96 protein-coding genes (2 of these 96 cut by a window edge) are annotated in these 115,343 nt (G+C 49.0%); 55 read left to right on the forward strand and 41 right to left on the reverse strand.

Annotation, left to right across the window (positions count from 1 at the left end):
* Positions 1-581 carry the 5' portion of a 6-phosphofructokinase gene (pfkA, locus tag HHL17_RS11180; protein WP_169224798.1) on the reverse strand. It extends 400 nt beyond the left edge of the window, so the window shows 581 of its 981 coding nt (coding positions 1-581); its start codon is at positions 579-581; the stop codon falls past the left edge of the window.
* A 137-nt stretch (positions 582-718) separates the two neighbouring features.
* Here pfkA and HHL17_RS11185 point away from each other — a divergent pair, with 137 nt between their 5' ends.
* Together HHL17_RS11185 and HHL17_RS11190 are read left to right on the forward strand one after the other, a co-directional pair.
* Positions 719-2,842: a prolyl oligopeptidase family serine peptidase gene (locus HHL17_RS11185; protein ID WP_169224799.1), complete on the forward strand. Its 2,124-nt coding sequence runs from the start codon at positions 719-721 to the stop codon at positions 2,840-2,842.
* 184 nt (positions 2,843-3,026) lie between these two features.
* Positions 3,027-3,923: an SDR family oxidoreductase gene (locus tag HHL17_RS11190; RefSeq protein ID WP_169224800.1), complete on the forward strand. Its 897-nt coding sequence runs from the start codon at positions 3,027-3,029 to the stop codon at positions 3,921-3,923.
* 3 nt (positions 3,924-3,926) lie between these two features.
* Here the strand turns inward: HHL17_RS11190 and HHL17_RS11195 are convergent, their stop codons facing one another.
* The 3 genes from HHL17_RS11195 to HHL17_RS11205 all read right to left on the reverse strand — a co-directional run bounded on the left by HHL17_RS11195 (position 3,927) and on the right by HHL17_RS11205 (position 9,785).
* On the reverse strand, positions 3,927-4,886 hold the full coding sequence (locus HHL17_RS11195; RefSeq protein WP_169224801.1) for an HU domain-containing protein: 960 nt from the start codon (positions 4,884-4,886) through the stop codon (positions 3,927-3,929).
* 115 nt (positions 4,887-5,001) lie between these two features.
* On the reverse strand, positions 5,002-6,651 hold the full coding sequence (locus tag HHL17_RS11200) for a porin family protein (RefSeq protein WP_169224802.1): 1,650 nt from the start codon (positions 6,649-6,651) through the stop codon (positions 5,002-5,004).
* 53 nt (positions 6,652-6,704) lie between these two features.
* On the reverse strand, positions 6,705-9,785 hold the full coding sequence (locus HHL17_RS11205; RefSeq protein ID WP_169224803.1) for a tetratricopeptide repeat protein: 3,081 nt from the start codon (positions 9,783-9,785) through the stop codon (positions 6,705-6,707).
* 232 nt (positions 9,786-10,017) lie between these two features.
* Between HHL17_RS11205 and HHL17_RS11210 the strand changes: the two genes are divergently transcribed.
* From HHL17_RS11210 to HHL17_RS11225, 4 genes are all read left to right on the forward strand, one after another.
* Positions 10,018-10,437, forward strand: coding sequence for a DoxX family protein (locus HHL17_RS11210; RefSeq protein WP_169224804.1), 420 nt, complete (start codon positions 10,018-10,020; stop codon positions 10,435-10,437).
* A gap of 133 nt (positions 10,438-10,570) precedes the next feature.
* Positions 10,571-10,981: an acyl-CoA thioesterase gene (locus tag HHL17_RS11215; protein WP_168869399.1), complete on the forward strand. Its 411-nt coding sequence runs from the start codon at positions 10,571-10,573 to the stop codon at positions 10,979-10,981.
* A 54-nt stretch (positions 10,982-11,035) separates the two neighbouring features.
* A complete protein-coding gene (locus HHL17_RS11220) occupies positions 11,036-12,283 on the forward strand; it encodes a CinA family nicotinamide mononucleotide deamidase-related protein (protein ID WP_169224805.1) in 1,248 nt (415 codons plus the stop codon).
* A 71-nt stretch (positions 12,284-12,354) separates the two neighbouring features.
* Positions 12,355-13,686 (forward strand): dihydrolipoamide acetyltransferase family protein, encoded by a 1,332-nt coding sequence (locus tag HHL17_RS11225; protein WP_169224806.1) that lies wholly within the window; start codon positions 12,355-12,357, stop codon positions 13,684-13,686.
* A 207-nt stretch (positions 13,687-13,893) separates the two neighbouring features.
* Here HHL17_RS11225 and HHL17_RS11230 read toward each other — a convergent pair whose 3' ends face one another.
* Positions 13,894-14,211 (reverse strand): RNA recognition motif domain-containing protein, encoded by a 318-nt coding sequence (locus HHL17_RS11230; RefSeq protein WP_078672202.1) that lies wholly within the window; start codon positions 14,209-14,211, stop codon positions 13,894-13,896.
* A gap of 484 nt (positions 14,212-14,695) precedes the next feature.
* Between HHL17_RS11230 and HHL17_RS11235 the strand changes: the two genes are divergently transcribed.
* Positions 14,696-15,412, forward strand: coding sequence for a hypothetical protein (locus HHL17_RS11235; protein WP_169224807.1), 717 nt, complete (start codon positions 14,696-14,698; stop codon positions 15,410-15,412).
* Here HHL17_RS11235 and HHL17_RS11240 read toward each other — a convergent pair whose 3' ends face one another.
* The 7 genes from HHL17_RS11240 to HHL17_RS11270 all read right to left on the reverse strand — a co-directional run bounded on the left by HHL17_RS11240 (position 15,413) and on the right by HHL17_RS11270 (position 26,110).
* Entirely contained in the window at positions 15,413-16,033 is a 621-nt protein-coding gene (locus tag HHL17_RS11240) for a DUF4230 domain-containing protein (RefSeq protein WP_169224808.1), read from the reverse strand.
* A gap of 98 nt (positions 16,034-16,131) precedes the next feature.
* Positions 16,132-16,635, reverse strand: coding sequence for a cupin domain-containing protein (locus HHL17_RS11245; protein ID WP_169224809.1), 504 nt, complete (start codon positions 16,633-16,635; stop codon positions 16,132-16,134).
* A 51-nt stretch (positions 16,636-16,686) separates the two neighbouring features.
* Positions 16,687-17,139: a GNAT family N-acetyltransferase gene (locus HHL17_RS11250; protein WP_169224810.1), complete on the reverse strand. Its 453-nt coding sequence runs from the start codon at positions 17,137-17,139 to the stop codon at positions 16,687-16,689.
* Positions 17,140-17,180: 41 nt separating this feature from the next.
* Entirely contained in the window at positions 17,181-18,002 is an 822-nt protein-coding gene (locus HHL17_RS11255) for a helix-turn-helix domain-containing protein (RefSeq protein ID WP_169224811.1), read from the reverse strand.
* Between the two features lie 248 nt (positions 18,003-18,250).
* A complete protein-coding gene (locus HHL17_RS11260) occupies positions 18,251-21,085 on the reverse strand; it encodes a S9 family peptidase (protein WP_169224812.1) in 2,835 nt (944 codons plus the stop codon).
* A gap of 160 nt (positions 21,086-21,245) precedes the next feature.
* A complete protein-coding gene (locus HHL17_RS11265) occupies positions 21,246-22,925 on the reverse strand; it encodes a RagB/SusD family nutrient uptake outer membrane protein (RefSeq protein WP_169224813.1) in 1,680 nt (559 codons plus the stop codon).
* An 11-nt stretch (positions 22,926-22,936) separates the two neighbouring features.
* Entirely contained in the window at positions 22,937-26,110 is a 3,174-nt protein-coding gene (locus HHL17_RS11270) for a SusC/RagA family TonB-linked outer membrane protein (protein WP_169224814.1), read from the reverse strand.
* A gap of 303 nt (positions 26,111-26,413) precedes the next feature.
* Here HHL17_RS11270 and HHL17_RS11275 point away from each other — a divergent pair, with 303 nt between their 5' ends.
* Positions 26,414-27,163, forward strand: a complete 750-nt coding sequence (locus tag HHL17_RS11275) for a DeoR/GlpR family DNA-binding transcription regulator (protein WP_169224815.1) — start codon at positions 26,414-26,416, stop codon at positions 27,161-27,163.
* On the opposite strand, the gene HHL17_RS11280 is transcribed toward HHL17_RS11275, so the two are convergent.
* The 4 genes from HHL17_RS11280 to HHL17_RS11295 all read right to left on the reverse strand — a co-directional run bounded on the left by HHL17_RS11280 (position 27,160) and on the right by HHL17_RS11295 (position 31,163).
* Positions 27,160-28,050, reverse strand: coding sequence for a DMT family transporter (locus HHL17_RS11280; protein ID WP_169224816.1), 891 nt, complete (start codon positions 28,048-28,050; stop codon positions 27,160-27,162). The two genes, HHL17_RS11275 and HHL17_RS11280, sit on opposite strands and share 4 nt — an antisense overlap.
* A 114-nt stretch (positions 28,051-28,164) precedes the next feature.
* Entirely contained in the window at positions 28,165-28,905 is a 741-nt protein-coding gene (locus HHL17_RS11285; RefSeq protein ID WP_169224817.1) for a polyprenol monophosphomannose synthase, read from the reverse strand.
* 73 nt (positions 28,906-28,978) lie between these two features.
* The gene (locus HHL17_RS11290; RefSeq protein WP_169224818.1) at positions 28,979-29,752 is read right to left on the reverse strand and encodes a 3'-5' exonuclease; all 774 of its coding nucleotides are present in this window, start codon (positions 29,750-29,752) and stop codon (positions 28,979-28,981) included.
* Between the two features lie 55 nt (positions 29,753-29,807).
* Positions 29,808-31,163, reverse strand: a complete 1,356-nt coding sequence (locus HHL17_RS11295) for a UDP-N-acetylmuramate--L-alanine ligase (protein ID WP_169224819.1) — start codon at positions 31,161-31,163, stop codon at positions 29,808-29,810.
* A 480-nt stretch (positions 31,164-31,643) separates the two neighbouring features.
* Here HHL17_RS11295 and ytxJ point away from each other — a divergent pair, with 480 nt between their 5' ends.
* The 4 genes from ytxJ to HHL17_RS11315 all read left to right on the forward strand — a co-directional run bounded on the left by ytxJ (position 31,644) and on the right by HHL17_RS11315 (position 34,219).
* Positions 31,644-31,976, forward strand: a complete 333-nt coding sequence (gene ytxJ, locus HHL17_RS11300; protein WP_169224820.1) for a bacillithiol system redox-active protein YtxJ — start codon at positions 31,644-31,646, stop codon at positions 31,974-31,976.
* A gap of 34 nt (positions 31,977-32,010) precedes the next feature.
* Complete coding sequence (locus tag HHL17_RS11305; protein ID WP_169224821.1) at positions 32,011-32,580, forward strand: UbiX family flavin prenyltransferase; 570 nt, start codon at positions 32,011-32,013, stop codon at positions 32,578-32,580.
* A 51-nt stretch (positions 32,581-32,631) separates the two neighbouring features.
* Complete coding sequence (aroQ, locus tag HHL17_RS11310) at positions 32,632-33,048, forward strand: type II 3-dehydroquinate dehydratase (protein ID WP_169224822.1); 417 nt, start codon at positions 32,632-32,634, stop codon at positions 33,046-33,048.
* A gap of 403 nt (positions 33,049-33,451) precedes the next feature.
* Positions 33,452-34,219, forward strand: coding sequence for a hypothetical protein (locus tag HHL17_RS11315; protein ID WP_169224823.1), 768 nt, complete (start codon positions 33,452-33,454; stop codon positions 34,217-34,219).
* A gap of 53 nt (positions 34,220-34,272) precedes the next feature.
* Here the strand turns inward: HHL17_RS11315 and HHL17_RS11320 are convergent, their stop codons facing one another.
* From HHL17_RS11320 to HHL17_RS11335, 4 genes are all read right to left on the reverse strand, one after another.
* Positions 34,273-35,373: a M42 family metallopeptidase gene (locus HHL17_RS11320; RefSeq protein ID WP_169224824.1), complete on the reverse strand. Its 1,101-nt coding sequence runs from the start codon at positions 35,371-35,373 to the stop codon at positions 34,273-34,275.
* A 62-nt stretch (positions 35,374-35,435) separates the two neighbouring features.
* On the reverse strand, positions 35,436-36,281 hold the full coding sequence (locus HHL17_RS11325; protein ID WP_169224825.1) for a UbiA family prenyltransferase: 846 nt from the start codon (positions 36,279-36,281) through the stop codon (positions 35,436-35,438).
* Positions 36,282-36,360: 79 nt separating this feature from the next.
* On the reverse strand, positions 36,361-37,899 hold the full coding sequence (locus HHL17_RS11330) for an acyl-CoA carboxylase subunit beta (RefSeq protein WP_169224826.1): 1,539 nt from the start codon (positions 37,897-37,899) through the stop codon (positions 36,361-36,363).
* Positions 37,900-37,989: 90 nt separating this feature from the next.
* Complete coding sequence (locus HHL17_RS11335) at positions 37,990-38,439, reverse strand: hypothetical protein (RefSeq protein ID WP_169224827.1); 450 nt, start codon at positions 38,437-38,439, stop codon at positions 37,990-37,992.
* A gap of 147 nt (positions 38,440-38,586) precedes the next feature.
* On the opposite strand from HHL17_RS11335, the gene HHL17_RS11340 reads away from it, so the two are divergent.
* From HHL17_RS11340 to HHL17_RS11350, 3 genes are all read left to right on the forward strand, one after another.
* A complete protein-coding gene (locus HHL17_RS11340; protein ID WP_169224828.1) occupies positions 38,587-39,570 on the forward strand; it encodes a LuxE/PaaK family acyltransferase in 984 nt (327 codons plus the stop codon).
* A 124-nt stretch (positions 39,571-39,694) separates the two neighbouring features.
* On the forward strand, positions 39,695-40,195 hold the full coding sequence (locus HHL17_RS11345; RefSeq protein ID WP_169224829.1) for an ester cyclase: 501 nt from the start codon (positions 39,695-39,697) through the stop codon (positions 40,193-40,195).
* A gap of 51 nt (positions 40,196-40,246) precedes the next feature.
* Positions 40,247-40,822 carry a Crp/Fnr family transcriptional regulator gene (locus tag HHL17_RS11350; RefSeq protein ID WP_169224830.1) on the forward strand — a complete coding sequence of 192 codons (576 nt, stop codon included), beginning with the start codon at positions 40,247-40,249 and terminating at the stop codon, positions 40,820-40,822.
* 1 nt (position 40,823) lies between these two features.
* On the opposite strand, the gene HHL17_RS11355 is transcribed toward HHL17_RS11350, so the two are convergent.
* Positions 40,824-41,549 (reverse strand): hypothetical protein, encoded by a 726-nt coding sequence (locus tag HHL17_RS11355; protein WP_169224831.1) that lies wholly within the window; start codon positions 41,547-41,549, stop codon positions 40,824-40,826.
* Positions 41,550-41,890: 341 nt separating this feature from the next.
* Here HHL17_RS11355 and HHL17_RS11360 point away from each other — a divergent pair, with 341 nt between their 5' ends.
* The 4 genes from HHL17_RS11360 (at position 41,891) to HHL17_RS11375 (ending at position 44,288) form a co-directional block, all read left to right on the forward strand.
* On the forward strand, positions 41,891-42,223 hold the full coding sequence (locus HHL17_RS11360) for a hypothetical protein (RefSeq protein ID WP_169224832.1): 333 nt from the start codon (positions 41,891-41,893) through the stop codon (positions 42,221-42,223).
* A gap of 73 nt (positions 42,224-42,296) precedes the next feature.
* Positions 42,297-43,121: an HvfB family MNIO-type RiPP peptide maturase gene (locus HHL17_RS11365; protein ID WP_169224833.1), complete on the forward strand. Its 825-nt coding sequence runs from the start codon at positions 42,297-42,299 to the stop codon at positions 43,119-43,121.
* Positions 43,105-43,854 (forward strand): HvfC/BufC N-terminal domain-containing protein, encoded by a 750-nt coding sequence (locus HHL17_RS11370; protein ID WP_169224834.1) that lies wholly within the window; start codon positions 43,105-43,107, stop codon positions 43,852-43,854. Before HHL17_RS11365 ends, HHL17_RS11370 begins: the two co-directional genes overlap by 17 nt.
* A gap of 5 nt (positions 43,855-43,859) precedes the next feature.
* A complete protein-coding gene (locus tag HHL17_RS11375) occupies positions 43,860-44,288 on the forward strand; it encodes an HvfX family Cu-binding RiPP maturation protein (protein WP_169224835.1) in 429 nt (142 codons plus the stop codon).
* On the opposite strand, the gene HHL17_RS11380 is transcribed toward HHL17_RS11375, so the two are convergent.
* Positions 44,285-45,034, reverse strand: a complete 750-nt coding sequence (locus HHL17_RS11380; protein ID WP_169224836.1) for an NAD(P)H-dependent oxidoreductase — start codon at positions 45,032-45,034, stop codon at positions 44,285-44,287. The genes HHL17_RS11375 and HHL17_RS11380 overlap by 4 nt on opposite strands.
* A gap of 109 nt (positions 45,035-45,143) precedes the next feature.
* Here HHL17_RS11380 and HHL17_RS11385 point away from each other — a divergent pair, with 109 nt between their 5' ends.
* Complete coding sequence (locus tag HHL17_RS11385; RefSeq protein ID WP_169224837.1) at positions 45,144-45,998, forward strand: AraC family transcriptional regulator; 855 nt, start codon at positions 45,144-45,146, stop codon at positions 45,996-45,998.
* Here the strand turns inward: HHL17_RS11385 and HHL17_RS11390 are convergent, their stop codons facing one another.
* From HHL17_RS11390 to HHL17_RS11405, 4 genes are all read right to left on the reverse strand, one after another.
* Entirely contained in the window at positions 45,999-46,424 is a 426-nt protein-coding gene (locus tag HHL17_RS11390; protein WP_169224838.1) for a response regulator, read from the reverse strand. It lies immediately after the preceding gene.
* 129 nt (positions 46,425-46,553) lie between these two features.
* The gene (locus tag HHL17_RS11395) at positions 46,554-47,393 is read right to left on the reverse strand and encodes a ThuA domain-containing protein (protein ID WP_169224839.1); all 840 of its coding nucleotides are present in this window, start codon (positions 47,391-47,393) and stop codon (positions 46,554-46,556) included.
* A 40-nt stretch (positions 47,394-47,433) separates the two neighbouring features.
* On the reverse strand, positions 47,434-48,183 hold the full coding sequence (locus HHL17_RS11400; RefSeq protein ID WP_169224840.1) for an SDR family NAD(P)-dependent oxidoreductase: 750 nt from the start codon (positions 48,181-48,183) through the stop codon (positions 47,434-47,436).
* A 76-nt stretch (positions 48,184-48,259) separates the two neighbouring features.
* A complete protein-coding gene (locus tag HHL17_RS11405) occupies positions 48,260-48,838 on the reverse strand; it encodes a Crp/Fnr family transcriptional regulator (protein ID WP_169224841.1) in 579 nt (192 codons plus the stop codon).
* Between the two features lie 68 nt (positions 48,839-48,906).
* On the opposite strand from HHL17_RS11405, the gene HHL17_RS11410 reads away from it, so the two are divergent.
* A complete protein-coding gene (locus HHL17_RS11410; protein ID WP_169224842.1) occupies positions 48,907-49,470 on the forward strand; it encodes a hypothetical protein in 564 nt (187 codons plus the stop codon).
* A gap of 103 nt (positions 49,471-49,573) precedes the next feature.
* Here HHL17_RS11410 and ric read toward each other — a convergent pair whose 3' ends face one another.
* From ric to HHL17_RS11440, 6 genes are all read right to left on the reverse strand, one after another.
* Positions 49,574-50,314, reverse strand: a complete 741-nt coding sequence (gene ric / locus HHL17_RS11415) for an iron-sulfur cluster repair di-iron protein (protein WP_169224843.1) — start codon at positions 50,312-50,314, stop codon at positions 49,574-49,576.
* 37 nt (positions 50,315-50,351) lie between these two features.
* Positions 50,352-50,741, reverse strand: a complete 390-nt coding sequence (locus HHL17_RS11420; protein WP_169224844.1) for a group III truncated hemoglobin — start codon at positions 50,739-50,741, stop codon at positions 50,352-50,354.
* 157 nt (positions 50,742-50,898) lie between these two features.
* Entirely contained in the window at positions 50,899-52,194 is a 1,296-nt protein-coding gene (locus HHL17_RS11425) for a hypothetical protein (RefSeq protein WP_169224845.1), read from the reverse strand.
* A 142-nt stretch (positions 52,195-52,336) separates the two neighbouring features.
* A complete protein-coding gene (locus HHL17_RS11430; RefSeq protein ID WP_169224846.1) occupies positions 52,337-53,044 on the reverse strand; it encodes a GDSL-type esterase/lipase family protein in 708 nt (235 codons plus the stop codon).
* Positions 53,045-53,123: 79 nt separating this feature from the next.
* Positions 53,124-53,639: a hypothetical protein gene (locus tag HHL17_RS11435; protein WP_169224847.1), complete on the reverse strand. Its 516-nt coding sequence runs from the start codon at positions 53,637-53,639 to the stop codon at positions 53,124-53,126.
* Between the two features lie 4 nt (positions 53,640-53,643).
* Positions 53,644-54,276, reverse strand: coding sequence for a DUF6000 family protein (locus HHL17_RS11440; protein WP_169224848.1), 633 nt, complete (start codon positions 54,274-54,276; stop codon positions 53,644-53,646).
* A gap of 366 nt (positions 54,277-54,642) precedes the next feature.
* On the opposite strand from HHL17_RS11440, the gene HHL17_RS11445 reads away from it, so the two are divergent.
* The 4 genes from HHL17_RS11445 to HHL17_RS11460 all read left to right on the forward strand — a co-directional run bounded on the left by HHL17_RS11445 (position 54,643) and on the right by HHL17_RS11460 (position 58,235).
* A complete protein-coding gene (locus HHL17_RS11445; protein WP_169224849.1) occupies positions 54,643-55,845 on the forward strand; it encodes an acyltransferase family protein in 1,203 nt (400 codons plus the stop codon).
* Positions 55,846-55,853: 8 nt separating this feature from the next.
* Complete coding sequence (locus HHL17_RS11450) at positions 55,854-56,888, forward strand: sensor histidine kinase (protein WP_169224850.1); 1,035 nt, start codon at positions 55,854-55,856, stop codon at positions 56,886-56,888.
* A complete protein-coding gene (locus HHL17_RS11455; RefSeq protein ID WP_169224851.1) occupies positions 56,885-57,595 on the forward strand; it encodes a LytR/AlgR family response regulator transcription factor in 711 nt (236 codons plus the stop codon). Before HHL17_RS11450 ends, HHL17_RS11455 begins: the two co-directional genes overlap by 4 nt.
* Positions 57,596-57,662: 67 nt before the next feature.
* Entirely contained in the window at positions 57,663-58,235 is a 573-nt protein-coding gene (locus tag HHL17_RS11460; RefSeq protein ID WP_169224852.1) for a DUF4142 domain-containing protein, read from the forward strand.
* A gap of 66 nt (positions 58,236-58,301) precedes the next feature.
* On the opposite strand, the gene HHL17_RS11465 is transcribed toward HHL17_RS11460, so the two are convergent.
* Both HHL17_RS11465 and HHL17_RS11470 read right to left on the reverse strand, forming a co-directional pair.
* Positions 58,302-58,796, reverse strand: coding sequence for a YdeI/OmpD-associated family protein (locus HHL17_RS11465; RefSeq protein WP_169224853.1), 495 nt, complete (start codon positions 58,794-58,796; stop codon positions 58,302-58,304).
* A gap of 31 nt (positions 58,797-58,827) precedes the next feature.
* Entirely contained in the window at positions 58,828-59,655 is an 828-nt protein-coding gene (locus HHL17_RS11470) for an alpha/beta fold hydrolase (protein WP_169224854.1), read from the reverse strand.
* A 98-nt stretch (positions 59,656-59,753) separates the two neighbouring features.
* Here HHL17_RS11470 and HHL17_RS11475 point away from each other — a divergent pair, with 98 nt between their 5' ends.
* The 9 genes from HHL17_RS11475 to HHL17_RS11515 all read left to right on the forward strand — a co-directional run bounded on the left by HHL17_RS11475 (position 59,754) and on the right by HHL17_RS11515 (position 72,337).
* Positions 59,754-60,623, forward strand: a complete 870-nt coding sequence (locus HHL17_RS11475) for a helix-turn-helix domain-containing protein (RefSeq protein ID WP_169224855.1) — start codon at positions 59,754-59,756, stop codon at positions 60,621-60,623.
* Between the two features lie 58 nt (positions 60,624-60,681).
* Entirely contained in the window at positions 60,682-61,263 is a 582-nt protein-coding gene (locus tag HHL17_RS11480) for an RNA polymerase sigma factor (RefSeq protein WP_169224856.1), read from the forward strand.
* 72 nt (positions 61,264-61,335) lie between these two features.
* Complete coding sequence (locus tag HHL17_RS11485; RefSeq protein WP_169224857.1) at positions 61,336-62,502, forward strand: FecR family protein; 1,167 nt, start codon at positions 61,336-61,338, stop codon at positions 62,500-62,502.
* A 229-nt stretch (positions 62,503-62,731) separates the two neighbouring features.
* Entirely contained in the window at positions 62,732-66,091 is a 3,360-nt protein-coding gene (locus HHL17_RS11490; protein WP_169224858.1) for a SusC/RagA family TonB-linked outer membrane protein, read from the forward strand.
* A gap of 28 nt (positions 66,092-66,119) precedes the next feature.
* The gene (locus HHL17_RS11495) at positions 66,120-67,523 is read left to right on the forward strand and encodes a RagB/SusD family nutrient uptake outer membrane protein (RefSeq protein WP_169224859.1); all 1,404 of its coding nucleotides are present in this window, start codon (positions 66,120-66,122) and stop codon (positions 67,521-67,523) included.
* Positions 67,524-67,553: 30 nt separating this feature from the next.
* Positions 67,554-68,288 (forward strand): DUF4843 domain-containing protein, encoded by a 735-nt coding sequence (locus HHL17_RS11500; RefSeq protein ID WP_169224860.1) that lies wholly within the window; start codon positions 67,554-67,556, stop codon positions 68,286-68,288.
* Between the two features lie 4 nt (positions 68,289-68,292).
* A complete protein-coding gene (locus tag HHL17_RS11505; protein ID WP_169224861.1) occupies positions 68,293-69,960 on the forward strand; it encodes a PKD-like family lipoprotein in 1,668 nt (555 codons plus the stop codon).
* 8 nt (positions 69,961-69,968) lie between these two features.
* Complete coding sequence (locus tag HHL17_RS11510) at positions 69,969-71,135, forward strand: thioredoxin family protein (RefSeq protein WP_169224862.1); 1,167 nt, start codon at positions 69,969-69,971, stop codon at positions 71,133-71,135.
* Between the two features lie 8 nt (positions 71,136-71,143).
* Positions 71,144-72,337, forward strand: coding sequence for an alpha/beta hydrolase family esterase (locus tag HHL17_RS11515; protein ID WP_169224863.1), 1,194 nt, complete (start codon positions 71,144-71,146; stop codon positions 72,335-72,337).
* 114 nt (positions 72,338-72,451) lie between these two features.
* Here HHL17_RS11515 and HHL17_RS11520 read toward each other — a convergent pair whose 3' ends face one another.
* Entirely contained in the window at positions 72,452-73,057 is a 606-nt protein-coding gene (locus tag HHL17_RS11520) for a hypothetical protein (protein ID WP_169224864.1), read from the reverse strand.
* 275 nt (positions 73,058-73,332) lie between these two features.
* On the opposite strand from HHL17_RS11520, the gene HHL17_RS11525 reads away from it, so the two are divergent.
* Both HHL17_RS11525 and HHL17_RS11530 read left to right on the forward strand, forming a co-directional pair.
* A complete protein-coding gene (locus HHL17_RS11525) occupies positions 73,333-74,562 on the forward strand; it encodes a thioredoxin family protein (RefSeq protein WP_169224865.1) in 1,230 nt (409 codons plus the stop codon).
* 194 nt (positions 74,563-74,756) lie between these two features.
* The gene (locus HHL17_RS11530; protein ID WP_169224866.1) at positions 74,757-76,136 is read left to right on the forward strand and encodes a SpoIID/LytB domain-containing protein; all 1,380 of its coding nucleotides are present in this window, start codon (positions 74,757-74,759) and stop codon (positions 76,134-76,136) included.
* A 102-nt stretch (positions 76,137-76,238) separates the two neighbouring features.
* Here HHL17_RS11530 and HHL17_RS11535 read toward each other — a convergent pair whose 3' ends face one another.
* Complete coding sequence (locus HHL17_RS11535; protein WP_169224867.1) at positions 76,239-79,121, reverse strand: ligand-binding sensor domain-containing protein; 2,883 nt, start codon at positions 79,119-79,121, stop codon at positions 76,239-76,241.
* A 184-nt stretch (positions 79,122-79,305) separates the two neighbouring features.
* Between HHL17_RS11535 and HHL17_RS11540 the strand changes: the two genes are divergently transcribed.
* The 8 genes from HHL17_RS11540 to HHL17_RS11575 all read left to right on the forward strand — a co-directional run bounded on the left by HHL17_RS11540 (position 79,306) and on the right by HHL17_RS11575 (position 90,185).
* Entirely contained in the window at positions 79,306-82,383 is a 3,078-nt protein-coding gene (locus HHL17_RS11540) for a SusC/RagA family TonB-linked outer membrane protein (protein WP_169224868.1), read from the forward strand.
* 63 nt (positions 82,384-82,446) lie between these two features.
* Complete coding sequence (locus tag HHL17_RS11545; protein WP_169224869.1) at positions 82,447-83,982, forward strand: RagB/SusD family nutrient uptake outer membrane protein; 1,536 nt, start codon at positions 82,447-82,449, stop codon at positions 83,980-83,982.
* A 21-nt stretch (positions 83,983-84,003) separates the two neighbouring features.
* Positions 84,004-84,819 carry a glycoside hydrolase family 16 protein gene (locus HHL17_RS11550; RefSeq protein WP_169224870.1) on the forward strand — a complete coding sequence of 272 codons (816 nt, stop codon included), beginning with the start codon at positions 84,004-84,006 and terminating at the stop codon, positions 84,817-84,819.
* 51 nt (positions 84,820-84,870) lie between these two features.
* On the forward strand, positions 84,871-85,971 hold the full coding sequence (locus HHL17_RS11555; protein WP_169224871.1) for a Gfo/Idh/MocA family protein: 1,101 nt from the start codon (positions 84,871-84,873) through the stop codon (positions 85,969-85,971).
* A 4-nt stretch (positions 85,972-85,975) separates the two neighbouring features.
* Positions 85,976-86,731: a 6-phosphogluconolactonase gene (locus HHL17_RS11560; protein ID WP_169224872.1), complete on the forward strand. Its 756-nt coding sequence runs from the start codon at positions 85,976-85,978 to the stop codon at positions 86,729-86,731.
* Complete coding sequence (locus tag HHL17_RS11565; protein WP_169224873.1) at positions 86,712-87,572, forward strand: ROK family protein; 861 nt, start codon at positions 86,712-86,714, stop codon at positions 87,570-87,572. The genes HHL17_RS11560 and HHL17_RS11565 overlap by 20 nt, the downstream gene beginning before the upstream one ends.
* Positions 87,573-87,587: 15 nt before the next feature.
* Positions 87,588-89,288: a GMC oxidoreductase gene (locus HHL17_RS11570; RefSeq protein WP_169224874.1), complete on the forward strand. Its 1,701-nt coding sequence runs from the start codon at positions 87,588-87,590 to the stop codon at positions 89,286-89,288.
* Between the two features lie 45 nt (positions 89,289-89,333).
* Complete coding sequence (locus tag HHL17_RS11575; RefSeq protein ID WP_169224875.1) at positions 89,334-90,185, forward strand: helix-turn-helix domain-containing protein; 852 nt, start codon at positions 89,334-89,336, stop codon at positions 90,183-90,185.
* On the opposite strand, the gene HHL17_RS11580 is transcribed toward HHL17_RS11575, so the two are convergent.
* Positions 90,140-90,619, reverse strand: a complete 480-nt coding sequence (locus HHL17_RS11580; protein ID WP_169224876.1) for a putative quinol monooxygenase — start codon at positions 90,617-90,619, stop codon at positions 90,140-90,142. The two genes, HHL17_RS11575 and HHL17_RS11580, sit on opposite strands and share 46 nt — an antisense overlap.
* A gap of 230 nt (positions 90,620-90,849) precedes the next feature.
* On the opposite strand from HHL17_RS11580, the gene HHL17_RS11585 reads away from it, so the two are divergent.
* Positions 90,850-91,263 (forward strand): hypothetical protein, encoded by a 414-nt coding sequence (locus HHL17_RS11585; protein WP_169224877.1) that lies wholly within the window; start codon positions 90,850-90,852, stop codon positions 91,261-91,263.
* Between the two features lie 436 nt (positions 91,264-91,699).
* Here HHL17_RS11585 and HHL17_RS11590 read toward each other — a convergent pair whose 3' ends face one another.
* Positions 91,700-92,467 (reverse strand): hypothetical protein, encoded by a 768-nt coding sequence (locus HHL17_RS11590; RefSeq protein ID WP_206155963.1) that lies wholly within the window; start codon positions 92,465-92,467, stop codon positions 91,700-91,702.
* Between the two features lie 581 nt (positions 92,468-93,048).
* Between HHL17_RS11590 and HHL17_RS11595 the strand changes: the two genes are divergently transcribed.
* From HHL17_RS11595 to HHL17_RS11620, 6 genes are all read left to right on the forward strand, one after another.
* Positions 93,049-93,255 carry a hypothetical protein gene (locus HHL17_RS11595; protein WP_169224878.1) on the forward strand — a complete coding sequence of 69 codons (207 nt, stop codon included), beginning with the start codon at positions 93,049-93,051 and terminating at the stop codon, positions 93,253-93,255.
* A gap of 258 nt (positions 93,256-93,513) precedes the next feature.
* Positions 93,514-94,050, forward strand: a complete 537-nt coding sequence (locus HHL17_RS11600; RefSeq protein WP_169224879.1) for an RNA polymerase sigma-70 factor — start codon at positions 93,514-93,516, stop codon at positions 94,048-94,050.
* A gap of 51 nt (positions 94,051-94,101) precedes the next feature.
* Entirely contained in the window at positions 94,102-95,103 is a 1,002-nt protein-coding gene (locus tag HHL17_RS11605; RefSeq protein WP_169224880.1) for a FecR family protein, read from the forward strand.
* A gap of 43 nt (positions 95,104-95,146) precedes the next feature.
* Positions 95,147-97,726 (forward strand): TonB-dependent receptor, encoded by a 2,580-nt coding sequence (locus HHL17_RS11610; RefSeq protein ID WP_169224881.1) that lies wholly within the window; start codon positions 95,147-95,149, stop codon positions 97,724-97,726.
* Between the two features lie 214 nt (positions 97,727-97,940).
* On the forward strand, positions 97,941-98,696 hold the full coding sequence (locus HHL17_RS11615; RefSeq protein ID WP_169224882.1) for a DUF4397 domain-containing protein: 756 nt from the start codon (positions 97,941-97,943) through the stop codon (positions 98,694-98,696).
* 388 nt (positions 98,697-99,084) lie between these two features.
* Positions 99,085-99,960 carry a cupin-like domain-containing protein gene (locus HHL17_RS11620; protein ID WP_169224883.1) on the forward strand — a complete coding sequence of 292 codons (876 nt, stop codon included), beginning with the start codon at positions 99,085-99,087 and terminating at the stop codon, positions 99,958-99,960.
* 17 nt (positions 99,961-99,977) lie between these two features.
* On the opposite strand, the gene HHL17_RS11625 is transcribed toward HHL17_RS11620, so the two are convergent.
* From HHL17_RS11625 to HHL17_RS11635, 3 genes are read right to left on the reverse strand one after another with little or no spacing between them, the layout of a single operon-like run.
* Positions 99,978-101,102 carry an alpha/beta hydrolase-fold protein gene (locus tag HHL17_RS11625; RefSeq protein ID WP_206155964.1) on the reverse strand — a complete coding sequence of 375 codons (1,125 nt, stop codon included), beginning with the start codon at positions 101,100-101,102 and terminating at the stop codon, positions 99,978-99,980.
* 51 nt (positions 101,103-101,153) lie between these two features.
* Complete coding sequence (locus HHL17_RS11630; RefSeq protein ID WP_169224885.1) at positions 101,154-101,876, reverse strand: thioesterase II family protein; 723 nt, start codon at positions 101,874-101,876, stop codon at positions 101,154-101,156.
* A complete protein-coding gene (locus tag HHL17_RS11635) occupies positions 101,860-102,561 on the reverse strand; it encodes a response regulator transcription factor (RefSeq protein ID WP_169224886.1) in 702 nt (233 codons plus the stop codon). Before HHL17_RS11635 ends, HHL17_RS11630 begins: the two co-directional genes overlap by 17 nt.
* 548 nt (positions 102,562-103,109) lie before the next feature.
* Here HHL17_RS11635 and rfaE2 point away from each other — a divergent pair.
* From rfaE2 to HHL17_RS11655, 4 genes are all read left to right on the forward strand, one after another.
* A complete protein-coding gene (gene rfaE2, locus HHL17_RS11640; protein ID WP_169224887.1) occupies positions 103,110-104,576 on the forward strand; it encodes a D-glycero-beta-D-manno-heptose 1-phosphate adenylyltransferase in 1,467 nt (488 codons plus the stop codon).
* 261 nt (positions 104,577-104,837) lie between these two features.
* Positions 104,838-105,356 (forward strand): UpxY family transcription antiterminator, encoded by a 519-nt coding sequence (locus tag HHL17_RS11645; protein WP_169224888.1) that lies wholly within the window; start codon positions 104,838-104,840, stop codon positions 105,354-105,356.
* Positions 105,357-105,417: 61 nt separating this feature from the next.
* Positions 105,418-107,433, forward strand: a complete 2,016-nt coding sequence (locus tag HHL17_RS11650; RefSeq protein ID WP_169224889.1) for an AMP-binding protein — start codon at positions 105,418-105,420, stop codon at positions 107,431-107,433.
* 35 nt (positions 107,434-107,468) lie between these two features.
* On the forward strand, positions 107,469-115,343 hold the 5' portion of the coding sequence (locus HHL17_RS11655) for a non-ribosomal peptide synthetase (RefSeq protein ID WP_169224890.1). The gene runs 1,689 nt beyond the window's last position; the window shows 7,875 of its 9,564 coding nt (coding positions 1-7,875); its start codon is at positions 107,469-107,471; its stop codon lies off the right edge, out of view.

Here is a 115,343-nt window from a genome sequence, read left to right on the forward strand (position 1 = left end):
ATAATATGCTCGGCACCAGTGGCGATACCGCTGTGTAAGGCGATGTAACCGGCATCACGGCCCATTACTTCGATTACAAACAACCGGTCATGCGCGTCTGCGGTGTCCCTGATTTTGTCAATGGCTTCAATAGCAGTATTCACCGCTGTATCAAAACCAATGGTGCTGTCAGTTCCCGCAATGTCCTTGTCAATAGTACCAGGCAAGCCTATACAGGGAATGTCAAATTCCTGGCTGAATTTCTGTGCTCCATTGAACGAACCATCTCCCCCGATCACAATCAAACCATCAATGTTGTGCTTTTTCAGATTTTCATAAGCTTTTTTTCGCCCTTCATATTCATAGAACTCTTTGCACCGGGCGGTCTTTAAGATGGTGCCTCCGCGTTGAATAATGTTGGCAACTGATTTGGACTCCATCGGGAAAATCTCATTCTTTAAAATTCCCCTATATCCATACATGACGCCGAACACATTCAGCTGATGATAAATGCCCGTTCTTACCACCGCACGAACGGCTGCGTTCATGCCAGGGGCATCTCCGCCGGAGGTAAGGACTGCAATGTTGTTCAATTTTTTCATATAAATTGCTAAAAAAATATCTTAAAGGCGCACAAAAATAACATTTTGCAATTGTTTTCTAACAGTTATCTTATGAATTAACCTAAATATTTAATTTTAATCAAACAAAGTAGCAAATTTTTTTAAAAAATATAGGCATGTTGAAAAAGACTAATAAGAGTTGGTTGATATTAGGCATGAGTTTAATGACTATGGAAGGTATAGCACAACAAAAAAACGGGCAATATCCGGTAGCTAAAAAAGTAGATACGGTAGATGATTACCACGGAACTCGTATCCCTGATCCCTATCGCTGGCTCGAAGACGACCACAGCGCAGAAACCAAAACCTGGGTGGACGCTGAAAATAAAGTAACCCAGGATTATCTCGCTACCATCCCTTTCCGCGCCTCCGTTAAAAAAAGACTGGAAGAACTCTGGAACTACCCGAAAACAGGCGCCCCTGTTAAACATGGTCATTACTATTACTTCTTTAAAAATGATGGCCTTCAGAACCAGGCCGTCCTGTACCGTAGTACTACACCCGACGGTACCCCGGAAGTATTTATCGATCCTAACAAACTGTCTGCCTCCGGTACTACCGCCCTGGGGGCCCTCACTTTCTCGAAAGACGGCAAATATGCTGCCTACCTGATCGCGAAGGCCGGGTCCGACTGGCAGGAGGCGTATGTGATGGACGTGGCCACCCGCCAGCTGCTCTCCGATAAACTGGAATGGATCAAATTCAGTGGCCTCAGCTGGAGAGGCGACGGTTTCTATTACAGCCGCTACGATAAACCGGACGAACAAAGCAAACTGTCCAAAAAGAACGAATTCCAGAAAGTATATTTTCATAAAATCGGTCAGCCACAGGAACAGGATGAACTGATTTATGTGGACAAGGAACATCCGCTCCGCAACGCTACTGTCAGCGTAACAGAAGATGAACGTTTCCTCATCCTCTCTACTACGGAAGGTACTTCCGGCAGGGAGCTCTGGTACCGTGATATGCAAAACCCGGCACAGACCACCTTCTCGCTGTTGGTGAAAGGTTTCGCTAATGAGCCTTCCGTTGTTGATAACGACGGTGGAAAACTGCTGCTGCACACCAATCACCAGGCGCCTAATTATAAAGTGGTGTTGGTCGATCCGGCTAACCCGGCTGAATCCAACTGGAAGCTGATCATACCGGAGAAAAAAGAAGTGTTGCAAAGTGTAGGCAATGCCGGCGGTAAGCTGCTGTTGTCTTATCTTAAAGATGCTTCTACCCGCGTATACCAATATGATTACAGCGGCCGCCTGGAACATGAAATTAAACTGCCGGGCATTGGTACCGCTGGTGGCTTCGATGGTAAAAAGGAAGACCAGGAACTGTTCTTTACGTACACTTCCTTCGTGGCGCCACCTACCGTTTACCGCTATGATATCAAAACAGGCAAAACCTCCCTGTTCAACAAAGCGGCGGTGAAATTTAATCCGGACGACTATGAAACCAAACAGGTATTTTTCACCAGTAAAGACGGTACCAAAGTGCCGATGTTCCTGTCTTCCAAAAAAGGCATGAAAAATAATGGCAACAACCCGGTACTGATTTACGGTTATGGTGGTTTCAACATCGCGCAAACACCCGGCTTCAGTGTTTCCAACCTGTACTTTATGGAACAGGGCGGTACCTATGCAGTAGTGGCACTGCGCGGTGGCAGCGAATATGGTGAAGCATGGCACAAAGCCGGTATGAAGGAAAAGAAACAGAATGTGTTCGATGACTTCATCGGCGCAGCAGAATACCTGGTTAAAACAAAGTATACCAATCCTGCTAAAATAGCTATCCGCGGCGGTTCCAACGGTGGCCTGCTGATAGGCGCCTGTATGACGCAACGCCCTGATCTCTTCAAAGTGGCGCTGCCAGCGGTAGGCGTTATGGATATGCTGCGCTTCCAGAAATTCACTATCGGCTGGGCCTGGGCAGTGGAATATGGCAGCAGTGACAATGCGGAAGATTTCAAATACCTGGTGAAATACTCGCCACTGCACAATCTGAAGCAGGGTGTTTCTTATCCGGCTACCATGGTCACTACTGCAGATCATGACGACCGTGTGGTGCCGGCGCACTCCTTTAAGTTTGCAGCCACACTGCAGGCCAGCAATGAAGGCCCTAACCCGGTATTGATCCGCATTGAAACGCAGGCGGGGCACGGTGCCGGTAAACCTACGTCCAAGCTGATTGATGAGGCAACAGATATATGGTCTTTCACGATGTATAATCTGAGCATGAAGCCGTAGTCCGGCTGCTCCCACAGGAATCAGCGTTAGCGGAAAGTACAGGACAACAATACTGTGCTTTCCGCTAACTTTTTTTACAGGCTCACAGCCCCTCTTCTTAAAAAAAATCCCCCGTAGACGTTAATTGCTGAATGCTGACAGCTATTTTTTCTTATCTTTAAAGACAGCGTACTAATATGGCATTATGAAGGTATTAATTACAGGAAGCAATGGACTGCTGGGACAACATTTGATTCCGGTATTCGTCCAAAACAAGACATACGATGTAATAGCCACAGGCAGAGGTGCTAACCGTTCCCCTCAACGCGACCATTACATTTACGAAGCGGCAAACCTGCGGGACGCCGGTAGTGTACAGCAGCTGGTCCAGAAACATCAGCCGGACCTGATCATTCACAGTGGCGCCATGTCTCAGGTGGATGACTGCGAAAAAAACAAGGACGCCTGCTGGGATACCAACGTAGGCGCTACCCGTTACCTGGTCAACGCGGCAGAAAAAATAAACGCTTCTTTTATCTTCCTCTCTACAGACTTTGTATTTGATGGCCTTGGCGGTCCTTATGACGAAGAAGCCCCCGTCAACCCCATTAACTATTATGGTACAAGCAAAGCGGCGGCAGAACGGCTGGTGCGTAACAGCAAGCTGTCATGGGCCATCGTGCGTACCGTGCTGGTATACGGCGTGTCCAACGATCCGCATCGCAGCAATATGATCACATGGGTGAAAAACAATCTCCAGCAGGGTAAGAAGATCAAAGTGGTAGATGACCAGTGGCGTACGCCTACCCTATGCCAGGACCTGGCTACGGGATGCCTGCTGCTGGCGGAAAAGAAAGCAACCGGTATGTTTAATATTTCCGGTGGGGAAGTGTTGACTCCTTATGATATGGCCCTCAAAACGGCTGAATATTTTCAGCTGGATACCAGCCTGATTGAAAAGATAAGCTCCAAAAGCCTCGCCCAGCCAGCCGCCCGTCCGGCTAAAACCGGCCTGATCATCGATAAGGCGGTCAATGAACTGGGATATCATCCGCATACTTTCGCAGAAGGACTGGATATCGTGGCTGCGGAGATCAAATAAACACTAGTACTCCAGGTAAGCCTTATTGATACCGAATTTACTCCTGTTTTCCTGCAACTCGCTCGTAGTGTCTATCGGTAAGGACCTTACCGGTACGGCTACTTTATAGAGATTATCGCGGCGATACATCACTACATTTTGTTTCCAACCCTGCCTTTTTACCGCTTTTTTGGCGGCAGAAAGACTGTCCTGGAACTCCTCCAACACAACGAAATAGGAGATAGAGTCCGTTGCAGCGGGCGTTACCGCCAGGCTGGTATCGGCAGGAGCGGCATGCCGTGTCGTATCTATGATCACCACTGGCGAAGGGGTAGCAGGGGTGCCCTGACGGCCAATATACCACCAGGCGGCCAGTCCGCCGAGCAGGATAAGTGCGCCGGCTGCGGCCCACCACCATTTGAAAATACTGCCTTCTGTTACGGCCTCCAGCGTGTCTTCCTCTTCAAGGGTCATAACCGGCTCTACGGCCGCGGGGGATGGCGGAACAGGGGGCTCCACCGGCGTCATCGCGGTGGTAGGGGCTATGGCAGGCGGTAGTGCCGACGGTGCGGAAGGCTCCTCCCGCTGTATCGGCGTAATGGGCAGATCAGTAGGGTCTACCGGCAGCTCTTCCGCATGAAAATGCAGGTTACCGGCGAAATCACCCTGTAATTTGCCAATACCAGGCAGCTCCAGTACCTGCCCCGGCTGCAGTGCCTCCTTGAACTCTTCAATATACTTGTCCAACTTCCTTTGTGCGACAGCAGGCACCAGGTTCTCTTTCAGGGCTATCCATTCCTGGCAGGAACCGTCGTCCTGCCACGACTGGGTGAACACCACCTGGTCCCGGGGAGGCAGCAACGTTTGTGCCCCGGCGTTATACCTGGACGGGAAATGCTGGATGGAGAAGGTGCCAATGTGGGGAACAACGCAAATCCGCTGCCTGAACAATACTTCCTGGATATATTGCTGTAGTATTAACATGAAGAGGTGTTTGTGGTTAATATTCCTATGAAAATCACGAAGCAGCAAAGCAGCAAATATCATCTTTGCGTCTTTGCTGCTTCGTCTCTTTGCGAGCAACTAAATTAACTCAAAATCAGAACTTCACCATAATTCCGCCCACGATGTTGAAACCATAGGTCGGATAAAGGTACCAGCGCTGGTAATGAGAGTTGAATATATTATTGGCGTTCAGCCACAAATTGAAGTTTTTGCCGATATCGTAAGACGCGCCGGCATTCATGTCCCACGCGCTGCTCGTTTTACCGAAATCCTTGTTAGGCAACACATAATAACTGCCGCTGAGGGCAAACAGGTCTGCATTCAGGTGCAGCTTCTTGTTCAGCGTGTATTGTAAAAACAGGTCGCCCTGGAAAGGAGGCAGATGCCAGGGTTTTACTTCGGTGGTCTGTTTGTTGTAATTGTACCAGTCGAAAGTAACCCTTGCCTGGAATTTCTCTTCTTCAATATAACCTACTTCGGCATGCAGCTGGAAAGCACGTAACTGCTCTTCGTTGCGGGTGGTGAAGTATTTGGTGTCTGCGGCGTCATTCACGAACAGGGGCATATTATACCAGGTAACGGACGCAAACTTGGTGTTGTAGTTGAAGTGGCCGCCCAAAGTGCCTTTGATACCGGTGTACTTTTCTTCTACGCGGGTATTGAGTATACCGTCCACCAGGCCGTTAAGGAATGGGTTTTTATTGGCCAGGTTGCGGTAGGAGTTCTTGTCAAAGTAGGAAATCCAGCCGCTGCTCAGGATCAGTTTTTTGCGTACCAGGTGTGACTCGTTCACGATGTCCGGCAACAAATAAAACTTATCGTTGGTCCAGGTGGGGTTTACGCCGGCATGCAGCACAAATCCCGGTTTAATGATGTCTACTGACGGATGGATGGCCACCACATTGTTGTTGATGTTACGGCCGTTGTCCTGTTTGTAGGTAGACAGGTCGAAAACACCTTCTGCTTTGATATAGATATCTTCAAATACCTGCTTGCGTACCGGTATTTTAGCGATGAAAGTATTCTCTGTGCGTTTATACGAATCGTTGAAGGCGATGAACTTCACGGTTGGCTGAAACTGGAACGCCCAATCGTTTTGCGGACGGTTTTTAAGACCCACCTGTGCCGTGATGGTGTTAAATGTCTGCGCCACATCTTTTTTGTCGTATTTCAGGCTGTCGTGGTTATAACCGTAGTAGTGGACGGTATTGCGGTCATAACCGATGCTTGCGTCCAGCTGCATGGTGGGCAGCAGGTAGGAACCAGAGGCCAGCGCATTGAGGTTGCTGTAGTTCTGATCAGATATTTCCTTGCCCTGGGAGCTGGTGTAGTTGACAAACAGGCCGTAGTTGTACAGGTCTTTGCGGCCGCTGCCGAAACCTGCCTGTACATACGGTGTTTTATAGTTGCCGTAACCCAGTTTGATAAAATTGTTCTGCAACATGGACAGGGAGTCTTTACCCAATGCCAATGGTTTCAGCGGGGCGGCCTGGTACATGAAGTTCAGGTTCAGGGCCGGCACCTGGTATTTCAGCAGGGGCCTGCTGGTGTCTACACCGGGCAGAGAGGCGGTCAGGTTCAGTTTATAGGCATCGCGGAGTTTAGGCTGATTGGTGGAAATGATATCGATCGTTTCCTGTTTCAGCGGCTCCTGTGCCCATGCCTGCTGCTGATGAAGGATGCCTGCGAGGCACATGCCTGCTATGGTAAAAGCGCGTTTGCGATGTATGTTGAGAATATTCATGCTGTCGTAATCTTAAAATCTTAAAATTTGAAAATTTAAAAATTCTCAAATGGCTACGGTTTCTTAGGTTTTTTACCAGCTGCTTTTTCTGCTGCTTCTGCTTTGGCGAATTTTTCTTTGGCTTCGGCTTTCAGCTCCGGAATGGGGCAGTTTTCAGCGATGCTCTGGAAAGTAGCTTTGGCATTGAAGTAGTCCTGCTGACGGAAATACACGTCACCCAGCAGGATATATGATTTAGCCACCCACACATCGTAGGAAGGCGTGTTTTTGATCACATCGAAACCAGCTTTTTCGGCGCCTGCCAGATCGTTCTGTTGCAGGTAGCAGTCAGCCATATCATAACGGGCTTCCGCACCGGTTTCAGATTTGGTAAGGCCCGCCACTGTTTTGAACTCAGCCAGTGCATTGGCGTATTGTTTCGCTTGTTTTTGCGCTTTACCCAGGTAAAAGTGGGCGATGATCTGGTCATCAGTGCTGATGTTAGCAGTAGACAGCAGCATTTCTGCATAGTTGCCTACTTCGTCCCAGTGTTTCAACTGGTAGTTGCTGCGCAGCAGGCCTCGGGTGGCGGCGAGGCTGTTTTCCTTGCTGGTGGCCAGGTCCTGTAATTGCAGGTAGTAGCCGCGCGCTTTATCATAGTTTTTAGTTTGATAGAAATTGATGTTGGCGGCTTGCAGGGCTGAACGCTCGGCGTACAGGCTGTTGTTGCGGGACAACACAAATTCATAAGCCGGCAGCGCGTTCGTATAGTCTTTGCTGTTATAGGAGCACTCTGCTTTATAGAAATGTGCGGGCAGAATAAACTGACCGTTAGGATATTTCTGGATGTAGCTGCTGAAAGCAATGATGGCGCCGGAGCAGTCGTTGTTGGTGAAACGCGCTTCTGCGGCGGCATAAGCCAGAGAGTCTTCTGCGGTGGCAGTTACGGTACGGCCGCTGGCTTTCAGGAAAGCGAGGTAGTCGTCTGTTTTACCCTGACTAACATAGATAGACTTGATGCTTTGCAGCGCTTCGTTGCTTTCCGGTGAACCAGGGAATTTCTCTACTACCTGACGGTAATAGGAGAGGGCTTTGCTTTCATTGTCTTTGTTATAGTAGCACAGGCCCAGCTTCAGCAGTGCCCGTGGGGCATTGGCGCCGTTAGGCTGTTTTTGCAGCACGTTTTCCAGGTATGGAATGGCCTCATTGTATTTCTCCTGGGACAGGTACGTGTTGGCGATTTCCATGTCGGTCTGGTTGCCGAAATCGGAAGCCGGGAACTTGTTGCCCAGTTGTTTCAGCAGGGCCAGTTTATCTGCCTGTTTGCCCTGAAGGCCGAGGATAATGGCTTTCTGGTAAATGGCATAGTCTGCACCAGGATCGTTGTTGGTGATGATACGGTCGTACAGCGCGAGCGCTTTGGGGAACTGGCGCAGCATATAATAACAGTCGGCAGCGCGGAGAGTGGCGTCGGTGGCTATCCTTGTGGCATTGGGGCCGCTGGCTTTCTGTGCGGTTTCAAAATGCGGCAGCGCTTCGGCATATTTGTCCTGTTTGAGGAGGCTGTAGCCGAGGTTGTAGCTGGCGGTCTGCGCATTGGCTTCGCCGGATACCGGCGGCGTGCTGCTCAGATAGGCGTTCAGGTGAGTGATCGCTTTGTCTGTTTTATTCTGGCGCAGGGCTATTTCTGCTTTCCAGAACTGGGCCAGCTGCTTGGTTTGCGCGTCGTATGGGTTGTTGATGGCGATATCGAGCAGGCGGTCAGCTTCTGCCAGCTGCTGGTCGTTGATCAGCTCAGTGGCTCTGCCGTAGGCTATTTTCTGGTACGCTTTGAGCACGGTCGGGTTTTTATCACCGATCTGTTCGATGGTGGCCAGGCCGTCGCGATAGTTGTTGGTGTTCATGAAGAGGCTCACGAGCACTTCGCGGGCTTCTTTGTTATAGGCTGACTGCGGATAGGTTTTAACGAACTGTGTCAGTTCATTGAGAGCAGCGTCCTGGTAGCCCAGTTCATAGGAGAGTTTGCCGTAGTTGAAACGGGAAATTTCCTGTTGTTGTGCGTTGGAGCTGTTATTGGCGCAGAAGGCGAAGGCGTTGCGGGCATTGGCTTTCTGGCCGGTACGCAGGTAGCAGTCGCCCAGCAGGTACATGGAATTCTGTCCCAGGGAGTCTTTGGAACTGCTAAGTTGTTTGAAGCCGTTGATGGCTTTGTTCAGGTTACCGGTCTGATAGTAGGAATAAGACAGCTGATAGATGTCTTCATTGCGTACTTCGTCTGAGTTGTCCTGGAATTCCTGCAACAGGGGCAGGGCTTTTTTATAGTCTTTACGTTCGAAGTAGGCCTTACCGAGCAGCTGTTTCATTTCTGCTTCGTAATACTGGCCACCCTGCCGTAGCAGCGGCTCGGTGTACGAAATCAGCTGGTCGTGTTTGCCCTGGAAGTAATAGATCTCGGCGATGTAGTAAGGTACAATGTTTTTGTACTTCGGATCTTCCACTACTTTCTGGAAGCTGTTAAGCGCATCTCCGTACTGATGGTTGTAGTAGGAGATAAAGCCATAGTAGTAGTTGGCCGGTACATAATATTTGCCCTGTATTTCCCGGATACCGGCAAACAGGGGCTGTGCTTTCTGGAAGTCTTTGACGTTGAAGTAGCAGTAGGCCAGTTCAAACTTTGCTTCCGCTATTTCCGCGTTGGAGAGGTTATCGATGCTGGCTTTTTCATACAGCGGGATCGCATCTTTGAACCGGTTCTGGTGGAAATAATATTTGGCCAGCTGATAACTTACCAGCTGTTCGCGGGCGTTGTTGTTGAATATTTTAAGGTATTCCAGCGCTGTTTTTTCTGCGTTGCCCTGTCCCAGTTTGAGCGCGCATACAGTGTAATAATAATAGGCGTCAGACTTTACCAGGTCGCGGTTGGTTTCATGGAAATAATCGATGTTGTCGATTGTTTGCTTGAAAAGCTGCATGGATACGCTGTACTTTTCCTGCTGGAAGTACTGTTGTGCATCTTTGAACACTTTTTCCGGATCGGTATAAATACGCGTTTGCTGCGCGTGGGCAGCGGGCATCCCTGCGATACCTGCGCCGGCGAAAGTCAGCATGGATAAGTACAGATGTCCAGGAATAAAAACTTTTCTTATGAGCTGCATGCTTTTGCTGTTATATCTTGAATTATGCGTTTAAAACGAATCCTGACCGGAAATATTTTCCTGTCAGGCATTATACGGAACAGTATCAGGGACACAAACCAGGCAAATATAAAAGTAATATCCTTTCTTTTCTGATCGGTTTTCCAACAATGTGGATAACTCCGTCTGTCTGGAAAAGGCTATTGCGCTATATTGCGGCAAATAATTTTATAGCGCAAAAACCTTACCTGTTATGAGAAAACTATTCTCAACTGGCTACACCGGCGGTGCTGTGAGCTTTTCCATGCTGATATTACGGCTGATGTTCGGTGGCCTCTTGTTATTGCACGGATGGCCCAAACTGATCAATTTTGCTGCCAAAATGAATTCTTTCCCTGATCCTTTGGGTGTAGGGCATAAATTTTCTTTGGGGATGACCGTCTTTGCGGAGGTTTTCTGTTCTATTTTCCTGATGATGGGATTACTGACCAGACTGGCCGCAGTGCCCCTCGTGATCTGTATGTCCGTGATCGTAGGAATGATACATCGGTCGGACCTGCTGGCTTTTAAATTTGATGAGATTGAACTGCCGCTGATGTACCTGACTGGTTTTCTGGTGATACTGTTTACCGGTCCCGGTAAGTTTTCTATCGATGGCGCACTGGGCAAATAGGCTTATTTGGATATTTGTTTATTTTGATATTTTTTTATTGGAATGCCGCCTGGGCCTTCATAAATAGAGAGATGTCGACATAACAATATCAAAATAAGAAAATATCCAAATAAAAAAATAAACAAATGGAATCATGTTTAGCAGTATAACGACGATCAGGGTACGATATGGAGAAACGGACCAGATGGGATATCTCTATTACGGCAATTACGGCCTGTATTATGAAGTTGGCAGGGCGGAAGCCATCAGGGAACTGGGCTTCAGCTATCGTGAACTGGAAGAACAGGGCGTGATCATGCCGGTAGCGGAACTAAACGTAAAATACCTGCGCCCGGCGTATTATGACGACCTGATAACGGTGAAGACTATACTAAAAGAACTGCCGAAAAGTTCCCGGATACAATTTCATAGTGAACTGTACAATGAAAAAGGGGAGTTGCTTAACGTAGGCGTGACCACACTGGTGTTCATCGATGTGAAAACCAAACAGAAAGCAGGCCTGCCGGAAGCGTTGAAAGAACGGCTGGAACCATTTTTTAAATAATTACGAATGGCGGATGATCATAGCTGATGTCCGCCATTTGACATTTCTACAATCATGGGCAAAATAACCACCAGCATCATTACCATTGGTGATGAGCTGCTGATAGGACAAACGATCGACACCAATTCTGCCTGGATGGCGCAGGAACTCAATGCATTAGGTATCTGGGTACACCGGCGTGTAGCCATTGGCGATGTACGGGAAGACATCCTGTCCAACCTCGCCAAAGAAGCTGAACTGTCTGATATTGTACTGATTACCGGTGGATTGGGGCCTACGGCCGATGATATCACCAAACCTACCCTCTGCGACTATTTCCAGACCCGGCTGGTACAGGATGAAGCCACGCTGCAGCGGGTGCTGCATATCTTCGAAAGCCGCGGCCTGCCGATACTGGAACGTAACGTGGCCCAGGCCATGGTGCCGGAATCCTGTACGGTGATTGCCAATGAAAGAGGCACTGCACCGGGTATGTGGTTTGAAAAAGACGGAAAGATCTATGTGTCCATGCCGGGCGTGCCGCATGAAATGAAAGGTATCATGGAGAGTTATGTGCTGCCTCAACTGGCGGCACATTTTAATACCCCTGCGGTGGTACACCGCACGTTGATCACCTCCGGTATGGGGGAGTCATTTGTTGCGGAACGGCTCACCGCTTTTGAAGCTAAGCTGCCACCACATATCAAACTGGCCTACCTGCCCAGCTACAGCCTGCTGAAACTGCGGCTCACCGCTTTCGGAGCGGATAAAGTAACCTCCGCGGCTGAACTGACGGTCTATTTCCATGAACTGATGGCGTTACTGCCGGATATCACCGTCACCGATCAGGACATCTCCATCGGAGAGGTACTGGGGCAGCTGCTGAAGGAAAGAGGCAAAACAGTCGGTACCGCTGAAAGTTGTACCGGTGGACAGATATCCACCTGGATCACAGCTATTCCCGGTAGTTCCGCTTATTATAAAGGCAGCGCCATCACCTACGCCAATGAGATGAAAATGAAGCTGTTGGGTGTAAAATCGGAGACATTGCAGGCCTATGGGGCGGTGAGTGAGGAAACCGTAACGGAAATGCTGGCCGGCGCTTTACAGCTGCTGGAAACAGATTACGCGATAGCCGTATCCGGTATCATGGGCCCCGATGGCGGTACCCCGGAAAAGCCGGTCGGCACTGTATGGGTGGCCGTGGGCAGCCGGGAGAAAATGACGGCCATTAAATACCACCTGCGGTACGACCGGGAAAGGAATACCCAGATGACCGCTGTTTATGCGATGAACGAGCTGCGTAAGCTCATTTTGGAATAAGCCGCAGGACTGACTGATTGAATTGATACAATTCCCTTATTTTTGTCCACACTAAAGCTAAAAACAATCTTATGGCCATTGTAGAATTGGTAATGCCAAAAATGGGAGAAAGCATCATGGAAGCCACCATTTTGCGTTGGCATAAAAAGACGGGCGATCACGTAAAAGTGGATGAAACCGTGTTGGAAATTGCTACGGACAAAGTGGACAGTGAAGTCCCCTCTATTGCAGAAGGGGTAATCACCGAAGTACTCTTCAAAGAAAATGATGTAGTACCGGTAGGCACTGTGATAGCTCGTATCAATACCAATGCCGATGCAGCGGTCAATACTGCACCTGTACCTGAAACACCGGTAGCGGCCTCAGAGCCTAAGTTTACCGCTGCTGCCGTACCTTCCGCTGCCCCCGTTGCAGCTCCCGCCGCTGCTCCTGCTGCCGGCGGCGCCAGATTCTATTCCCCGCTCGTGCTCACCATTGCACAACAGGAAGGCGTTAGCTTCGCCGACCTGGAGAGGATTCCCGGTTCCGGCAGCGATGGCCGTGTAACCAAAAAAGATATCCTGCAATATGTGGCAGACCGTAAGGAAGGTAAGGTGATCCCCGACGTAACACCTGTTGCGGAAACCGCCGCTGCCCCTGCTGTACGCAGCACGCCGGCAGTAACCACCACCGTTGCTTCCCCAACCTATAACGGCAACGTGGAAATTGTGGAAATGGACCGCATGCGCAAGCTGATCGCCAACCACATGGTGATGAGCAAACAAACCAGCCCGCACGTGACCAGCTTCGCAGAAGCCGATGTGACCAACATGGTGAAATGGCGCGATCGCATGAAAGGTGAATTCGAAAAAAGAGAAGGCGAAAAACTGACGTTCACACCACTGTTCATAGAAGCTATCGTGAAATGTATCAAACGTTTCCCGCTGATCAACTGCTCCCTCGACGGTGATAAAATCATTATCAAAAAAGATATCAATGTTGGTATGGCTACCGCCTTACCTTCCGGTAACCTGATCGTGCCTGTGATTAAAAACGCGGACATGCTCAACCTGACTGGCCTCAGCAAACAGGTAAACGGCCTGGCCAATGCTGCCCGTCAGAATAAATTGAAACCGGAAGATACACAGTCAGGTACCTTTACCATGACCAACGTAGGTACTTTCGGCAGCCTGATGGGAACCCCCATCATCAACCAGCCGCAGGTGGCTATCCTGGCTGTTGGCGCTATCAAAAAACGCCCTGTGGTAGTGGAAACCGAGCAGGGTGACTCTATCGCTATCCGCCACATGATGTACCTGTCCATGTCTTACGATCACCGTATCGTGGATGGCTCTCTGGGCGCTACTTTCCTGACTGCTGTGGCACAGGAGCTCGAAAACTTCGATCCGAAAAGGACCATCTAGGAGTTTTTTGATCGGCGATTTTTTGATTTCGTGGATCATCAGAACGAATATAAAAGGGAAGACCGGCGTGACATTGTCGCGCCGGTCTTCCCTTTTATGAACTGGTTAATCATCCGGGTTGATCATCTCCCCAAAATCAAAAATCCCCAAATAAAAAGAGGCGCTGGTGAAAGCGCCTCTTCAATTCCTTTGTGCCCGAATAAGGGATTAGTAACGACGATCGCGGGAGCCATATCCTCCTCCGCCACCACGATTACCACCACCTTTGAAATTATTATTCGGCTGTTTAGGTCTTGCTTCGTTTACCATTAATTGCTTGCCTTCTATCTCGCTGCCGTTTAAACTATCCATAGCCTTGGCTCCTTCTTCCTGATTAGGCATTTCCACAAAACCGAAACCACGAGAGCGGCCTGTTTCATGGTCTTTGATAACCTTAGCGGAGGTAACCTCTCCATAATCGCTGAAAATCTGATGGAGATCCTCATCGGTCAACCTATAGTGCAGGTTGGCTACGTAAATGTTCATGATAACTGAAATTAAAAAAATGAAAAATAATATACTGAAGTTATGAAATAAACATCAATAAAGTGGTTAAGGTTAAAAAATATTTCCGGCGAGTGTTGCCCGGTTGTTGCCCAATCACCGTAAAACCCTTTACAGTCAAGCTTGTACGACATTTTTACTTTACCGAAATAGTTTGCGATTTATCACGTAATATTGTTAGTTATTGTTTTTATTTTTCATATGAATGAGGCGCTGAATCACGTTGGCAGCAGCATTTATACCGGTTTTTTCGGTTGCCGGACAGCGGTTTTACCGCTTTTTACTGTTTGGGTGTTGTTGGGATTTCGTTCAACAGCAGTAAAGTAAACTGACGGAAGTAGGGGGGGCTGGAATGTCATATTCATGACATTTACGCAGGCAAGGCTGCAAAGGGGGCGCGGCGGAAGACCCCGTGTTTTGTCCCCTTTTTTTCGTAAATTAATAGTAGCCGTTAAATTCATTTTTTATGGGAACGCTGAGCGAAACCTGGTTTGCGGACGGGTACATTGATTTTGAGTTGAAGAAATACACCTTGTTATCCTACCTGCAGGACATCCACCGTGCCTTTAATCAAAACAAGCTGTATCCCCAGCTGGCCGATATAATCTTTCATTTTAACAACCTCCGGGCTTTCAGGGAAAATAAACAACTGATGGAACAACAGTTCCCCAAACGTTTGACCGGCATCGACCTGGAGAAGCTGATGCTGCTCTATGAAAAAGTAAGTGCAGATGATGAAATGATGCAGGAACTGGAAGAAATCATTGGATACGCCCTGTCAGCCATGAACGACACGATCCGTGATGGAACGGAGATTTATGAGTTTGTGCAGGACAAACTGCGGATTTCACCGGTGGGACTGGTACCGCTGGAAAACACGTCGGGGTATCTGCTGCTTTGTGACGGGCGTTACAGCGATACGCTGGTTTACAGCTACCACCTGACCATTTTTGAGCGGCATGATGAACAGTACCGGGGCATCCGCACGGAGTACCTCGAGGCTTATACGAAGGACCTGATACATACCTGTGAACACATCAAAACGATCCTGCTCAGGAAAAACAAGGAGTCCAACCCGGCGGTATATTGTGTGGAAACGTCATTGGTGCTCCCGGTCAACGAGACCCTGCTGCCGGTGGCCAAACGTAGCCTGGTGCGGTATATAGCCCTTAATGCTGCCTGATCAGTTGAGCGGTGGGGTAGCCGCGGCGGCGCCGTCAAACTGTACTTCAAGGGTATGGTCTTTCAGGAAAGGAGCATAATACTGCTCCATGACCTTCCGGATCTTGTCTTTGGATTGCTGTATGTATAACTGATTATTTTCCAGCTGGCCGCGGGAGGTCTGGTACAGTTTCTTCTGTACGGCCGTATAGGTTTCATCGTCCTGGAAGAGGAACAACCCTTTGCGGTTGGCTGTTTCCATTTTGTCTACTTTCAGCTCGTAGCTCATTAACTTAGGTGTCGGCAAACGGACAATGATCTTTTTATCGCTGACTTCTACTTTAAAATGTTTTTCGTCGATATTCACCCCATATTTAGCCTGATAGGGAATAGCTACCCAGACGGTGTTTTCCAGGAAAGCTTTCTTCAGATTATCGCTCCACCCGCCACTGTCTTCAATATTGCTGCGCTTGATGCTGGCGGTGCCTTGTACGTCCAGGCTGGCCAGTTCTGCGATTTCCTTTACTATGGTGCTGTTGGAGATCACCTGCTCACTGACATTGGTGGAACCAAAACGTTTGCCCAGCCAGAAAAGAAGGGCGGCCAGCAGCAGAAAAGCAACAATATAGAGGATCTTTTTCATGAGGATGATTTGAGAAAACAGGCAATATCTCGCCTGTTCCGGCCCTAAATTAATAAAAAGCCGGGAGTATTATGTGCGTTTAAGCGTTAACGTTAGCCTTACCGGGTAAGGCTGTTTATGAGGGAGGCGTGTTGCGGATAAGCTGCCTGTAAGGTGGTTTTATCTGCCAGTTCGAAATCAGCGAAGTCGAAGCCTGGTGCTACGGTGCAGCCTGTGAGCGCATAACCGCCAGGTACTTCCACGCGGGAGGCAAACCAGTTGCCGGCGCAGATGATCACCTGCAGGCTCTCGCCGTTTTGAATATCGCGTCCCAGTTTGTGTGCCCGGAGCTGTCCACCCGGCTCAATCTCATAGATGGTAAGGGTATGGCCGTCATAGAAATGCCAGATCTCATCGGCGGCGATGCGGTGAAAAGCGGAAAACTGCCCTTCTTCCAGCAAAAAATAAATACAGGTAGACGCATTCCGGTTGCCCCCCATGCCTGCCGGCAGGGTGCTCATGTCCAGCATCCACTCAGAACGGTAGGTTTCCAGGAAGGCGCCGCCTTCCACATGTGGTTGTAGTTTTAGTTGGTCTCGCCAGTGGGCGGCAGAATATTGCATATAGCACCAAATTGTCGGGGTAATATAATAATAAGAATAGTTATCGGACTGTTATTTCGTATAAACGTTCGGGTTATGAAGCTGCATAAACTTCTCAGGATTGGGCACTTCCGTGAAGCCGAACTGCCGGTATAATTCGTGTGCATCCTGTGTTACCAGCAGCCATCTCCGCAGGGTTTGCAGCTCCGGGTGCTCCAGGATGGCGCGCATCAGCATTTTGGAAAGACCCTTGCCCCGGTAGTTGGTGATCACAAATACATCGGCCAGGTACGCAAAAGAGGTCAGATCGGTGATCAGCCTGGCAAAACCTACCTGCCGGTCGCGGTGGTACAATCCAAAACATAAAGAACCTGCCAGTGTTCTTTCGACAACACTGACAGGAATATCTTTTGCCCAGTATGATTCTTTGGCCAGGAAATCGTGTATAACACTTATATCCAGCCTTGATTTGTCTGTAGAAATAGTATAATCTCCGTCTTTAACGAGGTAAATCGTAGTTGCCATAGTCAGTAACATTGAGCGTTACTAAAAATAGGCAATTTTTTCTAACTCGCCACTGCTACCTGCTGCATAGCCGGGGACGGCATATGGGCGATAGTGGCCGGCATATTGTACCAGGAAGGCATTTCGCCGTTGAACTGTAAATGGTCCTGTATAAACATCGCCAGATTATAATAGGCCGTAGCCGGCATCTGCCATTGCGCGATCTCTGTTTGTTGCAGCGCATTCCGGAAACGGACCATGCGGGCAAATAACTGCGGCGGCATGCCTATTACCCGGTTGAACAACCGCTCCAGCGTGGGGCGGGACAACTGAAACGCTTTCGCCAGTTCTTCTACGCTCACATTACCCTGACGGGCCAACAGGTAATCGGCCATCTCGTCTGCCTGCTTCAGACAGGGGGCATCGCATTGTAATACCTGCTGAAAAGCCTGATTCAGCGTGGCAGTGATCTCCTGTGGATCGCGGAGCTGCTGAAGGCGGCTTCCCAGTTGTGACCATACCGGATTCTCATGCAGGTCCAGGTTGCGGTAATAATTGGTGAAAGACTGACCGTCAATGCCCAACATGCGGTAACACCCATAGGCATTCAGTTGCACAATCATCATTCTTACCGGGCCGCTCACCTGCAGCTGACAGGCACTGGTAAAATGACCGGTCACCGCGTGACGAGGCAGGGTAAAGGCTGCATGGCCCGCCGGCTTTATCACGGCTGTTCCTTCTGGAATAAATACCATGTACTGGTCACCCAGCGTAAATAAATGCTGCGGTAACTGTATCAGGCCGTAGGAATCATCTTCCCAGTAATAAAACTGTTTAACGAACGGACGCAAAGCATCTCCGGGATGGCAGATATGGAAGTTCATAGGTACTAAAAATGTGGTGTTAGTGGATATCGCTATCGCTGCAAGTCACACCATACGCTAAAGTGGCGATTATCATTGTAAATATATGTTTTTAATTCAATATTTAAAAATGATACTTTGAGTGAACGGATATGCCTGATTTACAAGGGTATTTCATAAAAAAAGAAGACCGAAGCCATTCAATCGCTTCGGTCTTCTCTTTTATAATCTACGAAATCAAAAAATCCGTAAATCAAAAAATCCCTAAATTATTTGGTATCAAAGCCCCAGTTGATGCCTTTCTCTGTGGCAGGAACACCGGATTCCAACCATTGTGGAGCCGGAGCGCCTTTCAGGAAGTGGTCGAAGAACTGTTGTTCACGACGCTGGATGTCTTTGCGGTTCTGGCGTTGTACGAGGTTATGCGCCTCGTTGTTGTAGTTCAGCAGCCATACTGGTTTGCCAAGGCGACGCAAGCCGGTGAACATTTCAATGCCCTGGTACCAGGGAACGGCGCCGTCAGCATCGTTGGCCATGATCGCAATAGGCGTGGTCACCTTCGGCAGATTAAACAGCGGAGAGTTCTGGATATACAGCTCCGGCTTATCCCACAGGGTGGCACCGATACGGCTCTGGGAGTGTTCGTACTGGAACTGTCGGTTCATACCGCTTTCCCAACGAATACCGCCATAGGCGCTGGTCATATTGGCTACTGGTGCCCCGGCCCATGCTGCCTTGAAAAGGTTGGTCTGCGTGATGAGGAAGGCTACCTGGTAACCGCCCCAGCTCTGGCCTTGTATGCCCATGTTTTTGCCGTCTACCCATGGCTGTTTGGCGAGATTTTCAGCCGCGCTTACAATATAATCGTAGGCGCTTTTGCCCGGGTAACCGTTTTCATAGGTGATATCCGGTGCAAACACCAGGTAACCACGGCTTACAAAGAAAGAGATATTCAGCCTGGATGGCGTAGGCGCTGGCGCCTGGTAGCTGTAAAGGCCGTCGGTCAGTTTCTCATAGAAATAGAAAATAACCGGGTATTTTTTGTTTGGATCGAAGTCCTCCGGTTTATATAGGATACCTTCAGATGGTTTACCGGTGAAAGTAGTCCATTTATACAGGGAGGCGCTGCCCCAGTTGTACTCCTGTTGTTGCGGGTTGGTATGGCTGATTTTCACCGCTTTGTTCAACTCGCCGGTGTAAACGTTGGGTGATTCTGTATAACTGGCACGGGTATACGTATACGCGTTGGCGTCTTTTGCTTTCAACAGGTCCAGGTAGCTGTTGGCGCCCAGTACCAGCTGTTGCGGCCTGCGCTGCTTCTCGTTTTTAGCCTGCAGCTGCAGGGAGTAAAAACCGTTGTATTTGCTGCTGTCCTGGAATGCGCTGAGCACAAGCAGGTCTCCCGGGTTATAAAACTTCTGTTCCTCATCCAGTTTCAGGGCACGGAAACGGGTTTTCTCCTGACGGCCTTTGCCAAAGGTGATCATAGAAGGTGCCGTTTTACCGGTGGGATCTACTTCCCATATATCGTAGCGGTCATAGATGTATACAAACTTATCATTGTTGAGCCATCCTGCAATACCATATGGTTCTGGTACATCCGGGTGATCATCTTCTTCATCAGACAATTGGGTCGGGATGTTTTTGGTGATGTTGACGATGGTGCCGGTAGCGTTGTGATAGGTGGAGTATTGTTTATCCACCAGATCATACCACAGGATATACTGACCATTGGGAGAGATGGAGTAGCCGCCATCCAGTTTCTCTTTGATTTTTTTGCGGGAACCGTCTTCCAGGTTGATCAGGTAGCCTGTTTTGAGGGTACGGCCAATCCATTGCAGCTGGATGCGGTCGCCTTTATCGGTGTAACCGAGGGCGTAGCGGCCATTGCCTTCTGCGGGGATGACCACGTTCTCGAGGTCTTGATCGCCCAGCTGGAGGATACGTTTGGAGCCGGGATAATATACGGCGGCATAGTTCCTTTTCAGTTCCTTGTCCGCGTTTTTGAGCTGCATGGGTTGCAGGTAATCATCTTTATAGTTCCAGATATCTACTTTGGCCACTTCAAAATCCACGATGCTGGTGTCTTTCACCGGCAGGATGGGGGCGGTGCCAAAGAACAGGCGTTGTCCGTCTTTGCTGAACCAGATCAGGCTGTTGGGGCTGATGCTCCAGCGGGATGGGATACCGCTGCTGTTTTTGTCAGCGGCGGTGATGGCGCTGTCTTGTCCGGGTTTGTAAAAAAACAGTTGATAGAACTGCTGGAGGGACTTGGCGCTGTCGCGGGTACCGAAATAGGCGGCCTGTTCTCCTTTGTCGTCGAAGGCGAACTGCTTATAGTCGCCATAGCCGCGGCTCAGTGTGTCTGCTTTGCGGTTGGCGGTATGCCACAGCAATACGCCAGAGCGGGACAGGGAGTCTTTTTTCTCGGAAGTGATTTCTATCAGGAGGTTGTTGCCTGGTTTGCTGAACGTGTATTCTGCCACGTTCTTAACGGAATCCTGGCTGCCGTCTTTCAGCTGACGGATCACGAGGGTACCGTTTTCATTTTTATCGCTACCACCTTTATCATCATCTGCACGGTCATCATCGGCTGTTTTGGTGGTGGTTTTACCCTTGGCTTTAGCGCTGTCGGCGGCTGGTTTTTCTGCCAGGTACGCCAGCCATCCGCTGCCTTTGGCGGGTGTTTTAAAGGATTTGATGCCCGGGAACTTCTGCAGGTCGCCGGAGGCGAGCGTGACGATGCCCATGGAGTCTTTCGGCATGTCGGCCGGTTTCTTCTTTTTGATGCGGGCTTCACGGGTGTCTTTAAACAGCGGTTTAATGCTGAATATCACGTGCCGGGAATCGTTGGTGACCACCGGGCTGCTGCCACGGGGAATGGTACGGGACTGGCCTGTTTTGCGGTCATAGATAACCAGGGAACCATCTCCTTCCTGCGGGGTGACGGTATATACCACCCATTGTCCATCGTTGCTGATCAGTTTCGTGCCGATACTCTGCCAGCTGTCATACACGGAATGGTCCAGCGGCTTTTTGGCAGGTTGTTGGGCATAAGCAAAAGAGGCCCCCAGCAGGGAGAAGGCCAGTAACATATTTCTCATGGCCACAAATTATATATTTTTCGGGCAAAAGCGGAAAGACTTTTACCAGCGGCGGGCTGGGGGCATAGAAAGCGGAAGGCCCCCTGACCAATGGTTGGACAGGGGGCCTCCGCTTTTTGTTGTTTCGATTTATCTCATTTGCAGATCACACGATGTAAAATTACCAGCCCGGGTTCTGTGTAATTCTTCCTGCGGGATAGAGGGAAATCTGTCCGCTGGGGATAGGCTGGAGGTAGTTTTTCGGGTCGGAGAACACGCGGGTAGCACCGGTGAGGTAAAGCTGAATATAGCCGTTAGCATCACGGTCAAGTTTTTGACCAGCCGGTGGTGGCGGTACTTTAGCGCCTTTGGTGATGTCCGGGTTGGTGGTGGTGTTCAGGTTGGCGCCTAAAGACCAGCGCAGCAGGTCATGATAACGGAAACCGTCCAGCATCAGTTCTACCCTTCTTTCCCTTCTGATTTCCCAGATAAGGGGAGAAAGGTTGTTGGCAGGGTTATTAGCCGGGTCGTTGAATGCCACGCCATTCACACCTACCTGCTGCTCGGAGCCAAGGAATTGCAATGGCGCAATGCCGGCTCTGTTACGCAGTTTATTGACAGACTTATCCAGATCAGCCTGGCTAAAGGTGTATTTGCCCATATTGTTCAGTTCTGCGGCGGCTTCTGCATAGTTCAGCAGTACTTCCGCCAGCCAGAACAGGGGAGCATCGGTGTCGTTGTAAGGCGCTACCACATTGGCTACGGCCGCGTTCAGGAACTTGGTCGGGCGATAACCGGTGGAGCTTTGTCTGCCGGCTACCAGGTTGGTAGCATAGCACAACACGGTATCAACGGACAGCAGCAGGCGTTTGTCCCTGTTGGTCCGGGTATTTTGAAGATTGTCGTCACCTTTGTACAGTGGAGACAGTTTAATGGGCAATCCATCTGTACAAACGAAAGATTCGATGGCGTTTTTGTTAATGCCGGACATGGTGGTGCTGCTCGTCAGATAACCGATCAGTGAGTGGGTCAAATAGCTGGGCACATATTTTTTGCACAACAGCACCTCCTTGTTGCCAGACAGGTCCAGCGAATTGTAGGTAGTGGTGTATACGTCGTTCAACGCATAAGGGCTGCCGGTGATCAGCTTCTCAGCCGCATCTTTTGCAGCGAGGAGGAATTTATCAGCATCGGGCAGTCCCACGGAACCGTGATATTTACGCCAGGTACCTTCGTACAGGCATATACGTGATTTAAGTGCCAGGGCCACATACTGGTTGATCGTATTTTCCTGGTCTTTTACCCGCAGGTTGGCAATGGCGAAGTCCAGGTCTTTCAGCACGCTGTCCATTACCATCGTACGGGGATCGCGGCCTTTGTAGATGTAGTTGCTGTCGCTGATATCCATGGAATGGCCCAGCCAGGGCACATCGCCAAATTCTTTTACCAGATTGAAATAGCTCAGGGCACGGAAGAAAGAGGCTACCCCTCTCCAGTGGTTTTTCGCTTCATCAGACATTTCTACCCGGTCTACCCTTTCCAGCAGGATATTGGCTTTACGGATGTAGGAGAAATCCCATTTGCCGTTGCCGGTGGGTATGTTGAGTGTCAGTTGCTGAATGTTGGGCGCTGCCTGATCGTCTGACAGGGAACTGAAGTAGAAATCCCCGAGGACGCCGGAGTTGCCGTATCCCATGAACATTTCATAAAAAGGCCAGGAGTACACGCGGACGTTATCTTCTGTGCGCCAGAAGTTATTGTCGTCAAAGGTATCTGGCAGGCCTTTGTCAACATATTTTTTACAACCGACGGTTGCAATGATCATCAGTAATATAACGGATATATATATACGCTTTGTCATGTGCTGCTGTTTTAGAAGTTTACCTGTAATCCGAATGACCAGGTTTTCTGGAATGGCCAGGTCCTGCCGTAAATGTTGGCTTCACCGGTAGTGATTTCCGGGTCAATAGGAACACCTACATTGGAAATGGTGGCGATATTCTGTGCACTGCCGTATACACGTACTTTCTGCAGGTGTGCACGTTTCACCAGTGCATCGGGCAGGGTGTATCCCAGGGTGATGTTTTTTAGGCGCAGATAAGCCAGGTTCAGCAGGTATTTGGACTGTGGGTAGAAGTTGTTGCCACCGTTAGCGGAAGCGAGGCCGAGTACCTTACCATTGGCGTTGTTCGGATATGGGTTCGGGTACTTGGCATTCTGGTTGTCTTCCGTCCAGAAATCCAGCTGGTGATCGTACAGGATATCACCGGCGCGGTACATCGGGATGGCGAGGTCGCCGATACCCCAGTAGTTTTGTTTGCCTACACCCTGGAACAATACATCGAAATCGAACTGTTTGAAGGAGGTGCCCAGTCGTATGCTGTATTGATAACGTGGCAGGGTATTGCCGATACGTTTCAGGTCTCCGTGTTCAGCCAGGGTACCTTTACCACCGTCAATTACGCCGCTGCCGTCCAGGTCTTTGTACTTGATGTCGCCGGGACCGAATTTAAAGGTACCGTCGGTCAGTTTGGACTGGTCAGGCAGTTTAGACATATCGTCGTCTTTGGTAAAATAACGGTCTGTTTCAAAGCCCCAGATTTCGCCGAGTTGTTTGCCCTTGTAGTTCTGTGTCAGCAGCATAGACGGGTTGTCCCATTCTGTCACGTAAGTCTTGTTGTCCCAGAAGCTGAGGGTTCCATAAATCATCCAGTCTTTTCTCAGCGGGTAGTTGGCGTCTACGGATATTTCATAACCACGGGTACGCAGCGAGCCGCTGTTCACCATGGGAGCGGCGGTGCCGAAGGCAGCCGGAACAGCTTTGCTGGTAAGCATGTCTGAAGTACTGCGCTGATACCAGTCAAAAGTTACGTTGATATTGTTGTTGAACAGGCTGATGTCTGTACCGAAATCGAGTGTACGCACGGTTTCCCAGGTGAGGGATTTGGTTACCGCGGTAGGAGCACCTACGCCAGGAGCATTGATACCGTTAACGATCCAGTTGAGTGAGCTGGTACCCATGTAAGGGATGTAGTACACACCGCCCAGGTCCTGGTTGCCCAGAGAGCCATAGGACGCACGGATCTTCATGTCTGACAGTACTTTGCTAAGTGGCTGCATAAAAGATTCCTGGCTGATGCGGTAACCGGCAGAAGCAGAAGGGAAAAATGCCCAGCGGTCGGCCGGAGGGAAAGAAGAGGCGCCATCATAGCGGCCGTTCAGCTCCAGCAACCATTTGTCTTTGTAGTTGTAGTTGATCCTGCCGAAGAAACCTGCATAGGCACGGGCCAGATGGAGACCGCTGGTAGTCATGTTGCCTACGGCCAGGTTAAACTCCGGTTTGGACTGGTCCAGTGGGCTTAACCGGGAAGCATTTACACCTACGGTATCTGCATCCTCCGCATTCGCACCCACCATTACTTTAATGGAGTGGTCTTTGTTCAGTTTTTTATCATAAGTGGCGTAGATGTTAAAGGTGTTCACCTTATAACGGTTAGCCCTGTACGCCATTTTGTTGTCACTGGTGCCGTCTACCAGGTCTTTCAGCGGCATGGAGGCCTGCCAGAAGTCCCACAGCATTACTTTACCACCTATCTCATGACGCATAATATTATCGCGGCCAATGGTATAATCAGCCCGTACGTTCAGGTCTTTGGTGAGTTTCAGTGTAGCGCCCATGTTTACACGGGTATAGTTGTCTACCACGTCGTTGGTGGGGGCATTGGCGATATAACCAGGCGTATGGCGGAAATAGTTGCCTTTATAGGTACCATAAGGGAAGTAAGCTCCCCAGCGCCACATATACTGGAAGTAGTTCTGGTATTGGTAAGGGTAGTCGTACTCAAAGTTGCGGTACATCATTTTCAGGTCCAGGTCCAGCCAGTTGGTCACAGATGCGTTCACTGCGCCGGTGATGTTGTATTTCTTTACCTGGTCCGGATTGAGTTTCATGACACCGCCGGTGTTGTTGTAGCCGGCAGACAGGAAGTAGGATACTTTTTCACTGCCGCCTTGTACGCTCAGGTTGTGAACTTGTTGGGGAGACCATTTTCTGAGCATGATGTCTTTAACGTCCCATACACGGTAGAAATAGGCAGGGCTGGTCGCGGTAGGCAGATCAAAGTCTTCACCAGGTACCATTTCATTGCTGGTGCGGTTATTAGCGTATTTCTCCTGCCAGTTTTTAATGCCGTCACGCAGTTTGGACAACTGCATGCCGAACAGTTCCGGAGAAGCAGGGCCCACACGTTTAGCAGCATTGATGATGCCGGTAAGTTCTTTTACGGGGTCGGCAAAATCGGGCAGACTGGTAGGGGAGTTCCAGCCAAAGTTATTGGAGTAGGTAACTCTTGTTGGCATGTTACGAACACCTGATTTTGTTTTGATGAGCACCACGCCGAAAGCAGCACGGGCGCCATAGATGGAAGTGGAAGCTGCATCTTTCAATACAGAAACACTCTCAATATCCTCCGGATTGATCATCGTGAGGTCTGGTGTTTCCACGTTGTCTACCAGGATCAGCGGGCGGTTGCTGCCGTTGATAGAGCCCATACCACGAATGTTGATGGAGGGGCCGGCGGTGAGACCACCATTGGAGTACTGGATGTTGAGGCCCGGAGAGATGCCCTGCAATGCTTTGGACGGGTCCGTGATCGGACGTCCCTGCATGGTTTTGCTGATATCTACCGTGTTCACAGCGCCGGTGAGGTTGGCTTTTTTCTGTGTGCCATAACCCACTACCACTACTTGTTCCAGTGAACGTTCATCAGGCGACAGGAGGATGCGCAATGCATTTTTGCCTACCGGAATATCCTGCGGCTGATACCCGATGAAGGTAACGTGTACTACCAGGGTACCAGCAGGTGCGTCCAGTTTGAACTTGCCTTCCGGATCGGTCACGGTACCTTTCTTACCGGCGGTTATCGTAGCCCCGATAATGGGTTGCTGATTGCTCTTGTCCAGTACTGTGCCCGTAATGATATTTTGGGCCCATGAACTCGCATAAACCAGCAAAAAAATGAAAGTGAAAAGTAGCCTTTTCTTCATGTTTTTTAGATTTAGATGTTGGCTGTTTTAAAAGCTTTTAGTTATAACGTGTTGGAATACAGACTGTTGATTTTATTTTGACGTGTGGTTACTGTTACAGTTAGAACGCAGTTTTTCGCTCAGGTACACGGGAATCTTGCATTTATTTGCGTTTTCATGCATGAAAGTAGCATAAAATTTCTTGAAAAAAAGGCAAATTACAGGAAAATGCGTTTATTTAATGTGAAATGCTGCTAAAACACGCACAATCAATTTGGATTAGATTTTTCTACATTTGTGAACAAGCAAAAAATTCCCCATAGCATGTTGAAAGAAGAGCGCCAGGCGTTTATTATGAAGCAGATCAACCTGCACAACAAAGTTTTGTCAACCGATATCAGCGCCATGCTCAGTATTTCTGAAGATACCGTCCGAAGAGACCTGAAAGAGATGGCTGAAGAAGGCAAGGTGTTGAAAGTACATGGCGGCGCCATCGGCCGCTCCTTCCACTATCCGTTCGATGAAGGAAACTCTGTATATGCACAAGCCGCAAAAAAGCAAATAGCGGAAAAAACGTTGAAACTGCTCAAGAATGATATGGTCATCCTCACAGGTGGAGGTACCACGATGATAGAACTGGCGAAAGCAATCCCGGTCCACCTGCGGGCTACGTTTTTTACCATCAGCCCCCTCGTAGCGCTGCAACTGGTGGAACATCCCAATCTGACCGTTATCACCATCGGTGGCCAGTTATCCCGCAGTTCACATATTCATATAGGCGCCAGCGTTATTAACCAACTGGCGGAGATAAAAGTCGACCTTTGCCTGCTGGGAGCCAACGGCTTCTCCATACAAGACGGCATGACGGAATCGGACTGGGAAGTGGTACAGGTGAAAAGGGCCATGTTAAGGGCTTCCAAGAAAATGGCCATCCTGAGCATCGCGGAAAAACTGAATTCTTCACAACGCATGAAAGTGTGTGACCTGAACCAGATCAACTACCTGATCACGGAACTGGAACCAGACAATCATTTCCTGGACGCTTATCAGCACCTGGACCTGGAATTGTTTTAACCTGCCACGGCCTTGCCGGTCTTATGCTGCCAGGTAACCCGCGCCATTTGCAGGGCGACTGATAACACGATACAAGCCAGTCCCGCGTAGAAAGCATTGTTGAGGTGCTTGTTCTCATGAAATAGAATAAAGGCCAGCACAATGCTGTACACTGGTTCCAGGTTGAAACAGAGATTAACGGTGAAAGGAGAGATCTTTTTCAGCGCATTCATGCTCAGCGTATACATACAAATGGTGCATAACCAAGCCAGTATCAACAGGTACATCAGGTCGGAAAAGCCCGGTATCACAGAACTGACAGGGAAAAAGTGCAGGTAGAAAGGAAGGAAGAGGGAGAGCACTACAAGACCTGTGGACAACTCGTAAAAGGTGATGGTATTGGTATCAAAACGTTTTACCAGCCGTTTGTTATACACGGTAAACAGGGCGGCAAACATCGCGGAAATAATGCCAAGCACAATACCGGTGCGATATTGTGTATCAAAATGAAAAATCAGCAGAATACCGAAAAGCGTCAGCATAGAGAGTAGCATCTCCGCCACGTCAAACCGGCGGCGATTGATCAGCGGATCAAAAACAGCGGTAAAGAGGCTGGTGAGCGAGAAACAGATCACCCCGATAGATACGTTGGAGTATTTGATACTGCCATAAAAGAAAAGCCAGTGAAGCGCTACTACCACACCGGTGGCGCCTATCGGAACAATATCTTTCCAGGGGAGTTTGCGGAAGGTGCCTTGTAAGCGGAACAAAACATACATGGTAACGGCGGTAATGAATAACCGGTACCATACCAGTAATCCTTCGTTAAGGGATATCAGTTTACCTAAAATGCCCGTGAATCCTGCAAGAAATACAGAAAGGTGCAGCTGTAAAAACGCTTTTTTCATACACACTCAATACAAACGCGAATAATCGTCGTTCGCTAATCAAAATTCAGATATTTGGGTATCGCTGTGTAAGATAAATACCCAAATATCCAAATACCCCAATTATCAGATTAATTAATTGGTAACTCTTTTTTTATAGTTGCGGAAAAGGCTCTGCCACTGAATTCTCAGTACGCCCAACACACCTTCTTTCACGATGCCTTTGCTCATTTTGGAATACCCTTCGCGGCGATCTTTGAAAGTGATGGGGACTTCGGCGATGGTAAAGCCCAGTTTCCAGGCGGTAAATTTCATTTCTATCTGGAAGGCATACCCTACGAACTGGATCTGGTCAAGATTAATGGCTTCAAGTACCGTATTGCGGTAGCAAACGAAACCGGCTGTTGGGTCTCTTACCGGCATCCAGGTGATCATACCTACATAGATGGAAGCGCCGTAAGAGAGTACGGCCCTGTCCCATGGCCAGTTTTCCGTTTTTCCGCCTTTTACATAGCGGGAGCCCACTGACACGTCTGCACCGCCTTTGGCGCAGGCATCGTAGAGGCGTACCAGGTCTTTAGGGTTGTGGGAAAAATCGGCATCCATTTCAAAGATATACTGGTAGTTTCTGGCCAGCGCCCATTTGAAACCATGGATGTAGGCGGTCCCCAGCCCCTGTTTACCGGAGCGTTCTTCCAGGAACAGTTGTCCGGGATGTTCGTTTTGCAGCGATTTTACAATATTGCCTGTACCGTCAGGAGAACCATCGTCCACAATCAGGATATGGAAATTCTGCTGTAAGGAAAATACAGCGTCAATGATGTTACGGATATTATCCTTCTCATTGTACGTAGGAATAATGACAAGCTTTTCCAATTCAGCCGATGAAGTTTTGTGTACTGCGAAAATAATTCAATTACGACGCAAGATACCTTGTTCCTGAAAAATATTACAGTTTTTTTAACATCATATTGTGATAGATTTCTGACAGTTTCTGCTTGGTATTGAGCGGGAAGTCAGCCTTCATCATCCAGTCATAGTATTGAGGCTCAGCCTTCAACACTTCTTTCACCGGGCGTCCTTTGTATTTACCGAAGTTGAATACTTCCTGTCCTCCCTGCATCACAATACGGCGGGCAAAGTCGATATATTCTTCTTCTTTGGTGAAATCTGCCAGTCCGTCGATGTCCTGTTGGAGGTTTTCGTAACGGCCCAGTTGTGCTTCCAGTATCTCGTAAGTTGCCAGGGCGTCCGCTTCGGCGCTGTGTGCATTCTCCAGTTGTTTGTCGCAGTAGAATTTATAGGCAGCAGCGAGCGTTCTTTTTTCCATCAGGTGGAAAATGCGCTGTACGTCTACAAAGCGGCGTTTAGACACGTCGAACTCCATACCGGTGCGGAGGAATTCCTCCACCAGCAGGGGGATATCGAAGCGGTTGCTGTTGTAGCCTGCCAGGTCGCAGTTTTCGAGGAACATTTTCAGTTCGTTGGCCGCCTGTTTGAAGGTAGGGGCATCTTTCACGTCTTCGTCCTTGATACCATGGATGGCGGTAGATCCGACCGGAATAGGCATTCCGGGGTTGATGCGTTTTACTTTGGACTGGGTAGTTTTATCAGGAAATACTTTGATAATAGCGATTTCAATGATACGGTCTGTGGCCACATTCGTACCCGTCGTTTCCAGATCAATTACGGCCAATGGCCTTTTGAGGAGCAAAGAAGGCATTATATTTTGAAATTTAGATATTTAGAGATTTTTTGATTTGCGCAAAGGTAGCGTATTATTTGTGTAGCAACTTTTTTAGTGAGGGGAAATCCAGGCCATCGTAGGTTCCGGAGCTCATCAACAGGAGATTGGCCTGATGATAGTCCTGCGCTTCGAGGAAAGCTTCCAGCTGTGTACGGTCACTGAATATGCGGAGGTCGCTGCGCCCGAATTTTTCCCTGATCAGCGCGGGTTCCAGGTCGGGCATGCGTTTGATCTCCAGCGCATGTTTGCTGTAGTATACGGCGGCCACATCGGCGGGGGCCATAGCGCCTTCGTATTGCGACAGGAAGCTGGCATTGAGGCTGCTGTAGGTGTGGAGTTCCAGCACAGCGATCAGCCGGCGGTCGGGAAACTGTTGCCGGGTGGCTTCCATGGTGGCTTTCACTTTGGAAGGGGCATGGGCAAAGTCGCGGTAGATAACGCTGTCTTCACTTTTGGCCACCAGCTCCAACCTTTTGGCTGCGCCTTTGAAGGAGGCAATGGCGGCAAGGAATTCCTCGTCAGACAGTCCCAGCTCGTTACATACCAGTTTGGCGGCGTGCATGTTGAGCAGGTTGTGTTCCCCAAATACGGACAGATCGGCAAACCCTTCGTCGAAAAACACGCGGGTAACACCGTCCCGGATCATGTGGATGGGGGTGGTGTAAGGCACCAGTCGCAGGTGACGGCCTTCGGCGGCCACGAGGCTGTTGAGCTCCGTATCTGAACTATTATAGATCAGCGCGCTGCCGGCCTCCATCTGCCGGATAAAAAGGGCAAACTGTTCTTTATAAATATCGTAAGTAGGAAATACGTTGATATGGTCCCACGCAATGCCGGTCAACACAGCGATCTGTGGGTGCAGGAAGAGGAATTTCGGTCTTTTCTCGATCACGGAGGCCGGGTATTCATCGGCTTCACATACGATCAGTGGTGCGTCGGTAACGTTCACAGACTGGTTAAAACCTTCCAGTTTGGCGCCTACGAGGTAATCGAACCGGCGTTGGTTGTATTGCAATGCATGCATGATCATGGCGGTGGTGGTGGTTTTACCATGACTACCGCCAACGGCTACCCGTGTTTTATTTTTACTTTCCTGGTAGATGTATTCCGGGAAGGAGTAGATGTTGAGTTGCAGTTCACGGGCCCGGACCAGTTCGGGGTTGTCTTCCCGGGCGTGCATGCCGAGGATGACCGCGTCGATGCCGGGTGTAATACGGGCGGGGTCCCAGCCGATATTGTCGGGTAAAATGCCTGCCTGGCGCAGGTTAGACAGTGCCGGTTCAAATATCTCGTCATCACTGCCGGTTACTTCATAACCTTTTTGTTTGAGTGCAATGGCCAGCTGGTGCATCACACTTCCTCCTATTGCGATAAAATGTACCTTCATAACTATTGGGTTATTTAGATATTTGGTTATTTAGTTATTTGATTTACGGATTTTGGAATTTTTTGATTTTGAGATTTGGGGGATAATCAACCAAACTGGTAAACAATTGTTTAGAAAATAGATCCTTTTTACATTCCAAAATCAAAAAATTCCAAAATCCGTAAATCAAATTTTGAAATTTTAAAATATCCAAATAAACAAATGTATTGTTGTTTTTTTTAATGCATTTTTTATATTTGCAAAATAACGTTACAAAAGACGATTAAAAAAGTTGTCGTTATCATAAATCCCTATGAAATTTCGTTTACCAATTAAATTTTCTCCCATGAAATCGTATGTAAGAATTTTGGGCTGCGCCGGTATCGTTTGTATCTTTGCAGTTTTCTTAACGTCCTGCGCAAGCCGCCAGAAATTAGGATGTCCGATGAGAGGGATGGCTAAGGCCCCGGCAGCGACGCATAATAAAATGAGCTAATAACAATGAATTGGAAAACGTTAACCAGTGAGGAACAGCTGCTGGAAATCAACGAGGCGTCAGCACAGCAGCCGATAGTTATATTTAAGCACAGCACGCGGTGTTCTATCAGCTCCATGGCGAAGTCCCGGCTGGAACGTGCGGCAGCTCCGGAAGGGTTAACGTTTTATTACCTGGACCTTCTGGCAAACCGTGACCTGTCCGGTAGTATAGCGCATCAGTACAAGGTACCCCATGAGTCTCCCCAGGTCCTGCTCATCCGTAACGGCGCCTGTATCTATGATGAAAGCCATAACGGCATCAACATGGATGAGATTGCCGATCACCTGAACGGATAATGAACTAGCTTTGTGCTATATATCGTATAGCACCATGAAACATCGTATAGTAGTAGCAGTTACCGGCGCCAGCGGGTCTATCTACGCCAGGCAGTTGCTGAATAAGCTGCATGCCGCGGCCGACCAGCTGGATGAAGTAGCCGTTGTCATGACCGAGAATGCCAAAACCGTTTGGCAGACAGAACTGAAGAATGAAGATTACCGTCAGCTGCCCTTCCGTTTTTATACGCAGCAGGACTTCAACGCTCCTTTTGCTTCCGGCTCCGGAAGATTTAATACCATGATCATCTGCCCCTGTTCCATGGGCACACTGGGACGTATCGCCACCGGCATCTCCAACGACCTGATCACCCGGGCGGCCGATGTGGTACTGAAAGAAAGACGTAAACTGATCTGCGTGGTCAGGGAAACGCCCTATAACCTGATGCATATCCGTAATATGGAGACGGTCGTACTCGCCGGCGGTATTATCTGCCCTGCCACCCCATCGTATTACAGCGTGCCTGCCACCATCGAAGATGTAGCCGCTACAGTGGTAGACCGCATCATCGACCTGGCCGGCGTGGAGCAGCAAACCTTCCGCTGGGGCAGTGACAATAAATAATACATCGGATTAATTATCTTCGTCGTTCATCAATTTACTTTCATCAACATCATGAAGATAGCCATCATCAACGGGCCTAATCTCAACCTGCTGGGCAAGCGGGAACCAGGTATCTACGGCAGCGAGTCTTTCGAGGATTATTTCCAGCAGCTGCAAAAAGCTTTTCCGGCAGTGGAATTCAGCTATTTTCAGCACAATGTGGAAGGAGAGATCATCAATTATCTCCACCAGACCGGCTTTTCCTATGATGGTATCCTGCTTAACGCCGGCGGATATACGCATACATCAGTAGCCATCCGCGATGCCATCGCCGCCATCAAAACACCAGTGATCGAGATCCATATCAGCAATGTATACGCCCGGGAAGAATTCCGGCATACCTCCCTCATCGCACCTAAATGCGTAGGCTCCATCTGCGGCCTGGGCATGAAAGGATACCGCCTGGGGGTGGAATATTTTGTGGCATAATATGATTCCCAGGGCTAAAGCCCTGGGCTAAGATGTTGTTCAATTTCTTTAGAATGAAGGATCCTTTCATGAAGGATCCTTTTTTGTGGCAAGCACTCCGGAAAAAAGTTGTATATGTCGCTGAAAATTAGTTTCTTGCAACCACTCAGAAAATAACTATATAACCAAATATCTAAATAACCAAATAACCAATTGAACTAAGATGTTTATCACAAGTAAATAAAGGGTTCTTCAACGGAAAGATAATTGACTAACATCCTGGCCCAGGGCTTCTGCCTCGGGAATACCTAAGATGATCATCAAGCGTAAATAAAGAAACCCGTATTGAAAGGAATTGAACAACATCTTAACCCAGGGCTTTAGCCCTGGGAACCTCCATAACCTCTATCGCAAAACCATTGCTATGAAAAACACCTTGTTGAGCGGCAAACTGCTCGTTTGCTTTTGCTTCGCTGCCCTTTTATTTTCGGCCTGTAGTAAGAAGGATGATCCGGCGCCTCCTGTTCCGGTGTATAATATGGACACCCTGTACGCCCGTGCCGTAGCTGACGCCACGGTGGCCGACAGCAGCGAAATTTCCAATGCCTTGTGGCCGATCACACCAACGAATACCGACCTGCAATGGAAAACCATTAATGGCCAAAACTATGTGCTGATGGCCACTTTCATGAGATTTCCATCCAGTTACCCGGAAAAGGATTCCATCACCAATACCTGGGGGGAAGCCTGGCTGTTTATCCCCAAACAGATGAAAACCCGTATCGGACAGGACTTTAAACCGGGATCTGATACGATTCTGCGTGTTTGTCAACTGCTTGGCTTACCGCCGGTAAATGCCAAAAGCAACACCCATATCGCTGAGGTGTGGGTGAAGGCAGAACGGTTGTACCGCCCGGCAGGCAATCCGGCCATCAATACCACCACTACCGGTTATACACTGGTCAGCGGTGTATCTGCGGATTATACCACCTGGTTTAACAACTACATCATTTTTGCCTATTACCGCCCGTTGATCACGGCTACGGATTATCATTATCCGTGGACACGTATGGGGTATACTTACGATTGGGCGCCGGGAGCCAGCAAAGTGGGATTGAGCGAGTATGTGGAGCTGCCTTCTTCAGGCATGTGGGTGGAAAAAGTACGCAGGGCTGCGGATTACTTCCGTTGATCGAAAACTTCTAAAAATTAATAGCCCCGGGTTGATGGCCCGGGGCTTTGTTTTTACAGGTATTTAAAGTTCGTTTTCGGCGTGATCTGCAGTAATGTCTGGTAGATCAGCTGAATGGTATTTTCGACGTCGTCACGTTTTACCATTTCCACGGTGGTATGCATATAACGCAGCGGTAAGCTGATCAGCGCCGACGGCGTACCATCATTGGAATAAGCAAAAGCGTCGGTATCTGTACCGGTGGCGCGGCTTACGGCGTGCAGCTGGTACGGGATATCGTTCTTTTTAGCGGTCTTGATGATCAGATCGCGAAGGATATTGTGCACGGCAGGACCGTAGGTAATGCTGGGGCCACCACCACATTTGATTTCCCCTTCGATGTTTTTGTTGATCATCGGGGTAGTGGTGTCGTGGGTAACGTCAGTAATGATGGCGACATCCGGTTTAATACGTTTGGCGATCATTTCAGCACCGCGAAGGCCTACTTCTTCCTGTACGGCATTCACGATATAGAGACCGAAAGGCAGTTCCTGCTTTTTCTCTTTCAGCAGGCGGGCTACTTCCGCGATCATGAAACCGCCGATACGGTTATCGATAGCGCGGCAGATGAAATAGTCATAGTTCAGTTCATCAAAACCATCATTAAAAGTACAAACGCAACCTACATGGATGCCCAGGTCTTCCACTTCTTTGCGGGAACGTGCACCACAATCCAGGAAGATGTTCTCCACTTTGGGTTGTGGCTCTTTACCGTCGCCGCTGCGCAGGCGAGTGTGAATGGCTGGCCAGCCGAATACGGCCTTTACAATGCCTTTTTCTGTATGGATGTTCACTCTCATGGACGGCGCAATCTGTTGGTCGGAGCCACCATTGCGGATCACGTAGATCAATCCTTCCGGAGAGATATAATTGACAAACCAGGAAATTTCATCTGCGTGGGCTTCAATCACCACCTTAAAAGGGGCTTTGGGATTGATGATACCTACTACAGAGCCATAGGCATCTACCTGGTGTTCATCAATATATGGTGTCAGATATTTGAGCCACAGCTTTTGTCCTTCTTTCTCAAAACCGGTGGGAGAGGGATTATTCAGATAGTCTTTAAGGAATGCCAGTGATTCCTTCGTGAGTATGGATTTCTGTTTTTTGGACATAATAGTATAGCTTTTTGAGATCGGACAAATGTAGCAAATTACCCATTATGACAAAGGCTTCTTTACGGGAGCAGGCTGACCAGCATCAGGTGGAGGAGTGCCGACAGTGCCATGAGTCCATCCAGTCCAAAGTAGAAGAGGTAATCGGACGGATTATGGTGTGCTTTCCTTGTCAGCAGGCCGGTAATAACAACCGGCGCCAGCAGGGTGCATATCACCGGAATGGTGGTATAGTGGCCCAGCATGATAGCGCTCAGAGCGGAGAACAGCAGGGTGATATAATAAAGCCTGTTGAGGCTCTTGTAATCGAGATAGGTGATCAGGCTGCGGATACCCTCTTTTTTGTCAGACTCTATATCACGGAAATCAAACAGGATGCAGATGGCATAGATCAGCAGGAAGCGGTGCAGCGTAAACAGCACCAGCGGCCAGGAGAGGCCCTGATCGGCCACAAACGCGGGCAGCAATGTGGTGACGTAAGTCCACACGGCGGTAAGGAACAATGTTTTGCCGATGGCTATCCGGCGCAGCCAGGTGAATGGCTTATAAGGCACTTTTGGAGCAGAGTAGAGAAAGGTGAGGATAGCGCCGCCGCTAAGTACCAGCCAGTGGCTGCGCAACGGCCAGAAATAGAACGCTGCGCCGGCCAGCCCTACGCCACAGAGTATCAGCATGAGATCGCGGTAACGGTCTACCCACTGTAGTCTTTCTGAAGAAGAATAGGAGCCGGGTGTCAGGTACCAGTGAAAGTTATAGCTGCAAATAGTAGAGAAGAAGACGAACAGGTAAAAGGTCGGTTGCGGGTATTGCAGCCCCAGTAGCTGATTGGTTTGCCATATCATCAGCAGGGCGCACAAGGCAATGTATACCGATGTAAAGAGGATGAAATTAAAAATGGACCTGAACATCAATTACGAATTACGGATGACGAATTACGAATTGGGATTACGATTACGCTCCAATCCGTAATTCGTCATTCGTAATTGACTACAAAGGTATGTTACCGTGTTTTTTTCTCGGCATGTTCACCACTTTATTTTCCAGCATTTTGAAGCCCTTGATGAGTTTGGCGCGGGCCTGTTCAGGCATGATGACTTCGTCAATATATCCTTTTTCAGCTGCCAGGTAAGGGTTGGCAAATCGTTCGATATAGTCGGCCACCAGCTCGTTGGTACGCACTTCAGGGTCCGGCGCGGTATCAATTTCTTTTTTGTAGATGATTTCCACAGCCCCCTTAGCCCCCATCACGGCTATTTCAGCCTGAGGGAAAGCATAGTTGAGGTCGGCGCCGATATGTTTGGAGTTCATCACACAATAAGCGCCGCCGTATGCTTTGCGGGTGGTAACGGTGATTTTGGGCACAGTGGCTTCACAGAGCGCGTACAGCAGTTTCGCGCCGTTGGTGATGATACCGTTCCATTCCTGGTCGGTACCGGGGAGGAAGCCAGGCACATCTACCAATACCAGCAGTGGTACGTTGAAGGCGTCGCAGAAACGGGTGAAGCGGGCGCCTTTAACGGAAGCGTGGATATCGAGTACGCCGGCCAGTACAGCAGGCTGGTTGGCCACAATACCGATGCTTCTGCCGCCGATGCGGGCAAAACCAACGATGATGTTGTCTGCAAAGTCCTTGTGTACTTCAAAGAAGCTGTCGGCATCTGTCAGATGAGCGATCACTTCTTTCATATCGTAAGGCTGGTTGGGACTGGCGGGGATAAGCGTGTTCAGGGCTTCCCGCAGCTCGTTGCCTGGTTCGTACGGATATACGGGCGCTGTTTCCTCGCAGTTCTGCGGGATATAACTCAGCAATGTTTTGATATGCTGGATACATTCCACCTCATTGGCGCAGGCGAAATGGGTAACGCCGCTTTTGGTGGCGTGGGTTTGGGCGCCGCCCAGTTCCTCGGAGGTCACTTCTTCATGGGTCACCGTTTTTACCACGTTAGGGCCGGTCACGAACATGTAGGAAGTGTTTTCCACCATCATAATAAAATCGGTGATGGCAGGGGAGTATACCGCTCCACCGGCGCAGGGGCCCATGATAGCGGATATCTGAGGAATAACGCCGGAGGCGCGGGTATTGCGATAGAAGATATCGGCATAGCCGCCGAGGCTTACCACTCCTTCCTGTATACGGGCGCCGCCACTGTCGTTCAGGCCCACTACCGGGGCACCGTTCTGCATGGCGAGGTCCATGATCTTGCATATTTTGCGGGCATGTGGTTCAGAAAGACTGCCGCCATATACCGTGAAATCCTGTGAAAAGACATAAGTCAGCCTGCCATTGATCGTACCATATCCGGTAACAACGCCGTCGCCGGGAAACTGCTCCTGGTCGGCGGTGATGCCGCGGTTACGGTTATGTACCAACATGTCCAGCTCTTCAAAAGAACCTTCGTCCATCAGCAGCTGAAGCCTTTCGCGGGCGGTCAGCTTACCTTTTTTATGCTGGGAAGCGATCCTTACTTCTCCACCACCTAACATGGCCTCTTTAATCTTCGACTGTAATTCCTCGATCTTGTTCATATGCGGAAAATGAGTGATAAATCTGTTCCAAAAAATAAAGGATTCCTTTTAAGGAATCCCTGCGGTTGTAAATGTAATGTTTTTGAAAGACTATCTGTTCCGGCGGAACGGAAATTTTGGCGTGGCGATGGTGTCACTGATATTACCCGAATTGTCCCGCAGAAAAACAACATAGTGTGCGCTATCGCCGGGTGCAGGGTTGTACGCTGCTGCAAAATCAATCTCCCCGAAAGGCATAATTACATCAGCTTTTACGCTGTTGCCCCTGTTTTGCCCGATTTTAGGCATTTTAAAGAATGTCCAGATGGTATCTTTGGTGATGGCTTGTTCGCTGTCTTTGAGCATGCCCACGGCGATGCTGTCTTCAATATCTCCATCTCCGTCTTCTACCCGCATGGTGAGTATAAACTGTTTGGTGTCCGGGGTGATGCTGTCTGGTTGATAGCTTTTAAAGGACAGCAATGGTTTGGAGCCGATCTTATCTTTTTTACAAGCATAGAGCAAACCCACGGCCAGGAGCAAATAGAGAATTTTCTTCATAAAACAAACCTACATTAATTTAGGAAATATACAAATATTCGGCTATCTCTGTCTCTCCAACGAAAAACGTTTTTTTGCCAACATTTGTTACTTGCTGGCTAAATTTATTCTTCTCCCTACCTTTGTGGTCTTTAAAGACCGATATACATGCGCGTAGTTTCGCCCGATTATATATTTTCGCTGAAGCCAGATGAACTGGAAACCGCTGCCCTGGAGCTGTTTAACTATCAGTACCAGGAGAATGCGCTTTACAGGGCTTATACCGATGCCCTGCGGATACAGCCCCGCCAGGTGAGCAGTATCCTGGAGATACCCTACCTGCCCATCCAGTTTTTTAAGTCGCACCAGGTGGTATGCGGACAGTTTGAGCCACAGCTGGTATTTGAAAGCAGTGGCACTACCCAGACGGTCAACAGCCGGCACCTGGTGAAAGATGCTGCCGTCTACACCCGTAGCTTTATGACGGCTTTTGAACAGTTCTACGGACCGGTGACCGACTATGTGGTGGTAGGGTTGCTGCCTTCCTACCTGGAACGGCAACACTCTTCGCTGGTATGTATGGTACAGGAGATGATCGTTCGCAGTGGTCACGAGGAAAGCGGTTTTTACCTGTACGAACATGATAAGCTGCATCAGCAGCTGCAATGGCTGGAAGCACGGGGACAGAAAGTGCTGTTGATCGGCGTTACTTTCGGCCTGCTCGATTTTGCGGAGAAATACACCCTGGAGCTGCAGCATACCATCGTCATGGAAACAGGCGGCATGAAAGGCCGCCGGGAAGAATGGACCCGTGATGAAGTACATGCTTTCCTGAAAGAAAGATTAGGCGTGACCGTAGTACATGCAGAATATGGCATGACTGAACTGCTGTCGCAGGCATATTCCCGCGGACAGGGCTACTTTGAAACCCCTGCCTGGATGAAAGTGCTGCTACGGGATGAGAACGACCCGTTTCAGCTTACAGCCGGCAAAGGTTCCGGCGTGATGAACGTCATTGACCTGGCCAATATCTATTCCTGCGCGTTCATTGCTACGGAAGATATCGGGAAAATTCATGCCGACGGCCGTTTCGAGGTGCTGGGACGCCTCGATAATTCGGCCCTGCGCGGTTGCAGCCTGATGGTGAGTTGATTTTCGAATTTTCGAATTTTGATATTTAGTCCGGCTGTTTATATGGCTGGGCAAAAAAATGGTAACATATATCATTGTTTGACGGTTTTACCGGTAGGAGCTTTGACAGACATAAACTCTTTTTATGATTGTCAACTTCTTCTACCGGCTGATCTTACCGGCAGTCTGTATCATACTGGCCACAGCGGCCTGTAGCCCTTCGTCTTCATCCTCAGGGGAACAAAATAAAAACATTGTCCGCCGTTATTTCGGCGAAGCCTGGAACCAGGGGAAGCTGGAGGCGCTGGACAGCTTGCTGGCGCCGCAGTACATCAATCACACGCCCAGCACGCCTGATCCGCCACGCGGCCCCGGCGGACTAAAACCCATCATTGCCGCTTTCCGGCGGGCTTTCCCTGACCTGCATTTTGAAATAAAAGACCTCATTGCCAACGACAGTATGGTGGTGGCCCGGGTGGTGATGACCGGCACCCAGCAGGACAGCCTGTTCCAGCTGCCGCCTACCGGTAAAAAGGTGGAGGTGAACCAGATCAATATTGAAAAAATCAGTAACGGTCAGATCGTGGAGCATTGGCGGGTGACCGATGAGCTGAGCCTCATGCGGCAGCTGGGTTTTGTGCCCTGATGCAGGAACCCTAAAAAATTGTAACTATGCAGTAATGAATGCTTATTTGCCATGCATCCGTTACTGCTCCATAATTTCAGCCGGCATATCTCCCTGTCGGACGATGAAACAGCCTCACTGCCTGCCTATTTCCGGCACCGGAAACTGCGCAGGAAAGAGCTGTTGCTGGAAGAAGGGGAGGTGTGCCGTTCGGAATATTTTGTGATAAAAGGCGCCCTGCGCCAATATGAAACAGATGAAGAAGGCCGGGAACATGTGATCCAGTTTGCCTTTGAAGACTGGTGGATTTCAGACCCCTACAGTATGCATACCGGTACCCCTTCCATATACCATATTGATGCGCTGGAAGACAGCGAGGTATTACAGCTGGACCTGGACAGCCAGCAGCAGTTGTTTACCGATCTGCCTCAAATGAATATCTACTGGCGTATGATCATGCAGCAGGCGTTTATTGCCCTGCAACGCAGGGTATTGTTTCTGCAAAAGCCACTGGAAGAGCGTTACCAGGAATTCCTGCGCACCTATGCCTGGTTTGAACAGCGTATTCCGCAGCATCAGATAGCCGCCTACCTGGGTACGTCCCGTGAATCGCTGAGCCGGGTGAGGAACACGGTGCTGAAGAAATAACTTATTCCGGGCTGTTGGCAGCTACTTTCAGCAGCGCCGGCAATTTGGACGGGTCGTACATAATATTGGCGAGAGAAGTCATATACGGGAAGGAGTAATGATCCATACCGAATTTATTCAGCAGGTAAACATCCAGTTGTTCGGGAGCAGTATGTCCCTGAATATAATCGCCCACATAGAAGAGAAACCGTTGTCTTTCCTTTTCAAACAGCAGTACCAGCGCCACTTTGTCTTTCAGCTGGCTATGAAGCGGATTGCTGAATATTTTCAGTGCCTGAGCATAATGCGCGGAGGTGAGTGGTTCCGGCGGATTGGGCAGCAGCTGTGTACAGAAATAGTCTACCGCCAGGTCTTCGAAGTAGCTGACGCCGTTATCTTCTCCCGGATCGTTGTGCCAGGTGGCCCATTGCAGGAGGTCTGCCGGGGTACTGTTGCCAGACAGCAGTGCTTCCAGCTGGTGGATAACACCTTCCCGGGTAGGTGTAGCGTCAGTAGCCTGTGTGAGGGCGCCCACTATTTGCTGATAGTAATCTTCGTGCAAGGCCGAGGCAGTCCTCAGTAAGAGGCGGGTAACATCTTCTCCGGACTCTTCCAAGTCGGCTGGTTGTAGGTTTATTTCTCCGTACAGGTCCTGTAGTACTTCCTGTTTAGTTTTAGTTCCGCGCAAGTAAGCCTTCAGCAAAGCAATAAAATAAACAGAGGTTACAGGGGGCATCTTATCTTTCATGGGCCTTTTTTAATCGCGCAATTGCGTTCAGGCCAAAAATAGGATAAATTAGATAACAATTATTTGCCTGCTGTTGAAAACTAAAACATTTAATTTTCCGTAAGCTTTCTACAGGCAAATGGAAAAGTGGCCCGCCCCATAAAACTGGTGCAGTAATTGAGGAGTACTTTTTCACGTTTCACACTATCTTTAACTATACAGTAAGGCTATACGAACCGGCCATGGTACAGACCGGCACAGGCATTTTCCAGCAGATTACCCCTTTTCGGCATAACGGAAGCATGTTACAATTGTTTGGTCCCCTTCAACTTTTTCACTCAGTTTTTAAAAATTCACGAAAAATGGAAAACAAATCAATCAGCAAAAAAGTGCTCTTTTCCGGCTCTCTTGTAGCCAGCGCTATCCTGGGCCTGACTGCCCTGCAAACAAATGCCAACCCGGTTAGTTACACCAATCTGGGCTCCGGCTCCGCTGTCAGAAGTGTACTGACCGGCACCGCCTCTTCTGTTAACACTGTAGAGTTGGCCTGTTCCAAAGACTCCGCTGCCGCCAAATCCAAAGAACACAAATGCTCCCAGGGCAAATGCGCTGAAGGCAAATGTGTGGGTGCTCCCAAAAAAGGCAAAAAAGCTGGCGGCAAACACAAATCCGATACTACCAAATCCGGTCAGTAACCTTTCCCACAGGAAAGGCCGGAACGAAGCAGGACCGGCCTTTCTGTTTTCCTGTCGTAATAAACATATCATCATGGTAGGACTAGGCTTTCGCCGCGAATTTGCGGAAGAAATGATCAGTGGAGAGCTGATCACGCCCGACTTTATTGAGTTTGCGCCGGAGAACTGGATGAATATCGGCGGTTACTGGAAAAAAATGCTGCACCGCGTATTGGAGAAGTATCCGGTGTTATGCCATGGGCTTTCACTGTCACTCGGCAGCCCTGAAGAAGTGGACAAAACCTTTCTCCGCTATGTGAAATCCTTCCTGGAAGAATATAAAGTCCGTATTTATTCCGAGCACCTGAGTTATTCCAAGTGTGACAACGCCCACCTTTACGACCTGTTGCCCATGCCCTTTCGCATGGACGCCGCCCTGCATATGGCTGCACGCATACAACAGGTACAAGACTACCTGCAACGGCCACTGGCCATGGAAATCATTTCCTACTACACACCAGTGGCGCCGGAGATGAGCGAAGCCGACTTTATCAATGAAGTGGTGCAGCGCTCCGGCTGTCAGCTGTTGCTGGATGTGAACAATATTTACGTCAACGCCTTCAATCATCAATATGATGCTAAAGCTTTCATGGCACAGCTGCCGCTGGACAAGGTCGCCTATATCCATATGGCAGGGCATGAGCAGGTATCTCCCGATATGATCCTGGATACGCACGGGCATCCTATCGCTGATCCGGTATATGAGTTGTTTGAATGGACCATCCGGCAGATACGGCCCGTACCGGTATTGCTGGAGCGTGATTTTAATATCCCGCAGATGCAGGACCTCCAGGAAGAACTGACCCGGCTGAAATCTATCTGTCATCAACAATGGAAACATCATGAGCTCGTTGCCTGACAGCCGCCAGTTACAGCAGCGGTTTACAAAACACATTCGTACCGGTGTGCGGACAATCATCCCGGGTGTGGCTCAAGACCGGCTAGCACATTACCGCCACGCCATTTTCCATATGGTAAAAGATACCATGGAAAGCGCCTATCCGGTTACCTGCGCCAATATTCCGGCGCGGAAATGGGACCGTATGGTCAGGGATTTTTTTGCCCATCATGCCTGTACCTCGAACCAGGTATGGAAGCTCCCCCTGGAGTTTTACACTTATGCTGTGGAGAACAACTGGGACGAAGTATATGACATCCCTTATCTGAGCGATCTGCTGGCTTTTGAATGGGCAGAGATCGAAGTGTTTAATATGGAAGATATTGCCCCGGCAGCTTTCACTTCCACCGGCAACTGGCTGGAAACCCCGCTGGTACTGAATCCTGAATACCGGTTGCTTTCTTTCAAATATCCCGTTCACCGGGAAGCCAAACGTGCCCGGCTGTTAAAAGAGCAGGGCGCCTGGTTTGTGTTGCTGCACCGGGAGCCGGTCAATGGCCATGTGCAGTTTACGGGCCTGTCGCCGTGGCTGGCTTTTGTAACAGAGCAGCTGGCAGCCGGTATAACGGTGAAGGATATACTGGAATATGCGCCACAACTGGGTATAACGGTGACGGCTGAACTGGAAAAAGATACCATCGCTTTTTTAGTCGACATGCAACGCCAACAATTTGTGTTGGGCTTTCAACCCTGAAAATCATGCGCGCTTACGCTTCATATGCACGCCGGTTATCGGCGCTCAGAGACATTCCGCTGCTATTGCTCCGGCTGGTGCTGGCCTATGGCTATTATCATCCGGCGCGACTGAAATGGCAGGATATTCATAGTATCGGAGACTGGTTTGGCCAGTTGCATATTCCCATGCCTTATGTCAGCGCCTACGTAGTGGCCATTACGGAATCGGCGGGCGTGGCCCTGCTGACGCTGGGCCTTTGGGTGCGGTATATCACCTTACCACTGATGTTCAGTATGGTGATAGCTATTATCACCGTGCACTGGGCCAACGGCTTTGAAGCCGGCGATAATGGCTTCGAAATTCCCCTCTATTATATCCTCATGTTGTTTACCCTGCTGGTGTATGGCAGTGGCAGAATAGGGCTGGACACGTTCCTGGAACGCGCCCGCTAATCCAGCAGGTGCAATGCAAAACCGCTTTTACCTGTAGCAAAATGAGATTGCAGTACTTCCTGCTCATCATAATCCTGTTTGCCCATCCGGTAACGGATAGGAGCGGTGTCGGGGATGCTGACGAGCCGCTGTTCCAGGTCCTGCAGAATAGTGGCGAACCGTTCTTCTGATACGTTATTGGCGCTGTTAACCACAAACGGTGGCAGCGATGCTGCGCCTGCATACCAGAATACACCGTGATGTACAGGGAACATGAGGTCAATGATGTCGCCATGGATACCGTGAGGGCCCAGGGGCTCTGCGGAAGCGCCGGTGGTGATCATCAACATCACTTTTTTGCCTTTGAGGGTGCCGTTACCATAGCGCCCGCCGGTGCCGTAACCAAAGCCGTTGGTAAAAGTACGGTCTATCCAGCCTTTGAGGATAGCCGGCATGCCGAACCACCACAGGGGAAATTGCAATAAGATCACATCGGCCCATTTTATCTTTTCCTGTTCGGCAGCAATGTCCGGCGATTGCTGGTTTTCCAGGAAGGCTTTTTTGGAGATGGTGTTGTAGATAAGCCGTTCGTCGGCAGGCAGTGCCGGGAAGTCTTGCCGGCCTGCAGCTGCTTCCCATTGCTGACGGTAAAGGTCTGTCTCCACTACTTCATGACCATGGCGTTGTAATATCGCTACAGCAGCGTTTTTCAGGGAGGCGTTGAGAGAGCGGGGCTCGGGGTGCGCGAGTACAATCAATACTTTCATTTGTTTATGTTTTGTTGTTAGGTTAATTTTGATGACGTAAAATTGTACAATTTGATCGGTTGTTTTATTGTACTATTTTTCTCTTTTTCTGTAACAAATCGACGATACCATGGCAAAGGAGAACATTCATCAACCCTTTGAGATTGTGGAGATCATAACAGACAGTTGCCCGCAGGTAGAGCACGGGCACAACTTTTTTGAGCTGGTGTACATTGTGGAGGGCAGCGGACAGCAGTTTATCAACAACAATCAATTTGCTTACCGCAAAGGGTATTTGTTCCTGGTGACGCCGGAAGACAAACATCTGTTGGAAGTGGAAGAAAAGACCCACTTTTTCTTTCTGCGGTTTAATAAAATATACCTGCAAAACCAGGATACGGCGTTGTTGTATACGCAGGAATGGACGCGCCGGATGGAATTTATTCTCGAGCATGCCAGTCACCGGCCTGGCTGTATCGTGTACCACGAGCCGGACAAGCAGCTGTTGCCAGCACTGGTGGCCGGGCTGATACAGGAGCAGGCAGGCAAACCGTTATACCACAACGAAGTGGTGCGGCAGCTGGTCAATACCCTGATCACGGTGGTGGCCCGTAACATAGCCATGAAGCTGCCGGCGCAGATAGGCGATCATACGGCGACGCCTGTACTGGATATCATTGGTTATATACAGGAGCATATCTATTCACCGCAGGCTTTAAGGGCGGCGGTCATCGCCAAACATTTCCATATTTCGCTGAGTTATCTGGGGCGTTATTTCAAGAAACATACGGGGGAAAATCTGCAGGACTACATTATGCATTATAAGTTGAAGCTGGTGGAAACCCGTTTAAAACACAGCGATCGTCGTATCAACGAGATTGCCGCAGAGCTGAACTTCACTGATGAAAGCCATCTTACACGATTGTTCAGGAAACACCGGGGGATTAATCCTTCTGCTTTCCGCAGACAATTTATGCTTAGCTGATCAGCTGGCTATGGGGAAGGAGTAATTGCCGAGACTACAATCATGAAATTGTTGCATGATCTCTAGTCCTTCTTCATAGGTGTCAGGCTTGATAACGAAGGCTTCTGCCCCCAGGTTGATACATTGCTGTTTCTGTATTTCATTCAAAAACGTGGAGTAAATGATGACCCGGATACGATGGTAGCGCGGGTGTTGTTTGAGCAGCTCCAGTGTTTGCGTGCCCGTAAGACGAGGCATGTTCAGATCGAGGATGATCAGGGCAGGGAGGGGCTTTTCAAGCAATGTGTCCAGGTATTCCAGGGCTGTTACCCCGTCCTGAACGAAATGGATGTGTTCCGTAAAAGCAAGCTCCTTACACATCATTTCCATGATAAATACATCTTCGGGGTCATCATCGGCTATGAGAATCTGCGGATACGTCTGCATGTCAGGATAAAGGTTTGTTAAAATTTTAACTGCAAAGCGAATGCCTCTTCTGTGAACCGGTGTTTATAGGGAATTAGCCGGTGTGTTTGTCCGTGCCCCGCAACAAAATGAGGAAGAATGTCAGCGACCTCAGGGTGCAATCAGGGTGTCTTTACGGGTACCCAGCCACCACAGCGCCTGGAGTATCATCTGGTTTTGAGCAGGACTGCTGAACGTATGTGACAACGTTTGTTGGGTACCGTGTTCATAGTCTATATCGTTATGTCCCATATTGAAGTACACCATTCTGTATTTGCGGTTGGTCCATACAACCGGATAATCCCCGTTATGCCATATCTCATTGGGTTTGGGACCGGTGCCCAGCGGGAAGCTGCTGCTGTCTATGGAGGCCAGTACCGTGATGTCCCGGTTTTTCCGGAGAGGGCCGCTCCAGCGGTACCATTCGTTAGGGGCCGTGCGGAACCGGTCCGGCAGGCCGCGGGTGACAGCGTGCTGGCGGTTTTCCACATGCAGTACTGCAGCGGTGGGCCGCCAGGTGTTGCTGACGTAGGAACCTGAGCCGAGGAAAGTGTGGTGGTACCAGTCCCAGTTTTGTGGTACGGCAGAAGGTGTTAGTGCAAAGGCTGCGAAATGGAAGCCTATCCAGGCGCCGCCGTTTTCCATGTAACGCTGAAAAGCCTTCCGCTGTGCGGGGCCTTCAGGCCTGGTGTCCAGAAACACCACCACCTGGTAACGGGAGAGGAACCGGTTGTTCAGGTGCTGCCAGTTGCTGGTGGTATCATACGTGAAATGATAACGGGCAGCCATTTGCGGAAACCATTGGTTGGCTTCCCTGACAAAGCTGATATGCGCCGCATCTTCGGCCGCTGTGAAAAAGGCGATGACCCTGAAGGCTGGTTGTTGCGCCTGACCACAGCGGTAGCACAACAACAGCCCAAGTAACAGATAGCTGGTGGCGTGGAATTTCATGTATACAAAATACAACGCTATCGTAAATATTTTTGCAATATTACCAGGGTATCTCCTGCCATTGATGGGTAAAGAACCGGTTGGTGGGAACATCTTCCAGTGCGGCCTGCACAATAATCTTTGCACCTTCCGGTATTTCAAGAAAGGCGGCGGCAGTGCCCATATCAGTTTTTACCCAGCCCGGACTGATAGTATAGGCGCGAACGTTAGTATCACGCAGGGCTTCCTGTAAATAAACAGTCAGCAGGTTAACCATCGTTTTAGAGCTGTTGTAGGCGAATTTTTTAACATGATAAACAGGAGACGTGGCATCCGCCTGTAGTTGAATGCTGCCTAACTCGCTGCTCAGGTTGATGATACGGCCGGCTGTACTTTTCTGCAGCAGCGGCAGCAACGCTTGCGTGAGTTGCAATGTGCCCCATACGTTTACATCAAAGACCGCTTTTATGTCTTCGATGTTTGTTTGCATAATGGTATTGCTCATTCGCACAGCAGGTAAAGGCGCGGTTCCTGCATGTGTAATAGCGGCGTTATTGATCAGGATATCGAGGTGGCCGTACTGTTGTTCTATCTGATCAGCAACGGCTGAAATCTGTTCCGGACGGCTGATGTCCAGCGGCAGGAAGCTGATATGCGGAGATACTTCCCGGAGTTGCTGCACGGCTGTTTGGCCTTTGACGGCGTCGCGGCAGGTGAGGACAACCTGTACATCTTTTTCGAGCAACTGGCGTGCGGTTTCCAGTCCGAGGCCACGGTTGGCGCCGGTGATAAGTGCTGTTAATACTGACATGATGAAAGAATTTTGTTATCGCAAAATTCATTAGATATCAGCCTGTATTAATTGTCCCGGGGCAATTAATGCCAGCTCAACTTTGCATACGGCGACGCATTCTGCTGAGCGAAGATGGGGTGACGCCGATAAACGAGGCGAGGTATTTAAGCGGTACCCGTTGCATGAAAGTGGCGCGGCCCAGCAGCCGGTTGTATCTTTCCTGGGGGCTGTCGAGCAGCAGGGACGTGGCCCTGCACATGGTACCTACCAGTACTTCTTCCATCAGTTTACGGCCAAATGCCTCAAATCCGGGAATAGTGCGGTAAAGTACCTGTAGCTCATTATAGGTGATACTGGCCATGACCGAATTTTCCAGCGCCTGTAAATAATAACGGCTGGGCTGTCGGGTGAGGAAACTGGCCGGTTCCATGACAAGGGTGTCTTCGAATACAAGCCAGGTCGTGGTTTCATTCCCGGTATCGTCCACGGCATAAAGCCTGAAGAGCCCTTTTATGGCTACTGAAAGTGTATCGCAAAGCTGGCCTCTTCTCAGGATGATAGTGTTGGCGGCCACTTCCCGGAATGTGAAATGCCGGAGCACGGCTTCAAGGTCTTTGTCAGACAGGTCACAGTAATAAGTGATAAAGTCTGTCAGTATCTTTCGTTGGTCCATCGTTGTGAAAATTAAGCATTTTCAGACTGGCACTACCTTTGTCTTTATCTAGATAAAATCACGCGATCATGAAAAAGCTATCATTTCTTGCTTTGTTGATTATCAGTGTTTTAGCGTTTGATAGGCCATTGCAGGCCCAGGTAAGACTGAATGTCAATGTGAATATTGGCAACCAGCCGGTGTGGGGCCCGGTAGGGTATGATTATGCGCAATATTATTATTTCCCGGACATCGATGTGTATTACGATATTCCCCGTGGGCAATATGTTTATTTAAACGGCAACAGCTGGCGGTTTGCGCCTACTTTGCCAAACAGGTATCATTTTGACGTTTACCGGGGTTATAAGGTAGTGGTGAATGAGCCTCAGCCGTGGCTGCATCCGGACGTATACCGTGGCCGTTATGCCCGTTATAAAGGCCCGGGCTGGTATGGCAAGCAGGATATCATCCGTGACAGCAGGGACAGTAAATATTATGTGGTGAAGGGGCATCCCATGTATGGTAAATGGAATAACGGCAATGGCCGTGGAAGAGAAAATGACAATGACCAGGGACGCGGCAATGGTAACGGAAACGGTAATGGCAACAGAGGCCGTGGTAACGGTCACGGACATGGCCACGACCACGACTAAATAGACAAATAATCAAATAAATAATTATAACGGATCCATCGTGAGAATTGGATAAATGGCCGGTCAGAGCTACCCCCCGGAAGCTTTGCCGGCCATTGCTGTTTTACAGCCGGCAGCTGCTGCCGGTCAGTGCTTTTTCGGTGCTGATAGCACGGGGAAAGAGAATGTTATTTTCCAGATGAATGTGTTGATGCAGGTCGTCCTGAAATTCTTTCAGCAGGGCATAGGTGACGCGATAGGTGTTGCAGGCATCTTCCGGTGGCGTGAAGTTGTTGCTGAGGTCCGCCATTCTGCGGAACCGGTCCCCTTCATGATCGTGTTCTTCCATCATGGCGCTGATTGGTTTTTCAACGGCGCTAATGCCGTGTTCTTCCAGGAATTCGCCTGCGGCCTGTTTCCGGGCAATTTCCCGGATACGGGGAAACAGGATCAGCTCTTCTTTGTTGAGATGGTTGGACAGTTCGGCGGAGCTGGCAGTGAAGAGGGCAGCTATCTGCCATAGTTCCTGGTGCGGCTCGCCATGTACCTGGCAAACCTTACGCAGGTACTGTTGCAGTACCGGTATTTTTTCCCGTACATATCCGTGGTGTTTGCGAACGATATGATCTGCCAGTTGATCTAACGGCATGGTATTAAAATTCTGCAACGTGCAGGCTGGTACCGCTGATATCTCTTCCAGTGCGTGGAGGATGGGCGTGATATCCAGTTTTTTCTCCCGGCAAACGTCACCGATTGGTTTGTTGCCTTTGCAGCAGAAGTCGATGCCATGCTGGCGGAACACGTCGGCAGTGCGGTAGTCGGCGGCTACCAGTTGTCCAACGATGGTGTTTTCATTGATTTCCATCTTAAAGCTGTTTTATAGGTATACAGGCCGGCATTCGCTAACGCAGTGGTGGCTGGCCCTGATAATATTCGATTTTGGAGAGGAACATCTGCGCCATTTTTTCGCCGCGCCAGCAGGCTTCTTCCGCTTTGGCGCCTTCGAAAAGGTTGTTGACCGTTGCACGAAACAGCTGCACCCAACGGGTGAAATGGACACTGTTGACCGGCATGGTGGCATGCGGATGGAAAGGCGCGCCGTGATAGGTGTGACTGTCCAGCAGTATGGTATCCCAGAAACGGTACATTTTTTCCAGGTGCTCCGGCCAGCGGTCTTGTATGAGATTGTTGAAGATAGGTCCCAGCAGCTCGTCTTCACGGACTGTCCCGTAAAAACTGTCTACCATCAGTTGTATATCGGCGAGTGTTGAGATATCTCTCTTTGTTTCCATATAAATAAATACATTTTTATCCTTAATTGTGCGTCACGTTGACAACTGTTATAAGGATGCAGGACAAAAGTAAGTATTCTTCCTATAATAAAGGACTAAAATATCTTTTATTTATATAAAAATTACGGCGCCCGCTATGGACGCCGTTTTCAAGATATTATTGTTTCTTCAGCGCGTAATTGCCGGTAGCATCTTTTTCCAGGTTGTACCCTTTGTTTAGTTCCAGTTTCCAGCCCTGGCCGGTAACCAGTTGATCGGTAACGTTTTGAGGCAGGCCAACGATCACCTTGTCCCATTGAGCGCTCATGAGGGCGCCCTCTGTTACTGTAAGAATGCCCCAGGCATCAGATATGCGCATGGTAGGGTAAACGGTGCCATAGCCATCTATCGGTACTATATTACTGGGATTGAAAGAAATATTCATTTTTACAAACCGCAGTTCGGTATGTGCCTGTTTGATGAACAATTGCGTATAGGCGGCAATTTGTTCCTGTATTTTTTTCTCCCGCGCGGCTTCTTCCAGCGCCACGGCATCTCCGTTATATTCCCGTGCGTAGTTGGTGGCGGCAGTTTTTACATCAGCAGGTATGGATAACTTAAACGCCTGCACGATTAGTGGCGTCAGGTTTGACTGGCTGTTCAGCTGCCGGTTCCATCCCGGCTTTGCCTGTGACAGCATATAGCCGTACATGGGAATGGTCTGATACGCAAACGACCGTACGAAAGTAGGGTAGTAGTGCAGGAAGTCGTACAGATTTTTATCGAAATGCTTGAGGGCCGCCGCTTTATCACGGTTACAAACCATCATGCCTGTGTATTCCGCAATACCTTCGTTGAGCTCGAGCGCATTTTCCGTGGTATCTGCACCGGGATACAACTCATAACGGTAATGGCGGAACGTCATGGCATGCAACAAATGCTGCTGCCTTACCTCCGGGGAAGTGGCTGCCAGCGCTTGTTGCAATGCTGCCAGTTCCAGCCGCAGATAAATACGGCCATCTTTTTTGTCGAGATGGTTGTTGGTCGGGTCGCTAAGCTTGAAGTGCAGCGTGGGCTGTGAGCGATGAAACAGCTCATGGGCGATGAGGTTGATCCGCTCATCTTTGTCTGCCGGCAACGGCAACTGCACCATGGCCCAGCTGCGGCCTTCCCAATACAGCGACGTGTTGGCCGTATTGATTTTGGAAGGCAGTTTACCGGTGTAGATAGTGCCCTGTTTTTGCAGTTTACCGGAACTGTCGGGCATATTGGCGTACACTTCCCGGGTGGCCGGATTTACGAGCAACATCGGCCCGTAGAGGTCTATGCCCCAGAGGCGTTGTTGTTTTTTGGTAGCGGCGGCAGCTTCCTGGAAGGTGCGCTGTGCCTGCGTGGCAGTAGTATCGGATTGCTGGCATAAGGCATCGCCGGCGGCGGAACCTAACAGCAGGCCGGCTAAGAGGAAAGTTTTCATGTTTCGTTTGTTAAATAAATGAGGACGGTTGCAGGTATATAAAAGAAAGGAGAAAATTATGAGGTGTAATTTACATTAAAACAATGATAAGATGAACTGCGGGATTGTTAGTACCCGCAGTCTGGAAATGTTTGAAAATCAATTAGTGGAGATAGCCACCTTTTTGCAGGATATCTGCCCATACGGCATAACCTTCCGGCTTGAGGTGAAGCCCGTCCATCGTGAGTTCTGCCCGTAGGTGGTTCTCAGCGTCCAGAAAATGCGGATAAAGATCGATGATGGTGACGTGACTGCCTTTCAGTTGCCTGATCTGGTCATTCAGCCAAAGAATGTGTTCATCCTTGCCATAGTGGTTTTTGAATTTGTTGAAAGACGCATTGACCGGCAGCAACGTATAAAAATAGAGCTGTGTTTTCTTTGAACCTTTACGGACACGGCTGATGATGGTTTTATAGTTGCGGAGGATCACGCTGTCGGGGATATTCCGGGAAACATCATTGATGCCGATGAGGACGAATATTTTGGCAGGCTTGCCGGCAATTACTTCGTTGAGCCGTTCCAGTACGCCGAAGGTGATATCCCCTGAAATGCCTCTGTTGACCGCATTAGGGAGTGACAGTAGTTTGGCCCAGTCGGTGCCGGCGGTGATGCTGTTGCCCAGGAATACGAAATTTTTCCGGGTGATTTTTTCGGTATTGAATTTCGCCACCAGCTCTTTGTATTTTCCGGGGCGATGGGTGCTGTCCCACGCTGGCGCCTGTGCCTGTAAGTTACAGGTATAAAGGGCGATACCCAGAAAGGCGGAGCAGAGCCAGGTGACGGCCACTAGTGTTAAAAAGCCTGTTTTCATAACGGAGTCTTTATTTTATCTGGACGGTGAAGACCATCCGGTAAAAATAAAAAACCGCGTTATAAAATGTATGTGTTTATCAAGGGAGCAGGCCTGAATTTTTGCTGATATAGGTATCCAGCTGTCCCTGATCAATGGCTTCCGCGAGTTTTTCGAGCCCTTTGCTCTTTTTTACAGCGATGCCCTTGCGGTAAACTTTAACGATGGCGGCCAGGCCGGCTTTGGTAGGTTCGAGTGCTTCTTTGTACGACTGCTGGCGGATGCAATAGCTAGCATAGTTAGCCATATATACGGGTAACAGCATTGGGTTGTCTTCCATCAGTTTGATATGGGGCTTGTTAAACACGATGGTCACATTAGGAGAACCGGTAAGCCACCTGGTAACGAAAATATTGGTAGCCCGCCGGACATCCACCTGTTTGTCGAGGTCTGTTTCCACGAGCCAATCGGCTGCGGCCACCATGGTCTGCTCATATTTGGCGTAGTCTTCTTTTACCTTCAGCCCGTTTTCATCGGGGAAGGAAGGCCGGTACTGGGCTTGCACAGCGGCGAACCCCAGTAATACGATGATCAGTGTGAGGATGGTCTGTTTCATAACATCAGTTTCGCAGATTCTTGATGACAGCCAGTTGTTCTTCGAGGTATTGCAGGGAAAGTCCGAAAGAGTGCATCCATTGTTGGCGCAGTTTTTCCCAGTGGGGGAAATGCTGGCTGGTATGATCGGTGCCGTTGATCGCATCCAGATAGAGGGAGGCTTCCATGGCGGCTTGCTGATCGAAATGAAGCTCGGGTCTTTTCAGGTAATAATGCAGGTATTTGTCGAGGTACGTTACACTTTTGCTGCTGTTGAAGCTGGCCAGTACCAGGGTGTACATGCTGCCTACACAACTCAGTTCACTCTTCAGGAAATGGGTGCCGATCATATCTTCCATATCGGTGTATTGATTCACCGCGGCAAAATAAGCACCTACTTTCCTTGTCTGCCAATTTGCATCACCCAGTAATAAAGTTGTCAAGTCATGTGTAATCAATGATTTAACCTGGTAGAAAGGTTCTATCCATTCATCATTCCCGGAGCCGACATTCATGTAGTAGGGTTTCACCCATTGCTGGAGGATGGAAGCGGGCAACTCAAAGCCATTTTCGTGTGAAGTCAGGCTGGCAAAGGGTGACAGGTGTCTGATAATAGCTCCGGCCGCGTGCAGGTCGGTCACTTTCTGCAAGTCATTCATGGTATAGGATAGCTTAATTGGGGGTAATTTACACGGAATGAACTAAAATAACAAATGGCAACATGACGCTATTTTCCATAAATTCACGGATACCCCTATACGATATATAGAGAAAGAATCTATTGTGATAGAATCAGCCTGGGCCCGGGACATATATTGGGCCAATAAGCTCGCTTCCTGGATATTGTTACTGGTGCCAATTGTAGTGGTATCGGTGTTTTCCATATTTGATAATGCCGGAGATGATTTGCTGCCCGCACCGGCTGTTAAGGCCGGTTTGTCTGTTGACCGCCCCAAATTGTCCACACGTCAAATATCTTTTATCATGGCCCCGTCAGCCGGTAGGTTTGTGTAAAATTGATATTTATGCAAACCTCATCCCGACAAACTTACCTGGACTGGCTGCGGATCATTGCCATAGCCGCGGTGCTGTTTTTCCATTCCGCTATGCCTTATGTGGCCTACTGGGAATGGCATATCAAAAACAACGCTACCAGCCATGTGCTGCTGGAAATGAATGATTTTCTCCATCGGTTCCGGATGCCGCTGCTGTTTTTTATCTCCGGGACGGTAAGTTATTATATGCTGCAAAGCCGGAGTGGAAGTGGCTTTCTGGGCTTGCGTTTCCGCCGGTTGTTTGTACCGTTGCTGCTGGGGATGCTGGTGATAGTACCACCGCAGGTATACCTGGAGCGGGTTACACAGGGCTATCACGGCAATTTCTGGCATTTTTATGCAGAGATGTTCCGTACCGGCGCTTATCCCAAAGGTAATATCAGCTGGCATCATCTCTGGTTTATCTGTTATCTGCTGGTGTATGATATATTGTGTGCGCCTTTATTTGTATGGTGGTCATCTCCCGCAGGGAAAAAATGGCTGCAAAAATTCAATGTATTGGCATCCGGTAAATGGATATACCTGTTGATGGCGCCCAGTGTGATTGCTCACGCTTACCTTGCCCGTATGTATGGACAGACCAATGACGTGATCCATGATTATGCCTATTTCCCTTATTGGCTGCTGTATCTGGTGGCGGGTTTCGTTTGTATCGCCAATCCCTTGCTGATGGACAGCCTGGAGCGGAACCGCCGCAGTTCTTTTGCCATGGCTTTTGTTAGTATCATCATTATCAATTATTTCCGGTGGAACAGCCTGGAGCCGGCGCACGGCTGGCAGGGATGGGCTGGCTGGAGTTATACCGCACTGGCAGTTGTCAGCGCCTGGATGTGGGTGTTTACCGCTGTAGGGTATGGCAAACGGTACCTGAACCGGAAAAGCAGGGTGCTGGGTTATGCCAACGAGGCGGTGTATCCGTTTTACATTCTGCATCAGACGGTGATCGTGATATTGACCTATTACCTGGCCAATTTAAAGGAGGATATCGGGCTGAAATATATTTTTACCGTAGTGCTTACTTTCATGATAAGTATGAGTATCTTTCATTTGTTTATCCGGCCTTATGCGCCCATGCGCTTTCTGTTCGGGATGAAGCCGGCCGCACGCCGGCAGCCCAAAACAGAGACGGTGGATAATTCTTCTTTACAACCACAGACAGTACCTGCGACATGAAGTTTTTCATGAAATATATATTCCCCGCGTTATATGGGCTACTGGCGTATTTTACGATCCGCCTGCTGACAGACAGCGTGACAGGCATGGAGTTCTGGCAGCGGTCCTGGATACTGAACGGGATAGAAATGGGCTTCTGCATAGCCATGGGGTATGTGTTCATCCGGGCCTGTAACCGGTTGATTGCCTACTACGACCGGCAATGGCAGGACCATTTTTCCACCGGACGGATCGGGAAGGAGTTACTGGGCGTGTTCCTGCTCAACCTGGTGGTGCAGAACCTCTTCATGACACCGGTGGTAGCGTTGACAGATAATGGGCTCCAGTGGTTCGATCTGGCGGACATCAACACCATTCCCCTGTTTTATGCCCTGATTTATTACGGGGTAAAAAGGAGTAGTGCTTACTTGCAGGCGTACATTCAAAACAAGTTGCAGCTGGAAAAAATCACCAACGATAAACTGGAAACAGAATTAAAATTCCTGCGGGCCCAGTACCATCCGCACTTCCTGTTTAATGCGCTGAACACAATTTATTTTCAGATGGATGATGACGTGGTGGCCGCCAAAAAAACAGTGGAGCAGTTTGCAGACCTGCTGCGTTACCAGTTGTATGATCAGCAGGAGATGGTAGGCATCTGCCAGGAAATACAATATATACAGCGGTTTATCGACTTGCAGAAAATACGTTCCTCGCCCCGTTTACGGCTACAGTTACACTTTGATGAGCAGTTGCAGGATGAAAAAGTATATCCGTTACTGTTTCTTCCGCTGGTGGAAAATGCGTTTAAATACATTGGCGGTGAATACCTGTTGCAGCTGGAGTTGCGTAAGCAGGACGGCGATATTTATTTTTACATACATAATTCCATTCCTGCCGTGGCGCCGGAGATCAACGGATTGCCGATTGAACGGGAAAAAGGAATTGGGCTGGAGAACCTGCAACGGCGGCTGGAGCTGCTGTATCCGGACAGGCACCATTTTTCAGCGGGGATAAAAGAACAGGAATTTGTTGCTGAATTAAAACTTACTTTACAGACATGAACCCGGTAACTATACGATGTGTGATCACGGATGATGAACCGCTTGCCGCTAAAGGCATCATGGGATATGCCGAGCGGACCGGCTTCCTGGAGGTGGTGGCGGTTTGTGAAGATGCGGTGCAGTTAAACACCGTGTTAAAACAACAACCGGTAGACCTGCTGCTGCTGGATATTGAAATGCCTTACATTTCCGGTATTGAGTTTTTGAAGAATTATCCGCAGCCACCGAAAGTGATTTTTACCACCGCCTATGAACGCTATGCCATGCAGGGTTTTGAGCTGGACGTACTGGACTATCTGCTGAAGCCTATCTCTTTTGAGCGCTTTCTGAAAGCGGCCAACAAAGCCTATGATTATTTCGCAGCGCAGCAGACAAGCGTGTCTCCTTATTTTTTTATCCGGTCAGATAAAAAACTGGAGAAGGTGTCATACCAGGACATTTTGTTTGTAGAAGCACTGGAAAACTACGTGGCCGTATACACGACGGACAGAAAAATTCTGACCCATGCCACCCTGAAATCAGTGGTGGAGATGCTGCCGGCACAGCAGTTCATACAACCGCATAAATCGTATGTTGTCAACATACAACATATCGGGGCCATCGAAGGAAATATTCTGCATGTAGCATCTTTCCAGGTGCCCATCAGTAAATACCAGAAAGAAGAGGTGCTGGAGAAAATCGTCAATAACCGCCTGCTCCGGAAATAAACCCGAGGGATGACAGACCTTGCTACAACTGGCACTGCAATTGAGGCTTTTCCCTAAAACGATGATCATGAAAAAACTTTGTATCCCTGTACTGGCGATAGCGCTGATGGCTTGCGGCCAACAGCATCAGCCGGAACAGGAGGGAAGTCATGACAGTACCGTTGCCACTCATGAAAAAAACGAACCGATGGATGAGCGGAGTTTTCTGGCCCGTATGGCAGCGTCTGATCTAAAAGAGATCAAGCTGGGTGAACTGGCCATGCAGAAAGCTAAAGATGACCGGGTGAAAAAGTTTGGTGCCGACATAGTGAAGGAACGTACCGCTTCCACCTTGCAGCTACAGGAGATTGCCCGTCAGGCAGGGATGACGCTGGCGCCGGAACTGTCCCGGGATGATCAGGATGAAATAGGGCTGTTGAGCAGCCGCGAGGATATGGACCGGGCTTATATTAAACGGATGGTGCATGAACAGAAACGGACTTCCGAAAGGTTGTCACAATACACCAACACAAAAGATACGGCCATCAGTTCTTATGTCAGGAAAACGTTGCCGATCGTAAATGCGCGTTATGATGAGGCGAATAAAATTCTCGAAGATATGCGCAAACAGATGAATAACCGGGATATTTCCCATGATTGACGGAAGAGATGGTTAGGAATGCTCTGTATCGGATAATCATCGGGTTTTTGAATCCGGTGAATGAGATTATTTAATTTTTGTACCGAGATAACTTCTGCCTTCTGCCAGATGATTGATAGCATCTGCCATCCGTTGAATTCTGGCATCGGGCACACTCACATCCATCAGCCATTGCAGGCATTTTTCCTGTTCAGCAGTCGGCATTGCCTGGAAGTTGCGCAACGCGGCAGGCTCGTCGCGCAGGCATTCCATAAAATCGTTGGGGATGATTTCTTTGGTTTGCTGTCCGGTGGGATAGAGTATCAATCTGACCCGGTCGCCGGCTTCTTTCTTTATTTGTTTGCGGATAGCGGCTTTTACGGGTAGCATCATAATACCTTTTTTGAAAGGCATCAGGTTGCAGGGAGGTAGTTCATACTCATCAATGAAGCCGCGTACTTTACGCATACCAAAGTAGCCCTGTTGGCCTTTAGGCATGTCGGGAAGGCGGATGAAAGTCCATCCGCCTTTGCCGTCGAAGCGTTCGAGTAACAGTTCCTGGTCAATCAGTGGTGTGTCCATAGCTGATAATGACCGGCAAGATAGCTAAATTTTATTGCAGGAAGTCAAGAACGATACGGTTGAAATCTTCTGTCAGCTCCACATTGGGCAGGTGTACGGTGGGGAGCATGATCAGTTGTGCATCCGGAATGGTTTCAGCCAGGTATTCGCTGTGTGCCGGCAGGGCTACCGTATCATATTTACCGCCAATGACCAGCGTGGGGTGCGTGATCAGCACTGCTGTTCTCCTGTAGTCGGTGTCACGCACGGCGGCGAAAGAGCCTGCCAGTCCTGTAGGAGACATTGCCAGCACCATGTCGCGGAAAGGCTGTATTCTTGGATCTTTGGCGGCTATCATCTCTTCAGAGAACCAGTTGTGCATGAACATTTCTTCAAACGCTTGCATATCGGCAGGTCCGCGCAGGTTCCGGATGTTGTTATTGAACCATTCCTGTGGACCAAGTTGGGCGAAGGTAGCGGTCAGTATCAGTTTGTTTATACGTTCCGGTGCATGAATAGCCAGATGTTGGCCGATAAAGCCGCCAAGGGACAGGCCCATGAAATGAACGCGGTCAATGTCGAGGTAGTCCAGCAGTTCGATAACGTCGAGGGACATACGATTCAGGGAATAGTCTCCGGCCGGTGAACCGGAAGCGCCGTTGCCTCTTGTATCGAAACGCAGTACCCTGAAATGCGGTGTGAAAGCTGCTATTTGCGCATCCCACATATGGTAATCCGTAGCGATGGAATTGGACAGTACGACTACTGGTTTATCTCCCTCTCCATCCAGCTGCCAGGCAATGCGTACCCCGTCGGCAGTCGTAAAATATTGTTGTTGGCCTGTGGTGATCGCTGTTGCTGTGATGTTATGGTTGTTCATGTTGATGTCGTTTTTTGTTTTATTGACAAGTCAAAATTAGGAAGGGCAGCACTGGTGGCGGAGGTATATACCCGGGTTTATTCTGTATATTTACAGGTATGGAAAAATTACTATACCGGCCGTTCGATTTACAGGTGTCAGCAGAGGAGCAGTGGGAGAAACGACCACTGGTATATCACTTTTTTGAGATCGTGCATATACTGGAAGGTAGCGGTTCCCGGGAGGTAAACAGGAACAAACTGACTTTTTCCCAGGGTGATACCTTCCTTTTTACGCCCCTGGATTGCAGGGGATTTCACAGCGAAACGCCCACCCGTTTCTGTTCGGTACGTTTCTCGGAGATATTTATCTCCCAATATAAACAGGCACAAGACCAGGAGCGTGCGCTCCGGTGGCTGAAACAACTGGAACATATTTTCTTTCAGCACAACCGTTTTCAGTGTATACAGATCACTGATCCGGGAGACCACCGTATCATCGGCCAGCTGATACACAGCATGATCGAAGAGCATGACCAGCAGAAAGAGCATTACCAGGAGAACATGCAGCATTTTATTTCACTGTTGCTCAACATACTGGCCCGTAACGTGGCCGACAGCAGCCGGGAAAGCGCCCGAAAGGAGACGGAAGAGCCGTTGATCAACAGAATGCTGGTACATATACATACCCATATAGGAGAACCGGATAAATTGAAAATGGATTTTCTGGCCACCAGCTTCCATCTTTCCACCAACTATGTGAGTGAATACTTCAAGAAGTTTACCGGCGTAGGGCTGCAACAGTATATCAGCCAGTACCGGATTAAGCTGGTAGAACAGCGGCTGCTCAACAGTGTGCTGACGATAGGGCAGATTGCCGACGAGTTCGGGTTTACCGATGAAAGTCATCTCAACAGGGTATTCAGAAAACACCACGGTGTTAGTCCCACGGTTTTCCGTAAACCGGCGGTGAAAGGGGCCGTTGCCTGATCATGGCTTGTGTATTTTATCTTTTTGCGCTACTTTAGCGGCTTCTTATCATCATTTGTTGGAACCAACCAGTATACATAACGCGACCATCCCGGCCCTGGTGGCCCAGGGGGACCAGACTGCATTTACGCAGCTGTTTCTCCGGTACCGCGATCTGGTGTACACCACCGCCTACCGTGTCACCGAATCAGCCATGGAAGCGGAGGAGATAGTACAGGATGTGTTTATGAAGATATGGACCATCCGGGAAGAGCTGCCAGCGATAGATAACCTTGAAGCCTATATTTTTACCATTGCCCGTAATTATACCTTTAATGCCCTGAAGCGGCTCCTGCGTGAGCGTGAGCGGACAGGCCTGTGGCCATCTGCCGACGGACAGCCAGCCATTTCACCCGAAGCGGCAGCCAATGCCCGGGAGTTTATGCAGGTATTGCAGCAGGCCATTGATCAGTTGCCTCCGCAGCAGAAGCAGGTGTACCTGCTTATCCGGGAAGAGGAGCTGACCAAGGCCGAGGTGGCTGCTAAAATGGGTATCTCCCCCCATACCGTGAAAAGTCATTTTGACGCTGCCGTCAGGGCCGTACGAGCTTATTGCGCGCCTTACCGCAAGCTCTCCGCTTTCTTTTTTCTCCTTTTCTGAAAATTTTTTTTCACGCCACTCACCAGTTGACCACTTTGCGGTTGTCTTTATAGATAAACCGACCAAAGACCTATGCACGAGCGGCTCCTGTACTTATTTGACCAATATTACCGCAAAACTATTTCTCCGGAGGAGAAAGAAGAGCTGTTTGCACTGATGGCCGATCCTTCCCTGGAAGAACCGCTGAAAACACTGATACTGGAGAGTTATAGCCGGGAAGAAAAGGACGTGATGCCGGCCGCTGCTTCCGATGCTGTGCTGCGGGCGATATTGGGTACGCCAACGACTGTACGCCGTTCCTTCCCTTTGCGGCGGATGATCGCCATCGCCGCAGCCGTGGCAGTATTGCTGACCATTGGTGCATGGTGGTTATGGCGCCCGCATCCCGCAGTACCGGTAATAGCCAAAAAATCAGCACCTGCCGTCAGGCCGGAAAAAGATACCGAAGTGGCCACGCTTACCCTGGCCGATGGCCGCCATATTCCGCTGGACAGCCTGATGAATGGTGAGGTGGCCACTGATGGCGGCGCCGACATCGCGTTTAAAGACGGGCAACTGTCGTATAACCGTGCCGGTAAGGAGGCTGATCCCAATGCGTTTAACGTTATCCATACCCCGCGCGGCAAACAGTTTCATGTAGTACTGGCCGACGGTACCCGTGTGTGGCTCAACGCTGCCACCACGCTGCGTTATCCCGCTATGTTTTCCGCAAAGGAACGGGTGGTGGAGGTGACCGGCGAAGCTTATTTTGAAGCAGCACAGCAGGCAACAGCACCCTTCCGGGTAGTAGTACCAGGACAAGCCACTATCCAGGTACTGGGCACGCATTTTAACGTAAACGCCTATCCGGAAGCGGGCAGTGTGAAAACCACCTTGTTGCACGGCGCCGTGAGGGTAGCTGCTACCGCCGCCCCGGACGCACCGGTGGTACTGTCGCCCGGACAGCAGGCCCGCGTGCGCGATGCCCGTAATATCGTCGTAGCAAAAGTAGATACGGACCATGTCATGGCATGGAAAAATGGCATTTTCAACTTCGAAGGCGTAGCCCTGAAAGAAGTAATGGACGAGCTCTCACGCTGGTACAATGTAGAAGTGGTATACGAAAAAGGAATACCTGACATCCATTTCTTCGGGGAACTGAGCCGCAGCTTACCATTGACAGACGTGGTAAAGGCGCTGGAAGATTCAAAAGTGCATATCAGGATGGAAGGCGCCGGCCGGATGGTGGTGCTGCCCTGATGCTTATATCAACAACCAGGATCTAATAAAGCAGGGAAAAGAAAGCCGGCAGTAGTGGAGTACTGCCGGCCGGAGATTCCGGCTGATCAGACATACTGTTTCAAAGAGTCATCATTTCTCAACCAAATCAATGCAATTTATGCAAAAAAATTACGATTGCAGCCGGGCCTGTGGACTGCCCCCAGGGCGGTTCAGAAGGCGACGGCCGGTAGCCAAAATTCTGATCGCAATGAAATCAACCATTTGTCTATTGACAGTAGCCATGCTGCATGTACATGGAACGGGCCTTTCCCAGACCGTTTCCTTCTCTGAGCGGCGCGCCTCCCTTCAAAAGGTATTTAACGCCGTCAAAAGCCAGACCGGATACGTGGTATTCGGTAATGCCGCTTTGCTGGAGACTGCCCATGCCGCCTCCCTTAACGTACAGGATATGCCAGTGGCCGATTTCCTGCAACTGGTGCTGAAAGACCAGCCACTTACTTTCCGCATTGCGGGTAAAAACATTATTATCTCAGAAAAAACAGCCGCTCCTTCCGCCATGTCGGTGCCGGTTGCCGATGCAGCGCTGCCGCCCGACTCCGTACGGGGCATCATCCTGTCTGCCCAGGGCACGCCGCTGCCAGGCGCTTCTGTACGGGTGAAAGGCGGCTCCATCGGCGCAGTGACCAACACGCACGGGCATTTCTCCCTAAAGAACATCCCGGACAACGCCGTGCTGGTGGTTTCCATGATGGGCTTCGAACCGATGGAAGTACGCGTTGTTAAAAACGGTAACGGCTACACTGCCGCCGCTGTTGACAACCGCCAGGCTGCCCTGCTGAAAACAGCCGCAGGTCCTTTTGCGATCACAGTAAAACTGCAGGAAGCCGTCGGTCAACTGAAAGAAAACGTGGTGACAGGCTACTTCGTCAAGTCCCGCGAATCCTTTACCGGTGCGGAAAGGACCATCACAGGCCAGGAAATCCGCCAGGTAGGTACTGCCAATGTGCTGCAAACCATCTCCCTGCTGGACCCGGCGGTATCATTGAAAGAAAGCATCGACTTTGGCTCGGACCCCAACAGGGTACCGGAGATCACCATCCGCGGCGAAAACAGCTTCGACCTGCGTGGTTCGGCAGATGACGGGAAGACCAACCCCAACAGCCCGCTGTTTATCCTCGATGGGGTGGAAGCAGGTGCCGAACGCATATACGATCTGGACATGAACCGTATCGAAACGATCACCATCCTGAAAGATGCCTCCGCTACTGCATTGTACGGCTCCCGCGGCGCCAACGGCGTGATCGTGATCCGCACCATCCGCCCGAAAGCCGGTGAGATAAGGGTTTCCCTTAATGCCAACTACATCGTGTCTGCACCGGACCTGCGAGACTACAACCTCATGAACGCACAGGAAAAACTGCAGTATGAGAAACTGGCCGGCAAATGGACAGATCCGTTGAAGAACTATGATACACAGCTGGACCTTGACATTAAATACAATGAAAAATATAAAGAGGTAATGAGAGGGGTGAACACCTACTGGTTGAGCAAGCCACTCCGGACCTCCGTCAACCAGCGCTACAACCTCTTCTTCGAAGGCGGCGATAAGAATTTCCGCTACGGTATCACGCTGCGCAACGACAATGATAAAGGTGTTATGAAAGGGTCTGACCGTAAACGCAATGGCATCGGTATCACCTTTAACTACGATATCGGCCAGAACTTCCTGGTGCGCAACGACCTCTTCGTGGATGAAGTAATCGGCAATAATTCCCCCTATGGTTCCTTCGATATTTTCGCCAAAGAAAACCCACACGACCGCATATACGATGATAACGGTAACTTCATCCTCAAACTAAGCAGCGGCCGCGATAATCCGCTGATCAACGCCACGCTGCCACAGAAGGACTTTACCAAATATGTGGCCATACAGGACAACTTCAGCATCGACTGGCGGATCATCCCGGCGCTGCGCCTGCAAGGCCGTGCCAGCCTGACCAAACAGCTGGAAAAATCGGAGTACTATCGTTCTCCCTTCTCCTCCGAATACGCCACCGTACCTGAGCCGGAAAAGAAAGGGGAGTACCGCGCTCTGAATACAGAAATGCTGAATGTGGACGGTAACGTAACACTCGCCTATAACAAGGTAATAGACAAACATGTGATCAATGTGGGCGTGGGCGCCAATGTGCTCACTAATTTCAAGAGTGGCAGCGGTTTTACCGCCACCGGCTTCCTCAATGATAACATGACTTTTGTGGAATATGCCGCCCAGTTCAAAGAGAATTCCAAACCTTCCGGCGTATTCGATAAATCGAGAATGATCGGTTTCTTCGGTAACCTCAACTATGGATATGATGGCCGTTATTATATCGACGCCTCCTATCGCACAGATGGTTCCAGCAAGTTTGGCCGAGACTCCCGTTTTGCGCCCTTCTGGGCAGTAGGTATGGCCTGGAACGTGAACAAGGAGCGCTTCTGGGGCACCAATACCAATACCCTGAAAATCCGCGCTTCAGCAGGTAGCACCGGTACGGTCAACTTCTCTTCCAGCCAGGCCCTCACTGCTTACCGGTACAGCCAGAACAGTGAGTACAACGGTAACCTCGGTGCGCGCCTGATGGGTTTTGGCAACTCCTCCCTCAGATGGCAGAATACCCTGTCCTACAACGTAGGCGGCGACCTGACACTGTTCCGCAATTTCCTGCAGATTAACGTGGACGGTTATATTAAGTTGACCGATAACCTGTTGCTGCCTATCGATGTGGCGCCTTCCACCGGTTTTACCAGCTATGTGGAAAACATGGGCCAGATGAAAAACAGCGGCGTGGACGTACGCGTGCGCATGAACCTGATCCGTGACGCTAAACGGAATTTCAACTGGAGCGTGACACTGGCCGCTATCAGCAACCAGAACAAAATACAGAAGCTCTCCAATGCGTTGCAGGCCATGAATGCCGAAGCCAACAAAGACTCCAACGCGATAGGACCCAAACCGCTGCGTACCTACGAAGTAGGCCGCTCACAGAGCGCGCTGATGGTGGTACGTTCTGCCGGCATCGATCCTGCCACCGGTAATGAGATCTATATCAAACGGAACGGAGAATATACTTTCGATTATGATTACCGCGACAAAGTAGTGATAGGGGATACCCGCGCCACTGTGGAAGGCACCTTCAGTTCCAACCTGAATTGGAGAGGATTCAACCTGCTGGCGATTTTCTCTTATCGTGTGGGCGGCAAGATCTTCAACTCTACGCTCAAAACGAATGTGGAAGGCGCTGACCCGCTGTTTAATGCCGACAGGAGAGTGTTGTATGACCGTTGGCAACAGCCCGGCAGCACGGCCAGGTTCAAGCGGATTGATGATAAATCACCTACCTATCAGACTTCCCGCTTTGTGCAGGATAATAACCTGTTGACGCTTTCGTCCCTCTCCCTGACTTATGACCTGCCGACTGTGCTGTCAAAGAAAATGAGGGCAGAACGGATAAGGCTGCAATGCTCTGCCACAGAGTTGTTCCGATTGTCGACCGTAAAAGCGGAAAGAGGAACGATGTATCCTTATGCACAAACATATAATGGCGGGTTCAATGTCACTTTCTAAATCTCTATCATCCTTTAAATCTTCACACATGAAATCCAGGCTTTTGATACTGAGCATGCTGATGCTGATATTTTCATCGTGTAAAAAATGGCTCGATGTAGATCTGATCAACCAGGTGGATGAAAACAAGCTGTTTAGCAAGGAGCAGGGTTTTACAGATGCCCTCGCCGGCGCGTATAACCAGATGGCGGAAAAGAATCTTTACGGCCGTAAACTGAGCTTTGAATTACTGGATGTACTGGGGCAGTATTACAGCTATACCAGTATCTCCGAATCGTATAAGCCTTACCGTGATTACCAGTATAAAGATGCAGCTGTACGCGGACAGATAGACGCCGTATGGACAGATATGTATGGTAATATCGCCGCTATCAATAATATCGTTCGCTGGGAACAGAAAAACGGGGCCGTGATGCGGCCGAATGTCCGTAAACAGGTGCTGGGAGAAGCGCTGGCTTTGCGGGCCTACCTGCACTTTGACCTGATGCGCATGTTCTGCGAGGATATCAAGTTTAATCATCAGGCTAAAGGCATTCCTTATAACAAACAGTTCGGGGTAGCGTTGCCGCCGGTATATACGCTGGCAGAATGTTACCAGCTGGTGCTGGCCGATCTGGAAGCAGCGTGGGCCTACCTGGACGAAGTAGATGCCATCAATAACAAAGTGCCTTACCAATCAGCAGACAAGAACGTGGCAGACCGTGATGTGGCGCGTATGAACAAATACGCCGTAAAGGCGCTGATGGCCCGTGTTTATATGACAATGGGTGATAAAGCCAATGCTATCCGCTGCGCCAAAGAGGTGGTGGATTCCCGTAAGTTCCGGCTGCTCGATTTTAAAGCCAGCGTAGATGTGGATGAGAACAAAAGAGACATCCTGTTCTCTGATGAACATATCTTTTCACTGCGTAACAAAACCATTCCGGAGCTGTCCAACGAAGTGCATTTTGATATCAAAACAGAAACCAGTACTACTTTTGCCAAGCTGCCTTTCGGCGATGCAGCAGGTATCTATGGCTCCAATACAGACGATGCCCGTTACCAGCTTTGGTTCGATCTCAATAAGGTGACCAAATACACCCGCGGCAAAGTTGTCACTTTTACCCCTAAAATTCCGCTGATCAAGCTTGCTGAAATGTACCTGATTTTGACGGAGGCGTATTATGACACCGATCGTAATCTCTCGTTGCAGTATCTCAATGACCTGCGGCGTTCCCGTATCAGGAACGTGTCTGACTGGCATTACATCACCCGGGACAATATCTTCGAGGAAATTGTCCGTGAATTCCCGGGAGAAGGTCAGCTGTTCTTTGCCTACAAACGCCTGAACAGGGCTATCCGCAATACTTCAGGTACAGGGGACATCCAACCGTCCAACAACATTTTTGTATTCCCGATACCTGACAAAGAACTGGAAACAGGGAACCGGTAAATGATTTTCTGACCGCTATCAACAAAGCATATGAAAAAACTGATTATCATATATGCGCTGGCGTTATTGGCTGCCTCCTGCACCAAAGATGCCGGTCTTACCTACACAGAAAAGGACAAGATCTACTTCGCCTATAACTACCTCTACTATACGCAGGTAATAGAGTACAACAAAGTAGTGTTCTCCTTCGGGATGCGGCCTGATTCCATTATAAAAGATACCGCCAAAATCGGCATCCGGGTGATGGGACAGCAGGCTGACAAGAACAGGCAGTACCGTATTTCTATCGATAAAGACTCGACTACCGCACAGGAAGGTGTGCATTACGAAGGGCTGAAAGAGCTGAACACCTTTGGAAAGGGGCTTATCCAGGACACTCTCTATATTGTGGTGTTGCGTAGTAAGCTCAATAGCAGCCATATCACGCAGGAGAACCGCCGGTTGCGGCTTCGCATGGAGAGCAGTGAGGATTTTGACAAGGGGACCCAAAAGGGTGCCGTCATCGATCTCTATCTGAACAATTATCTATCAGAGCCCAAATGGTGGAAAAAGTATGAAGGCTATGGCCTGTATTACTATCATCCGGAGAAATGGAAAATACTGATGGCGTTTCATCCCAGCTTCAGAGATGCCAATTCGGATTACCCGATGAATGCGAACCAGGTGTCGACGTATTTTTCCTCACTGCGGTCTTATCTGGCCCAGAATCCCACCTACGATAAAGAAACCCACGCAAGGGTATTAATTGACAAACTTGTACCGTAGCATTATGAAAAAAATAAAATTACTATCGGGTATGTTCCTGGTGGCAGCGGCGGTATCTTCCTGCTACAAAGACAAAGGAAACTACGACTATACAGAACTGAATGAGCTGAGTCTTAAAGGCCTGGAGAGCCGCTATGAGCGCGATCAGGACGACTCGCTGAATATAAAAGTGGACCTGAAAGGCACCCAGTATGCTGATACTTCCCGCTTCACCTACGCATGGGAAATAGGCCGGGTGATCCTGTCCACGAAGAAGGACCTGCATCTGAAAGTAAATATGGCCACCGGGGACCACCTGGCCCGTTTTATCGTTACCGACAAGGACAATGGCGTAAAATCCTATTTCCGTTTTAGTTTGCGTGTTGTCTCTGCCACCGCCGGCGACCTGCTGCTGGTGCTGAGTAACTATAATGGCAGGGCGGAGCTGTCTTACCAGCGCCTGGACAAGGAGGCTGATTTTGCGGTCAACTATTACCAGCAGCGTTTTGGGCAAGCACTGGGCACCGGTCCGAAGCAGATTTGTATCGGTTACAATACCATGGCCAATCAGCAGCCTTTTGCGGATACGTCCGGCAGTGTACAGGTGATCACAGCAGAGGGGATGAAGATCATCTATAAAAATACGATGGGGCCTAAATATAATTTCAACTATGTCACCGGCGCCACTTTCGCTTCATTCCTGCCACCATACCCGGTACAGGACGTATCCGGTTTTAGCCCGGAGTATGCAGCATACCAGGTAGAGATGTGGAACCACAATCCTTATGGAGGCATTAACCAGAATGGCCGCCTGTATGTTATTTCCGGCGGTGCGTTGTATACTGATATGTTGGACAAGGACCGCATTACCGTGTACGCGAACCAGAAAATAGACAAGGGATACCTGGCGCCGGCATTGTGTTTCGCCTCTGTTGCTAATTCGCCGCAGGCCAGTCCCACGCTGAAGATGCGCGGCTTTGACGTATCCAGTTATGCCTTGTTGTTCGACAATACGAACGGACGTTTTCTGTACAGTAACTACGGCAACCGGCCATTAACCATTGTGGACAAGGATAACAAGGAATACCTGCCCACTTATCCGGGATACAAAATGATCTACGCCACCCATACTTCCACGCCCAATAAGTGTGTGGCCGTGCTGAATAATGGCACTAAAACCAAACTGGTGTACCTGACTATGCCCGGTAACGCCACGCAGCAGGCCACTATGCCTTTTGCTGTGAACGGCGAAGTGGAAGTGAATAATAACCTGATCAATGAGGACAGCCGTTTTTATATGATGCGTTATTCTCCTTACCTGTTGTTCAGTTCCGGCAGCCGTATTTACCGGTATAACGTGTTGAATATCCAGAGCGGTGCGGCTCCAGCTGATCCTATTGCAGACCTGAGCAGCATGGGTTATGGCAGCGACGCTGCTATCAAGGCGTTTACCGTGTCCCGTACAGAGCAGAACCTGCTGATGGCCGTGTCCCGTTATGGCGCCACCACCAGCGGTGATGGGCCGCTTCGTGGCGATGTGGTGAAAATGTTGTTTGACAACGCCGCCATCAGCCTGAAGTTTGATAAAAAGTATGAAGCCGTATCCGGTAACCCGGTTGATATCCGGATTAAATACCAGACCCACCAACGGGATGGGGTAGACAGGAACGGCGTATTAGTAGATAAAATCTGATAGGCATCATGAAAAAGATACTGACCATCATTGCCCTGCTTTTTGCTACCATGGCTTATGCCGGGAAAGGGCTCCGCTTTTCCCACATCAGCTGGAGCGAAGCGCTGCAACAGGCGAAGCAGGAAAAAAAACTCATCTTCATCGATTTTTATACGCAGTGGTGCGGCCCTTGCCGCGCCATGGCCGATGAAGTGTTTGTCACCCGTGCTGTGGGAGATTTTTACAACAGCCACTTCATCAACCTGAAGATTGACGCTGAATCTCCCGATGGGAGTGTGCTGGCGCGTAAATACGGTGTGAAGGTGTATCCCACCTTTGTGTTCATCGATCCGGCTACGGAAAACGCGGTGCATTTTTCCACCAGCCGGCAGGATGAAGACATCTTCCTGTTTACAGGTGCTTCCGCGTTGAGCCGTGACCGTAATTCGGTATTTCTGTATGACCGGGAGAAACAGGGCGCAGCCGATGCAGCTTACCTGTACAACATGGCTTATTATCTCTCCAGTATTTATCAGCGGGAGGCGGCAGAGAAAAAGTTCAGCCAGCTGCTCAGTATAAAAGGACAAGATCTGACCAATGCTGATATCTGGGAATACTATACCCGCTTTATCCGCGACAGGCAGCATCCGTTGAGCCAGGAGTTGCTGCGCCAGCCGGAGAAATACAGCCGGTTGTATGGCCAGGAAGCTGTGGCCGATCAGCTATACGCCTTGTACCGTTGGGAGCGGGAAGTGTCTGTATTGCAACAGGCGCCCGCATTTGAAGGCCGTTCTTATCTCATCGCCAAACAACGTTTTGAGGAAGCGATGAAAAACCGTGACTACCAACGGGCAGGCCTACTCGCAGATAGTATGCTGTTACAGGCCGGTAACCGCAACCAGGAGCTGTGTGCCGATCTTGACTTTATGGTAAGGGTACGGGACGACAACGCCGCCATGCCCGAAGCGCAGCTAGCCGTATTGGCCAAACTGGCGCAGTATGCCGCCTACAATGTGCCCGACAGGGAAAATGGCATTGCACACTTTAACTATGCCCGCCTGCTGGAATACATTATCCGTCAACAGCCGAAGCAGGGCGCCGGTCTGATTGCCACACCGGCCATCGGCGCAAAGGAGTACTCATTAAGGCCGCCAGGGTTGCAAGCCAAGCCGGTCAAGACAAAAAACACCAAATAGCTTTGTCCATGAAAAAATATATCTGTTTACTGGCTGTTGCCGCAGGGCTGCTTTCCTGTAAAAAAGACACCAGCATATATGCGCCACAGCAGAAAGAGCAGGTGCCTGGCGGGCAACTGTTTAATCCCGATGGCCCGGACCAGTGGCCCGACGGCGTTCTCAAATCAGGCGTCAACAAGGTCGTCCTCGATGTGACCATGCCCACCGGCGAAAAGGTAAAAAGGGAGTTTAAATATTATTTTCCTATTTCACTGAACCCGCAGAAGCCGATATCGCTGGTGTTTAACTTCCACGGGAGTTATACCTATACTGCCGGCAGCACGCCGCCAGACCCTATCCTGAATGTGACGCCACAAGACCCGCTCAACCGCCTGGCAGATACGGCTAATATCATTACCGTATTTCCTGCCGGCACCGCTGAACCGGGAGCTGTCAACTGGCAGTTCTCCGAAAAGCATATCCCGTTTGTAAAAGCGATGATCGCTTTCTTTAAAGCCTCCACGCCAACGGTAGATGCCAACCGGATATACACCTGCGGGCATTCCAGCGGTGCTATCTTTTCGTTTGTGCTGGCCCGTGAGATGAGTGATGTATTTGCCGCAGCATGCCCGGTATCCGGACAGATGAAGCTGGTCGATTTTACCGCCCCCGTGCGGACTACCGCTGTGCGTGCGTTTAACGGGCAGAAAGATGCCTCGGTGAATCATGCCGCAGCGCTGGACAATATCAGGGTATGGGCCGATGTAATGGGCGGCTACTACGCTAAAGACAGTATTAAAGGCCAGCAGTCTATTGTTGCCGGTACCTATACGTTGCTGCCTGTCAAATGGGGCAACGGTAACGGTAATATTGAATTCTACTCTATCCCCGAGGCGGACCATGGTATCAACTGGAACAACATTATCACCTACATGTGGGAATTCATGCGGGCTAACCCGCTGAACAAGCCGACGGGCGCATATGTAGGTGTGAAACAGAATACCCTTGGTTTTACACCCGGCAATACCTACACCATTCCCGTACGGAGTGCGAACAATGTAACGGTGAGGGTAGCTGCCGCACCAGCAGGTTTTAATGTAAGCCTGTCCGGTGGTAATTTGCAGATAGAAGCGCTGGCTAATGCGGCTAACGGTAAGATTGTGCTGGAGGGTGCGTTGAATGGCACTACGCAGAATACGGAGGTGAGCCTCACAAAAAATTAAACCATCAGTTTTTGAAAAAGGGATGATGCCTGAAGATGGTATCATCCCTTTTTACGTTTAGAGATATTCGTATTTTTGCGTGAAAATAGAAAAAGAAGATGTGCTGGTGTAGTTCTATTTAAGCACTACCACACTATCCCTGGCGATTTTGAAGTTGCCTTCGGTGATTTCTTTTATGCCGCTTACATCCTGTGTGCCTCCGAAAGCCCTCCCGCTGAAAGTACCTTCAATAAAAGCATCATCATAACGGGTGATCTCTATACGGAAGGGAGCATCCGGATGTTTGGAAGAATTGCCCGATGCAGTGTAGATATCCTGGAGGCCCCAGCTATCAATGAAAGTCTGCCACGCAATGGAATTATCAAAGCCGGTAGTAACAGTGCCATAGACCCCTTTTTTAATCTCGTGTCCGGGAAAGTTGATCCTTACGTACAGGAGCGCTTTTTTATCTTTTCCCGCTTTTCCCACAGCAAGGTCTGTTCCCCTTAATTCGATCATGGAGAATTGATCACTGGTTTTTTGAAAGTAACTTTTGGTTGTCAGTGAGTCCGAAAAAAGGGTGCCATCCACTTTCATGCTGATAAATTCTACAGATGGTTTGTGTATAACTGGTGGTTTATTTTCGCCAGGCGGAGGGGGAGGGGTATCGTGATGATCTTTCTTGCAGGCGAATGTGAGGGAAATCATAAGCATTAATACCGGTACAATTAATGGTTTCATATCGTTTTATATTGTGGTGAAGAATTACGGCATCACGAAAGATGCCTCATCATTATTGCATAAAATTTGTTCCAAAAAATTAAAAACGGGGTGTAAAAAGACGACTATTTTTTTCAGGATAACATTACTACCGCGAGTTGTTTTTTGTCATGAGACTAAATGGATAGCTACGTGCCCCGGCGAGATATCTAGATAAGAATAAAAGATATAACAGCTTGCTATACACGAAATTCCCTTAAATTCGGACTATATCTTAAACCAACACACAACTAGTTATGAAAAAACTCCTCTTGTTAGCCTCCTGGCTGCCATTGATGGCTGTAGCACAGGATAAAGGCATGCATTTCGAGCACGGAACCACCTGGGCTGAAGTTAAAGCCAAAGCCAAAACAGAAAACAAATACATTTTTGTGGACTGTTACACCACCTGGTGTGGGCCCTGCAAGTACATGTCTGCTAATATTTTCCCCCAGGAATCCGTGGGCAACTTTATGAATGCCAAGTATGTCAATGTAAAGGTGCAGATGGACCAGACGGACAAAGACGGGGAGGATGTTAAAAAATGGTATGCTGACGCCAAACAGATAGAAAAGGATTACAGCATACGGGCTTATCCTACTTTCCTCATCTTTGCCCCCAACGGGGAGATCGTGGACCGGCAGATTGGTGGCGCTGACGCGGACCGGTTCATTGAAAGATGTGCCGCTTCCCTGGAACCGTCCAAACAGTATTATCCGCAGCTGGCTAAATACCAGGGTGGCCAAAAAGATACCGCTTTCCTGCGTAAGCTGGCTTACCTGGCGATGGAAAAATACGATAACGCCAATGCTAACCTGGTGGCCAAAGACTATCTCAGTCAACAAAAAGACCTCTATACACCTGTCAATATCGAATTTGTGAGCAGGTTCACCCAAAGTTCTAAAGATCCGGGTTTTGACATGTTCCTGCATCATGCCGACAAAGTGAATAAAGTACTGGGCGCCGGTAAAGCAGAGGCAAAAGTGCTGGCTATCGCCGCCAACGAAGAGGTATATCCCCGCCTGCGCACCAAAGATAACACCGCGCCGGACTGGGCTGGCATCGAAAAAGATGTGAAAGCCAAATACCCTGGTATTGCAGAAGAACTGATGCTGAAATCCAAAGTTCAGTACTATGTCTTTGCCAAAGACGCTAATAACGCAGTGACCAGCATTGTGGCCTATATGAAAAAGTACGGTCACAAGGCAGATCCTCAGGCCCTGAATGAATATGCCTGGACCATCTTCGAAAAATGCAATGATGCCAAATGCATAGAAGAGGCGCTGGAATGGAGCAAACGCTCTTTCAAAGACAATGAGATCCCCGCTTTCATGGACACGTATGCCAACCTGCTATATAAAGCCGGTAAAAAGGCAGATGCACTGGCATGGGAAGAAAAAGCCATGAACAAAGCAGAAGGAGACGAGAAAAAGAACTACGAATCTACCCTTGAAAAAATGAAAAAAGGGGAGAAATACTGGGACTGATTTCAGTCACTGAAAAAGTCTTTTAACGATAAAGCCGTGCCTGTATCAGGCACGGCTTTATCATTTATTTACATCGACTCTCCGGAAATGCGGTTGCAGTAATAAATAGTAGTTTCAGTATGTGTAGTATTAAGCAGCACGAAGATTCACAGATTCCACGATCCTGAAAAACCTTTAACCCAAAATCTACATACATGAAAAAACGATTCCTTATGATCGCCCTCGCCGGTTGTGCTATTGCCAGCTCCTGCGAAAAAAAGGATGCTGCCGGTAATCCCGACAACCCGTCCAACGCTAAAACTACCCGTATAGACTTCACCGTTACTGACGTTGTTACCGGCTTCGCCATCCCGGATGCTACCATCAGCGTGAAAGCGCCCGATGGAAAAGAAAGCCGGCTGACAGCCGGAAAGAACGGCGTGGTGTCATTTCCTGCCACAAACGGAAAGTTCACTTTCGTAGTAAACGGGCAGGGATACCAACAACTGGAGACTCATTTCTCCACCGGTGAAGATTCCGTTATCCGTGCTCAAATCCACCTGGACCCCCAGGTGAATACCGCTGCTGGCAGGAACACGGAAAATACCAATACTATCACCATCAGCGGCTACCTGAGTGATGCAGATGCGCATGCACCTCTCGCAGATGTGGAGCTGGACCTGGGCAGCCATACCGCCAGAACAGACAGCAGGGGCTATTTCAGCACCAGTTTTCCCGCTGGACCGCCTGCGGCCGACCTGTCTGTAAAACCTGAAACCATTACCCTCAGCGCTGCTAAATCAGGGTTCGTTACCCATGTATTGAAAAATTTCTACCTCATACCCGGCGCTTATACGTTTAAAATTACGCTCCGTAATGTTGGTTCACAAGTCGCTGCGCCAGCAGATGGCAGAACAGGGAACGAAGAGGTGGAATACCTGCGTCAGGGGCTGCTGGACAGAACAGCCGGCGAAGCGCAACAGCGCGAGGTATCAGCCGTAGCTGCTGAACGCAGCGTTACTACCTATGGCAAGGCTGCTGCCGCATTGAGTTTACCGGCCAGCATCCGCGTGGGGCTCAACTGCTCCTGCCTTACCTGTAGCTCCGTACAGGTGATGAGCCTGGAATCTTATACCGCCTCAGGACTTGACAACGAGTGGATTTCCAGCTGGAAAGCTGCTTCTCTGCAGGCAGGTGCTGTAGCTTACCGCTCTTATGGCGCATGGCATGTGCTGCATCCGATAAGAACTAACTATGATATTTCCAGTACGCCTTGTTCACAGGCATGGGGCAGCCAGACAGCTTCGTCCACGATCAATGCCGCCAACGCTACTGCCGGCGTCTATTTATCGCAGAACGGCGCTATTTTCAGGTCAGAGTATTCTGCTGAAAATAACAACGCCGGTTGCGGAGATGGATTCAGTGGTACCGGCAGCTCATGGCCTTGCATCTCCGATGCCCGTTGCGCCGGACGCACCACCAACGGTCATGGCAGAGGCATGTGCCAGTGGGGTTCCAGCTTCTGGGCCAGTGATAAGGATTATCGGTGGATACTCAATCATTACTACAACCCTGGCGGCGTGGTAGTGCAGTAATAACAGCGGTAGTGAGACGTTCTTACGGAAATAACCATGTTGTTAATACAATGGCCGGTAGTCCACAAAACTACCGGCCTTCACTATATATATTGGTGTTGCCTAAATCTGGTTTAGGAAATTACTGAGCGACTGCTCCGTTTGCAGGCCGATCTTCTTTCTGATCCTATACCGGCTCACTTCCACTCCGCGGACGGTAATGTTGAGCAATTGCGAAACCTCTTTGGTGGTTAAATTCAGCTTGATATAGGTACACATCTTTAAGTCGGTATTGGTCAACTGTGGATATTGCTTTTTCAGTTTATTCAGGAAACCATCATTCAATTCATCAAAATGGGCGGCAAACGCATCCCAGTTGGCGTTGATCTTTTCCGTGTCCTTGATCAGGTCTGTGATGCTTTTAATATCATTGTCGCTGTTCGTCTCATGATTGAGGCGGGAGACTTTCTCCTTTATCTTCGTTAAGGTATCGGCTTTTTCCATCAGGTGCATACTGGTGTTGGCCAGTTCTTTTTTCTTCAGCAGGATCTCCTGTGCTAATTTTTCATTTTGCAGTTTGATGATTTCCTTTTCATTTTTTTCCAATTCCAGGTGGTGGATGTACTTCAGCCTTTTCTGCTCTTCTTCAAATTTTTGCTGTTGTAATAGCAGTTTATGTTTTTGTTGTTTTCGTATCAGCCATACCAGTCCTGCGAGCAGGGAGATGTAGCCCAGCATGGCCCAGATAGTTTTGTACCAGGGGGCCTTTATCACAAAGCTGTAGGCAACAACTGCGGATTCATGATGCTGGTTGTCGCGGGCTTTGATTTTGAAGATGTATTTTCCATTCGACAGGTTGGTATAGTCCTTTTCTGTTTTGGTGTCCCAGGAAGACCAGTCGCTGTCATAGCCTTCCAGTTGGTAACTGTACGCTATGCTCTTCCGCGATTCATAGGATGGGGAGCTGTATTCAAAATGAAAGGCATTAAAGCCGGATGGCAATGGTTCGATTTCCTGGTTATGGGTGTACTGGTAGCCGCCAAAGATGGTGCTGTCGGACTTGCCGGTGCATTTTACCATTCCTAACCGGACGGTGACATTCGGCTTCGCCGCTGCATATCTTTTGTAATCGAGATGTATCAATCCTTTTTCAGAGCCAATAAAAACGTTTTCCCGGTTATAGGGATATATGTTTTCAAACTTTGGCAGCAGTTGTCCGGCCAGCTCCGGAAAATAAATGACGTTTGGGTTGCTGGTGGCGTCTGCGGGAAAGAAGTGTATGACTCCTGTTCCCTTTTCGTTGCAAAACCATATGTTGCCTTCCTTGTCTTCCGTCAGGTACTGTACTTTCATGGTGCCAAACACGGCGGAGAGGAACGCTGAGGGGGAAAACCTGTTTGTCTGGGGATTAAATTCATAGAGCCCCCGGGCGGTAGCAAAAAGGATTTGATTTTTTATTTTGAAGACAAAGTTATTTAGTGCAGAAGGCAGCCCATCGTTGGGAGTGTACAGATGAGAGGCATATTTTTTCTTGTCCTGTGATAAGCTGAAACGGTAAATACCGCGATAGGGATGGGATGCCCAGATATCTCCGTTGTTATCCAAAGCCATAAAACGGTAGGAATCGTGCAGACCCTCCATTTTGCCTTCGTCCTTAAAATTGTTGTCTTCATACCGGAGCCGTTTCAGGCCGTTGTACGTGCCTACGATAATATCCCGTGCCGGATAAATTGACGACATCGGCAGAAAATACCAGCTGCCGGCGCCTCCGGAAATCAGCCGGGCATCGGTGCCCTGTATGTCATAGCTCCCGATATCATTGCCGAGCAGTAAATGGCCATTGATTTCACGAAGGTTCCAGGCTTCGCGGTTTTCTGTATTTTTTACAAGGGAAAAATCATCTTTGGTAACATGGATTTCATTGTTGGGCAGAGGGGCGCTGTATAGTCCGTTGGAGGTGCCCACATACAGCCTGTTATTGAAAACCCGTGTTGAGTAACCGGGCAGGTTGTTGGCTTTGCCAATCTGAAGGTACCTGATGGCGGAGTTGTAGTTGATGTAACTGATGCCGCTATTCAGTCCGGTCCACAGATTGCTGTTGGCGTCCACAAAAATGCTCAGTGCATTGTTGTTTTGAAGCCCTTGTCCGTCAGAGAAGCTCTGCCATACATTGGTTTTTATGTTGACTACCAGGCATCCGCCGGAGGAGGTGGCCATGGCAAATTCATCATCGTTTATTTTTGCGGCAGTGTTGATGTATGGATTATTTTGTCCGTTATTTTTTTGCGGGGTGATGGCGCCGTTGTGTAATAGAAAAATACCAGTTGTCCTGGTAACAATAAAAACACTGTCTTTCCCCATAGGGACTATGCCGGCAATGAGCACGCCTGCCAGCTTTTTACCGTCTTGCAGTGGCACCCACTGGTTTTCATGCAGTTGCAGTAGTCCGGCAACGCGGTCTGACGCATATATCTGCCCACCAGCACGGGCCATGAAAAGCCATTGGGAGCCAGACAGGTGGACATGGACTGAATGGCCGTTATATTCGAAGATGCGGTCATCGGCCTGGAAGAAAATCCTGTTGCCCATGATGGCGACATGCCATACATCTGCAAACTTTTTATGCTGTTCCGGAATTTTGTCTTTTAAGGAGGTATAGGTGAGCATACCATTGGTCCCTGGAGAAAAATATCCTATTTCATCTTGTCCGCCGACGAAGATTTTTCCGTCGTCACTGATAGCAAGCGACCATATAACGGTGTTGTTAGGCAGGGGATATAATTTCCAATGACTGCCGTCGAAACTCAACAGCCCTTCATTATTGGCAAAATACATGACCCGTTGTTTGTCCTGCCCAATGTCCCAGTTCTGGCTGCCTCCCTGATAATCGAATTTCGTGTAGTTGACTACTGCCGGAATGCCTGTTCCATTTTGCGCGTGCGCAGCATGGTTGCATGTTGACAACAGCCCAAAGAAAAACAGGATATTAAGCAGGATCTTATTCATATTTCAAGCTCCTCACGTGGATGTAGTAGTATTGTAGTAGTGTCTTTTGCCATAAAAATAGAGAATTAAGGGATAAGACGTAGTAATGAAGTAGGGTTTTCTTAGTGTTTTCTGACAGGCTCACCTACTTTTGTTTTTCCACGATCCACATTTTCAGAAATGAGCCAACAACTAAATTTTGCGTATGAAAAAAAAGTTCTTCAGAATTTTTATCCCCCTTTTGCTTTCGATTATCACCCATTTTACAACCAATGCCCAAAACAAAACTGTAAAAGGTACTGTAACAGATGACAAAAATACACCTGTCATCGGGGCCTCAATAGGTGTAAAAGGTACGGTTATCGGTACCTCTACAAATGAAGCAGGGGCTTTTACCCTTTCCGTACCTGCTAGCGCAGACTCGATTGTTGTGTCTATGGTAGGATTTAAAAGAAAGGTAGTTGCTATTGCGGGTAATACTTTAAATATTCAGCTGGAGTCTTCGAGTACCGGGCTGGATGAGGTGGTGGTGGTAGGTTATGGTACCCAGAAGAAGGCCGACCTCACCGCTCCGGTCACGACGGTGAATACAGAGAATATGCTGAAGCGGACCACCGCTACTCCGATGGAGGCGCTGCAGGGAAGTGTTCCTGGTGTGCAGGTGGTCACCAGCGGCGTTCCGGGCAGCTCCCCCAATGTCCGCATCCGAGGGGTCGGATCATTTAATAATGAAAATCCGTTATATGTGGTGGACGGCATGTTTGTCAGCGATATCAGCTTTCTGAATCCCAATGACATCGCCGACATGTCTATTCTTAAAGATGCGTCCGGTGCTGCTATCTATGGTGTGCGCGCTGCCAATGGCGTAGTATTGATCACCACAAAAAAGGGAAAAACAAACATGAAAACCCGCGTGACCTACAATGGTTACGTAGGGGTGCAGAAGCCAACGCATGTGCTGAAAATGGCTAACGGTCAACAATACACTGCGTTTTCCCTGCAAAGGGGGTCTGTTGCAGACACCGGCACCGTGTTGTTGTCTTCCCAGAAATACGGAGGCAATGGCCTTAATCCCACCACCAGCACAGACTGGTATGACGTGATATTAAGAAAAAGCGCATTGTTGACCAACCACGGCATTGACATTCAGGGAGGAAGCGACAAGGTCACCTATTCCATGGGATTGAACTATACCTACCAGGATGGTATTCTGAACGCGCTGAATAACTTTAAAAGATACAATGGACGGCTGCAGCTGGAAGCCCGGGCCTTCCCCTGGCTGAAAGTGGGCTTCTCCGCGATCTTTAATAATTCCGTTACTTTCAGTCCCAACAGCTCCGCATTTTTGGACGCCTATACGGCCTCCCCGCTGTTCCCGGTGTATGACAGTGCCAATGTCAATGCATTTCCTGTAAAATTCACGGCTCCTTCTGTTATAGGACGGTCTGATGATAAAAACCCGATGGCCTCTGCCTATTATAATTACGACCGGTCCAAAGCATTCCAGGTTTTACCGACTTTATATGCAGAAGCTGGTTTCTGGGAGAATAAAATCACGTTCAGGTCTCAGTTAAGCCAGATATACGGCTCGTTGCTGGGAACAAAATACAGGCCCGTGATGAATCCCGGCCCAGGCGCCGGTTCTACGGTATCCCATCTAACTTCTATCCAGGAGCGGACCACCAATTATATACTGGACAATCTCCTTACCTACAGGGACAGTAAAGGCATGCACCATTGGAGCATATTGTTGGGACAGTCCACCAGGGAAGAGCGCTGGCGCCAGACACGGACGGAAGCGGATAATGTTCCCAACGTGGAAGAGTCATGGTATACCGGTCAGGGTACCCCCAACGCTGCTTACTATGGAGAGAACGGTACTCGTAATGCAGGGCTTTCCTATTTCACGCGCGCTACTTATGACTTTGATAACAAATACCTGTTGACGGCCACTTTCCGTGCCGACGGAAGCTCCAAATACCAGACGAAATGGGGGTACTTTCCCTCTGTAGGCCTTGGATGGGTGCTCAGCAAAGAAGCATTCATGAAGAACCAGAAAATCTTTGATTTCTTAAAACTCAGGGGTAGCTGGGGACAGCTGGGGAATGACGGCGTGAATGCCAATGCGGGCTATGCGATCGTTAAGACCGGTAACAGCACTTCCGCTGTTTTCGGTAGCACTGCCGGCGCCAATGGACAATATCTGCCGGGGTATTCCGTCAACCGGTTCTTTACGGATATCAGCTGGGAAGTAGTGACAGAGTGGGATGGGGGTATTGATTTTGAAATGTTCAGGGGTAAATTAAAAGGCTCTGTTGACTATTACAACAGGAAAACCACGAAGGCTGCTTTCTACCGGCCGTTCCCCTTCACGTATACCACTATTTACGGTAACTGGGCTGATATGCAGAACAGCGGATGGGACATTGCCCTGAACTGGAATGATAAAATCGGACAGGTAGGGTATCAGATAGGAGCCAATATATCAACCTTAAAAAACAAGGTCACCAATTTAGGAACACTCCCCAGCTCCACCAGTGGTTTCCCGGAATGGACGGCGGAATTCCCCAATCGTATACTCGTGGGAGAGCCCATCAACTATTTCTACGGGTATGAATTTACCGGTGTTTACCAAACTCAACAGGAGATTAATAATGACCCTGTTGCCGTTCATTATAATCAGACATCTTCATCGCCTATTGTTCCTGGTTTCCCTAAATACAAAGACCAGAACGGCGACGGCATCCTCGATGATAAAGACCGTATCAATATGGGAAGTTATCTTCCTAAAATGACCTATGGTTTCAACATAGGCCTGACTTATAAAAAGTTCGATTTCAGCATCGCCTTCCAGGGCGTGTCGGGGAATAAAATATTCAACCTCAACCGGGGACGGCTTTACAAGGCGTCCACCTCGCTCAACCTGGATGAAAAATTTGCCACCAGCCTGTGGACCGGCCCCGGCTCCACCAATGCGTACCCTTCCGCGTATGCACTGGGCCAGGGTTGGTTTAAAGTCAGCAATTCCTTTTTTGTAGAGAGCGGTGCTTATTTGCGTATACAGAATATTCAGCTGGGTTATAACTTTAATGTAGGTAAACAATCTCCCATTGGGATGAGAGTATTTGCCACTGCTGACAGGCCATTTATGTTCACCCGGTACAACGGCTTTACGCCTGAAGTAGGCACCAATACAGGCGGTGGTTACCCTGTTTCCGGTTATGATGCCAATGTTTACCCGGTTTCTTCCACCTACAGCTTGGGTGTCAGGGCTACTTTCTAAAGCGGTATCTCCTGAACGGATAAACGAAAATGTTTCCTGTAACAGCAAACAAAAAAAGAAAACATGAAAAGCTATATATCAATTTTATTCCTCGTAATATTTTTATCTTCCGGTTGTTCCAAGTTTTTGGACCGTCCATTGGAAAACCAGCCTCAGGTCACCTCTATCGATTATACAGATTTGTCGCTGATGTACCAGCCTGTGTCTGGTGTGTACAGAACGGCTGCCAGCGGCACTTTTGGGAAATGGATCAGCGTAGCCATCCGGTCTGTGCACAGTGATGATGTGACACCGGGAAATGACGATGCCGGGCAGGTGGCCATTCATAATTTTCAAAGTGATGTGACCGTAAAAAGTTACTGGGGCATCAACGACATGTGGATCAGCATGTATTCGGTGGTGCTGGGTGCTAACAGCGCACTGGCTGAACTGGATAAATTCGGAAAGAATATCCCGGCCAACGATGCGGAGAAAACCAAACTGCTGGCAAAATATCAGGCGGAAGTCCGCTTTTACAGAGCGCTGGCCCACTTCTGGCTTTGCCGGACTTATGGTGCGGTACCTATTCTTGGCATAGAAAGCAACGATCCCGCCAACTTGGGCGGTGTTACAAAGAGCAGCATTGAAGATGTGAAAAAGCACGTTATCGCTGAAATGGATTTCTGTATTGCGAACCTGGAAGATGCCCGTCCCAACGCGGCCACCCATATCGGCGCCGTGACCAAATACGCCGCCCTGATGTTAAAGGCGAAGGCAGCGATGGACCTGGCCGGTAATAATAGCGGCAGTCCTTATTGGGACGTGGTGCTGGACTGCACTAACCAGATTGTCAATAGTGGCAAGTTCTCGCTGTTCGGCGATTATTATCAGCTGTTTAAAAAGCCGGGTAAGTTATGCGATGAATCCATCCTGGAACTGCAATATTCGGATTTCGGGAAGTCGACCGGCGATATCGTCATTTCCGGCGGCCCCGGTGAGGAGTGGGGCAACTTCTTCTTCTTTCAGGGGCCTGAAAATACCTACAGCCCTGTCATTACCGGTCCGGGTTGGATGGTGCCCACACAAAAGGCCGTGGATTTTCTCACCGCACGCAACGACAGCATTCGTTTGAAAACGACGATCCAGTATTGCGGGATTAATGGTGCTCCGGATACTTATTCCGTTACGCCTGACGGGGACACTATCTCCGGTAATGCATCAAGGAAAAAATACTTCAATGGGAAAGCCTATTCTCCCCGCTCGCAGATGACGCCTGATAGAATAGATTATTATGGCGCGAATAATAATGTTCGTATTATGCGTTATGCAGAGGTGCTCCTCATGAATGCGGAAGCCAAAATCCGCAAGGGGCAAAATGGGGATGCGCAGGTAAACCAGGTCAGAAACCGTGTGAAACTGGCCTCTATTTCCAATGTAACGCTGCAGCAATTGCTGGATGAGCGCCATGCAGAGCTGATTTGCGAATGGTGGGGCGAAAGATTTAATGACCTGGTGAGAACAGATCAGGCAGCAACCGTGCTTCCGGGTTTTGTAAAGGGGCAAAGTGAATATATTCCCATCCCGCAGGCACAGGAAGATGTAAACCCAAGACTCAAATAATTTAGACAGACATTTAAGCAAATGAAAAAAAGTATTTATGGTTTCTTGGTCATAGCGGCGGGATGCTGCTATATGGCCACAGCACAAGCGCAGTCTATTAAACGCCACCAGAAATGGAAGCTTGCCTGGAGTGATGAATTTAATTACGCCGGGCTGCCGGACAGTACAAAATGGGAATACCAAACAGGAAAGTCCGGCTGGGGGAACAATGAGCTGCAGTTTTACACCGCCGCCGATACCAGCAATGCTAAAGTGGAAAATGGTAACCTGTACATTACTGCCAGGAATTCCGGCAGTGGCGATCATCAATACACTTCAGCGAGGATGGTCACCAAAAATAAAGGTGACTGGAAATACGGGAAGCTGGAAGTAAGAGCGAAGCTTCCCAAAGGCAGAGGGCTCTGGCCTGCCATATGGATGTTGCCTACAGACAATGGATATGGTGGCTGGCCGGAAAGCGGGGAGATCGATGTAATGGAACATGTGGGATATATGAAGGACAGCATCTTCGGAAGCCTGCACAGTAAAACCTACAATCATATTATCGGTACCCAGAAAACAAAAGGTGTCTTTATTAAAAATCCTTACGACAAATTTCATGTGTACGCCGTTGAGTGGAGGCCTGATCATATCACCTTCCTGCTCGATGGAAAAGTGTATTACCAGGTGGCCAATGAACACAAAGGACATGAGGGATGGCCTTTTGATAAGCGATTCTACTTGCTGCTGAACGTAGCCGTCGGCGGCAACTGGGGAGGAAAGGAAGGGGTGGACGAAACGGTGTTCCCCGCAGCGATGCAGGTAGACTATGTACGGATGTACGATTGGATGCAATAACCGCAGACGGTTATGATTATTTTTCTGGTGAAATCTTTTTAAAGTTAAAATATGAAGCAGGTTAAAGTAGCCATATTGGGAGCAGGATTTATTGCAGATATCCATATGGAAAGTTATACACGGTTTGTTCCGGAAGCAGAAATAGTAGCGGTTTTTACACGAAACGAAGAGAAAGCCCGGGCCTTTGCTGCTAAACACCATATCGCACAACATTTTTCATCGATCGATGAGCTGATTAAGCATGCAGACTTTGATGTGGTGGATATCTGTCTCCCTAACTTTTTGCACAGGGATGCGACGCTGAAAGCCGCTGCTGCGGGTAAACACATTATTATCGAAAAACCTTTGGCGGTTACGTTGGAGGAAGCCGATGAAATGATTGCCGCCTGTGAAAAGGCCAACGTCAAATTAATGTATGCAGAAGAACTTTGTTTTGCGCCCAAGTACGAGCGTGCCCGGGCATTGGTGGAAGAAGGCGCTGTAGGGGATATCTATATGTTAAAGCAGTCGGAGAAACATTCAGGTCCGCATTCCGACTGGTTTTATGATGTAAACCAGTCCGGCGGTGGTGTATTGATGGATATGGGATGCCATGGCATCGCCTGGTTCAGGTGGATGTTGAAAAACAATAAAGCAGTGAGCGTGACAGCGTCTATGAAAACCGTGTTCCACAAGGAAAGAACGAAAGGGGAGGACAATTCTATCGTCATCATAGAATTCGAAAACGGGGTCACTGGTGTGGTGGAGAATTCATGGGCCAAACATGGTGGCATGGACGACCGGAGTGAAATTTACGGAACAGGAGGGGTAGCCTATGCCGATTTGTTTGTGGGCAATTCTGTACTGGCGTATAGCCGCAACGGTTATGGTTATGCCATGGAAAAAACAGATACAACGGTAGGCTGGAGCTTTTGTATGTTTGAAGAAGCCTTTAACCAGGGGTATCCCCAGGAATTAAAGCACTTTATTGATTGTGTACAGCATGACCGCGAGCCGTTGGTGACGGGGAAAGATGGCAGGGCTGTACTGGAAATCATCTATGCGGCCTATGCATCTGCCGGAGAAGGCAAAAAGATCACGCTTCCATTTGATCAGCGGGTAGAGAAGCCTGTTGATTTATGGTTGAAACCATCCGTTCATCCTAAAAACTGAAATAGTGGAAATAAAGATCTATCCTACATATGAGGCCCTTTCAGCAAAGGTCGCCGAATGGGTGTTGATGCTGATGTCTGCATATGACAAGCCGTTGCTCTGCCCCGCGTCCGGTGATACGCCGGCAGGTTTATACAAAGTATTGTCCGAAAGGTATCTGCAGCAGAAAGGTGGGATGGACGGTTGGAGCTTTGTTGGCCTTGACGAATGGGTAGGGCTAAATGCTTCAGATGAGGGAAGCTGCCGGCATTTCATTGACAAAACGTTGTTTCATCCGCTGGAGGTGACCGGTGAGCGCATTTGTTTTTTTGACGGTCGTTCAGCCAATCTTCCGAAAGAATGCCGGGACGCAGAGCAGTTTATCAGCCTGCAAAATGGAATTGATGTAGCTATCCTGGGATTGGGCATGAACGGGCATATTGCCATGAACGAACCTGGCTGTGCGGTTGATGGCCGGGCGCAAATTGTGGCATTGCATCCTGTGACAAAGCTGGTGGGACAAAAATATTTTACGCAACAGCTGGAACTGGAAGAGGGCATCACTTTGGGAATGGGCACGCTGCTGGAAAGCAAACATATCATACTGATGGTGAGTGGCAAACATAAATCAAGAATTGTGAGGAAGATGCTGGAAGAACCTGCTACGAATGAGCTGCCGGGCAGTCTGCTGCTGTGCCATCCGTCAGTGACCATTTTTTTGGATGAAGATGCTGCTTCCGGTTTGTCAAACAAGGATTTACATGGATATAATAGGAATTGACCTCGGTGGTACCAATCTACGTGCCGGCGTGGTAAAGGAGGGTGTTCTTCAGCCGGTTGTTTCGCAGCCACTGAAGGCTCACGGGAACCACGCTGAAGTGGTGAAACAGATTTTCGGGGTAATAGATAAAATCATTGACAGTGATGTAAAGGCCATTGGCATAGGTGTGCCGGGGCTGGTGGACCCTGTCAGCCGGATATTGTACAACGTAGTGAATATCCCGGCTATCAATGAAACGGACCTCCGGGGGATATTGGAACAACGGTATCGCCTACCCGTAAAAATAGAGAACGACGCCAATTGTTTTGCGCTGGGGGAGTTTCATTTTGGTGCCGCACGATCTTACAAATCTGTTGTCGGGTTAACGATAGGGACGGGACTGGGTGCAGGAATTATAACGAATGGGAAATTGTTTACCGGGAAGCATGGCGGAGCAGGGGAATTCGGCATGATCAGTTATCTCGGCAAAAATATAGAGTACTATGTCAGTGGCCGTTTTTTTGAAGAGGTATATAAAACAGCGGGAGAAGTTGTTTATAAAAGGGCACAGGAAGGGGATATTGAAGCGGGGTACATGTATGAAGATTTTGGCAGGCATCTGGGAGAAGTCATTAAGCTGGTCCTCTATGTATTAGATACGGAATGTATTGTCATTGGCGGGGCGCTGAAAGCAGCATTCCCTTTTTATGGGAGAAGCATGTGGGAAACCGTGCGAGGCTTCCCATTTCAACGTGCGGTGGCTTCCCTGAAAATAGTAGCATCTGTCCTGCCCGGCAGTAATATTTTAGGCGCGGCTGCTTTGCATCTGCTGTCAGTGAAGAATGGTGCGGTTAACAACTAAATAAATTTTTTGAGTATGGCCGATAATAAAAATGCTGCAACTCATTTTGATGCGATTGTGGTTGGTAGTGGTATCAGCGGAGGATGGGCAGCAAAGGAGTTATGTGAAAAAGGACTAAAAACGCTGGTGTTGGAACGTGGTAGGAATGTGGAGCACATAAAGGATTATCCTACTGCTAATACACCTGTTTGGGAGTTTAAGTACCGGGGAGCGCTTCCAAAAGCTGTACTGGATGCCAACCCGTTCATCAGCAGGGCTGCCGGATATGACGAGAGCACCGCCCATTTTTTCGTAAAAGACGCAGACCACCCCTATATCCAGGAAAAACCATTTGAATGGATACGGGGCTACCAGGTTGGCGGCAAGTCGCTGATATGGGGACGTGCGTGTGCCCGTTGGAGTGAGATGGATTTCACTGCTCCGCATCGCTATGGGTACGGGATTGAATGGCCTGTAGGGTACAAGGACATGGCACCGTGGTATAGCCATGTGGAGAAATTCATTGGTGTTTGTGGAAACAAAGAAGGTATAGATACCATGCCGGACGGCGAGTTTCTGCCGGCATTTGAATTGAATTGCGTGGAGCAGCATTTGAAAGCCGTGCTGGCAGATAAGTTTGATCGCCACTACGTGTCCGGCAGATGGGCGCAGGTGACCAAGCCGCAGGATATTCATAAGGAACAACACCGGCAATGCCTGAGCCGGAATCTTTGCATGCGGGGCTGTCCGTTTGGTGGGTACTTCAGCTCCAACGCATCTACCTTGCCATGGGCGGAAAAAACGGGCAACCTGACGGTACGGCCTTTCTCCGTGGTGCATTCCGTCATTTATGATGAGCAGTCTGGTAAGGCTACGGGCGTGAAAGTGATCGATGCCAACACAAAAGAAGCGTTCATCTATCAGGCGAAAATTATTTTCCTGAATGCATCTGCCTTAAACACCAATCTCATTTTGCTGAATTCAACCTCCAGGCGTTTCCCGAACGGATTGGGCAATGACAATGGGTTGCTGGGGAAATATATCTGTTTCCATAATTACCGGGCCGGCATGAGTGGGGAGTTTGATGGTTTTGAGGATCAATATTACAAAGTGTCGAAACCATCGGAATGTATTATCCCCAACTTCAGGAATGTTTATCAACAGGATACTGATTTTGTAGGCGGCTATGTGATCTTCAGCGCTGCGTACCGGGAAAAGCTGAATGACCAAAACATTTCCCCGGGAGTGGGGGCTGCGTTTAAAGAAGCCATCAGTCAACCAGGGAAATGGGGCGCGTACATGTATATGCAGGGAGAAACCATCCCCAAAGAAAGTAATCATGTCAGGCTGAGCAAAGACAAAAGAGATGCATGGGGAATTCCTTTGCTGATAACAGCAGTTGATTATGATGATAACGATGACCGGATGGTGAAAGATTTTATTGAACAGGGGAGGGCCATGCTGGCAGCCGCGGGGGCTAAGAATATTACGGTGAGGGATAATCATCAGCCACCGGGACTGGATATCCATGAAATGGGAGGAGTGCGCATGGGGAAAGATCCGGCCACTTCATTATTGAATGAATGGAACCAGTTGCATCATTGTAAGAATGTATTTGTAACAGATGGCGCCTGTATGACCAGCACCGGTAACCAGAGCCCGTCTATTCTTTACATGTCATTAACCGCGAGGGCCGCCAACTATGCCGTGGAGCAACTGAAAAAAGGAGCGTTGTAGAATGGGACGCTCTTTTTATGCATAGATATTTTATACCTTCATGGCATGGATGCCCTGCTAAAAAAGACGTCTTATCAGCCGCCTCTCCTGCTACGCCCTTATATTGACCGCTTCTGGACCTGTGAAGGTACCGCTGCCGCCTATGCGATGCCCACGATGGCCATGGGTACCGGTGCGGAAATGATCTTCCAGCTGAAGGCGCCGATGACACTGGTGTCAAAAGATAATATTTTTGAAACACCACCCCTGCATGCCATTTATTGTATCCGCCACCAGCATTATAAAGCGATGGTCAACAGCGGCCATTTCTTTGTGGCTGTCCGGTTTAAAGCCGGCGCCATCAGGCATTTCTACCCGGCTCCGGTAGCTGATGTGGTGGAGTCTTTCCCGGATATCAATGTGCTTTATGGAGATGCAGGCAAAAGGTTCACAGAAAGACTGCACCGTAGTGTCGGTTTGCCGCAACAGCTGGAGCTGACCGGAGACTTCCTGCTTGGGCTGCTGCGCCAATACCACCGTCCCCAGGTACTCGTAGATGAGGCGGTGAGGCAGCTGTATTACAATCGGGAGATACCTGACCTGGTAACTTTCAGTGCCGGCCTGGGAAGCAGCTACCGCCAGTTTGAGCGGCTATTTATCAAACATGTGGGCGTTACACCCAAATCGTTTATGCAAACAGCACGGCTCAACAATACGCTGAAACACCTGTTGTTCCGGCAGATCAGCGACTACCTTCCCGTGGCATTTGATTTCGGATATTATGACCAGTCGCATTTTATAAAGGCCTGCAGGAAATTTTTCGGCGATAAGCCCCGTGCCATCTTATCTCCTGCAAGCCATGATCAGCACTTCTACTTATCCTCTTTCAATGCATCAGGTTCGGAAGATAGAAAATAAACCTTCAGGTCCTTCGATTTCCATCCTTCCATTTTCTTAACGAATTCCGCCAGGTAAGGCTGCGCGAAATGATATTTGAGACCAGCCTGGTCCCGGTAATGTTCAATCAAGGTAAAGGTGCCTTCTTCTGCCGGCTCGGGATACCAGGTGTATTCAATACAACCTGCTTCCTTTCGGGTTAATATAGCCAGTGTTTCCAGCGCCCGGCGGAACTCTTCTGTTGATGCAGGGCGGATATACAGTTTGGCGATAACGAATTTTTCCGTTGTAGTGGTATTCATCATGTAAAGTTTGTTGGCGAAGCAGCCGTTGGAAGCAGTTATCTTCCTGCCCTCGGGGGCTTGTTTGTCCGGATAGGTTGACGGACAGCTGAAGGCAGGAATAGACAATGTCATGCAGGCGAGCTGCCATAGGAACATCCTGGTGCGGTTCATAACGAAATGTGATTGATTTAATGATACCACAAAGCTAGGCCTCCCTATGCCGGTAAAATTGTATAAATCTGCCAACCTCTTTTTGCTTCACATAGGGACCACGTTTCAGTGGGACAACTTTCCTTTTCAACCCCCGATTTGGCTGTTTGGGTCAGTTAGCCGACAAGGAAACCATGGGATGGGTATAAGTTTGCATCGTTCTGTTTTAGTTACCCTTTAAAACTAAAAAGATGATTAAAGTATTAGCGCTGGCATGTATTGCATTGATTTGTTTGGCCATTACAGTCAGAGCGCAGCGATCGGACAGGTTACACAAGACTAATGCAAGTGCATTCATACAGGTTTTTAAGGTGTCCAGTGTGGATGCTTCTGACAGGACCGGTTTATTAGAGGCTACGGAGTCGTTGGGAAGGGAAATACGGATGACCCTCACGGACAATGCGCTGAGACTGGATATTGCGGAAGAGAATAAACCTTATGTCTTCAGGAAGTTATCAGACACCACTTACTATCTGACAGACAACTACCTTACTTACAGGTTATCATTAGCTAAAGTTCCCGGGATGAACAGTTTTATTCTGGTAAAGTACAACAGAAAAGGGAATGAATCCGCATGGCAAAGTTTAACAGCCCGGAAACTTTAGCATTGTAGCATTGGGCATAGTGCGGACCTGGTGGTTAGTTGTTAATGGTGATCCCCGGCGAAGTTATTCGGCCGGGGATTTTATGTTTGATTACCTAAAAGAGTTAATAAAGTAATTGTGGATCAAGTCAAAAAGTTGGGGATGGAGTAAAAACACATTGCCTGGCGACAGAAAAGAGAAAGGAGTGTTTCCCTGGATATACCGCTATGGTACATACAGCAGCCCTATAGTGACCCAGAGGTAAAGGTGGACTTGATGCGGGAGTGTTCTTTGGATGTATAGTTTTAATGAAATATAACAGGAAGGATGGAGAAGATGCAGGACATGCATGTAAAGGCAGGCTACAGGTTAAGCCTGCGGGCAGTAGGTGGGAGCATGTAGTTCAAAGGGAGTTATGTTTGTTCATCAGTATACAGTTGGCAGGCAGGAAAATGGCTTATTCCCGCTGAATGACAGGGAGCAGGAGTTGCACTGATGCAGCGGCAGGTATTTTTTCTGACTGCAGTTTTAACCGGTGGAGTTCCGGACAGATCTGTTTGTGCAGGATCTCCGGCAGGGGTTGTGGCGGCTCTGCTGCAATAATATCAGCGGCGAAGTATTTCGTGTTGCAGGAAGGAACATGGTCCTGTATACCTCTTACCTGTAGAACAACTATCAATGTTCCTTTACCCGGTACGTCCACATTACATGCTGCTCCTTTAAAATCTTCTCCGGTTTTTACTATGAGTACAGCGCTTTCTGTACCTACTACCTGGTGTGTAGCGAAATGGATACGGGCGGCGATCACCTTTATTTCCAGGCTGTTGATGCCTATGCATGCAGGTAATGCCTGTGGCGAAATGTACAGGATACCATCACGGGAAAGCCTGGGTGCATGGATAAAAAACCTGTCTGTTCCCGTATGCCGGTTGAACCTGAAGCCGGTAATGCTCCTGATGTTATTACCGGTGGCGGTAATGAGCGCGCTGGTTAGCCTGTTGATATGCCCGCTATCGCAACCAGCATCCAAGCTGCCGGAAAAAGCACTGCGGATGAGCGCTCCTTTTTTGCTGGCCATGCCAAATCGTTGAGCAGCCCTGCGGGTAGCTGCCGTCTGCCGGACGTATGAAGGCATGCTTCGCAGGAAGTGTTTGCCATTACGCCTGTAACCGATCAGGTTGCCGAGCCTGCCGGTGAAGGTGATGATAGAAATCTGTTTTGCCATAACGAATGATACTGATGATAGCTAAAGATAGCATTATCAGCAGAAGCCATTTGATGGCTACACTGAAGATTATCCAATAGTAGGGCCTGGCTGCAGGGAAAATATTCAGGCGGAGTGCATCAGGCATTAGATATTCGTTAAAGCCGCGTGAACCAGGTTTAGATAATTTTGAAAATACACAACAAGAAAACAGATACACCGTTTTAAGGAACAACTGGAAGCGATTGCCTATGCCATATCTCAGGCATATGGTATAATTGCTGTAACACAATTATTTGGATTACAAATTTACCCCTGGCCTGACCACCAATCATATCTTTCGGATTGAAGCAGCTATAATAGGAGCTGAAACGCGATTTATGGGTGTCCAAACAAAGGGGCCGGCAGGTGACAGCGGAAGAAGCTGAATATCAATCCTGACTTATCAAAGTAAGAGGAGAGGCCCTCTCGGGGCCTTTAACAGAAGTTTAACAGCCCCTGCGCAAAACACCGATAGGAAGATCCGATGCCCCTCTGTTTTATAGTCATACACGGCGGTTATTCCGGCCGGATATTCACTCACTTGACTAAAAAACAGTTTTATGAAGTACAAGGTATTTTTTGCAGCCATGATGGCAACAGCAGTTACAATGACAACCGTGACCGGCGCTATGGCACAGCACGCACCATCCAAAGAACAACGCAAACAGGTGGATACCGCCCGGAAAGACAACAGGCATTCTGTAGTGCCGGTGAGTAAAGGCGGGTCTAAAGCAGATACAACCCGTAAACCGGTTAAAAAACACTAAGGTGGCACCTGCTGTATAACAACAGCTTGATATGGTTTTGTGCACCACATGGTCTCCCGCAACAGCAGGGGACCTTTTGTGTGTAGCGGACAGCGGCGGTGGCAGAAAGAAAACGAAAAATTAATGATAGGCATTAGGGGGATACACAGGTGTGCGACGTTGTAGTATACAAAGAACGGAGGCCACCGGGAACCCATTCAGGTATCCCCCTTAGCCATATCTGAGGTACTGTATTATATTTTGTAAAATTTATCACTTGTGCGTGAAGACGGTCTCTATCAACAGTTTCGGCTGGGATTTGAAAAATTTTATAACCCGCTTTGTATCTACGCTAATAGTTTCGTGAAGGAACCAAGCGTGTGCGAAGATATTGTACAAGAGGTGTTTATCAGGATCTGGGAAACACGGAAAGACCTGGTACAGTCCGATAACCTGAGATTTTACCTGTTCACGGCGGTGCGCAATAACTGTCTTACTCATCTCAGCAAAGAGCAACGAATGACAGTATACAGTCTTTCCGACATAGATCTGGAAGATGATGACACCGCTGACATCACTCCTTCGGCTGATGAGACATTGAACTACCAGGCCTTGCTGGGGCAGGGAATAGAACAGCTTCCTCCCAAATGCAAAGAGGTATTTCTCCTTTGTCGCCTGGGGGAGCTGAGTAATCAACAGGCAGCCGATAGTCTCGGCATTTCTGTTAAAACAGTCAACAATCAGTTATGGAAAGCATTGAAGATGCTCAGGGCATTTGTGAAGAATACAGGTATGGGGCTGTTATTTTTTTTATGAACAGCATAGGAAAATCTGATAAGATTTTGTTTTCTAAGTAGGAGAGGAAAAATGATGGAACTACCTGATAACATAAAAGCAATTATTATAAACCGGCTCCGGGGAGCGATCTCACCGGAAGAAGCGATTACGCTGGAAGAATGGCAGCGGCAACATGCTGTCGGAGATGAAGTGCTGGACCACTATGACAAGATATGGGCGGAAAGCAGCAACACTGTCAACCAGCCACATTTCGATACGGCGAAAGGCTGGCAGCGTGTGGACCAGCGGCTGAAGGACATCGGGGTTATTGAAACCAGGGAAATCCATACGGTGGGGTTACGGAGATATTGGGGAATAGCTGCTGCTGCCGCCGCCGCTGTGGTCATCATGATCGCAGGATATTGGATGTTCTTTCAGCAATCAGAGCAGCAACAGATAACCTGGTCTAAAGTAGTGACCGCTGATGCCACCAATAAGTATCTGAGGCTGCCTGACAGCACGTTGGTGCTGCTCCGCAAGGGCGCTACCATCACTTATTCGGCTGGTTTCGGTCAAAGCGACCGGCTGCTGACACTTACCGGCGACGCTTTCTTCGATGTGGCAGCCCATGAAAATATCCCGTTCCGGATACAAACGGAAAAGGCGGTGATAAAAGTACTGGGCACCTCCTTCGTGGTGAACTCCACGGCCGGCGCCGACCGGGTGGTGGTGGTGACCGGAAAGATCTTATTCACAGACAAAGCGAGGCCCGAAAATAAATGCATAGTGTCGGCCAGGGAACAGGTGTCTTTTACAGGAGATAATTTCGAAAAGAAAAATGTAAATGATTCCAATTACCTGGCCTGGCAAACCGGTACGCTCCGGTTTACCAATGCTCCGCTAAAAGAAGTGGTGAAAGAGCTTTCGGCTTATTATGGTACCGTTGTTAACGTGAATGATACCTTAAAAACGGGATCGGTAAAAGTAACGGCCAGCTTCCGGGAACAGCCGTTGAATGAAGTACTGGAAGAAATTACGGTCATCACCGGCTTACATTTCCGTAAACAGCAAGACACCGTAATAATTTATTGATCTTCCTATAAAATGGATGGAAATAGCAAGTAATTTAAAATAAATGATAAAAGGGGTGTCCGCTCCGCTACGGTTTCGTAAAACAGGACTGCAACTATTACTACTGATATTGATTATTCTTGCCGGCAATATAACGGTCACTGCGCAGACCGGATTGCTCGGAAAGAGATTTACGTGCCATGAAACCCATGGCACGATTCCTTTTTTATTGGAAAAGGTCAGTGCCTATAGCGGAACTGTTATCGAATATGCCGGCGGATACCTGGATGGAAAAGGAGAGGCTCGCCTCGCAGAGGAGGAAACAACTTTAGGTACTGTACTCAATGTATTGTTGGCCGGAAAATATGTAAAGATAGAAGAGCGGAACGGAAAGGTGATGTTAGTGCCTTCAGGTGCGATGCTGACAACTGACAGTGTGGTGAATGAGTATACCTTGTTTGGTTATATTACGGAAGAGAACAGCCTGGAGCCGATACCTTATGCCATGATAAAAGACCAGGAGTCGGGGCGTGTATGCCAGTCCAACAGGTTTGGGTATTACAGCCTGCAGTTAAAGAGTGGTCTTCATCATATTAAGGTCATACATGCCGGTTATCCGCCGGTGATATCAGCTGTAGCTGTTAACAGTACTATCAGGCGTAATTTGATGATGCGCGCGGCAGTATTGCCCGAAGTGAAGGTCACCCCGGGTTGCATGCTACAAAAGGACGGCGGTTCCAGCATTGAAAAATACCTTTCTTCTGCTTATACCAACTTTTTTGGGGAGAGCGATCCGGTGAGGTCATTATACCTGTTGCCGGGAAATATTGAGTCGCAGGAAACGACCGGCAAACTGATGGTACGTGGTGGCGATCCGGAGCAAAGCGCTTTTTTGTTGGATGGTAACCAGGTGTTTAACCCCACTCATCTATTGGGTGAGTTGTCGATCGTCAGTGAAGGTGCACTGAAATCGATCCGGCAGTTTAAGAATGATTTTCCCGGGAGATTTGATGGTGCGTTATCCTCTGTAACCGAGGTAAATACGAAAGACGGCAGCATGGATACCTGGAGCGGACAGGTAAACGCTGGTCTATTAGCTGGCGCGCTGGCGATAGACGGGCCGCTGATAAAAAATCGTACTGCCGTGGTGGCTTCTGTCCGGAAAAGCTGGTCAGACCCGCTGTTGAAGATGCTGGACAGTAATTACCGGTTGCGTTTTTATGATATTCATTTTAAAATCACCCACCTGCTGGACAGCAATAATAAAATAATGCTCAGCGGTTATATGGGTAAAGACCGGTTGGAACTGAAGCAAAACGATTATCAGAATTTACAGGTATGGGGCAACCGGCTTGCCACGGTCAACTGGAACCATGTGATCGGCGCCCGTTCTTTTGTGAATACCACCCTGAATATAAGCAACTATCATAACCTGGCCGGGATGAAGCTGATCCTGTACGATGATTCAACCGGGGAGGAGAAGGAAACCAAAGCGTATAATAACTACGCGTCGGTAGAACGTTACGAGGCCAGGACGCAGTTTGAGATCAATGCGTCAGCGAACCTGCAGTTCCGTTTTGGCGGCAAGTTTTTGCATACTGTCATTCATCCTTTTGGAACCAATATCACCTCGAAACTGGGAGAGGTACCGGATGGGTTCAAACCAATGAAAGCACTGCCTTTCAGGGAGTACTCCTTTTATTATGAAAATGAATTCAAACTGAGCCCCCGGCTGTTGCTGAGGCCCGGGTTGCTTTTCAGTGCATACCGCTTCAGAGATTTTCATTACAACTCCTTGCAGCCGCGGTTGTTTGCAGCCTATCGCATAGGAAAAAATCAACAGTTGACTTTTTCCTACGCACGGATGGCACAATACCTTCACCAGGTAACAAGCCCGTTCCTGGGTATCAACAGCGTGTTATGGGTGCCCAGTACCGCTATACTACGGCCTGCAGAAAGCGATATGTTCAACCTGGGATATAGCTTCAATGATAACAAAGGCACGCTGTTATCTGCAGATGTCTACTACCGGAAAATGAACAACGTCACCAATTTTGCGGAACGGGGAAATATCTTTTACGATGAAAATACCTGGGAACAGGATATTATCACAGGACAGGGATGGAGCTATGGTGCGGAGTTGTTGGCTGGGAAGCGATGGCGGAAATGGCAGTTCCAGTTATCGTATACATTGGCCTGGGCCTGGCGTCAGTTCGATGATGTGAATGATGGGGAGAAATTCCCCTTCCGTTTCGACAGGCGCCATCAGCTGAATATTGCGGCCAACTTCCGGCCGGATAAACACTGGGATATTGGTGCGGTGTGGTATCTGAGCACAGGCGACTGGCGGCTGCGGCCTATGGGTACGCTGCCGGTTGAAGAAGGCGAACCATTCAGATATGAAGGCGTGTCCTACTATGATAAACGCGGGCCCAACTATCAACGCCTCAATTGTAATGTGAACTATCGTTTTGCTACCGGCAGGCTGAAACATAAAGCCTCAGCGGGCGTATATAATGCCTATCATGCCAATGGACAATATTCAACGGATGTCTTCAATACGCACGACAATAGTAATGTAACCTTATCTGGCAACCGGATATTTGATCTGACCTACTATCTCTCTTATACATTGAACTTATAACATCGATTCCTTTTTTTTAAAAAAAATAAACACAGCGTAGGAAGTTATGTTCATTAGCTGTTTTAACAGTAGAGAACAATATCTGTGCTGTATGTAATAGCTATGCCTGCTATTTGCTTGCTGTTGATGAAATCTGCAGCCACACAGCAATGGCAGGTACAGATAGGTTATGCGCAAGCGTTGACAGGAATCAATTTAATAAATCAAAAAGTATATGAAACACGTAAGAACTCAATCAGGGATATCTCTGACAGGTATCTCCTGTGCACTGTTGGTAGCGACAGCTTTTATGTCCTGCAAAAAGAACAATGACCCCGATCCGCGACCTGTTGTTGTGAAAAATGCCGGTATACAGATCGTGCATACTGCCCCTAAAGTAGGCGACCTGACTGTGGAAATAGATGGAAAAAAACTGCAGGATAAGTTACCGTTCCTGAATCCGTCCAAGGGCTACATGAACCTGCCTTTTCGAAATGAAAGCATCCTGAAATTCGCGCAGGATGGCAACAAGGTGATCGTAGACACCAAATACCAGTTCAACGATAAAAGTACTTACTCCCTGTTTCTGTACGATACATTAAATAATAATAAAGTCAGGGCCGTGTTACTGAATGATAATCCCGCTGATCCTGGTAAAGGGAAGACCAGCCTGCGCTTCCTCCACCTGTCACCTAATACCACCGCTGTGGATATTGATGTTTTCAAAGGTAGCGATAGCATCCGCCTGGTGAATAATGCAGCCTATATCAGTGATAAACCAGATGTCGCAGTACTGTCTCCCTTTAAGCCAATCGCTTCCGGTGATTACCGGGTGAAAGTGAAGACCAAAGCCGGTACAACTATTACAACCGTTCTTGATATCCCGTCTGTAAAACTGGTGGAAGGAAAAGTGGTTACGCTCTATCTCAGCGGATTAACCAAAGCTTCCGGGGCCTTAGGGGTGGGCCTCCAGTTATGGCAGCACAGATAAGCAATAGGGAAACCATGTCGTAAGCCGTCCTATTCCTGGGACGGCCATTTGGGTGAAATATAAATCCGAATGCAATTGCCTGGCTGCATATGCGAATAACAAAAAAATGTACGGAAAGTGTGTGTGAAGGGACCATCGTTTATGAAATAAGCGATGGTTTTTATTTGCGTTTTAATATCTAAAAACTTATCTTTAAATACGGAGGATGTTTCCCCCCGTATTTATTTTTTTATCCTGACCTTATTGACAATAAACTGTTATTGTTAGTAGCGGTAGCTTTTTTCCTATATCTGCCCGAGGTGTTAATCCACAGCTACGCTATACCTCATTTTCTTGTTGATTTACTGCATAAAGATCATTTCATTTCTTCATACCCACTTTGTTCGCTATGATACAAACTGTTACCAACATTGACAGAAGGACTTTCTATGAAAAATATGTCGTTCCGGGAAAGCCTGTGTTGATAAAAGGCGGTATTAATAACTGGCCTGCTGTCAGCAAATGGAATTATGATTATTTCATGGACATTGGCCAATCGCTAAAGGTGCCTATAAAGACCGGCGACCTGACTAAAGGGACTAAAATAGTGATGTCGCTGGCCGAATACACTGCACTGCTCAAACAGCATGAATCGGAACTGGCCGCTCAACGGCCAGTCTCCAAAGCCCCTTACCTGCATGATGTGCCTATCTTCCTGATGATGCCACAATTAAAGGATGACATCTCTTCCTTCCCTGTTGACCTGCTGCCATCGTGGTATGGAAATAACTGGTGGAAATTTGTGCAATTCTTTATGGGGAGCTCGAATAGTCTTACCCCGCTTCACTTTGATACTTTGTGTACCCATAATCTCTTCTTTCAGATACAGGGAAGTAAAAGATTTTATATGGTGAAAGCCAGTGACTGGAAAAAATGTTACCTGAACAGCTGGCGCTGGGCTGACGTGGACCTTGAGACACCGGACTTTGAAAAATTTCCTTTGTTGAAAGATGCTGAGCGCGGAGATGTAGTAGTGGACGGCGGTGATATACTGTTTATGCCTTCCGGAACGCTGCATCAGGTCAGAGGGCTCAGCTACTCTATTTCCTTCAATATCGACTGGCATACCCGGCAGAGTGTAACCAAAGGATTGCTTTCCGGCTTCAGGGGAGCGCCCATGCAGAACGTGTTTTATAACGGCGTTGTGGCGACAGGGTTATACTTCGGTGTTCCGTCCCGTTACCTCTTTAAGTACTACCAATCTTATCTGAACTATGTGTCCTGACGGCGATGTGGTAGTGTTTATTTTTGCAGGCTGTTTTCCAGCTTTTCCAGCGTTTCCCTCCTATTGCTGTTGTGAGGATCGAGCTCAACAGATTTCCGGTAATATTTAATAGCCTCCTGTTTGTCGCCTTTTATCAGGCATGCTTCTCCCATACTGTCATACACATTGGCAGACCGGGGGTAGTTGCTGATGTTGTGTCTGAAAATATCCAGTGCTTTATCCAGTTTTTTTAATTCCAGTTGTTTGTAACCGCAGGAATTGACAAAGTCTTCATCTGGTTTGATATTATACCCGAATTCGGCGGAGAGTTTTTGGAAATATGCAGCGATGGCCGTGTAATCCGACAGGGTTGTATCGTGCTCAAAGTCTACATGCCAATTGGCATAGATAAACCGAAGACCATCATACATGGCTTTGAGCGGCATGGAGAAGTGGTCTTCGTCGGGATAGGATTTAAAATCCCATTTTAATCCCGGACCGGCGCTGGTTTTAAACTGTAACAGGAGGGAATCTATTTTGGCTTTCTTTTCATGGCCAAGCGCGAAGAAGATTCTTTCTTTCAGGTCCTGGTGTTTTTGCAGGAACGGGGTTACGTCAGACAGGACTTTGTTGTTACCGCCATAGAAGGCCGGGCTCATGATGATACTGGCCTGAAATAGCGTTGGCGCTGTGATTTTACTGTATACCGCAAAGAGGCCGCCCAGCGAGGCGCCGGCGAGTATGCGAAAAGGGTGTGTCCGGTAATGTTGATCAATGTAGGGCACCAGTTCTGTCTGAAGGAACTCCAGGAATTTCCTGCCTCCGCCGGTAGTGGAGAGGCTGCTGTCGATTTTATTGTTAAACAGCAGGGAGTGTATGGGAGTGAAATCTCTCCGCCGGTCTGTATTGATGATACCAACAATAATGACGGGAGGCATCCTTCCGCGGTTGGAGAGATAATCCACCAGGGCAGTCGTGTATTTGAAATGGACGTCGCCGTCCAGCAGATAGAGGACAGGGTATGCCTCTCCGTTGTCATAACCTTCCGGGGTAGATATCCATAGTATCCTGTCTTCCTGCAGTACATGGGAGTAAATGCGCACAGGTGACTGGTGAGTGGGCGGAATGCTGTCGTTGGCCTGAGAAAACGCTGACGGAATCATGAAGCAGGATATTACAGCCAGTATAATGAGGGTACGGTTACATTTCATCTCCTAAGATAACTTTTCTTTAACGGTGGAAGAAATGCTGTGATAAAAGGTACGGATAATTGCCGCAATTTTTTCTGCATGTTCATCAATAAAAAAATGGCCGCCTTCAAAGAGACTGTACCGGAAGAGAGCGTTGGTAAACTGTTGCCAGTTACCGATTTCCCCCATAGTTTTCTCCTTGCTGCCCATCATGGCATAAATCGGAATATTGATCCGGTGGGAAGCGAAGCTGCTTTTTTCCGCCAGTTTAAAATCTGCTCTGATGATGGGCAGATAGAATTCCAGTAGTTCCGGGCTGTCCAGAAATTCTGGTGGCAGGCCGCCCAGCGTTGTCAGTTTTTCAATGAAATCCTGATCATTCAACTGGTGCCAGTTGTGTGTGGAACGTATGCCCGGACCAGCATTTCCGCTGGTGAAGATACAGGCCGGCGGTTGCTGTTGTTGTTCCAGCCGCTGTGCGGCCGCCAGTGCCAGGTAGGCACCCAGGCTATGGCCAAATATCATAAACGGCATATGATTGCGTTGTGTAATGATTTGCCGGTAAATATCGTCTGCTGCTTCTTCAAAATCATGCAACAGGGGAGCTGTCATCCTTTTGCCCCTGCCGGGGAGCTCCAGCGGGATTACTTCAAAATCAGTCAGGAAGGCTGATATAAAGCGTAATGAATAGATGTTGCCTCCCGCGAAGTGCAGGACGAATAGCTGTGATTTATCTGTTTTTTTCATAGTGTCTGCGTTGTATATATTCCCGTTCCCAAAGAGGAATGAACCCTTGTTTAATACCATATTTAAGTAACCCGACGGTAGACTGCACGCCCAGTTTTTCTTTCATGTTCTGCCGGAGCTTCTCCACTGACCTGATGCCGAGAAACAAATGTTCGGCAATCTCCTTATTACTTTTCTCCTCCCATAAGAGTTTCAGCAATTTGACTTCCCGCTCATTTAACGAAGTGTCTTGTGGATGAGCTTTCTTGCTAATTTTATATTGTTGCCGGAAATACAGTATTTCCGTGAAGCGCTTGTTGCGGTATATCTGTTCATCAGAACTCGCAATGATCGCCTCCAGCAGCTCCTGTATGGAGTCGGATTTGGAGAGATAACCGTATACTCTGTGTTCTGTTGGCTGGTCCGCCGCAAACATTTCCACATTTTCAGACAGCATGAGGATTTTCATGCCAGGATGTTCTTCCTGTACAAACTGAATGATCTGATTAAAGTGGATGTCTTGCATATGCGGGTCCAAAATCAACAAATCGATGACGGAATGTCGAAGTTTGATCAGCAGGTCCTGCATGGCTACCGCGTGAACAATTTTGTTGATCTCCTTGTACTCCCGCAAATAGCTGGTCAGCATCTCTGTGAATAATGTCTGCTTGTCCAAAATGGCCAGGTTGATAGGTCTCAATTTCATGGATGAGGAAGTTGGTAGACAATGGTCTGTGTTAACAAAATGATTTATACAGTATTAAGGCTATTTCTAACATCTCCAACTACGTGGAATCCGCAGTAATGCTACCTTTTTCAGGTCACATTTGTTTTTTTGTTAAATTATTAATAATGATTATTAGGGTGCTCTCGCAGGATACTGACCTTCTCAGTCTCCAACACATTACTTAGTGATACCGGAAAATACAAAATTTTCAATAAGAAAGTAACATAAATGGTCACCGGATAAAAAAGTAAAAAAATAAACCAGGTAACCCGTTATTGGCTGCAATCAGGTATCAGTAAGGCAATTAGGGGTCATCTTTACAAGATTAATTTTTCGTAAAAACCGCATCCAATTTTCGTACTGTATGCACCCCTTATCTTTTGGAAGATATTATTTTTATGGACAGTTAACAGCAGTGTAACTGATTGCCGGGTAGCACTTTCCGCGCTGGATGGTGTATGTACGCCTGCCCGGTATATCCGATCCCGTTATACCCACTTCTGAATACAATCGCAAAAAATTTAATTATGTATGAGCCATTGATTGATCGCTTCACGGAACATCGCATGTTGGTAATCGGCGATTTGATGCTTGATGTGTACCTGAAAGGGGCCAGTACCAGACTTACACCGGAAGCGCCTGTCCCGGTTGTGGATATTCTTTCCGGGACCACGGTGATAGGCGGCGGCGGTAATACTGCCATGAACCTCCGGTTGCTGGGCGCTGAGGTTACCTTTTGCAGTATTACCGGATGTGATAACCACGGTAATAAGGCCAGGACCCTGCTTCAGGATGCAGGTATTAACTGCGTGCTACTGCAGCATAAAAGCAGGAAAACCATCGTGAAAACCCGGATAATGGCCGGTGACCGGCTACTGCTGCGCTATGACAAAGGAACTGACACACCGGTATCCGCTGAACTGGAAGCTGCCTTCATGGCTGTATTGGAGGAACAGCTGAAATATCATCAGACACTGATCATTGCGGACTATAATAAAGGACTGATTACACCTGCTGTGATCAGTTATCTGGAAACGGCCTGTTTCCAGGCGGAAAAATTTATTGCGGTGGATTCCGGCCGCCTTCACTGTTTCAGCAAATTAAGTCCCTCCCTGGTGAAGCCCAATTATAAAGAGGCTATGGCACTGACAGGGTTGCCGGTGAAACATGTTGGCAGGGTACAGCAGGTAAGTGAGGCGGGGAGCGGTATGTTCCACAAAACCGGTGCAGCCGTGACTGCCATAACACTGGACGAAGAGGGGGCCGTAATATTTGACGGGCCACATAAAGTCTATCGCTGTTATGCACATCCGGTATCTTCGCCGCAGGTGGCAGGCGCCGGCGATGTATATCTCAGCGCTTTTGCCCTGGCCTCCCTTTCCGGTGCGGATATTGCCGGTGCGGCAGAACTGTCTGCTGCGGCAGCTGCGGTAGCTATCAGTAAAAAAGTGACGGCCAGTTGCAGCCTGCAGGAACTACGTGCCTACCTGGCCATCAACGAAAAATATGTCAGCGATATACAACAGCTGGAGTATGTCGGTGAAATGTACCGGGGGCAAGGAAAGAAAATCGTGTTCACCAACGGATGTTTCGATATCCTTCACAGCGGCCATGTCAACTACCTGAATAAAGCCCGGGAACTGGGGGACATACTGATCGTTGGCATCAATACTGACACCAGTATCCGGCGACTGAAAGGCGCTACCAGGCCAATCAACCAGTTGGCCGACAGGATGGAAGTACTGGCCGGACTGGGTGCCGTGGACCATATTATACCGTTTGGCAGCGAAGAAGATGATACCCCTATTCGATTGATCCGGGCACTGAAGCCACATATCGTTACTAAAGGAAGCGACTATACGAAAGACCAGTTACCGGAAGCAGGAGCTGTCAACGAAACCGGCGGTGAGATCATATTGCTCCCGTTGTTGCCCAACCGGTCTACCACCAATATACTGGACCGCATCCATGCGGGCATTTCCAGGATAGGGTAATTTTCGTAAAACCCGAAATGAAAATGGCGGGAATCCCTATGGAATAAAATTGTTTTAGTGATTAAATTGTATCCGTTGAAACTACTGGTAAAAAGGTAGTTCCAGCACTGTCACTAGCATACGGTAGTAAGTTTGTTACTTGCAATAGCGGTAGCTATGCCCAATAAGCAAGTGTTTGTTTGATGCCCGTAATCCTGTGAAAGAACCAAGATGTAGTCTGCACGCCGGCGAGCAATATTGGTGATGTTAAATTCTAATTCTATGAGCATATTCCAGATTGGTTGGTACCTTATTTACACAAAAGCCCGGCACGAAAAAAAAGTAGAGAGCCGGTTAGCGGAAAAACAGATCGAATGCCTGCTGCCTATGCGTAAAAGCTTCAAAAAATGGCACGATCGCCGTAAATATGTCACAGAACCTTTATTCCCCTCTTACATTTTTGTTTACCTGCGTGATATAAAAAGCTATTACGGTGGTATGGACACCGAAGGTGTGCTTTCCTACGTGAAACTGGGAAAGGTGGCCGTAATGGTGAATGAAACCGTGGTCAACAACGTCCGGCTTATTGCTGATAAGGCTGCCGATGTAGAAGTCTCTAAAGACAGCTTCCAACCCGGACATCGCCTGATGATCAGACAGGGCCCTCTGAGCGGTGTTGATGGTGAAATGGTGACTTATAAAAACAAACGGCAACTACTGGTCAGAGTGGAGTTATTACAAAGAAACCTGCTGGTGACATTACCGGAAGACGCTGTGTTGTCAAAAGAATGTTTTTCCTGATGTAACATACTGTTGCACTTAACTGACCGGGAACCCCTACCCTCAAAGTGATAAAAAATCCATGAAAGAAGAAAGTATTGTACATGCTCTCCTGCAGCAGGCCGCTGCTGTGCCGGACCGTGTTGTTTATATTTTCCCGGATGACCGGGAAGGTACAGATACCCGTGTTACCTTTTCTGCTCAGCTACAACAGGTACAAACACTGGCTGCCCAGCTGAAGACGCACCGCTTGTACGGAGAAAGGGTACTGCTTGTATATCAGGAAATACCTGCTTTTATTACTGCTTTCCTGGCCTGCTTATATTGCGGCATAGTCCCCGTGCCGGTATATTATTTTCAACGTGGTACGCAGCTCAACAGGATACTGCCTGTCATCCGCGATGCTGCGCCGCAGGCAGTCCTCTGTACTGCAAAAAGCCATCCGGCATTGCTGGCGTGCCTCACCGCCTGCACGGAAACAGCCGGCATCCCCGTTATACCTACGGATACAGATTTCCCGATAGTGGATGTCCTGTCTCCTTCCCTGCACGAAACAGCTTTCCTACAATATACTTCCGGCTCTACCAGCACTCCGAAGGGAGTGAAGATTTCCCACAAAAATCTGGTGTTCAACCAACGGCTGATCAAACAGGCTTTTGGTTGCAACAGTGCGTCTGTGATATTTAGCTGGCTGCCTTTTCATCATGATATGGGCCTGATAGGAAATATCCTGCATGCCATCTACGCAGGATGTACCTGTGTGCTGATAAGTCCTGCTACCTTTATTACGGCGCCTGACAAATGGCTGAAATATATCTCTGTCTATAAAGCTACCCACAGCGGAGGCCCCAACTTTGCCTATGATCTGTGTGCCGGCAAAACAGACCGGCACTTTGTATCAGATCTTGATCTGTCGGGCTGGAAAGTAGCATTTAACGGCGCTGAGCCAGTGCGGCAGTCTACATTGGAGGCTTTCTCTGAAAGGTTTGCCAGCGCCGGGTTTCAGGCAACTTCGTTTTATCCTTGTTATGGTCTGGCAGAAGCTACTTTATTGGTGGCCGGTGCCAGGAATGCCACACTTCCCCGAACGCTGTATATCGGAAAAGAATTGTTCCCCGGTGGCAGGATTGTGCTGCGGGAAACTGCTGCTGAAGATGTTACTGCCATTGTCAGCGCTGGTCGTATAGCGGAGGGGATGCAGGTGAAAATAATTTCACCGTTAACACACCAGGAATGTGGGGAACTGGAAGAAGGGGAAATATGTATCAATGGTGAGAGCGTAACATCAGGGTATTGGAACAGGGACAATCATACCATGTTCCATCACTTGGATGGCGCAGATTTCCTGCGCACGGGCGACCTCGGATTTATGTTTCAACAGGAACTCTTCGTTCATGGCAGAAGGGATGAAATGATGGTTATACGGGGCCGTAATATTTACCCCTATGACATAGAACAGGCCGTGGCAAGGAGCATTGACGCTGTAGAAAACAACGGAGTGGCGCTGTTTATGTTACCAGACCTGCCAGATGCGGTGGTGGTGGTAGCCGAAATAAAACGCGTCACCATGCCGGAACAAAACCTTTCCGCTTTAATCCTGGATATCAGCAACCTCGTTGCCGGCATGCTGGGCATTATACCGCATGATGTGCTACTGGTCAGGCAACATGGTATTCCAAGAACAACAAGCGGCAAAATACAACGGGTGAAATGCGCTATCCGTTATAAAGACGGATCATTTGAAGCGCTGCATTCACTGAAATTGCTCTACGGCACCACCGGAGAATACTTTATCCCGGAAGCTGTAAACCCGGAACAGGTCATCCAATCCGGAGAACGGCACCTTATTGTCAGATACCTTTTACATCTCATCTCACAGAAGGTGCAATTGCCAGCCCGCGTTGCAGATGATCCCACCATAGAACTCACGGCATTGGGGCTGGACTCCCTGCGGGCGACTGAACTGGTGAATACCGTCAGCCAACAACTACAAATTCATATAGACATGTCAACCGTTATGCAGGATAATACTTTATCTGCATTGGCTTCCATTATAGAAGGAAAGCTGTGGCTGAAATACAATAACATTTTTGAATAGCGTTTAGCATGAATGTCTGGGAAATAATTTCAGTGTTGAAGCGGAACAGGATCGTTCCTCGCCTGGCTCATGATGGATTGCAGTTGCATGGAGACTTGTCCGTACTTTCTCCTGATCTGCTACAGCAGATAGAGGAGCAGAAAGCAGCGCTTACGGCGTTTCTGGCTGAAGGACAGGATGCTCACCGGTCAGCAGCCATCGCTCCGGTGGCCCTGCAACCGGACTATCCCGTTACCGGCGCGCAGCAGGGCATATGGATGCTCTGCCGGCAGGAACAGAGCAATGCTGCCTATAACATTGTTACGCCGCTGCATCTGAGAGGCCGTTGGGAACACGGGCGCCTGCAAGAGGCCTTCCGGTTTTTGGCAGACCGCCATGAATCTCTGCGTACCCGTTTCAGGGAAGTGAACGGCAACATACGACAGTATGTGTCTGACGCCGGCAAATTGCTATTACATTACCGGGACCTGCGGGAGGAAAATAATAAATCACAACTGCTGGCATCCCTTGTCCGGGAGGCAATACGTCAACCCTTCGATCTGGCAAACGGGCCGCTGCTCAGCGCTACGCTGGTGCAGCTGGAAACGGAAGACTGGGTATTGGTGCTGGCTGTTCATCACATTGTCAGTGATGGTAGTTCGGTGATGCTGATGGTAAAGGACATGATGCATTATTATGAGCATGGACAACACCGCACAGCATCACTTGGTATTCACTATAAAGACTATACGAAATGGCTGGAAGTGTTGCTGTCCGGCCAATACGGAAAGAGGGCCCTGAAGTTCTGGACCGGCTATCTGCAGTCGCCTCCCGCTCCGTTGAATATTCCGGCAGACTATCAACGGCCCGCCGGCAGATCATTTGCCGGCGCAGTGATGCGTTTTGACCTGGATGAAACATTATATCCGGCTATTGCAGCTCATTGCAAGGATACCGGTGTAACAGCATTTAATTTTCTGCGGGCAGCATTGTGCCTGTTGCTCAACAAGATTACCGGACAAACGGATGTTGTCATGGGAACGCCGGTATCCGGAAGAGGCCACTTCGATCTGCAAAACCAGGTGGGGCTGTACGTTAATACGCTGCCCTTGCGGACGATAGTTGATGGAAACATCTCCTGGCGCGACTTCCTGAAGAAGAGTGCCGGTGATACATTGCAGGTATTTGAACACCAGCACTATCCTTTTGAAAGAATGCTGGATGAATTGGATATCAGGTGGGAAGCAAGCCATAACCCGCTCTTTGATGTGATGCTGGTTTTACAGGACACGGCGAATGGTGCAGCGCATACTTATAACCAGCAGGATACGTCATTGTCCTGCCAGGTGCTGGACATGGGAAGCACCGAAATGATGCAGGTGATCGGGGACAATGTATTTTCCAAGTTTGACCTGAGCTTTAATTTCAGCCATCTGCCCGGCAATCATTTCTGTCTGGAAATAGAATATGCCACCGCGTTATTTGCTAAAGAAACTATCAGCAGGTATTATCAGTTCTGGCAATATATAGTTGAACAGGTGCTGGCTGCGCCAGAGAGGACTATTAAAGATATTACTATCGTTACGCCGGCGGAGAGAAAATTGATTCTGGAGGCCTTTAACAATACTGACCGGTATTTTGATAAGACGAACACAATAACGGGACTCATTACTGCACAGTCCATAAAAACGCCGGAAGCTCCCGCGTTGGTGTATGGCCCGCATGTACTGTGTTACCGGGAGATGAATGAAACGGTCAATCAGCTGGCGCACCACCTGATGGCCCATTGCCGGTTGAATGCCGGCGATCGTGTTGCTATCTCACTGCCGCGCAGCGGGTGGATGGTCATGAGCATCCTGGCTGTGCTGAAAACCGGCGCGGCCTACGTGCCGCTGGATGCGGCCTATCCGGAGGACCGTATCCGGTTCATTGTGGAAGACAGCCAGTGCAAAACCGTTATCAACGAAGAAATGCTGACGGCATTCAGGGCCACGCAGCACCTGTACACAAAGGAAGAACCGTCAGCGTCGCCGGAATCGGATGCCGTTGCCTACGTTATCTATACTTCCGGTTCTACCGGCAGACCTAAAGGCGTAATGATCACGCACCGGAGTGCGAATGCATTTATCAGTTGGTGTGTGGATGAGTTCAGGCAGGATGTTTTTGATAAGGTGTTGGCTGTTACGTCCATTTGTTTTGACATATCAGTGCTGGAGATGTTCTTTACTTTATCTGCGGGAAAAACACTGGTCGTACTGCCGGGACACGAAGCCGTACCGGCAGCTTTGCAGGAAGAAGGCAACTATCTGTTGAGTACCGTTCCGAGCGTGGCTGATGCGCTGCTGGAAGGGAATGCGGACCTAAGCCGGTTACGGACGCTTGTGCTGGGTGGAGAAACATTGCCGGACCATCTGCCCGGACGTTTGCCGGAAGCTGTTGTCCTCAGGAATTTATATGGGCCTACGGAGACTACTGTCTACAGTACGGCTTACCGTATGAAAAAAGACGGGCTGATACTTATTGGACGTCCTATCAGCAATACCCGGGTCTACATCCTGGATAAACAGGGTGCGTTGTTGCCGGCAGGTATTACCGGAGAAATTTTTATTGCCGGAGAAGGTGTGGGGAAGGGTTATTTAAACCGGTCGGAACTTACGGCCGCCAGATTTTTGCCTGACCCGTTTTCTGACGGCCGCATGTACCGTAGTGGCGATCTGGGAAAATGGTTGCCGGACGGAAATATCGTTTTTATCGGCAGAGATGATACACAATTGAAAATAAATGGCTTTCGTATTGAACTGGGAGAGATAGAGCATGTATTGGCCGGCTATCCCGGTGTGAAGCTCCCGGTTGTACTGCCGGTTACCGGCGCAGGCGGACAAAAAGTATTGGTCGCCTGCTTTACCGGTGAACAGGAAATAGCGGCAGCAAAGTTGTCTGCTTTCCTGCAATCTCAGCTGCCCTCCTATATGGTGCCGGTTGACTTTATCTACATGAAGGTGTTCCCCCTTACACCCAACGGGAAAATAGACAAAAAGGCGTTGCTGCAAAGCATGCCGGCGGTAACGGTGAACAGACAGCTGGTTGCGCCCCGCACAGCTGCAGAACAGCAGGTGGCGGCTTTGTGGAAGGAACTGCTACGCCTGGAAACAGTGAGCGTGACGGATAACTTTTTTCATGTGGGGGGCAATAGCCTGAAAGCTATTTCCCTGGCCAACCTGCTGCACCGGGAACTAGGTGTTAGTGTATCGTTGAGCGATCTTTTCAATTACTCAACGGTAGCTGAACTGGCATGGTGGGTGACGGAAGGAAGCAATAACCTGCGGCAACCTATTCCACCGGCGGCCGTGCTTCCTGATTATCCGCTGTCAGCTGCTCAGCAGCAGCTGTGGATTATTGGCCAGCAACCGGAAGCCAGCGTGGCATATAACATGCCTGGCGTATTCAGGCTGGAAGGTGAATTGATAACAGCGGCGCTGGAACATGCATTCCGCTGCGTGATTGAACGGCATGAAACATTACGTACGTCCTTTACCGAAGATGGGCTTGGTGATATCAGACAAAAAATCCATGCGGCAGACAGCCTGCATTTTGAACTGCTTTGTCACGACCTCCGCAACACACCGGAAAAGGATGCAACGCTGCGGTCTTTGCTGACTACTGCCTTTGATACGCCTTTTGAACTTGATAAGCCGGTATTGCCGGCTGTTACCCTTTACCAGCTGGAAGACAACAGCTGGATACTGCTATGTGTGCTGCATCATATCGTTGCCGACGGATGGTCTGTCAATGTGTTGTTCCGGGATGTTGCCCATTATTATGCGCATTACCTGGATGACTTGATAGCACCACTGCCACCGCTTCCGGTCCAGTGCAAAGATATCGTCACCTGGGAACAGCAGGAACTGTCGGCGGGTACGAATGCTTCCGCACAATACTGGCTGCAACAATTCGAGGGAGAGCTACCCGTGACGGACCTTGCCTACAAGACCAGGCCAACTGTGAAATCACACCAGGGGGAAATTGTTGAAGTGCCGATAAGCGCATCATTGATAGCGGAGCTGGAAGGGTTGGCCCAAAAGAATAAAGCCACGCTGTTTATGTGTATGCTCGCCGTCCTGAATAGTTTGTTGCACCGGTACAATGGCCAGGAAGATATCGTTATTGGTACGCCGCAGGCCGGAAGAACACACGCTGAATTAAAAGATCAGATAGGTTTCTATATCAATATGCTGGCTCTTCGTACAAAATTCAGCGGTGGAGATAGTTTCCAGGGATTGCTCAGTTACGTCAGGGATGTAGTGACCGGAGCCTTTAGGCACCAGGAATATCCCTATCACGAGCTGGTGAGGGCACTGCGGGTGCCTACCGATCCTTCCAGGAATCCCTTGTTTGATATTGTGCTGACGATGCAGGAAGAGGACCCGGCAACAACACAGACCGGCCGTTTTCCCGGACTGCGCCTGGAACCTTTTGCAGCAGTCCCTTTTACAGCAGCTAAATTTGACCTCCTGTTTGATATAGTAGCGCGGCAGGGTGCCTATTCGCTCTGCATTACCTATAACACGGACTTATTTGACAGGGAGGCCATTGGCAGGATGGCCCATCATTTTGTTGGCATCGCTGAAGCAGCAGTGCAACAACCAGGCTTGCCATTACAACAACTGGATTACATAGGGGATGCGGAAAAAACAATGCTGCTGGGTTTCAACGACCAGCAGGCGCCGTTTCCCGGACATAGCACCGTGGTGCAGCTGATTGAAGAACAGGTAAGCCGTACGCCGGAAAATATCGCGGTGGTATGCAACGACCGCTTCTTTACGTATGCCCGCCTGAATGAGGAGGCTAACCGTATCGCGGCCTGTCTCCGGGCGGACAAAAGCGTATGTCCGAACACGTTTGTCGGCGTTAAATTGCCTAAAGATGAATGGCTGATAGCGGTGATATTAGGCATCTTAAAAAGCGGAGCAGCCTATCTTCCACTGGATACAGCCTATCCGGCTGACCGTATCCAGTATATGACGGATAACAGCGGATGTTCACTGGTGATAGATGAAACATGGCTGAAAACATTCCAGGAAGCACGTGATACCTACACTGCCACCAACCCGGAGGCGGTACATGTCCCGGCCGATCTGATCTACCTGATTTATACATCCGGTTCCACCGGTGGGCCAAAGGGAGCTATGGTATCCCATTATTCCTTCACTAACCTGGTATGTTGGTATGCCCATATACTGGATCTTCAGGCAGATGATACCGTACTGTTGATGGCGCCGGTAAGCTTTGACCTGGCGCAGAAAAATATTTTCGCTCCGTTGGTGAGCGGCAGCAGGTTATGTGTGCCCGATACTTTTGCCAGCGATTATTACCAGCTGGCGGATACGATAGCATCGAAACAGGTAACGGTGGTAAATGCGGCTCCCAGTGCTTTTTATCCTTTATTGGATAATCTTGTAAACGATAATTTTCAAAAGCTGGCCTCCCTGCGTAAAGTCGTGCTGGGAGGAGAGCCTGTATTGATGGAGCATTTACAGCCATTGATCACATCCGCTCTTTTCCGGGGAAGCATTATTAACTCGTACGGCCCTACGGAGTGTACTGATGTGGCCAGCTGGCTGGAGCGTGATGTTACCGCTTGCCTTGCTGCTGATCATTTCCCGATTGGCATACCGGTGAGTAATTGCCGCCTGTACGTGCTGGATAAACAATACCAGCTGGTGCCGGCAGGTTGTACCGGAGAGATTTTTATCGCGGGCACTGGGGTGGGGAAGGGTTACCTTCATCAATCGGCGCTCACCGCAGAGAAATTTTTACCTGATCCGTTTCACCCGGATGAACTGATGTATCGCACCGGCGACCTCGGACGATGGCTGCCGGGAGCATTGCTGGATTTCATCGGCAGAAAGGATGAACAGATCAAAATACGCGGATACCGCATTGAGCCAGGTGAAATTGAGACGGCATTAAAACAATGCCAGGAGGTGGAGGCGGCTGTGGTGGTAGCGAGACAGGCAGCAGACGGTATGAAGGAAATAGCTGCCTTTGTTACCGGTAAATGCTTGCTGAATTTCAGCGAGATTAAAAAACAACTGGCCGGTATTCTTGCGTCTCATATGTTACCCGCCCGTTTCATTCAGCTGGAACAAATTCCGCTGACGCCCAGTGGAAAGGCCGACAGGAAAACACTGTCAACCTGGAAAGACGCCGGCGCGGCTTCCGACACAGCACAGGTGCCACTGCAAAGCCCGATGGAGACTGCATTGGCAGAGATATGGAGCGAGCTGCTGGACAGGCCCGTGACGGATGCTGCCAGCAACTTCTTTGCGCTGGGGGGCAACAGCCTGCGTGTGGTCCGGTTGTCTACGTATATCCGTCGCCGCTTCAATGTGAGCATACCTGTACGCGAGCTGTTTGAACACCCGGTACTGGCGGCACAAGCCAGGCTGGTCAGCCAGGGCAGCCAGCCGTCTTTAGATGTGATACCTGTTGCGGCGCCACAATCCGGTTATCTGTTGTTGCCATCCCAGGAACGTCTCTGGGCGCTGAGCCAGTTGAATGGCGGCAGCCTCGCCTATCATATCACGGGTATTTACAACCTGGAAGGCCCCTTGCAGGTAAACGCCCTGGAAAATGCTTTCAGCGCTGTAATAGCCCGTCACGAATCATTACGTACTGTCTTCAGGGAAGATGAACAGCTAAACATCAGACAGTTTATACTGGAGGAGATTCCATTGTTCCGTATACCCGTCATCGTTATTCCTGCAGATGAACAACGCCCGGAACAGCTAAACAGGTTGCTGGAAGCGGCACATAACCATCCTTTTAACTTAAAGGAAGGGCCTTTGCTCAGGGCCATGCTGTTGCGCCTCTCAGATACGGCCTGGATACTCGTTTACAGTATGCACCATATTATCTGCGATGGTTGGTCTGCCCAGGTGCTTACCGCGGAAATCTCCCGGCACTATAATGCCTGTGTAGGCGGGGAAAGCAGTCCATTCACACCCTTGCCTTTCCAGTATAAAGACTATGTTGCCTGGCAGCTGGAACCTGCCCGCCAGCATGCCATGGAGGCTGACAGGGAATACTGGTCACAACAGTTTGCCGGTACGCCACCTGTACTGAACCTGCCTGGCGACCGGCAACGGCCCGCCATCCAGACTTTCACCGGTGCGCAGGTCAGCAAACATATCAGGCCTTCCACGGTGCAGCTAATGCATCAATTAAACCGGCATGTGAACGGATCTACTTTGTTTACCTTACTCCTGTCAGCGGTATATGCATTATTGTACCGTTATACTGAACAGGAAGATATCATCATCGGTACACCTATAGCGGGGAGGGACCATGCGGACCTCGAAGGGCAGGTGGGCCTGTACATCAATACGCTCGCATTACGTATGCGTGGCGCAGCCACAAATGATTTCCACACCTTGCTGGCAGACACCCGGCAAAACTGCCTGGACGCTTTTTCCCATCAGCAACTGCCGTTCGAAGAGCTGGCCACCCTGTTGCCGCATAAACGGGATATCAGCAGAAACCTGCTGTTTGATGTGATGGTGATCGTGGAAGACAGAGACAGCGTAGTAGAAGAACAATTGCAGCTGAACGATATAACGGTAGCCGCTTACCCGGAAACCCCCACCCGCAGCAGTAAAGTGGACCTCACTTTTATTTTCAGCGAAAAAGCGGATGGTATCAGGTTTGTGATAGAATACAACAATGATATTTACAATGAAGATACCGTTGTACGGCTGGCCAATAATTTTGAGGTGTTGCTGAACGCATTGATGGAAAACCCGGTCACGCCAGTGAAGCAATTACCTTTTATTACAACGCAGGAGCGTCATCAGCTGCTGTCCGGTTTTAATGACACCACTGTGTCGTTCCCCCAGGAAGCCACGGTATTGCGCCGGTTCAGGGAAATGGCA

Source organism: Chitinophaga fulva (assembly GCF_012927205.1).
GTDB lineage: Bacteria > Bacteroidota > Bacteroidia > Chitinophagales > Chitinophagaceae > Chitinophaga > Chitinophaga fulva.

What these genes read in the sequence shown, in the direction of transcription:
- HHL17_RS11185 (WP_169224799.1), top strand. Translation starts at nt 719, where the DNA reads ATGTTGAAAAAGACTAATAAGAGTTGGTTGATATTAGGCATGAGTTTA.
- HHL17_RS11190 (WP_169224800.1), top strand. Translation starts at nt 3,027, where the DNA reads ATGAAGGTATTAATTACAGGAAGCAATGGACTGCTGGGACAACATTTG.
- HHL17_RS11195 (WP_169224801.1), bottom strand. Translation starts at nt 4,886, where the DNA reads ATGTTAATACTACAGCAATATATCCAGGAAGTATTGTTCAGGCAGCGG.
- HHL17_RS11200 (WP_169224802.1), bottom strand. Translation starts at nt 6,651, where the DNA reads ATGAATATTCTCAACATACATCGCAAACGCGCTTTTACCATAGCAGGC.
- HHL17_RS11205 (WP_169224803.1), bottom strand. Translation starts at nt 9,785, where the DNA reads ATGCAGCTCATAAGAAAAGTTTTTATTCCTGGACATCTGTACTTATCC.
- HHL17_RS11210 (WP_169224804.1), top strand. Translation starts at nt 10,018, where the DNA reads ATGAGAAAACTATTCTCAACTGGCTACACCGGCGGTGCTGTGAGCTTT.
- HHL17_RS11215 (WP_168869399.1), top strand. Translation starts at nt 10,571, where the DNA reads ATGTTTAGCAGTATAACGACGATCAGGGTACGATATGGAGAAACGGAC.
- HHL17_RS11220 (WP_169224805.1), top strand. Translation starts at nt 11,036, where the DNA reads ATGGGCAAAATAACCACCAGCATCATTACCATTGGTGATGAGCTGCTG.
- HHL17_RS11225 (WP_169224806.1), top strand. Translation starts at nt 12,355, where the DNA reads ATGGCCATTGTAGAATTGGTAATGCCAAAAATGGGAGAAAGCATCATG.
- HHL17_RS11230 (WP_078672202.1), bottom strand. Translation starts at nt 14,211, where the DNA reads ATGAACATTTACGTAGCCAACCTGCACTATAGGTTGACCGATGAGGAT.
- HHL17_RS11235 (WP_169224807.1), top strand. Translation starts at nt 14,696, where the DNA reads ATGGGAACGCTGAGCGAAACCTGGTTTGCGGACGGGTACATTGATTTT.
- HHL17_RS11240 (WP_169224808.1), bottom strand. Translation starts at nt 16,033, where the DNA reads ATGAAAAAGATCCTCTATATTGTTGCTTTTCTGCTGCTGGCCGCCCTT.
- HHL17_RS11245 (WP_169224809.1), bottom strand. Translation starts at nt 16,635, where the DNA reads ATGCAATATTCTGCCGCCCACTGGCGAGACCAACTAAAACTACAACCA.
- HHL17_RS11250 (WP_169224810.1), bottom strand. Translation starts at nt 17,139, where the DNA reads ATGGCAACTACGATTTACCTCGTTAAAGACGGAGATTATACTATTTCT.
- HHL17_RS11255 (WP_169224811.1), bottom strand. Translation starts at nt 18,002, where the DNA reads ATGAACTTCCATATCTGCCATCCCGGAGATGCTTTGCGTCCGTTCGTT.
- HHL17_RS11260 (WP_169224812.1), bottom strand. Translation starts at nt 21,085, where the DNA reads ATGAGAAATATGTTACTGGCCTTCTCCCTGCTGGGGGCCTCTTTTGCT.
- HHL17_RS11265 (WP_169224813.1), bottom strand. Translation starts at nt 22,925, where the DNA reads ATGACAAAGCGTATATATATATCCGTTATATTACTGATGATCATTGCA.
- HHL17_RS11270 (WP_169224814.1), bottom strand. Translation starts at nt 26,110, where the DNA reads ATGAAGAAAAGGCTACTTTTCACTTTCATTTTTTTGCTGGTTTATGCG.
- HHL17_RS11275 (WP_169224815.1), top strand. Translation starts at nt 26,414, where the DNA reads ATGTTGAAAGAAGAGCGCCAGGCGTTTATTATGAAGCAGATCAACCTG.
- HHL17_RS11280 (WP_169224816.1), bottom strand. Translation starts at nt 28,050, where the DNA reads ATGAAAAAAGCGTTTTTACAGCTGCACCTTTCTGTATTTCTTGCAGGA.
- HHL17_RS11290 (WP_169224818.1), bottom strand. Translation starts at nt 29,752, where the DNA reads ATGCCTTCTTTGCTCCTCAAAAGGCCATTGGCCGTAATTGATCTGGAA.
- HHL17_RS11295 (WP_169224819.1), bottom strand. Translation starts at nt 31,163, where the DNA reads ATGAAGGTACATTTTATCGCAATAGGAGGAAGTGTGATGCACCAGCTG.
- ytxJ (WP_169224820.1), top strand. Translation starts at nt 31,644, where the DNA reads ATGAATTGGAAAACGTTAACCAGTGAGGAACAGCTGCTGGAAATCAAC.
- HHL17_RS11305 (WP_169224821.1), top strand. Translation starts at nt 32,011, where the DNA reads ATGAAACATCGTATAGTAGTAGCAGTTACCGGCGCCAGCGGGTCTATC.
- aroQ (WP_169224822.1), top strand. Translation starts at nt 32,632, where the DNA reads ATGAAGATAGCCATCATCAACGGGCCTAATCTCAACCTGCTGGGCAAG.
- HHL17_RS11315 (WP_169224823.1), top strand. Translation starts at nt 33,452, where the DNA reads ATGAAAAACACCTTGTTGAGCGGCAAACTGCTCGTTTGCTTTTGCTTC.
- HHL17_RS11320 (WP_169224824.1), bottom strand. Translation starts at nt 35,373, where the DNA reads ATGTCCAAAAAACAGAAATCCATACTCACGAAGGAATCACTGGCATTC.
- HHL17_RS11325 (WP_169224825.1), bottom strand. Translation starts at nt 36,281, where the DNA reads ATGTTCAGGTCCATTTTTAATTTCATCCTCTTTACATCGGTATACATT.
- HHL17_RS11330 (WP_169224826.1), bottom strand. Translation starts at nt 37,899, where the DNA reads ATGAACAAGATCGAGGAATTACAGTCGAAGATTAAAGAGGCCATGTTA.
- HHL17_RS11335 (WP_169224827.1), bottom strand. Translation starts at nt 38,439, where the DNA reads ATGAAGAAAATTCTCTATTTGCTCCTGGCCGTGGGTTTGCTCTATGCT.
- HHL17_RS11340 (WP_169224828.1), top strand. Translation starts at nt 38,587, where the DNA reads ATGCGCGTAGTTTCGCCCGATTATATATTTTCGCTGAAGCCAGATGAA.
- HHL17_RS11345 (WP_169224829.1), top strand. Translation starts at nt 39,695, where the DNA reads ATGATTGTCAACTTCTTCTACCGGCTGATCTTACCGGCAGTCTGTATC.
- HHL17_RS11350 (WP_169224830.1), top strand. Translation starts at nt 40,247, where the DNA reads ATGCATCCGTTACTGCTCCATAATTTCAGCCGGCATATCTCCCTGTCG.
- HHL17_RS11355 (WP_169224831.1), bottom strand. Translation starts at nt 41,549, where the DNA reads ATGAAAGATAAGATGCCCCCTGTAACCTCTGTTTATTTTATTGCTTTG.
- HHL17_RS11360 (WP_169224832.1), top strand. Translation starts at nt 41,891, where the DNA reads ATGGAAAACAAATCAATCAGCAAAAAAGTGCTCTTTTCCGGCTCTCTT.
- HHL17_RS11365 (WP_169224833.1), top strand. Translation starts at nt 42,297, where the DNA reads ATGGTAGGACTAGGCTTTCGCCGCGAATTTGCGGAAGAAATGATCAGT.
- HHL17_RS11370 (WP_169224834.1), top strand. Translation starts at nt 43,105, where the DNA reads ATGAGCTCGTTGCCTGACAGCCGCCAGTTACAGCAGCGGTTTACAAAA.
- HHL17_RS11375 (WP_169224835.1), top strand. Translation starts at nt 43,860, where the DNA reads ATGCGCGCTTACGCTTCATATGCACGCCGGTTATCGGCGCTCAGAGAC.
- HHL17_RS11380 (WP_169224836.1), bottom strand. Translation starts at nt 45,034, where the DNA reads ATGAAAGTATTGATTGTACTCGCGCACCCCGAGCCCCGCTCTCTCAAC.
- HHL17_RS11385 (WP_169224837.1), top strand. Translation starts at nt 45,144, where the DNA reads ATGGCAAAGGAGAACATTCATCAACCCTTTGAGATTGTGGAGATCATA.
- HHL17_RS11390 (WP_169224838.1), bottom strand. Translation starts at nt 46,424, where the DNA reads ATGCAGACGTATCCGCAGATTCTCATAGCCGATGATGACCCCGAAGAT.
- HHL17_RS11395 (WP_169224839.1), bottom strand. Translation starts at nt 47,393, where the DNA reads ATGAAATTCCACGCCACCAGCTATCTGTTACTTGGGCTGTTGTTGTGC.
- HHL17_RS11400 (WP_169224840.1), bottom strand. Translation starts at nt 48,183, where the DNA reads ATGTCAGTATTAACAGCACTTATCACCGGCGCCAACCGTGGCCTCGGA.
- HHL17_RS11405 (WP_169224841.1), bottom strand. Translation starts at nt 48,838, where the DNA reads ATGGACCAACGAAAGATACTGACAGACTTTATCACTTATTACTGTGAC.
- HHL17_RS11410 (WP_169224842.1), top strand. Translation starts at nt 48,907, where the DNA reads ATGAAAAAGCTATCATTTCTTGCTTTGTTGATTATCAGTGTTTTAGCG.
- ric (WP_169224843.1), bottom strand. Translation starts at nt 50,314, where the DNA reads ATGGAAATCAATGAAAACACCATCGTTGGACAACTGGTAGCCGCCGAC.
- HHL17_RS11420 (WP_169224844.1), bottom strand. Translation starts at nt 50,741, where the DNA reads ATGGAAACAAAGAGAGATATCTCAACACTCGCCGATATACAACTGATG.
- HHL17_RS11425 (WP_169224845.1), bottom strand. Translation starts at nt 52,194, where the DNA reads ATGAAAACTTTCCTCTTAGCCGGCCTGCTGTTAGGTTCCGCCGCCGGC.
- HHL17_RS11430 (WP_169224846.1), bottom strand. Translation starts at nt 53,044, where the DNA reads ATGAAAACAGGCTTTTTAACACTAGTGGCCGTCACCTGGCTCTGCTCC.
- HHL17_RS11435 (WP_169224847.1), bottom strand. Translation starts at nt 53,639, where the DNA reads ATGAAACAGACCATCCTCACACTGATCATCGTATTACTGGGGTTCGCC.
- HHL17_RS11440 (WP_169224848.1), bottom strand. Translation starts at nt 54,276, where the DNA reads ATGAATGACTTGCAGAAAGTGACCGACCTGCACGCGGCCGGAGCTATT.
- HHL17_RS11445 (WP_169224849.1), top strand. Translation starts at nt 54,643, where the DNA reads ATGCAAACCTCATCCCGACAAACTTACCTGGACTGGCTGCGGATCATT.
- HHL17_RS11450 (WP_169224850.1), top strand. Translation starts at nt 55,854, where the DNA reads ATGAAATATATATTCCCCGCGTTATATGGGCTACTGGCGTATTTTACG.
- HHL17_RS11455 (WP_169224851.1), top strand. Translation starts at nt 56,885, where the DNA reads ATGAACCCGGTAACTATACGATGTGTGATCACGGATGATGAACCGCTT.
- HHL17_RS11460 (WP_169224852.1), top strand. Translation starts at nt 57,663, where the DNA reads ATGAAAAAACTTTGTATCCCTGTACTGGCGATAGCGCTGATGGCTTGC.
- HHL17_RS11465 (WP_169224853.1), bottom strand. Translation starts at nt 58,796, where the DNA reads ATGGACACACCACTGATTGACCAGGAACTGTTACTCGAACGCTTCGAC.
- HHL17_RS11470 (WP_169224854.1), bottom strand. Translation starts at nt 59,655, where the DNA reads ATGAACAACCATAACATCACAGCAACAGCGATCACCACAGGCCAACAA.
- HHL17_RS11475 (WP_169224855.1), top strand. Translation starts at nt 59,754, where the DNA reads ATGGAAAAATTACTATACCGGCCGTTCGATTTACAGGTGTCAGCAGAG.
- HHL17_RS11485 (WP_169224857.1), top strand. Translation starts at nt 61,336, where the DNA reads ATGCACGAGCGGCTCCTGTACTTATTTGACCAATATTACCGCAAAACT.
- HHL17_RS11490 (WP_169224858.1), top strand. Translation starts at nt 62,732, where the DNA reads ATGAAATCAACCATTTGTCTATTGACAGTAGCCATGCTGCATGTACAT.
- HHL17_RS11495 (WP_169224859.1), top strand. Translation starts at nt 66,120, where the DNA reads ATGAAATCCAGGCTTTTGATACTGAGCATGCTGATGCTGATATTTTCA.
- HHL17_RS11500 (WP_169224860.1), top strand. Translation starts at nt 67,554, where the DNA reads ATGAAAAAACTGATTATCATATATGCGCTGGCGTTATTGGCTGCCTCC.
- HHL17_RS11505 (WP_169224861.1), top strand. Translation starts at nt 68,293, where the DNA reads ATGAAAAAAATAAAATTACTATCGGGTATGTTCCTGGTGGCAGCGGCG.
- HHL17_RS11510 (WP_169224862.1), top strand. Translation starts at nt 69,969, where the DNA reads ATGAAAAAGATACTGACCATCATTGCCCTGCTTTTTGCTACCATGGCT.
- HHL17_RS11515 (WP_169224863.1), top strand. Translation starts at nt 71,144, where the DNA reads ATGAAAAAATATATCTGTTTACTGGCTGTTGCCGCAGGGCTGCTTTCC.
- HHL17_RS11520 (WP_169224864.1), bottom strand. Translation starts at nt 73,057, where the DNA reads ATGAAACCATTAATTGTACCGGTATTAATGCTTATGATTTCCCTCACA.
- HHL17_RS11525 (WP_169224865.1), top strand. Translation starts at nt 73,333, where the DNA reads ATGAAAAAACTCCTCTTGTTAGCCTCCTGGCTGCCATTGATGGCTGTA.
- HHL17_RS11530 (WP_169224866.1), top strand. Translation starts at nt 74,757, where the DNA reads ATGAAAAAACGATTCCTTATGATCGCCCTCGCCGGTTGTGCTATTGCC.
- HHL17_RS11535 (WP_169224867.1), bottom strand. Translation starts at nt 79,121, where the DNA reads ATGAATAAGATCCTGCTTAATATCCTGTTTTTCTTTGGGCTGTTGTCA.
- HHL17_RS11540 (WP_169224868.1), top strand. Translation starts at nt 79,306, where the DNA reads ATGAAAAAAAAGTTCTTCAGAATTTTTATCCCCCTTTTGCTTTCGATT.
- HHL17_RS11545 (WP_169224869.1), top strand. Translation starts at nt 82,447, where the DNA reads ATGAAAAGCTATATATCAATTTTATTCCTCGTAATATTTTTATCTTCC.
- HHL17_RS11550 (WP_169224870.1), top strand. Translation starts at nt 84,004, where the DNA reads ATGAAAAAAAGTATTTATGGTTTCTTGGTCATAGCGGCGGGATGCTGC.
- HHL17_RS11555 (WP_169224871.1), top strand. Translation starts at nt 84,871, where the DNA reads ATGAAGCAGGTTAAAGTAGCCATATTGGGAGCAGGATTTATTGCAGAT.
- HHL17_RS11565 (WP_169224873.1), top strand. Translation starts at nt 86,712, where the DNA reads ATGGATATAATAGGAATTGACCTCGGTGGTACCAATCTACGTGCCGGC.
- HHL17_RS11570 (WP_169224874.1), top strand. Translation starts at nt 87,588, where the DNA reads ATGGCCGATAATAAAAATGCTGCAACTCATTTTGATGCGATTGTGGTT.
- HHL17_RS11575 (WP_169224875.1), top strand. Translation starts at nt 89,334, where the DNA reads ATGGATGCCCTGCTAAAAAAGACGTCTTATCAGCCGCCTCTCCTGCTA.
- HHL17_RS11580 (WP_169224876.1), bottom strand. Translation starts at nt 90,619, where the DNA reads ATGAACCGCACCAGGATGTTCCTATGGCAGCTCGCCTGCATGACATTG.
- HHL17_RS11585 (WP_169224877.1), top strand. Translation starts at nt 90,850, where the DNA reads ATGATTAAAGTATTAGCGCTGGCATGTATTGCATTGATTTGTTTGGCC.
- HHL17_RS11590 (WP_206155963.1), bottom strand. Translation starts at nt 92,467, where the DNA reads ATGGCAAAACAGATTTCTATCATCACCTTCACCGGCAGGCTCGGCAAC.
- HHL17_RS11595 (WP_169224878.1), top strand. Translation starts at nt 93,049, where the DNA reads ATGAAGTACAAGGTATTTTTTGCAGCCATGATGGCAACAGCAGTTACA.
- HHL17_RS11605 (WP_169224880.1), top strand. Translation starts at nt 94,102, where the DNA reads ATGATGGAACTACCTGATAACATAAAAGCAATTATTATAAACCGGCTC.
- HHL17_RS11610 (WP_169224881.1), top strand. Translation starts at nt 95,147, where the DNA reads ATGATAAAAGGGGTGTCCGCTCCGCTACGGTTTCGTAAAACAGGACTG.
- HHL17_RS11615 (WP_169224882.1), top strand. Translation starts at nt 97,941, where the DNA reads ATGAAACACGTAAGAACTCAATCAGGGATATCTCTGACAGGTATCTCC.
- HHL17_RS11620 (WP_169224883.1), top strand. Translation starts at nt 99,085, where the DNA reads ATGATACAAACTGTTACCAACATTGACAGAAGGACTTTCTATGAAAAA.
- HHL17_RS11625 (WP_206155964.1), bottom strand. Translation starts at nt 101,102, where the DNA reads ATGATTCCGTCAGCGTTTTCTCAGGCCAACGACAGCATTCCGCCCACT.
- HHL17_RS11630 (WP_169224885.1), bottom strand. Translation starts at nt 101,876, where the DNA reads ATGAAAAAAACAGATAAATCACAGCTATTCGTCCTGCACTTCGCGGGA.
- HHL17_RS11635 (WP_169224886.1), bottom strand. Translation starts at nt 102,561, where the DNA reads ATGAAATTGAGACCTATCAACCTGGCCATTTTGGACAAGCAGACATTA.
- rfaE2 (WP_169224887.1), top strand. Translation starts at nt 103,110, where the DNA reads ATGTATGAGCCATTGATTGATCGCTTCACGGAACATCGCATGTTGGTA.
- HHL17_RS11645 (WP_169224888.1), top strand. Translation starts at nt 104,838, where the DNA reads ATGAGCATATTCCAGATTGGTTGGTACCTTATTTACACAAAAGCCCGG.
- HHL17_RS11650 (WP_169224889.1), top strand. Translation starts at nt 105,418, where the DNA reads ATGAAAGAAGAAAGTATTGTACATGCTCTCCTGCAGCAGGCCGCTGCT.